We start from the raw sequence: 115,343 nt of genomic DNA on the forward strand, positions 1-115,343 counted from the left end.
CCGTTAATTAGAATCCGATGATCCTTTGTTTCAATATAGCGAAAACCGATCCGTTCAATCTTGTCGTCTTCCTCTGTCCGCAGTTGAAAGGTATACAGTTCTGGAAGACCTACGTTCCACAAACGTACTTCAGGCATAAGCAACTTGAACGTATGACTGAGGGTCTGGCCAGTTTCAATCTGTACTTCTTCCGAGTGCAATTCATGTCCGCTTTCGGAGAATGTGATCTTTGTAGTGTGCTGCTCCTTAAAGAAGGAATGGAGCCTCACCTGAACAGTGACATCGGCATCTGGTCCATGCAGTTCATAATCAATCTTCAGTTGTTCGATGTAAAGTTCAGGCAAATATTGCAGCTCCACCGACCGTATGATTCCCCCATAATGAAACCAATCCACCTGCTCCGTAGGAATCGTAAGTCGGTCCAAGGTGCTGTCCGTCCGGACGATAATCTCATGTTCTCCTGCCCCTAAGGAAGGAACAATAAATTCAAAAGGTGTAAATCCTCCATAGTGATACCCAAGGTGCTGCCCGTCCAAATAGACGTCGGCGTGGCCCAGCACGGCATGAAAGATGAGTCTGACATGCTGCGAATTCACAGTCTGTATTTTTTTACGATACCAACCGACACCTTCATAATCGTACATTCCCAGTTCATTATTCCAGCACGAGGGCACATAAAGAGACTGCCAAGAATGTGGAAATCGCTCAAACCATTTTTCTTGAACACCCGTATTTAACGGATCCTTCATGAAATCCCAAGGCCCATCCAACAGTGCAGTTCTCCGAATTTGATACTCGCTAAAAGTCCTTAACAAGTGTGTTCCTCCTTTTTTTCCTGTAATGTATTGTGAATTTCAGACATCTTGATAATATGGATAGTAACATTTGGAGTTTAAGCATTGAATAGAAAAAAACGTTACCGTCTTGTTTAAATCGCTCTTTTAGCAGCAGGAGGGGATATTAATTGGAAGAAAATGATTACAAGCTGAATGACCTCACAGTGCATATCCATTTTGTACTCGACAAAGCTACTTATCCCGGCTGGGAGGACATCCGTAACATGGTAAATGTGCACAGCTTGTACTGGATTCATGAAGGTAAAGGGGTTTTCCTGACCAATGTTGAGCACAAAGTAGAGGCTGGAATGCTAATCTATTTAAAACCAGGCCTTAAACTGTCCATGCGCTCGCAGATGGATGCTCCACTTCGCATAACGATGCTGCTCTTCGATTGTGCAGAGCTTAGTTATGATGCGGTATGGAAGGAAGTCAAGCCAATCGTAAAACTGAGACTTCCCTTCTTAAGCCAATATAACCAACAGCAAGCTGAGGAAATTAGCCAGCTGGTCTGGGGGATTCACCAGGACTGGCTACCCGGACTAACCGATGGCATAGCTGTATCCCGGGCTAAAATGCAGATCCTGCTGCATAAGCTGCACCAGACCGTACAACCGGACTGGAATCTGATGGAGTCTGGAGCTTTTGCCGCCTTCGAACAGATCAAGAAAACACTCGAGAACGACTATAAGGATCATCACCGGATCGAGAAATTAGCGGAGAAATACGGCATTTCGCCATCTTACTTGCGGAAGATGTTTCTGAAATTTACGGGGATGGGGCCGAAGGAATACCATATGCACTTACAGAACCAGCAAGCTTGTCGTTATCTGGTTTTTACCGATTATCCAGTTAAGGAAATCGCCAAATTATGCGGGTACTACGAAGAATATCATTTCAGTAAGATTTTTAAACAGCTTAACGGGATCCCTCCGACAGTATACCGAAACAAACAGAGAATCAAAGATTAATTGTCCGTAGAACCGCTGGTAAAAAAATCTTGAGGTTATGTTTTTTTTACGGGAAGGACTTTCCCATGATAATATTGAACTCATTGAAGCATGTTTAAGGAGGGAAAATTGGGCATGATTATATCACTTAAAAATGTATCATGGCAACGTGATACGACAATGATCTTACGCGATATGAATTGGGAAGTGAAGCAGGGACAACACTGGTGTATCGTCGGTTTGAACGGTTCAGGAAAAACGACGATGCTAAATGTAGTGAACGGCTATATCTGGCCGACAACAGGACAAGTCGAGGTGCTGGACCATCGCTTCGGCGATGTGGACTTGAGAGAGCTACGCAAACGAATCGGTTGGGTAAGCACCTCCTTGCAGCAGAAGCTGTACGGCCATCAGACTGCCCTGAACATCGTCCTAAGCGGAAAATTTGCGACCATTGGTCTGTATGATAAGACGAATGAAGAGGATCAAAAACAAGCCGAGGAGTTAATGGAGTTTCTAGACTGCTCTTCTTTGGCTGGTCGTACATATGATACCTTGTCGCAAGGACAGCGTCAGAAAGTCCTCATTGCACGCGCACTAATGGCCAATCCAGATCTACTAATCCTTGATGAGCCGTGCACGGGACTAGATATTTTTGCCCGTGAACAGCTGCTGCAGATGATCGAGAAGATAACAAAGCAACCTGGTGGACCAACCTTGCTGTATGTAACCCATCATATCGAGGAGATAACACCATGCTTCACGCACACGCTGCTGGTAAAGAACGGTGAAATCTACAAAGGTGACGAGACAGTAAACTGCTTGCAGTCAGATGTTTTGAGTGATTTCTTTGATACCCCCGTTGAAGTACAGGAACATCATAACCGCAAGTGGCTTACACTTGCCGGTGATAAGTAGAATATCAAGGCACATCGAATAGGCGAGCAAACCGTTCTGAAGTGGTTTGAAGGATTGCTTGCAGATATAAAAAATGAAAACTAATCACAATATAATTTTAAAATAACCCGCGCACCGCGCGGGTTTTATATTTGTTTGCAAGCTTATAAGCCACGTCCATAAACAGTCAAACAACATATTAACGGTACCTGTAAAAAACATTTTGACATATCTAACAGGTACCGTTATAATACAAATCAACAGGTACCGTTATAAAGTTAAACAGGTACCGTAAAAACTTAATGGAGGATTCATTATGGACATGAATACTGAATTGTACGAAAAACTCGCGAAACTGCAATGGCTGTTGCAAAGGCAACACTTGAAGTCTCATGCCGCGGTTGGTCCTATGGCCGACGCATCACGTGGGCAAGGGAGGATATTAGCGTTTCTTCGGATGAAAGACGGTATCAGCACCAAAGACTTATCCTATATGTTGGACATCCGTGTATCATCCCTCAATGAATTGCTTGGTAAACTGGAGAAAGCAGAATACATCACCCGTAAACCCTCAGAAACAGACAAACGTATCATGTTGATTTACCTAACGCAAAAAGGACAAGAGGAAGAGAAACAAGAGATAGACAGCGGCAACATATTTTCTCGCTTATCGCCAGAAGAGCAGATAGCTTTCGGGGATTACCTAACTCGCGTCATTACAGCTTTGGAGGAAGAACTTGGATCGGACGGAGAACGTGATTTGATGGCTATGTGGATGGAAGCTGCCAAGGCGCGTATGGGAACAGAGGAATTTGAAAAAATGATGGCTATGCGCGGACAAATGCACAGAATGTGGGGAAATTCTAGGGACGAACGCTTTAGCGGAAGGTTCCCTGGATTTGGCGGAGAAGGGCGTGGTGACATGCGCGGATTCGGCTGGCCTTCCAGCGATGACAGTAATTCGTCACCTGACAAATCACATGGCCCAGACGATAAGTAATTAAAGTCTTTTAGCAAACAGTAGCTGAGGCGCTGCCTTTCCACCAGAGAAAGATGAACGGCAAAGGCAGCGTAATGTGAAACTGAAGAATAGTCAAATTTCGTACGCCAAATCTGAAAACTCGTCGTTAGGGTACAGGTTTGCTTGTTGCTGCGTCACGGATCATATTGGACCGATAGTTAGAATTCTAAGTAATTTCAAAAAACAAAATAAAGAAAGATAGTGGTGAACCTTATGGATGCAGAAAACCTCCATTACTTTGAAAAAGCACCTGTCGCAAAAGCCGTAGCTCACTTCGCAGTACCGATGATGCTAGGCATGTCGATGAGTGTCATATACTCCATTTTGAATGCCTATTTCCTTGGTACACTGGGCAATACTGCGATGTTAACCGCACTCGCACTGACTTTACCGTTATTCGCCGCCATTATGGCGCTAGGTAACTTGATTGGTATCGGTAGCAGTGCATTCATCTCCCGTTTGCTGGGAGAGAAAAAATATGATGATGTAAAGCATGTGTCTTCATTCGCCTTTTACAGCAGTTTAGCTCTCGGTCTTATTTTGATGGCTGCCGGCATCCCGTTGATCGATTCAATCGTTCATGGCTTGGGAGCGACGCCTGACTCCTTCGGGTTCACGAAGGACTATGTCACGATTATGCTTATTGGTTCACCTTTCGTCGTTCTATTCTTCACGCTGGAGAATATCGTGCGCTCGGAGGGGGCAGCGATCACTTCGATGATCGGCATGCTTCTCAGTGTTGTTGTGAATATTATTCTCGATGCGCTAGTCATTTTCGTCTTCCATTGGGACGTGATCGGGGTTGCATCTGCTACAGTCATTTCTAACTTGGTTGCAAGTGCATTCTACGCCTTCCACATGGGATATAAGAGCCAATTCTTAACCATCTCTGTAAAATGGTTCAAAGCTTCCAAAGACATTCTCAGCAATGTATTTAAAATTGGAGTACCCGTTTTTGTTATGAGTCTCTTCATGGGTGCAATGTCACTTATCTTTAACCGTTTTCTGGTTGAATATGGGGAGCAGGCCATTGCGGCCTTCGGAATTTCATCACGATTATTACAATTTCCAGAGGTTATTCTGATGGGCTTATGTGAGGGAGTCGTGCCGCTGATTGCCTTCTCTTTTACAGCCAATAAATTACGCATGAAGCATACCATTACATTCACAATCAAAGTGACTGTGGCATTAGCAGCCGTGTTCGGCATTATTGTATATCTGATTTCCGACCACTTAATCGGTTTATTTACGAATGACCCGCAATTAATTGAACTGGGCAGCTATATTCTTCATGTAACGTTCTTATCCCTGTTCATTTCAGGAACGACCGCGTTGTTTACGGGGATCTTCCAAGCGACAGCACAAGGAACCGCCGCCTTTATTATGTCAATTATTCAAGGTGTTACTCTGATTCCAGTATTGTATATCGCTAATCGAATGAACGGTTTCCACGGAGTAGTCTGGTCGCTCGTCATTTCAGATGCTGTTGCGTTCCTTGTGGGTGCCATCATGCTGTATGTTCTACGGAACAAATTGCAGCCTGATTTAGATACTTTAGTACAGTAAAATTCTAAGCTTTAAGTTGAAATTTTTAGTTCATCTAAAAAAACCTTGGATCAGCAAGGTTTTTTTGGCTCGTATGATGAAGCAGCCTGCCATGAGGCAGCACTAGCTGCTTTGGAGGCGAAGCTCCAGTTAAATTTTAATGCTAACTTCTCCACTTGAAAGATACTCTTCGTCACCATTCTCATATCTGACTTTCAGATGGCAATCGTCATCGATATCAATGGCTGTTGCTTTACGTTGTTCATTATCCTTTATCACGGTCACAGGTTCGCCAAGTGAAATTAACCTTTTTTTGTATTCGGAAAGAAACAATCTGTCCGTTAAATGTTCATAATATCTCATGAAATGGTTTAGTACTTCTGCAACGAGACGGTTGCGCAGATCACCATAAGGATTGTTTTCTGAAATTACAGTTGTTGCAATCTCGGTAAGATCATTGGGAAAGCCTTCGGAAGGGAGGACTACATTGATACCGATGCCGAGGACAGCATAATCAAGCCAGCCGTTTTCCAATGACACGGATGCTTCGGTAAGGATCCCGCATACTTTTTTACCTTCCATAAAAACGTCATTTACCCATTTAATCTGCGTTTCTTTACCGGATACGCTCTCGATAGAAAGGGCTACAGCTACTGCGGCGCAAGTGGTCAATAAAGCTGAGTCTGTTGCGGACAGCTTGGGACGCAGCAGGATGCTCATATAGATACCCGTTCCAGGTGGAGAAAAAAATTTCCGGCCCATTCGCCCGCGACCAGCTGTTTGTTCTTCCGAAAGAATCACTTTACCTTCAGCTTCTCCATTTGAGGCAAGGTTTTTTACGGCTTCATTCGTGGAAGATATGGTCTTAAAGACTTCAACACGTAACTTTTGCCCCTGAGAATCCAGGTACTTTGAAATTGCACTGGCTGATAAGATATCCGTTTGTGGTGACATGGAATATCCTTTATTGGTTACAGCTTGTATGGAATAACCGTCTGTCTGTAAAGATTTTATGGCTTTCCAGACCGCGCTGCGCGTCACGGATAACTGAACGGCTATTTCCTCTCCGGAAAAATATTCACCCTTATTACTGTCGAGCAAGGCAAGAATATGTTCTTTTACTGTCATGAACTTAAACCTCCAAAAGTATAACTCTCCGACCAAAACCCATTGAATAGATTAACATCCAACGATTGCGACTGAATACTCTAATTCTATATAACAATAGGAAAAACTCAAGCATGGTATTTTATTTTATTGTAAACCATATATTAATTTATGGTTTACAATAAAGAATATCTCCATTATAATTCAGCTTACTGGACGTATTTACTAACCAGAATACAATCATTGATATCCAATGGAGGTCATTTTTTTGAAGACAAAAGAACTAATTTATGCTGCATTATTCGCAGCACTTATCGCGGTGTTGGGGATGATACCGCCCATCCCCCTCGGCTTCATCCCCGTTCCGATCACTGCCCAGACGCTTGGCGTCATGTTGGCTGGATGTTTTCTGGGGAAACGGATGGGCGCCCTCAGTCTCATTATTTTCATCATACTAGTAGCCATTGGGCTGCCTGTACTGACTGGCGGTCGCGGCGGAATCGCGGTGTTAGTTGGACCTTCTGCAGGATACATATTTAGTTTTCCAATCGCGGCCGGCCTTATTGGCTGGTATTCCGAAAAAATCTGGCCGAAGGTTCGAACTTGGAAGCTGGTAGCTATCAACATAATCTTCGGTGTATTACTAGTGAGTCTGATTGGTGCCCCTGTCATGGCATTGATAACCAATACTTCGATCTGGGCTGGTCTTGTCGGAGCGTTGGCCTTTCTTCCGGGAGACATCATCAAAGCCGTTATTGCAGCCGTCATAACGATGCAGTTGAAAGCAATAAGCCCTATAGAAGAAAAAACACAAATATAATGTGATGTGAAACTCGGGTAAATAAAACCCGGGTTTTTTTATTGAAAAATAATAGGGTTATGGTTGCGAATTTGTTTATACTATAAAAATTAAAACGAAATTGAAGTGGGTGTAGAAAAATGGATAAGGGATTTAATTTAGCTAGTCAACTATTAACGCTGCTTGATACAGAACATAGATGGTTTACCTTAGCGGAAATAGAAAAAAGTTTAGGGATCTCTGATAAGACCATCCGGAAGATGGTGGAGGAAATCAGCAAGCAATTACCATCTACTGTAACCATTGAGGTTTCTAGAGGAAAGGGAATAGTTCTTCAACGTGATGGGCGAAGTACGATTAGTGAAGTGATTTCTTCTATGTTCAGACAAACCATCTTTTATCGGCTAATGGATTTTTTGTTTACGAAGGTGGGTCGACTGTCAGTGGAAGAGCTCTCCGAAGCCATGTTTATGAGTACCTCATCTTTAAAGAAATTGATTGTGCAATTAAATAATGATGATCTAAAAGCTTATAAGCTACGCATTAGTTTTTCTACCCCCATGATCAAAGGGAATGAAATGAATATTCGATATTTTTATTGGAAGTTATATTGTGATGCGTATGAGTTTACAGGCTGGCCCTTTGCGAATGTTGATTTTGCTTATATTAATCAGTTAATCACAAATATAGAAAATGAGAATAACATTGTATATTTTATCAATTCCAAAAGGAGATTATCGTTTTTGTTGGCCATTGTTATAGAAAGAGTGGCTAAAGGAAAATGTGTGAAAATCGACGAAAATGCTTACCCTTGGGAAAAGGGGATGTTTTATTTCCCAGTGAAAACTATTGCAAAACGTCTTGAGGACAAGCTGTCCCTTGAATTTCCAAACAGTGAAATATTCTTTATACAATCCATGGTTAGTCTCAGCCAATATCATTATTATGAAGGGTCAGAGATCACTCCGATGAAAGAAGTCGAATTACACAAGGATAAAGAAGAATATCAAATGGGGAATCTGCTTCTAATGTTATTAGCAAAGGTATACCCGAACTTAGATATGCAAGAACGGTTTATTTTGGAGATTTACGGGTTCTTTGACAAGCTATTAATCGAAAATGCCATTCCTGAATGGATGATGATTTCAACAAGTCATTTAACAACATATGTTCAAAAGGAATGCCAACAGATTTATCAAGAATTGCAAACCTGTATGCAAACGTGGAATAAAACTTACCCTTCCGTTTTGTTTAATCATTTTCATTTAACAAAGCTAACCTTAATTGTCCGCTCGAGTTTACGTTATAAAAGTAAGAGGGCCTTTTTAGTGATCGGGGAAGAATTTTCAATTCGTCATTACATAGCAGATTTGATAAAGAAGGAGATTGGGGATCAGTTGATCCTTAATACTTCCATAATGAAAGGCTTGACCGACGAGATCATGCAGCAAAATAATATCGATCTTGTCATTAGTAATATCCCGGTTGCATTAACGACAGTGCCTGTTGTTATTATTTCCACGATCCCCTCTAAAAGAGATTTAGACAACATTCGTAAAGAACTGCTTTTATAATTTGACCAATTATTTTCCGTAAGCTCCGTAAGTTTTTGGTCTAGTTTGTAATGTTAAAAAACCTTATGCTCAATCTAGTTTCGAAACTGATTTTACTTGAAGGCAAGTGGAAAGCGATTTCGGTAAACCTCAGTTTACTATTAAAAGTTGGAGGAAGAACTATGAGTAGGCATTTAGGTGCAAATAAGGGAGAAATAGCAGAGCTCGTTTTGCTCCCAGGAGATCCTTTACGTGCAAAGTTTGTGGCAGAACACTTTTTAGAGGAGGCTTATTGTTATAACGAAGTAAGAGGGATGTATGGATACACTGGATTATACAAGGGTGTGCCTGTGTCGGTTCAGGGGACAGGGATGGGAAATCCATCGATGAGTATCTATGCAACAGAATTGATCGTCGATTATGAAGTTAAGAAATTGATTCGCATTGGTACATGTGGCGCGATGCAGGAAGATATCAATATCCGCGATATTATATTAGCCCAAGCAGTATCTTCAGACAGTAATATGACGGAAAAGATCTTTCATGGCTGTAATTTTGCACCAACGGCAGATTTCTCATTGCTAATGAAAGCATATCAACAAGCACAAGCTAAAAATGCAAAGGTGTTTGTTGGTAACATCTATAATTCTGATGAATTCTATCGTGAAAATTTAGATCGGCTTCATAAGTTCATGGATTTCGGTGTATTAGCTGTAGAAATGGAAAGTACCGCCCTATACACTTTAGCCGCTAAATATGGTGTAAAAGCGTTATCGATTTTGACCGTCGGCAGTCAATTGTTAAGACAGGAGCACCTAACTCATAAAGAAAGTGAACAATCCTTTTATGAAATGGTCGAAGTAGCTCTTAACACAGTCGTTGAAGGCTGATTTATTGATAAGAGTGCAGTGTTGTTAGAAAAGAGAGTGAGAAAGAAATGAAGGTAATACTGTCAGGATTGCAGTGGATGATTTTTATGATCGCTGGTGCAATTGCTGCACCCATTGCTATCGCAGATTTATATAACTTAACACCCATAGAGACTTCTGGACTCATTCAGAGCACCATGATTACTTTAGCAATAGCTGGATTTTTACAAGGCCTGATGGGTCATAAATTCCCTATTCATGAAGGTCCAGCAGGGTTATGGTGGAGCATTTTTACCATTTACGCGAGTTTAGTGGGGGGGCTCTATTCCTCTAACAACGGCGCTTTACAGGCTTTAAGTGGAGCGATGATCGTTAGCGGAGTGTTGTTTATCCTAATTTCAGCATTTAAGCTAATGGATAAAATCGCTCGTCTTTTTACTCCAACCATCACCTTTATTTATTTACTTTTATTGATCTTTCAATTAAGTGGATCTTTTATGAAAGGGATGATGGGGATTACCATAGCCCACACCATGTTAGATGTTAAAGTATTCATCCTTAGTGTGATCGTGGTCTGCATTACCTTTTGGTTAGGCAACAGCCGCTTTGTATTACTAAGCCAGTTTTCAATAATTCTCAGTATAGTGATAGGCTGCCTATTATTTATAATCTGCGGTAGTATGCCGGCGGTTTCTCGTGCGGATACTCTATTTAAGCTGCCGGAAATATTCCCATTTGGAACACCCCGATTCGATGCCGGGACAATTACTACTGCATTTTTACTAACCCTATTATTAATAACCAATGCAGTGGCATCCATCCGTTTGATGGAGACCGTTATGAAACCAAAGCAAGGGGATCATCGTCGTTATTTGCGCGCCGGGTTTACTTCTGGAATTACGCATCTTATTAGTGGTGGTTTAGGAGCGGTCGGCTCAGTCCCTATTTCGGGAGCGGCGGGATATGTTGAGCAAACAGGGATGAGGGAGCGCAAATCATTTTTAATTGGCTGCAGCTTAGTGATCTCAATATCCTTGTTTCCGCCTATGATGAATTTCATATCTGCGATTCCAGCTCCCATAGGCTATTCTGTTACCTTCGTCATTTTTGTGAAGATGGTCGGACTAGCGCTAAAGGAATTGAAAAAGGTTATTCATGAAGAGCGAACATTTATTGTCAGTGGGCTTTCCCTTTTAGTGGGTGTAGGTTTAATGTTTATTCCTGCATCAGCTACGGCCCATTTATCTCCGATCGTGATAGCCATTTTAAATAATGGATTAATATGCGGAAGCCTATTAGCGATTATTTTGGAACAAGGGTTAATGTGGAAAGATGCATTTCGATATGAGGATTCCAAGAAAATTAACCGATAATTTGGAGGGCTAAAAATGCATTATCTAATTTCTATTGCTGGTCTGGTTATTGTTCTATTACTGGCATGGCTAGGAAGTAACAATAAGAAAAAGATTAAATATCGTCCAATCATTGTAATGATTGCTATTCAGATAGGTTTGGGATTAATTATCCTAAAAACGAGCATTGGAGAATTTTTGATTAAAGGGTTTGCTGATAGTTTTGCAAAATTACTTGGATACGCCAATGAAGGTACTGACTTTGTGTTTGGCGGCATTGCAAATGAAGGGGCGCATACATTTTTCCTTTATGTTTTGATGCCCATTGTTTTTATGTCAGCATTGATAGGGATTTTGCAACATTACAAAATACTCCCATTCATTATAAAGTATATTGGTTTGGTGCTAAGTAAAATAAATGGCATGGGTAAATTGGAATCTTATAATGCAGTTGCAGCCGCAATTGTCGGACAAAATGAAGTATTTATTTCGGTGAAAAACCAGCTTGGACTATTGCCAAAACATCGCTTGTATACATTATGTGCGTCTGCAATGTCTACGGTATCCATGTCAATCGTTGGTTCCTATATGACGATGCTAGAACCTCGGTATGTAGTAGCTGCATTGATATTAAACCTATTTGGCGGATTTATCATTTCATCCATCATTAATCCGTATGAAGTTACACCTGAAGAAGATATTGTTGAAGTTCAGGTAGAAGAAAAACAAACGTTTTTTGAAATGCTGGGCGAATATATTATGGATGGCTTTAAAGTAGCCATAGTAGTTGGGGTAATGTTAGTTGGTTTTGTAGGAATCATTGCTTTAATTAACGGAGTCTTCAGTGGCATATTCGGAATCTCGTTCCAAGGAGTGTTAGGCTACGTCTTTGCACCCATCGCCTTTCTTATCGGTGTGCCATGGCATGAAGCTGTTGAGGCCGGTAGTATTATGGCGACAAAGCTTGTTGCGAATGAATTCGTTGCTATGCTTGACTTTGTTAAGATTCAAGAAGGTTTAAGTGGCCGTACTACAGCCATTGTCTCCGTTTTTCTAATCTCATTTGCTAACTTTGGGTCGATTGGTACCATTGTGGGTGCAGTGAAGGGATTGAATGAAAAGCAAGGGAATATCGTCGCACGATTTGGATTAAAGCTGTTATTTGGCGCCACACTTGTAAGCGTTTTATCAGCTTTGATTATCGGTATCATATTCTAGTTGTAGCAAGGAGTATTAACATGAAACAAACACCCCGGTTTAAGCGGATTTTCGTCATCGTTATGGATTCTGTAGGCATTGGTGAAGCTCCAGATGCTGACAAGTTTGGGGATGCAGGATCACATACATTACGGCATATTGCAGAAAAAATGAATGGGCTACATGTTCCTGCGTTATCCAAGCTAGGGTTAAGTCATATTGACCCAATACCCGGAGTTCCCAACGTAGAGCACCCTTTAGCTTATTGGACCAAAATGCAGGAAGCTTCTAATGGAAAGGATACGATGACAGGTCACTGGGAGATCATGGGCCTACGAATTGATGTTCCTTTCAAAGTGTTTCCTGAAGGGTTTCCTTATGAATTAATTAATGAATTAGAAGAAAGAACAGGACGAAAGGTGATTGGGAATAAACCCGCTAGTGGTACAGCTATTCTCGATGAGCTTGGACAAGAGCATATGAACACAGGTGCACTCATTGTCTATACTTCTGCAGATTCCGTGATTCAGATTGCGGCTCATGAAGAGGTTATTCCTTTGGAAGAACTGTATCAAATCTGTGAGATTGCCAGAGAGATTACTTTACGTGAGGAGTACATGCTAGGAAGAGTGATTGCTAGACCATTCCTCGGGCAGCCCGGAAATTTCAAAAGAACATCGAACCGTCATGATTATGCCTTGAAGCCGTATGGAAGAACCGTGATGAATGAGCTTAAGGATGCCGGGTTCGATGTACTAGCGATTGGCAAGATCTCAGATATATACGATGGGGAAGGTGTCACCAAGTCTTTCAGAACAGTGTCTAACATGGATGGCATGGATAAACTCATGGAGACCCTTCATACTGATTTTACAGGACTTAGTTTCTTGAATCTTGTCGACTTTGATGCACTTTATGGCCATCGTAGAGATCCGATCGGGTATGGGAAAGCGCTAGAAGAATTTGATGATCGATTACATGAAGTTCTAGCGGAGCTATGTGAAGATGATCTTCTTATAATTACGGCAGACCATGGGAATGATCCCATTCATGCGGGCACGGATCACACCCGTGAATATGTTCCTTTACTCCTCTACAGTAAGAGTTTCAATCGACAAGGGGAGCTGCCTATATCGAGGACTTTTTCGGATATTGGAGCAACAGTTGCTGATAACTTTGTTGTGACCATGCCCCAATTTGGTAAGAGCCTCCTACAGGAGCTTAAATAAACTATAATTTGAATAGACACTTTGAATAGAAACAGGATACATAACTTGTATTAGTAAAAGGTATCCTGTTTGTTTTTTTATCTACTTATCTTTGTATCTAAAAAGCTGCCGAGAAAGCGGCTTTTTTTGTTATTACGGATCAAATACGAGGGTAATAATCAATTATTAAAGGGGTTAATTTTAGAGCCACCTGTCGTTAACCCTTTTTTCGATGAATCGCATTCTAATACAACGTTATAAATAATCTAGTTTCTACTCATGCCACTCCTTCGATAGTAATAGTATTGACAACCTGTATATACAGGTTTAAACTGTGTGAAGTGTTTGAACTTGTATATACAGGTTTAATGGTTGAAATAAAGGAATTCTTTTTGGAGGTGTTCAACTTGAGTCAGTCCCAGTATTCGGAATGGTGGCGCCGCTCCACGGTGTATCAGGTGTACCCGAAGAGCTTTAAGGACACTACAGGCAACGGAACAGGAGATATTAAAGGACTTATTGAGAAATTAGATTATTTGCAGAAGCTTGGAATCGATATTGTCTGGTTACAGCCGGTTTATGTTTCGCCGCAACATGATAACGGTTACGATGTAGCAGATTATGAAAATATTAACCCGGATTTCGGTACGATGGAGGATTTTGACGAGCTAATACAGGAACTGCATAGACGCGAAATGAAGCTAATGATTGATATCGTGGTTAACCATACCTCGACTGAACATGAGTGGTTCAAACAGTCCATTTCAAGCAGGAACAATCCTTTCCGTGATTACTATATCTGGAAGGACCCGGCTCCGGACGGCGGCTTACCCAACAACTGGCAGTCGAAGTTCGGTGGGCCTGCCTGGCAGTTCGACGAAGCGTCGGGACAATATTATCTTACTCTCTTCGATAAAACCCAAGCGGATCTGAACTGGGAGAATGAGAAGGTACGTAGAGCAGTGAATGATATGATGTTATTCTGGGCTAAAAAGGGTGTCGACGGCTTCCGCATGGATGTAATTAATTTAATCTCCAAAGATCAGCGCTTCCCTAACGATGACGGGAGTGTTCCACCGGGGGATGGACGTAAATTCTATACTGACGGTCCACAGGTCCATGCATACATCAAAGTAATGTATGAAGAGGTGTTTGGTCCGTTTGAGATGGTGACTGTAGGAGAGATGTCCTCAACTACACTGGAGCATTGTATCCGGTACTCAAGTCCTGAAGAGCGGGAATTTTCCATGACCTTCAATTTTCATCATTTAAAAGTCGACTATCCGAATGGACAGAAGTGGGAACTGATGCCTTATGATTTCGAGGCAATGAAACGGTTGTTCGCGCAATGGCAGACCGGAATGCAGAAAGGCGGAGGCTGGAACGCACTATTTTTTAACAATCATGATCAACCACGTGCCCTTTCCAGATTCGCTGATGATAAGGTCTACCGTGTGGAAAGCGCCAAGCTGCTCGCGACAACTCTGCATGGCCTTCAGGGAACACCTTATGTATATCAAGGGGAAGAAATCGGTATGCCGAATCCGGTATGGAAAAGCATCGATGAGTTCCGCGACATTGAGTCACTAAATATGTACCGCATTCTGTGTGAACAGGGGAAAAGCCCGGAGGTTGCCCTCAGCATTCTACAGGAGCGTTCGCGGGACAATTCACGTACGCCGATGCAGTGGGATGACAGCCGGAATGCCGGATTTACCCCTGGTACTCCATGGTTGAAGGTAGATGAGCGGTATCCAAACATCAATGTGCAGAAGGAACTGGAAAACCCTGATTCCATCTTCCACCATTACCGCAAACTGATTGCACTACGCAAGGAGTATGGAGTATTCATAGATGGTATTTTTAAGAGACTCGATGAAGGTCATCCTGAAGTCTTCGCTTACGCCAGAACAGGAGATGGAGAGACACTTGTTGTGGTCTCGAACTTCAGCAGTAAAGAGATCTCTTTCCGCTTTAAAGACAATCACTGGACTGAATTGTCGCCAAGTGGTAAGGACGAGCTTCTGATTGGGAATACAGCAGATGCACCATCATTAACACAAGAGCTTCAGCTTAGTCCTTATGCTTCCTACATGTGGTTAGTCCGCTAACGAGGTGTACTTGAGAAGGAGCACACATCAATTTTGTAAGGAGTGAAGATATGGCTATAGACCGCAAAAATGTTGAAGATATTGTACGGGCGGTTGGGGGCAAGGAGAATATTGAGGTTGCGACGCATTGTGTAACCCGGCTGAGATTCTCGCTGTATGACGAGAGCAAGGTGGATTCGGAAGCCCTGGACCGTAACGAACTCGTAAAAGGACAATTCTCTACGCAAGGGCAGTTCCAGATCGTTATCGGACCAGGAACTGTAGATAAAGTATACGATGAAATGATTCAAATCACTGGTGGTGCCCGCTCTTCCAAGGATGACGTGAAATCAGCGGCAGCACGGAAACAGAATCCATTGCAGCGGGCGATCAAAACACTGGCTGATATTTTTATTCCGATTCTTCCGGCCATCGTAACCGCAGGTTTGCTGCTTGGGATTAATAATATTTTGACCGGACCTGGTATCTTTTTTGATAGTAAGTCATTGGTAGATGTCTATCCTGCATGGAAAGACATTGCTGCGATTATTAACACGATTGCCAGCACAGCCTTCACCTTTTTACCAGCCCTTATCGGTTGGGCAGCTGTTACACGTTTCGGGGGCAGTCCTCTGCTCGGAATCGTGCTGGGTCTCATTCTCGTACATCCGGATCTATTAAGTGCCTACAGTTATGCAAGTGCTTCAACTGAGGGAACCGTTCCGACCTGGAATTTGTTCGGCTGGCATTTGGAGAAGATCGGTTATCAGGGGCAAGTATTGCCTGTACTGGTTTCGGCCTATATTCTGGCTAGACTGGAGAAGTTCCTCAACCGCCGGGTGCTTGATTCCATTAAACTACTGGTCGTTGCTCCAGTGACCCTGCTGGTTACAGGTTTTCTGGCCTTCACCATTATCGGACCCGTTACGTTCGCCATTGCCAATGCTATCACCTCGGGTTTGATCTATGTATTTGATCATTTTGCGCTCCTTGGTGGTTTGATCTATGGTGGATTCTATGCACTTCTGGTCATCACTGGGATGCATCATACTTTCTTGGCAGTCGATGTTCAGCTCATCGGCAGTGAGGGAGGCACCTTCCTCTGGCCGATGCTGGCGCTCTCCAATATTGCGCAAGGCGCTGCGGCACTGGCGATGATGTTCGTTGTTAGAGAACAAAAGGCAAAAGGTTTGGCGGCTACGTCTTCCGTCTCTGCATTCCTCGGCGTGACTGAACCGGCAATCTTTGGGGTGAATATCCGCTATCGCTATCCTTTCATCTTCGGGATGATCGGCTCAGCAATTGCCGGTATGCTCCTTACCGTTAACCAGGTTCGAGCTTCATCCATTGGCGTAGGGGGAATTCCCGGTTTCCTTTCTATTTTCCCGAATCAGTGGGGCGTTTTCTTTATTGGCATGGTTATTGTTCTCGTTGTGCCATTTGCCGCCACAGTATTGTACGGACGTTCTGTAGTGGGTCGTTCCGAAAAGAACACAGTTACAGAGGCTTCTAGTACTACGAGCGAGCCAGAGGAATTGAGTAGCCGTCATTCAGTTCAAGGGTCACAGGAATCAGTTAATATTCTGGAGCTTGTCTCACCGCTTAGTGGAACTGCAGTATCGCTGGAACAGGTGCCTGATCCTGCCTTTGCTGAAAAGCAAATGGGTGAGGGAATTGCAATCGAACCTTCTGAGGGGAAAGTATATGCTCCCTTTGATGCTACAGTAGCCCATGTGATTAAGAGCAAACATGCGCTTATACTGGAGCATGCCAGCGGTGTTCAGGTATTAATCCACGTTGGAATTAACACGGTGGCGCTTAAAGGTAGCGGTTTTACCAGCCTGAAAAATATTGGTGATAAGGTGCAAGCAGGAGAGCTTCTACTAGAATTTGATATGGAAGCTATCCGCGCAGCAGGTTACCCGGTGATTACTCCAATCATCATTCCTGCAGGTCAGGAGATGGTCGAGAAGATCGAGGAGAAGACCGGACCAGCTACGGCCAAACAAACAAGCATCTTGACTATTCATCTCAAGGGTTGATAAAGGCTATATTGGCAAAGACTTTATACTTTAGAAAGACAGCCCCTTGGGGGCTGTTTTTCTATAAATATAAGAATTTATATGTTCAACGCTATAAATTCCCCTCCAATTGAATCGATGCTTCCAAAGGCATGACGTGATACAATAAAGGGCGGTGATCAAAATTGAGAGAAAATAAATATTTGCAAATTTATAATGAATACAGCAACCAAATCCATTCTGGACAACTGCTGCCGGGAACCAAGCTGCCTTCCGAAAGTGAACTCGCCGAAGCTTACGCCACTTCACGAGAGACCGTGCGCAAAGCGCTGAATCTACTTTTCCGTGAAGGATATATTCACAAAATTAAGGGCAGAGGCTCCTTTGTGCTTGACATGACCAGAATGGATTTCCCTGTTACCGGTTTGATTTCATTTAAAGAGATGGCCGATACCCTGGGTACTGCCTCACGGACACTGGTAGAGCGGACGATACAAGAGCCGGCAGGCTCCGCAATCGCCAGACATCTGCAGATTCCACCTGAAACTCTGATTTGGAAGGTTGTTCGCGCCAGGGAAATTGAAGGTGAACGGATCATTTTGGATAAGGATTATTTTCGTGCGGATATTGTTTCCTTTCTGAGTGAGGAAATCGCGGAAGGCTCAATCTATGAATATCTGGAGCTGGAATTGGGTCTTAAGATCAGTTATGCGAAGAAGCTGATATCCGTTGAGCCTTCTACCGAGGAGGATCATAGACTGCTCGATTTGAAGAATTTTACGCATATTGTAGTAGTACGAAACTATGTGTATTTGGAGAACACGGTGCTTTACCAATATACCGAGTCTAGACACCGGCTGGATAAATTCCAGTTCGTGGATTTTGCTCGAAGGGTGAGGCGATAAGCTGATCCGAGGGTGTCCCAGTTATCAGTGTATCCGCTGGTGCCTTGTATAGCATGGCTCTGAAAAGCGATGGAAACGTATGGATATGGGGAGCGAACAATGAGGGCCAGCAGAACCTGTTGCAATTTCGCTTGTAGAAGAATCTTATTAGATTTGAAGAGTAGGGAATTTCATGCCTAAGTGGCAATGAATTCCCTATTTTTATAGGTGAGTCAAAAAGAGAAAACTCTTTTCATATTCATTCTTTATCATTACAGCTATCCGTCTAGACTGTTAAAATGATGGAAGTATGGTAGACAAAGGAGATAAGCAATGAATAATGGCTTTCGGATCAATACTAAGGAGAACCGACACCGAACTCTGAGGCAAGTAAAACAAGCGGCGTTTCATGCTTTACAGGAATATGAAATAGACTGGAACTCCATTCACTTCATTCAAGTATCCGAACATGTCACCTTCCGCATTGTAAGCGATGTGGGGGAACAGTTCTTGCTCCGCATTCACCCGGATAACAAACAACGCGAAGGAACCATTTCAGAAATTGAGTGGTTGTTCGCTTTGAAGAGCAAGGGCCTCCTCTTGCCCGAAGCTGTAATCAATCGTGAAGGGGCCTTTATTACGGAAACATCGGTGTGTGACGGACAACGGTTTTATTCGAGCTTAATGCGATGGGTCGAGGGAAAGCATGTAGACAAAAGCGAACTAACGGAGGAGGGCATCCGTAAAACAGGATCATTGATGGCAAAGCTTCATGAGGCCAGCTCTGATTTTAGTCCTTCCAGCGGCTTTACTCGTCCTTCTTGGGGTGCACTGAGCTTTAAACGGGACTGGGATCACCTAAGTCTACATCGCAAACATTTCATATCGGATGAGGGTTTTAAGTTATATTCCGCAGCCGCCACTAAAGTGGCAGCTTGTCTCGAAACGTTCACAAGACATGAACAAAATTATGGGATGATCCACGCGGACTTACATAATAAAAATGTCATTTTTCGGGATAATGAACCTTATCCTATCGATTTTGGCAGGTGTGGCTTCGGCTATCATCTTTACGATATAGCTCAGGCTATTATGGGATTATACCCAACACAAAGAGCTTATTTCGTCGAAGGATATCAGAGAATCAGGAAGCTGGAAGATGAACATATAATGAAGCTAGAGTGCTTCTTAGTCATGGCGATAATCGAAGCCTATAGCTTTCATGCAGAGAATCCGCTTGAGACCGAGGGGTTGATTGAAGAGCAGCCATATGCTCAAGCGATTTTGAGAGCTTATGTGAACGGGACAACCTTTTTATTTAATTCTCTGGATATTTCAATATAAAAGATTAGAAAATGATGTGCGTTATATTTTTCAAATGGTATTATTAGGATGAACTGCTGAAAACTATTTAAATTGTATTTGGAATCTTAGCAATGAAAATGGTTGACAAAACTTTATAAAAAGTGAGGAGTAGAGCAATGAACTTTGATAAAGAACAGCTTTTTTGGATAAATCCAATCAATGATTACTCTATTACAGAAAACAGGATTGAATTTGTAACGATGCCGAATACAGATTTTTGGCAACGAACCTATTATGGTTTTAGAAATGATAATTCACCTGCACTGTTAATGAAAACTGCTGAGAAGTATTTTTCATTTATAGTAAGAACAGATTATGATAGTACACATAGATACGAGCAGTGTGGGATAGTCATCTATCAGGACAGTGATAATTGGTTCAAGGCATCGGTAGAATATGAAAATGAGGAATTCCAAAGACTTGGAAGTGTGGTTACAAATCACGGATATTCAGATTGGGCAACAACTGATATCGATGCAAACATTAAAACTATGTATTATAGACTAAGTCGACGCGAAAGTGATTTCTGTATTGAAAGCTCTTTGGACGGGACTATATTTGAACAGATGCGTATTTTTCATTTGTTTGAAGGGAATGAGGAAATAAATTTTGGCTTATATGCTTGTAGCCCAGAGAATTCTTCATTTAAAGGTGTTTTCACCGAAATGGAAATTACAGAGTGTAAGTGGTTGGAGCATAAATAGTCGTTTACGCAGCTGAAAGTGAATATTACTCAAAAGGGCCTTCCTAAAAGGAAGGTCTTTTTTTAATGGAGTGGTTATAAAGTTGTCATCAGTTTCCGATTTCTATAGTTATCCATGTGGTAAAATTAGGATAATTGGATCTTGGGAGGCGAGGACATTGAGTCTTGTGATGATCATTTTATTACTGTTCTTAAATATTCCAGTATATAAATTTTTATTTCGCGTGTTCTTCGTGAATAAAGATGATTATAGCGAATCGATTAGGCATACTTTTACACCTAACATCATTTCATTATTCCGGGGAGAGTATTGGAAGGATAGAATGAATACGGCAAGGCTTCAGTTTTTTATACTCATTTGCGGTGGGATTGTTGTTTTGGAATACCTTGTTTTGTATAAAATAATTGATATTTTTCGTTAACTAGAACTTCATTTAGAAACTTCTGCTTATGGTGAGCAGGAGTTTTTTTATCTTGCATAAGCACCGCCCTATTATGGAAAACTTATGTAGTGCGAATAAACAGCATGAATCTATTTTGCGAGGTGATAATGATGACAAATCAAGATCCGCAGGAGCTTCTTAAAAGTAAACACAAGCTGGATGAGCAGAAGAGGCAGTTCACAAATTTTGCCCGAAGTGCTTCCGGTCATGGTGAAGCAGAAGCAGGCCAGGAATTCAGTAATGACCGAGTGCCAGATGATCAAAACCGCATGAAATCTGTTGAGAAAAGACAAGATTGATCTTAAAAAGCTATCAAATAAGCCGATCCTTTTCTGGATCGGCTTAGAAAAATAAATTTTTACGTTGTAAGGTTGTTCAATAGGTATCGGATGCTAGAGTTTTCTTGCTTTAATTACAAAAGTTACAGGAAGCATCTTTGCTTTTTTTGCAAAATCGCTTTTATCGTCCCGCGACTGCATAAGTTCATCATCAGATTGCTCAATCATTTGCTCAATAACAAATCCAGCTTTAGATAGCGCATTCACATAAGTTGATAATTTACGATCCGATAAAGTTAGCGTACTTTCATCAAGAGATACTGAATACCAAGATTCATCGAAATAACATTTTTTAAAAACAAGCATATCATTTTCTGCAACAACACATTTGTGTATAGGGTGAGACCAGCTGAAAATAAATGATCCATCTTTTTTAAGGTAAGAAGCAATCCGGCTAAAAGTACCCTCAAGGTCAGTTGTCCAGCCTATGGCATAAACCGAATATACAAAGTCAAAATAATCCTCTGGCAGGCCACATTCTTCTTCCATAGGTGAGCAGATCAATTTTGCTGAAAGACCGTGCTCCGTCAAAAGTTGCCTAGTCTTTTCGATTTGGTTCTCTGCTATATCCGTACCCCATAGTTCAGATGCATTGCGTTCCCCCAGATATTGCAAAGATTGACCGCTTCCACAGCCTATCTCCAGCAACTTTTTCCCTGAGACATCACCAAAAAGTTGGCATTGTTCTTCCGATACAAATGCTCCATAAAGAGGAAGTGCAGTAGCTCCTAAAACTTCATTTCCTTTTGTATCCCAAAATAAGCTGTTTGTTTCATGAATAGTATTCGTATCCATATCGACCGAGATGGCGACGCCAACCTCACCAGCGCCTATAACGTTTGTTCTATAACCAGAATTTTTGTCCATGCAGACACCCGCCCCAAATATAGATTATATAAGCCTAAACATATCTCCCGACTTGCGCGTAATCCCAATAACATATATCGAACACGAACAAGCTGAGGGATTAACCATAGAATAATCTACCATTTTCCCATGAACATATCCATCCAAAATTTCCCACTAAAATTTCCAATTGTGAAATAAAGCATGAATTTCTGTTTATCTCTCGCAGGGGGAGCCAGAATAAGTATGAATGTTACGATATTTTAATTTACGAGAAGGATCAGTTTTTCATGCTGCTCTAGGCATGCAACTGGACTCGCACACACCTTTCCTAGATAAATAGGCAGTCAAGCTATAATTTAATTCTAGCTATTGTATAGTCCAATCCCGACTACAGTTCTTACATACATTAAAGAGAGACTGGTAGTTTATATTAAATCTTTAATTAAGGGAGGATTCACTAGAATGGCCATTCTATCATCAGGACCTATTGATAATAGCGCTGTGAGCGGTTTCAGACCTACTGAACAGGTGACGGTCAAGATTGATAACCGGGATGCGTTAAATCAGTCCGCAATTCTGATCCAAGGGTACAATTTAACCCTCACAAGGACCTTGTATGTAAGCGAGCTTGTTACTATTTCTCCAGACGAGGTGATTACAAGAAATTACTTTGCCAATCTGGATGCCTATGAGTTTGTCTTTACAACGGAAGGTCTTGCAGAATTACAGACGGAAATTTCCATGTGGGGCAAAAATACAGACGGGGAGCTGGTTACCGCCCACCGGCTTGTATCATCTGAGCTGCTGGGAACTGAAAATGGGGGAGCCACAGGCTCCGTTAACCGCATTTATGTTTCCAATTTCAATAGCAATGATGTTTCTGTGATCAACGGGGCAACAGGTGCGGTGATAGTAGTCATCCCTGTAGGTGTGAATCCTGCGGGAGTAGCCATAAACCCGTTAACTAATCGTATTTATGTTGCTAATTTGAACAGCGACAACGTATCCGTTATCGACGGAGCGACCAATACGGTGCTGGCTACCATTCCTGCCGGGGATGGAGCAGGTGCTGTCGCGGTCAATACTGCTACCAATGCTATCTATGTTGCTAACTTTAATGATAATAGTGTTACTGTCATTGACGGATTAACCAACACAGTGGTGACTACCATTATTCCCGCCGGCGGTTCTCCTTTTCCAACGGGGATCGGCGTGAATTCCTTAACCAATACTATTTATGTAGCTGAATTCAACTCGGATATTGTTACCGTCATTGACGGGTCTACGAATATGGTTATTACGCAGATTCCCGTTCAGGTTAATCCATTTCGGGTGGGCGTTGATCCCTTAACGAACCGGATTTATGTCTCGAACTTTACCAGTAACACCATTTCAGTCATTGATGGAGCCAGCAATACTGTGATAACTAACTTGCCTGTAGGAACGACTCCGGCTGAATTGGGAGTGAACATATCAACCAATGCCATCTATGTGCCAGACCGGGATGACGACAATGTGTCGGTGATTGGCGGTTTAACGAATACGGTGATTACTACCATTCCGGTCGGGAATAACCCTAATGGTGCAGGAGTTAATCCATTGACCAATCGCATCTATATCACCAATCAGGATGATAACACGGTATCGGTCATTGATGGGGTTACCCAGACTGTGATTAGTGTTATTCCTGTAGGTGCACGTCCGTTCTCAGTCGGTGTCAATCCGTAGGAAGCAAGGACAAAGAATTTAGTACACTCTAAATTCTGTTCTTCATCTTACCGCAGGGGGTGAATCATACGATGAAAATAACATCGGCAGAAGAAATTATGATCCTATTGTCGAGTATGGACAAAGAGCATTCTGCAGCACGTATCTACGTTCCGGGCATAGGTGAATTCACGATTGTACTACAAAAGAAAGAGGGTAGCAGCGGGACAGCAGCAGAAGAACGCATAATACCGGCAGCAGGGTTAACAAGGAACCCTTATCTTTAGTGATAATCAGTAACTCAACCTTCTTCCGGTAAGGAAGAGGCTGGGGGTTTGTATCTTGGAGTTTTGTATATGAGAGAAGTAGAAACAGTCTTGGACTGAATACGAAAGTCCAAGACTGTTTCTACTTTTTTCCGCCTAATGTTTCGAGATAGATTTCCTGCCTGCAGCAGGTTGTACAACTCGAAGACCTTTAATAGGAGAGGTACTCCGGCCAACATTTTTCCTTTTACCAGGAACTGCCGTGTTGACATTTAAAAACTTAGATTGACTTTGAATACTAGTGGATACAATATTAACCGTGTAATTTCTGTAGTTACCAATACTGATTTTTCTCAATCCAAGCCTTCTACAAAGCGGAGCAGCACAGTAACCTGCGCCACCACAAAGTTTGAAAGCATTTTGCGGTAGAGTAAGATAGTTAACACCTGACCATACAAGACGCCTATCTGCAGATTCGGCATAGTAATATATCTCACGATTGTTGACTGCCCCATTCAATACCTCTACCGTTTGACCTGGATTAATTGTGTACCAACCTACCGCTTCGTACCAGCTGGGCCAAGGTATTAAGGGGATAGAGCCCTTATTACAGCTTGCAGAGGAGTAATATGCAAAGGCAACATATATGGTTACACTGGTACTATTACGAAAACTAAGTCCCATTGCATTCAGCTCCTTTCTTTTTGATAGAATAAAGTATGCAGTTTAATAGAAGAAAGGAATGGACATTAAGAAAATAATTTCGAATCGATTGGGTTGCTCATGTGAAGAGCCAGGGTAGATAAATTAAGAAGAGACCTCTCGCGTGCCGTCCTTTATCTATGTCATCCTATTTATCGATCGAACTTATTAATTCGTCAGAGGACGTAGATCTGTTCTGTTTGGTCCGAGTCAAAAAAACATATGTGGATGTATATATTAGAAACATAACACCTGCAGGGTTGTAATGAGTATTTGCTCTGACTAATAGTTAAATTAATCCCAGCATTTGTCATACAGACGCTCCCTATGTGTCGATGAAATATCATAGTGAAGAAATGCGTGAACTGGTATACACACTAGGCAAAACTTTACTTAGATTTCTGGTCGAACTCCGCAGACCTGTTCCAAGGCTGACTTATTTCCAATGACATGTACAACATTAAGAGTATCAAGTAAAATGGCTGATATAAGAATTCTGAATGTATTGGTTTGATCAGGGGGGGAGTTTTACAATGAAGAAAAAGGTACTAACTGAACGTCAGTTAAAATCGCAACAAGTCAAAGAAAATATACATAATGCAGCCATCAGGATGCTGAAAGAATATGAATACGACTATTTAACGGTTCGTAATGTATGCAAAGAAGCCAACGTATCTACAGGTACGTTTTATCATCATTTTAAAAACAAAGATGATCTTTTGACCTATTATTTAGCATACGGGTACGAAAAGTACATGGATGAAAACGAGATTCTGTTTGATGATGATGTGAAAAAGAACATCGCTCAAATTTATCATATTTACATTTCTTATTGTATGGAGATGGGTATTGAATTTTTATCAAATTACTATTCCACTAAAAATAAAAGCTTAAATACACGTGATAAACATTCCCCAGAAGAAATCCACAAGGTTCCATTTTTTGAAAAGTCGATCATTGCCATAAAACATGGGCAAGAACAGGAATTTATATCGCCAGATGTAGATATACATGAAGCTGCTAATGATATTTGCACTTTAGTTAAAGGACTCATCTTCGAGTGGTGCCTGACAGATGGGAGCTATGACCTACAAAAGAATGTTCAAAAAATCTTAAGGATTTATTTGAATAGTATAGTTACAGAGGCGTATAGAGCTTTGTACGAATAAATTTTTGGAAATAGTTATTTGACAACTATGGATTTTTGCTTTAAATTTAGAACACGTTCTAGAAATGGTTATTTGTTCTCTAAGCAACGCCAACCGGGGGTCTTTATGGAGACCTTAGGATGAAAAACTATTTACTGAGCGTTTGAGTACTTTACACGGTGATCGTCTTCCCCTAGTGGCAGTAGGTTTTATTCATAGTCCAGAAGAATGCTAGACATCCTAAACAGTGGGATTACTCTTGTTGCCATGGGTCGGGAATTTATTGTGGAACCGCATTGGGTGAAGAAGGTGATGGATGGGAATGAAGGAGATATTGCTTGGGAGAAACTATTTTTTATCGAAGGTTGGGTACCTGTGGCGAAAAAAATGAATAGGGTGGTGTAAGGTCGGAACTATGGATTAAAATCTCAAAGTAAAGCAAAACATTCTAATTTAGAAAACTAGTAAACATAAATAACAGGATAATCATATTAACCTTTTATATGCATGCGCATGCAAATATATGGGTGTTTTCAAAATAAATACGCCAACTAATTGTTCAATACGAGGATAATAAATATTCCCTTATAAAAGGAGCCCTTTGAGAAACATGATTTCAATAAACATATTGGACTATTCGCCAGTGGACGAAAATTACGATGCACAAGAAGCATTGATTCAGACAACGGAGTTGGCAAAAAGAGCGGATCAACTTGGATATAAGAGATTTTGGGTATCAGAGCATCACCAAATGCAGTCCTTAGCAGGAAGTACTCCTGAACTGCTCATGATGCATCTTGCGGCTTCAACAAATCACATAAGAATCGGTTCTGGAGGAGTGATGCTTCCTCATTATAGCTCGTATAAAGTGGCTGAAAACTTCCGGATGCTAGAGGCTCTGTACCCTAATCGTATTGACTTAGGTATAGGAAGAGCTCCCGGAGCAAATAGATTAGTCACTCACGCACTTAATGAAGAGAAAACTAGACCACTTTCCTAAGAGCAACAAGTTATGGATCTAAAAAGTTTCTTAACGAATGATTTTCCAGAAGAACATCGTTTCAAAGATTTGTTCACTACGCCTGATATTTCTACAACTCCAGAAATGTGGGTCTTGGGTGGGGGAGGAGGAAGTGCCAAAATAGCTGCTGATAATGGCGCTGCATATACGTTTGCTCATTTTATTAATCCTTATGGAGAAGGGATAAGAGCAATAAATCACTATCGAGAAAACTTTAAACCATCCAAATTGTTTAAAGAACCTCATGTAATGATTGCTGTATTTGCTGTAATCGCAGAAACAAATGAAGAGGCAGAAGAGCTCGCAAAAGCATTTGATTTATGGCTTTTGAAAGCTGAGTCTGCACAAACTCCAAATTCTTACCCTTCAATTGAAACTGCAAAGATCTATTCATACAGTTCATTTGAGAAAGAAACTATTCATCGTAATCGCAATCGCGTTGTAGTTGGTGATGTAAATCATGTTAAGGAACAAATTGAGAATCTTGCAAAAAAATATGGAGTGAACGAAGTAACTATTCTGCCAAATATCTCAGGAGCTAATAATAGAGTTAAATCTATTGAACTGCTGGCGCGAGCTTTTAATTTGAAAGAATTATAATTTTTATTAAGGATTAGAAAAACGGAGCACAACTATCAAATTTATCATTGAAGGGGAAGTCGAAAATGTTGAATTTAAATGAATCATTAAACGATAATCTAAGCTTAGAACAAAGAATAGCTCGGTTAGAAGATATTGAAGCAATCAAACAGTTAAAGTATCAGTACGCACGTTATTGTGATAACCATTATGACCCGGATGGAATCGCCTCATTATTCATACCAGATGGACATTGGTTAGTTACTGGTATTGGTGGCGAGGCAACAGGCCATGATGAGATAAAGAAGCATTTCGTTGCAGCTTCTAAGGATATTGTATGGGTCGTACATTATATAACGTCACCAGAAATCGTAATAGCTTCTGATGGGAATAGTGCTACTGGAAAGTTTTATTTGAACTGTCTTGCTACCATTATTAATAAAAATGACAGATCCCAAGAAGACGCAGTAGTAATGACCGGGAACTATGTTGATCATTTCGTTAAGGTAAATGGAAAGTGGTACTTCAAAAAATTAAGCGGTGCTATAACTCAAGCGTCTGAATGGACAGATGGTTGGGTTCGTAAGCCTTGGATTGAATGAAGTATTCCTGCGTTATAAACCATTAGAGGGTAAAAGCTAAAATATAACAACCCACAGCCAAGATCATATTTATTATAAATCTTGGCTGTGGGTTGTTATTTATTTGTAATGAATATTATGATAATGGTTCATATCGCTAGTCATTGGATGCTCATGTGTGAAATGGAAGTGTTTGGAAAGTGCCACAGAAATTGTCAGAGTCTAACCGTATAAACACAGTTTCTTCCTCCCGCTAATATGTACTCCCCCCGTTCAATATGAACATTATTACCTAGAACAGTTTTAAATAGATGTAACTCATTTTTGCATAACCCGGTACATACAGCAGCAGCTTCACAGATCGGGCAATGTTTCTCAATGAATAAAAGACTGCCATCATCCTGCTCCTTAACCTCGGCCATATACCCTTCACTTGTTCGAATCTCAGCCAGTTTCTCCAGCTTCACTCTAACGTCTGCTGTATCACCAAGATGCTGAAGATATTGTTCTTGCATATTCTTATTTCGAACAGCCAGCAGCTTGTCCAGCCCCTCGTTTCCGAAAGCTTCTTTCATGGAATGGATCAGACTGACGGATAAATCCGAATATCCGCTTGGAAAAAACCGATCGGCCGCGGGGGTTAAGATCCATAGCTTGGTGGGTCGCCCCATGGGACGGGACTCTTCTTTATTAGTAACCAGCCCTTCTTCTTTCAGCGCATTCAAATGTTGACGAATAGCCATTCCAGATAGCGAAAACTGCGAGGAGAGTGCCATAACATCCATTCCCCCTTGCTGCTTTAACAGATCAATGATCGCTCTTCGGGTCTTGGTTGAGACATCCTTTTTGGTTTGATTTCGGCTCATGTTGCACCTCCTACTGAAACAACTAAATCTACATCACAGACTACATTTTAAACAAAAATGTTGACAAAGTCAAAGCTGAACTGTAGCTTAGACATTATAAACAAAAATGTTTACTAAGTGTCCGGATACGATGTATACATACCAATTTTCTTGGAGGTCACATTTCATGTCGTCTAATCATCAAAGTATTTTCAGCCCACGTTATTTTGCACTATCCATAGGTATTATTCTGTCAGTGATGGCCGTTGGATTCGAAGGCCTGTCCGTAACCACCATTGCCCCTTCAATTGCTGGAGATTTGAACGGCCTTAGCCTGTTTGGCTGGATATTCAGTACGTATCTGCTTGCGCAGATTATCGGAACTCTGGTCGTCGGTCGAATCATAGATAGAAGAGGACCTGCAGTACCGTTCACTATCGCACTTCTTTTGTTTATCGTTGGGTTGATTGCTGCCGCAACATCAGGCGATATGTATACCATGATAGGATCACGGGCCATGCAGGGTTTGGGTGCCGGAGCTATGATGACTTGTGTGTACACAGCAATATCCTTAAGCTACCCGGATGAATTACGCGCCAAAATACTCGGAGCATTTGGTACGGCCTATGTTCTTCCGTCCATGCTCGGTCCTTACGTTGCAGGTCTTATTGCAGATCAGTGGTCCTGGCGGTTTGTTTTCTGGGGAATATTACCGATCCTGATGATTTCAGCACTGCTTAGTTTACCTGCGTTCACGAAATTAAAAACACCGAAGACGCAAGGGGATATCGGAGCTTCATCAACTTGGAATGCGTTACTGTTAACGATGGGTACAGGGATTTTCTTAGTTGGTCTAAGCATGCTTCCGAGCATTATGGGATTTGTTTTAGTCATTATCGGCTTAGTACTTATGATATTTCCGCTCCGCAAACTGCTACCGAAGGGAACTCTTACGCTTAGAAGAGGCATGCCAGCTATTCTGGCAACACGTGGGCTGTTCTTCGCTGCCTATACCAGCACACAGAATTTCTTGGTATTGGCTCTAATCGATGTGAAAGGAATAACGCCTTCTCAGGCCGGATTGATTGTAGCGAGTGCTGCGTTGAGTTGGTGCGTCATAGCGTATCTGCAAGGACGGTGGGATTCGGCAGATCAGGGCCGTGGACGGCATACGCGAATTATTCTGGGTGTATTGCTGCTTGCCATAGGGATTACTATCGTATTTTGGATACCCGTTGTGACCGTTACCGTAGCAGTTATTGGACAGATCATCGCTGGAATCGGCATTGGATTGGCGCATCCGATTAGCGGTGTTGTGGCGTTTTCTCAGACAGGAGAAGGAGGTGTCGGCAACACCTCGGCTAATCTGCAATTTGCGGATTCTTTTACACCCGGTGTAGTTATCGGGATCGGCGGTTCCATCCTTGTGGTTTGTCAGGCTGGCGGAATGTCACTCCAATCCGGATTAATTGTAGCAATGGGTTTCCATCTCTTGTTGATTGTAATGAGTTTATTTGCGAGCACTCGGATCTCACCAGTAGCTGAACAAATAGGAACGGGTATCCAATCTTTAGGTTTGAAAAACTAATAAACGAAGGAGGAGTTCACAATGTTCATCGAGGTCAGTGACAAAGCATCAGAAAAAATCGCCGAAATCTTATCAAGTGCGAATATCCGAAATCCATTTCTAAGAGTGGGTGTTGATGAAGGAGGATGCAGTGGACTATCCTATACCCTAGTCGTGGATGAGCAGCAAGCAGAAGAGGATATTATATTAAATAAACAAGATTTTAGTATATTGGTTCACCCGAATAGTATTCCATATATTGACGGTCTTGAAATTGACTATGAAGAGAGTGGAATGGTAGGCGGATTCACTATGAATAACCCTAATGCAAAAGCTTCATGTGGATGCGGAGCCAGTTTCAGAATGGCCAATTATCGTGGCGAAATAAAAAAATGTGATTAAACAGCAGGAAGGAGAGAAGAGGAATGATATCATTTGCAGTATCCGAAAAAGCATTGGATTCATTTAAGAATGAATGGGGTTTGGAAGAGGGGCAATATGTAAGAATTTACGCAAAATATGCCGGTGGAGGCTCTGATGCTTTCACTGTTGGAATTAATGCAAGTGCTACACCGATCGATCCCGCATGGGTTCAATCCATTGGCGGATTTCATTTCTTTGTTGAAAAAACTGATGTTTGGATTTTACAGGATGAACTTCTTCAAATTGATTGTAATGAAAACGGCATATTTTCAAGCAAAATCTCCTGAACATCTTCTTGGGTTGCAATTTACAGTAGAATATCTACTACACTTCTAGCAATTTCGCATACTATTGTCTATACTGTTTTAAATAAATATCAGAATTGGATCTGATTTTTATAAGAAGCATGGTGCTAGGAAGCAGGTGCAGAGCATTGATAAATTTGGATAAATTAGCAAAGGCATTTACTAAAGGTGTCTATGAAATAGAAGATAGAAGCCGCTTAGTCATCCAGCCCAAAAGCTTATTAAGTGAATTCACCACCGTTAAGCATGGATTTCTATTTATCATTCGCGGGGGAGCCAGAATATGTGTGAATGGAACGGTATATGAATTACGGCCAGGATCAGTTTTTCATGCTGCTCCGGGCATGCAGATGGATTCGCAGGTTATAGGACAATCTGAGCTCGAGTATTACTCCCTTTTTTATAAATTGGATATGCCGGAAGAATTGAATAGTACTCACGAATTTGACTCTCATTTCAAGCTGGAGCCGGGAGCGAATCTAAAAATTATTGAATTACTAATTATGCTCCATCAGAATGCCCATCCATCCGGAGAAATTGGGAAGCTGCGTATCAAGGAGTTGTTCTTAAGCCTGATGCACCAGGTTCTGATTGCGTGCAGTTACAGAGAGAACGATCGTTCTCCGAATCAAAGAATGGTAGACGAAGCCCTTGCGTATATTAAACTTCATTATATGAATTCACTTACACTCGGTGAGTTAGCGGAACAGCATGCAATGAGTGCCAACCGCTTCTCTTACCTCTTTCATAAATATACGGGACTACGACCCATCGACTATGTCGTTAATTATCGTTTGCAACGGGCCTGTGAATTACTCAAAGCAGGTAATTTTCCTATCCGCGAGATTGCTGACCGTGTCGGTTATGACAATCCACTATATTTCAGCCGATTATTCAAAAAGAAATTCGGTGTTTCTCCCTCTGCCTATAAATAATGTACATAATGAGCTTCTTGTACTTGAACTACGTCTGCAGCTACTGGTGATAAGCCAGAAGTGCAGACTTTTTTTATTTAGATTAAATAATGATGCATGCTGGATTTGAGATTTGTACATTTGAATTTATTTAAATTTTTGATAAACTCACCTTTGTAACTGAGAATCATTATCAGTAAATTGATTTATAAATGAAAGGCTGGTAGATATGACAGAAAAAAGACCCAAACAATTATGTATTGGCCTGTCCTTAAATGCAACCTGGATGAAAGGAGACGGCTGGCGGCATCCGGATAGCAGAGTAGAAAAGATGGAGTCTATTGATTACTATATTGATTTGGCAAAAATGGCTGAGAATTCAAAGCTCGATTTTCTTTTCAGAGCTGATTATCTGTATGTTAGCCCGCAGATGTTAGGAGATTCCTCAAATTTCGGCAGCCCAGACCCTGCATTGTTTTTTGCAGCGATAGCTCGTGAAACCGAGCGGATCGGACTGGTAACGACGATTTCCACTACTTTTAATCCGCCGTATGTTGTTGCAAGGCAGCTGCAGTCCTTACACTGGCTGAGCAATGGACGCGCCGGCTGGAATATTGTCACTTCTATTGAAGGCGCCGATAATTTCAGCGACTCACCTATGCCGTCACCGGAAGAGAGATATGCCAAGGCTATGGAGTTCACGGATGTTGTATGCAAGCTTTGGGAGAGTTTTCCGAATGAAGCGATCGTTATCGACCGTCAGTCAGGTATGTTTTCGGATAAGGATAAAGTGACTGCCATTAATCATTCCGGGGAATTTTTCAGTGTAAAAGGGCCGCTTACTTTGCCTGCTCACAAGTCAGGAACGCCGCCGCTATTCCAAGCTGGGGCTTCGGATATTGGACGGAATTTCGCCTCATCTGTAGCTGATGCTATTTTTGCCGCAATGCCGGATATCGAATCGGGAGTGGAACTAAGGAATGATCTGAGAAGAAGAGCGGCTGAGCAGGGCCGTGATCCGGATGCTATCAAAGTTTTGCCGGGCTTATATTTTTTCCTGGCCGATACGCGCGAAGAAGCACTTGAATTACATAAGGCTGCACATGCGAATTTAAGCCTTGAACGCAGACATGCTTCGCTTAAATCGGTGCTGGGTCTTGATTTAAGCGGTTATCCCTTAGATAAGCGAGTAACTGCCGATATGTTACCCGATTCCAGTCAGGCCGTCCGCAGCCGGACTCATGCTGAGTTGTTACGGCGTTATATTATTAAAAATCAGCCTACAGTGAAAGAAATCTTGGACAGGCCGGAGATTGTCGGATCTGCACATTGGGTATCTGTCGGGACAGTCGAGGATGTGCTGAACGATATTATTGAACGGTTTGAAGCGGGGGCTATAGATGGCTTCATCGCCCTGCCAGGCGGTTCGGAACAATCTATGGAGCTGTTTTTTGAGAAGTTGGTACCGCAGCTGGTTGAAAGAGACTTATTCCGGAGCGAATATACGGGTAGCACTTTCCGTGAGCATTTAGGGATTTAAAAAAGAGAAATGAGGCGATTGAACGATGCATGAAGAGGAATTGTTTGATGTTACGATTATTGGCGGCGGTCCGGCTGGATTATTTGCTGCATTTTATAGCGGACTCCGTGAAATGAAAACCAAAATTATAGAATTCCAACCTGTGCTTGGCGGCAAAGTGCATGTCTATCCGGAAAAGATGATCTGGGACGTGGGAGGCTTACAGCCTATTCTTGGCTCGCAGCTTATTGAACAAATGGTTGGTCAAGGGATGACTTTCCAACCGGAGGTTGCCTTTAATGAAAAGGTCACATCCATCTCGCAAGATGAAGCAGGTTACTTTATTTTACACACAGCCGCAAACCGGAAGCATTTCACTAAAACTGTCATATTGGCCATTGGAGGAGGCATTTTGAAGCCGGTCAAGCTCGAAATCAAGGGTGCCGAAAGATTCGAAATCACAAATTTGCATTATACGGTGAAGTCACTTGCCCGCTTTAAAGAGAAGACTGTCCTAATATCGGGAGGCGGCCATTCTGCTGTAGACTGGGCGAATGAACTGGCTCCGATTGCCAAAAAGGTGTTTCTGACGTACCGGAAAGAGAACTTAAAGGGGCATGAAGCCGATATTTCACGCTTGGCAAACAATGGCGTAGAGTGCTTGTTAAATACTTCAATCGAAAAGTTGATTGCCACACCGGATCACGAAAGAATAGGGACTGTACTGCTAAAAAGTAATGACAACGGAGAGGGATTTGAGCTGTCTGTCGATGAGGTCATCATTAATCACGGTTATGAGCGCGACAAAGAACTGCTGGTGAACAGTGAAATTAAAATGGATCTGTGGGAACACCGGATTTCAGGATCAGTAATGAGCGGGACATCCGTGCCGGGTATTTATGCGGCAGGGGATGTTCTACATCATGAGGGGAAACTGCACCTGATCGCGGGGGCATTCCAGGATGCTGCCAATGCGGTAAACCAAGCCAAACAATACATCACACCGGAGGCAAATTCGTCCGGGATGGTGTCTTCACATAATGACCTGTTCACGCAGAAAAACCGTGATTTAATGAAGCATTTATACAGACAGTAATGATAACAACTCAAGGGGGAGCCAAATGAAAAGACTATATGGATGGATTACATCCTTAATTATACTAGTAGGATTACTGGCTGGGTGTTCCGAAACTTCAGTCACGCCTACACCAGAAGTTGGCAAGATCGAAGAAGCAGGATGGCCAAGAACAATTGCGGATGCCAGCGACAATGGAGTGGTGCTCAAGACACGACCTGAGCGTATAGCGGTTCTGCATCCCTTGTATTTAGATTACTTTTTTGCTCTTGATACGCCTCCAATCGCATCAACTAACGCAGCGGAAGCGATGAAGGATTTTGCTACTTTACAGCCTTACGCTGGAACTGCTGAAATCATTGATTTGGGCAGCAGCAATGCGAATCTGGAAATGATCATGGAAGCAAAGCCTGATGTGATTGTAACCTTCAAGGGTTCTGTTGATAGCAATTATGAAGAGTTGAATAAGATTGCACCAGTCATCTTAATTGACTACACCGATACCTGGGAAAAAACGACGATGCTGTGTGCTCAGATTGTTGGTAAAGAGACATTAGCGGAACAAGCCATTAAGGAAACCCAAGAAATGATTGCAAAAACAAAAGAACAGCTAAGTAGTCTTGAGAATAAAACCTTTGCTTTACTACGGGTCGACGGAAAAGCTAATTTTAATGCTCAAGGCTCTAAAAACACGATGTACTACAATCAAACTGTAGGCTTCGGGTTGTTGCCACCGAAGGGATATCCTGAAGAGGGAGGGGCCCTTTCTCTGGAAGGGATATACAGCATGAATCCTGATTATATTATTATCCAGCATGATATGGATATCGCAAAGGCAGCCATCAAGGACAAGGAAACTTCGAACGTGTGGAACTCACTGGAAGCAGTGAAAAACAATCATGTTCTTATCTTTGATAACTCACTCAATAGCGCAAGTATCCTGGCTGTCCGTTTGGCTGCAGATCATTTTCTGCAATTGGCGTCTGAACAATAAATTTATATTAAAAAATCCGATTGCACCTTTTAGGGCAATCGGATTTTTGTTATTAAGATAAATATCTTGACTGTTATTGATAATGGTTATCATTTATGATGAGTATTAGACAGATAACGGAGGGGTAGTCATTATGTACAAAAGCAATGAAATATTGCTTTGGGACCAAGCGACGGTCAAGTTATTGGATGTGCGCCATATTGAAAGGGTTCAAGGCGAAATTCTTCATAAGTACAAGATTCCTGCCAGTATATTTTTACTTTCGGTACAAGGGAGCGCTCAAGTTCAGTTAGATCACTCTGAATTTTCTTTTACAGGATTTCAAGTCCTGCATAGCGGGAAAGGGGCGACACTTAATATTGTTCCGACAAGTAAGAATTTTGTTTACTATATCATTTATTACCGTGCATGGATTCAAGAGGAGGATCTGTTCCAATCACAATATTGTTTTTCCCCTGATGCACCCATTTTACTTTATAACAAAATGCAATTGATGTATCAAAAATGGAACGAGCAAGAAGAGAGACTCAACGTAAAATCACTTTTTTATCAATTCATTCATCAGGTTTTAAAAGAATTACATAGAAAAGAGACTGAGGTGAAACAGACCAGTGTTGCAGTCCAAGTAATCACCTACATTCAGGAGTACTATGCGGAGCCAATTACATTAGATTCTCTTGCGGAAGTATTTAATTTCAGTGCTTATCATTTGTCATCTTTGTTTAAAGAGTACACAGGTATGAGTCCGATTGATTACTTAATTCGGTTTCGGCTTGAACTTGCAACAGAGCTTTTAATGACAACAGATGCTTCGGTCGGGGAAATATCAGCAAGCGTTGGTTATAAAGACGTATATTATTTCAGCCGAATTTTCAAGAAAAGAAAAGGTGTATCCCCTGCACATATTAGAACAAAAGAGTCACAGCGGCCAAAAGTTGCTGAAAGTCCATTAAACTTCCCCACATCCTCTATTTTTGAACCCATCGTTCAACAGTATATTAATAATGATAATCATTATTATAATATGGAAAAAGGGGAATTACATATGTTTAAAATGACAAAATCTCAGACGACGGCCGCTTTACTGCTTTGCGGTTCTCTATTATTAGGTGCTTGCTCAAGTGGGACGGGTACTGCTACGAAGGAACAAAGTAATGGAAATGGAACCGTAAATCAAGCAACATCAGAAGAAAGTACGAACACTCGAATAGTATCAACGCCTAAGGGAGATGTGGAAGTACCAGCAGAGCCGAAAAGAGTGGCGGCTGACCAATATATGGGGCATTTATTGAAATTAGGAATTGTACCCATCGGAGCAAGAACGTTTATGCTGGATGAAGGCTGGATGGAAAAAGCGGACATACCCAAAGAAACGATCGAGAAAATTGAGGATTTAGGGGATTTCCCTTTAAATCTGGAAAAATTAACGATGCTAGATCCGGACTTAATTATCGGTTCGATCGATGAGAACATAGAACAATATGAGAAAATTGGGACCACTGTATTTCTGCCTTATTGGGAGGGGTTAAAAACAGCAGGGCCGCTTGATAAATTTAGGAGTGTAAGCAAAATATTCGGAAAAGAAAAAGAAGCAGAAGAATGGATTACGGAATATGAACAGAAAGTAGCTGAAGCAAAGTCTAAACTTGCCGGGGTTATCAAGGAAGAGGAAACCGTTTCGATTGTTCAGTTTTCACAAAAGGCGGTATACGTCTTAGCGGCAAAGGGAGGAAACTATGGTTCTTCCACTATATATAATATGCTTCAGCTGCCTCCAACAGAAAGTGCAAAAAATATGGCGGAGGGATTTGAATCGATTTCATTAGAAGTGCTTCCAGAATATTTAGGTGATTATGTTTTTGTTTATAATGGCGATGCGGATGCTACCAATAAAGCAATGGAAAGTAACATATGGAAAGGCATCCCTGCAGTGAAAAATGGCAAAGTTTATTTGTATGGTGATAATTATCATGATGAATTCGTAATGGAAGATCCTTTTTCATTAGAGCTTCAGCTTGATACGATTGTGAATTTGTTACTTGGCACTAGTAAATAGTTTAATAGATATACTTAAGCCACTGATGTTTCTGGAATATTGATACCAGGACAACAAGCAGAAACTGCCAGCGGCGACATAGGAAGAGAGCGAAACGGAGCATTTATCCGTTTCGTTTTTTTTTTGCTAATATCCCGATAGTCCAATCCTTCATCATAAGCCTCAGCAACTGTGACTTTTTTCATAATACCCTTTCTATATTCGACCCGTTTTATAGGCCAAAAGTATAATTTTTACAGCAGTTTACATAAATCTATCTTTTTTTTAATTGTTTTGAGATAGGATAGTAGATGTCTAGCAGGTGGGTATTTATGGTAATTACTCACCGGACTATATCTTGAGGAGGAAGGGTATGAAGGAGAAGAATTCAGTTTGGAAAAAGAGGCTGATGAACAGCACTCTAGCTGTGGCGGTGGCCGTACCACTTCAGCTGTTCACGTTCGGAGCCGGTTCGGCGGTATTCGCAGAAGGACCAAACGATCCTGCGCCGTACATTGAGGCCAAAGTCGTCAATGAGCATGCAGGCCAGAAGATCCTGTTCGACAACACCCATGAGCAGACTGCGGGAGCAGCCGATTGGGTGATTGACGGCGCTTTTTCAGACTTTGGGAATGCCCTTGCCCAGGAAGGCTATTATGTCAAAGAACTCCGCAAGACGACTCCAATTACTTTGAGTGATCTTTCCGATTATGATGTCTACATCGTCGCCGAATCCAACGTGCCCTACAAAGCAAGCGAGCAGCTTGCGATGGCGGAATATGTGGAGGATGGCGGCAGTATTTTCTTCATCGGCGACCATTATAACGCCGACCGCAACAAAAACCGCTGGGATGGTTCAGAAGCTTTCAACGGCTACCGCCGTGGAGCGTGGGACAATCCAGCCAAAGGCATGAATGCCGATGAGGTCGCTTCTTCAGCCATGCAGGGTGTGGTTAGCTCTGACTGGCTGGCGGACGAGTTCGGTGTCCGTTTCCGCTACAATGCGCTTGGCGACATTAACGCAACCAACGTCGTGGCTCCCGATCAAGCCTTCGGCATTACAACGGGCGTATCAGCGGTAGCTATGCATGCCGGTTCAACGCTGGCCATTCTAGACCCAGCCCGTGCGAAAGGTATCGTCTACCTGCCGCAAACCAATGCTGCCTGGGCCAATGCCGTAGACCAGGGGGTCTATAACGGCGGCGGTGTGGCAGAAGGTCCCTATGTGGCAGTTGCTAAAAAAGGCGCCGGCAAGGCAGCCTTCATCGGTGACTCATCTCCTGTAGAGGATGCAACACCTAAATACCTGCGCGAAGATACCGGCGCCAAGAAAACAACTTACGATGGCTTCAAGGAAGTGGACGATGCCACACTGCTGGTTAACACCGTGAACTGGCTCGCCGAGCAGGAGAGCTATACGGATTTCACCCAGGTGAATGGCCTGACGCTAGATCAGCCGACAACACTGCTGCCATTCGAGGAGCCGGCGCTGTCCACTGAGCCGCAGCCGGAGCCTTGGGCTCAACCTAATGCTGGCTACAAATGGTATGATCGCAGCACCTTCAAAGCAGGCTCCTACGGCGGACCGGCAGCCACTGCAAGTGCGGTTTATAACTTCACGCACCAGGCTGTGCTGCCAAATGCACAGAATTTTCAGATTCGGGTGAGTGCAGATAATCTTCCTGCAGGCACAAGCGTATCCGGCTTCCAGGTAGGTGTCTACCAGGTAAGCAGCGGCGCCCAAATCGCCAAGATTCAGAACAGCGACGGTACCTGGCCAAGCAGCTACGGCTATAGCTCCTCATTCAATCTGACAGGTGATCTGAACGGTCATGCCTATAAGGATCTGACGATCCAGATCAAGCCGGGCACCACAGCTGCATCCAATCTGCGCCTTCGCCAGAACAGTACAAACCTCAAGACTGAATCGGTGACGCTGGGCAATGTTCCTGCTGAACCGCTTCCGGCTGAGGAAGATCCCATTCCGGCTACAATCTCTATCAGCGACTCCCGGGCTAAGGCAGCCGGATCACTGGTAACGGTGGAGGGGACCGTGACGACTGAGCCGGGTATCTTCGGCGGACAGTCCTTCTATCTCCAAGATGGAACCGGTGGGGTTTATGTCTTTCAGAGTCAGAGCGGCTTCCACGTGGGCGATAAGGTCAAGGTAACAGCGTCCACCGCATTGTACAACACAGAGCTGGAGCTGACAGAAGCAGTGCAAATTGCGAAGACGGGCACGGCGACACTACCGCAGCCGATTGCGGCGAGCATGGTGAATGATGCCAACCAAGGCCAATTGGTTCAACTGAACGGTGTGACCGTGGCGAACATTATCAACGCTACGCCAAGCGGCTCCTTTGAATTCGACGCCGTCAATGCCGACGGGACAAGCAATCATGTGCGCGTGGATGCCCGGACAGGCATTACTAAGGATATCTTCCCTTATACAGAGGGACAGAAACTTAATATTACAGGTGTTGCCGCAATTTTTAAAGGCATCTACCAGCTCAAGCCGAGAAGCCTCGATGACTTCGCCGCAGCAGCAGAAGAGGGAGCTCCGGTAACAACGGCGACGCTTTCTGCCGAGCCTAATGCTTCCGGCTGGTTTAACCAGCCAGTCACCGTTACCCTGAAGGCGAATACAGATACAGCTAATGTTTATTACTCGCTGAACGGCAACAAGGAAGCTGAGTACAGTACACCTGTGGACCTGAAGGAAGACGGGCGGCATACATTGACATACCATGCTGTGCCGGCAAAAGGCAAAGCGGAAGATCTAAAGACGCTGAACCTCAATATTGATACGGCTCCACCGGTTGCCGAACTGAAAGAATCCGGTCATGAGGTGAGAGATGTAGAAGAAGGAGCGCAGCTTTCCTTTGAATTGACTGCTGACGATGTATTGTCAGGTGTAACCTCGAAACAGCTTCTATTAGATGGAAGACCGATTGCCGAAGGCCAGACCCTGAGCGCCGCCGATTTAGGCGCCGGCCCCCACACCGTGAAATACATCGTGCATGACGCGGCCGGCAATACGACTGAAAAGAACAATACGTTTCAGGTTATTGGCGGCCAGGTGATTGCGACTGGTAAGCCAGGACAAGCTGTGCTATCCTCCAACAGCAGCTATGCTAATGGACTTAGTGATGGTAACTATACAGTCACCATGAACCTATGGTGGGGTAATAACGGCACGAGTTACAAACTCTATGAGAACGGCACACTGATTGATTCCAAGACACTGAAAGATGTATCGCCGGCTGCCCAGACGGCAAGTACAGATCTTCATGGTAAGGTGAACGGCACTTATGTTTACACTGCGGAGTTAATCAACAAATATGGCACGACCAAGAGCGATCCGCTTACGGTCACCATAAGTGACTCCGCGCCGGGCAAGCCGATACTATCCGAAGATAACTGGGACGGAGATGGCACCTATAAGGTGTCGATGAATCTGTGGTGGGGGACTAACGCTACAGAATACCGCCTGTATGAGAACGGGGAGCTCATCGACTCGCAGCCGCTGAATGCCCATACGCCTTCGGCACAAAGTGCAGCAACCACTATCAGCGGACGCACTGCCGGTGTGTACGAATATCGGGCGGAGCTGGTCAACGCGGCGGGAGTGACTGCCAGTGATACGATCAAGGTAACGGTCATCCGCTAAACAGACTGACAGTAACAATAAAAGTAAAAAACGAAGAGCGCCGGATTCCAGGCCACTCTTCGTTTTTTACATTACCATTAGTTCAATTGTGCCTCGCAAAAAGCCCTGGTTCGCACCAGGGCTGCAAATCATGTGGATTATAGGCCGCTATCATCGGTAGTTTCGTAACCATAGTCGAAGGTCTCGATAGTACCATCATCATATTGAAGTGTGAGCTGGTCAATAATAATCGTATGTATTGTATTCTGATATGTAAAATCACTGAAAATAAATAAAGTATCATTGGGCTCAACCGGCCCCACATATTTAAGTGAAAAGCTGCTCTTGCCGTTCAGCTGATCATTGGAAGGATCGCCTACTGGATTAAACGTGCTGATGTAGGCTGTGTAATAATTGATCCTTTTTCCAGTTAAGTTGTCAGCTTCCCAAGTAAGCTTAACAGCATCGGCAGAGTTCGTACTATACTTGAATTCTAATGGCGCACCAATCCCTTGCCCGGATGGGGTATCTGCTACTGACAGATCTTCAGAGTCATCACCGACGGGTCCAGTATCATCATCCGAAGGCATATCTTCCAAGACAACGGCTTCCGGGGAAGGGGAAGGGGAAGGGGAAGATTCAGTAGGATTGGATCCAGTAGTGTTGGATTCAGCAGCAATAGCAGCTTTATCTAAGGTACTAGGCGGTATTTCTTCGATAACGGGATTACTTGCCACAGTCTGCCCATTGAAGCGTGTTTCAACGCTAGGGGCCACGTAAATCCCTAAAAGAAAAGCTATCATGATGGATAAAACATAGATGAGGACTAGATTGAACCGACTCAAATACACACTTCCTTTATTGTTATTTTTAATATGAACCTACTTATAATGACATGATTCCTAAGGATTTGACAATATTATTGTGAAAAATAGTTGCGACTGTGCAGAGACCAAATGTTTAAAGATCAACTCATTTAATAGGGGTTGATTTTTTTATGTCCTACATAAAATAAATCAATTTAAGACTATTAATTTAAAAAGATTATGCTATAATCGTAATTATTACGATTAAGATTTTGGAGTTGAATGCCATCAATCGATACTTGTTGCAACGCTTATTGCAGCTCATCCCCGTGCTGCTCGGCATCTCTTGCATTACCTTTGCGCTGATGCATTTAACACCAGGTGATCCAGCGGAGATCATGCTGCGTGCTGACGGCATCAAACCTACGCAGGAAGCTATTGAGGCGACCAGACATACACTTGGTCTGGATGGTCCTGTACATAAGCAATATTTTCACTGGTTGAACCGGGTATCCCATCTCGATTTTGGCTTATCTTACAGCAGCGGTCGTCCAGTGTTCACAGAGCTGATGAGTCGTTTTCCGGCAACTATACTGCTCAGTGCCTGTTCCGTATTGTCCGCTATTCTTATTGCCCTGCCGATAGGAGTGGGGTCTGCATTATATCCGGGTAGAATGCTTGATCGACTGGGAAGAGTATGTGCAATGCTCAGTGTTTCAATGCCAGGATACTGGCTAAGTCTGCTTCTGATTTATTATGGTGCGGTGAAGTTTAAGCTATTTCCTGTGATGGGAATGGATGGGGTATCCAGTGTCATTCTACCTGCCCTCACACTAGGATTTGGTATGGCAGGAGTCTACATCCGCTTGATTCGTTCCAGTCTCCTAGACGTATTGGGCAAGCGTTACATCACAGCAGCTAGAGCTAAGGGGCTGCAGGAATGGAGAATAATCATTCGGCATGCACTTCGTAATGCGCTTCTTCCGAGTCTTACCCTCCTTGGGGTTAACATAGCGGGGCTTTTAGGCGGTTCCGTTATTGTTGAAACTATATTTTCTTGGCCGGGAATTGGTAAGTATGCCGTTGAGGCGATTTTTGCGAAAGACTATATTGTCATTCAGGGTTACGTATTATGGATGGCTGTTGTCGTTGTCCTGATTAACTTGACAGTGGATTTATTACATCTGCTGCTGGATCCGCGAATCAGGCTGCGGTGACGATTTAGAAGGAGCGGATTGTCATATTTCGTATTAGCTTATTTAAGAATAAGGGAGCAAGGTTAGGAGCGGGCATAGTACTTTTGTTCATATCCGTTGGACTCTTTGCCCCATGGCTTTCACCTTCCGATCCGCTGCAGATTCACATGGAACACAAACTGGCTTTACCTTCCTGGCAATACCCGCTCGGTACGGATCATCTGGGACGCTGTGTCTTATCCCGATTAATCTATGGGACCCGAACCTCCCTGAATTATTCGTTTATGGTGTTGATCGTTGTTTTTGCGATTAGCATCCCTGTTGGTTTACTGGCTGGTTACGCTGGCGGCAAGATCGATCATTTGATTATGCGGATCATAGATATATTGCTTGCCTTTCCCAGCTTAATCCTATCCCTTGCTATTACAGCCATGCTAGGTCCCAGTATGAAGAATCTGCTAATCGCATTTGCTGCTGTCTGGTGGACGGGGTATGCCAGAGTGATACGCAGTATGGTCCTTCAAATCAAGGAAAGTGAATATATTACAGCGGCCAAAGCGTCAGGCACTTCTCATTCACAAATTATTTTCAGGCATATTCTGCTGAACGCAGCCCGGCCTATTCTGGTTCTTGCTTCTATGGAAGTGGGTACGATTATGCTCTCCATTGCGGGTTTGTCCTTTCTGGGTTTGGGAGCTCAGCCGCCTACACCGGAATGGGGAGTAATGCTGAACGACAGCCGTGCCTATATTCAAACGGAGCCGCGGTTGATGCTATTTCCGGGAATGATGATCATGCTGGCGGTTCTGGGCTTTAATCTGTTGGGAGAAGGCTTGCGACAACCAGAGCGTGCTTTCAATTCTGTAGTAAAGTGGGGGGTCAGAATATGATGGCAGAGTCTCCACTGCTGAAGGTCAGTCATTTACGCACCTGCTTTCACACAGGCAGTTATAAAGTTACAGCGGTTGATGATGTCAGTATCGAGGTGAAATCCCGGCAGATTGTCGCACTTGTAGGTGAGAGCGGCAGCGGTAAAAGTGTTACGGCAATGTCCATATTAGGATTAGTAGATTCTCCAGGCATAGTTGAGAGTGGAGAAATCTGGCTTAAGGGTAACAATCTACGTGAGTGCTCCAGCCGTCAGTTACAGAAACTTCGGGGAACAGAAATGGCTGTTATCTTTCAAGATCCTATGAACGCGCTGAATCCGGTACTTACTATTGGCAGGCAGATCATGGAGACGATTAAACTGCACAAGCGTATATCGGGAAAAGAAGCAAAGCTGCTTGCCATGAGGCAGATGGAGCAAGCAGGGCTCAGCGAGCCTAAATTGCTTTTCAATAAATATCCTTTTCAAATTAGCGGTGGTATGTGTCAAAGAGTAATGATCGCCATCGCCCTGGTATCCGGAGCACAATTGCTAATTGCAGATGAGCCTACAACGGCATTGGATGTAACCATTCAAGCCCAGATTCTTAAAGAGCTGGACCGAATCAGATGGACGAACAATGTCGGCATCCTATTAATTACCCATGATCTTGGCGTTGTTGCGGAGCTTGCAGATTATGTATATGTGATGAAGTCCGGGAAGATTGTGGAATCAGGCAATGTGTTTGAACTCTTTTCTAATCCCGTGCATCCCTATACTAAATACTTAATGGAGTGCAGATAACAACGGTAATATTACATTTTTAAGGGACGTGGTGATCTTGAAGTTATTGAAAGCGGTAAGCCTGAACAAGAAATATGGGATGGAAAGGGGGTGGTTCACACGTAATGCCAGAAGTGTTCATGCCGTCAACAACCTGTCTCTCAGTCTGGAGAGCGGTGAGACCCTTGGTTTAGTGGGGGAAAGTGGCTGTGGTAAGAGCACTTTGGCCAGACTTCTGCTGGGACTGGAGAAACCATCCTCCGGAAGAGTTATGTACCGGAACGAGGATTATACGGATTGGACCTTTAGCGAAATGCGCATGATCCGCAGGAAGATGCAGATGGTGTTTCAGAACAGTCTGGCTTCATTTAATCCGTTGTTTACGGTAGAGCAAATTATCGGGGAGCCTCTTCGAAACTATGGAGAGAGCAAGGCTGGAGCCCGCAGGGCCACGGTAGCAGACACACTTGAGCTTGTGGGACTTGAAAGGCGGCATATTCACCGCTATCCGCATGAACTCAGCGGCGGACAGCAGCAAAGGGTCGGAATTGCGCGCGCAATCGCCTTGCGGCCGGAGCTGATTATCTGCGATGAACCTTTCTCAAGTCTCGATGTCACCCTGCGAAAGCAAATGATGGATCTGCTGCAGGAATTGAAGCATGAGCTGGGATTATCCTATGTATTCATTACACATGACTTGTCAGTTGTAAATCGTTTTTGCGACAGTGTGGCTGTAATGTGTCAAGGGGAAATTGTAGAGAAGCAATCGGGTGCAACCATGTTGCAGCAAGCAGACCACCCTTATACAAAAACATTGCTCTCCTCGGTACCTGTGCAGGACCCCCGCTTAAGAAAGAAGAGACTGGGAGAAGAGTGGCAACCCAGCCATTCCTATGATGTTAAGTAGAGAAAGGATGTACCAAGAATGAGAACGAACCCTAAGACAAAAAACCTATTATCAAAATCGTTATTCTTTATGCTTCTTGTAATAGTTGTGTTGATATCAGGTTGCAGCAACAGTAATAACAGCAATTCTACGGCTAGAGCCAATAATACCGCCAATAATGAAGCTGCACAAGAATCTGAAGCTCAGGACAAGACAGTCACTGTTGCTATATCGTCTGATGCCGGTATAGACCGATTGGATGCCGGTGCCTATGATGGTTCGATAAATGTGCACGCGATGATATATGAGGGGTTAGTGGAGTATGGTGAAAAAGGTGAAATACTGCCGTCGCTTGCGGAGTCTTGGGATATTTCAAAAGATGGGAAAGTATATACGTTCCATCTTCGCCATGACGTCAAATTCTCTGACGGTACGGAGTTTAATGCCGACGCGGTTAAATTCTCCTTCGAACGCTGGATTAAGGATCCAGCCAATTCGTTAAATGTGGCGACTGCGATGCAATCCCTTGTTGTTGTGGACGAACATACGATTACAATGACATTCAACAAAGCGTATTATCCCTTCTTAACTGAGTTATCCTTTGCAAGACCGGTCCGAATTATCAGCCCTTCCGCTGTGGAACCCGCAGGAGATATTACGGGTAAATTCATCAAAGCGATTGGAACTGGCGCATGGATAGCTGTGAGCTACAAAACAGATCAGGAAGCCGTACTGGTCAGAAATCCGAAGTATTGGGGAGAAATGCCGAAGCTGTCGAAAATTATTTTAAAGGTAATCCCTGATCCACAGTCCAGAGTACTAGCGCTGCAAGCTGGAGATGTTGACATTGCCGGGGGACAAATGGGTAAGCTACCAGTCGAAAGCGTGCCAGTGATTGAAGCAGATTCTTCACTGACCTTGCAAAAAGCACAAGGAACAAACTCACATTTCATGATCTTTAACTACAAAACGCCCGCACTTCAAGATCTGAATGTGCGCAAAGCTATCAATTTGGCAATTAATAAAAAAAGCATTGTCGATGATCTTATGGACGGTATCGGCAGTGAAGCTCAAGGCCTGTTCCCGCTGACAGTTCCTTATGTGACGGAGTCCAATAATACTTGGTACGGCTTTGATTTGCTGGAAGCGAAGCAACTGCTAGCAGCTGCCGGTTACACGGATTCGGACGGAGATCGAATTGTACAGAAGGACGGAGCGCCGCTTGAGCTTAATTTCGTGCTGCAGCAGGCTGAATATCCCGAATGGAAGTCGATTAGTGAACTGGTTCAGTCTGAGTTAAAGGAGATTGGCATTAGAGTGAATCTTCAGGTTCTTGAGCCGAATGCCTATTACGATGCCTTATGGACAAGCAAAGCCTATGATCTAATCATGTACCGGACTTATGATGATGCCTATAATCCGCATGCATTCTTGCTGTCCCTATTTCATAAAACAGCTGACGCATCTGCTGTCGTATGGTCTGATCCTGGACTAGAATCACTGATTGACACAGCAGTAGGAACAACCGATATTCAGGAACGTCAGACCGCATATGACTCCATTTTCTCCAAATTGTATCAGGAGGCTATGTTTGCAGCTATTTATTTTCCTGACGATATCTTGGCAGTAAATAATAGAGTGACTGGATTTAAACCGGGGTACTCTACCTTTATGCCGGTCTTCTGGAATCTACTCGACATAGGAGAAAAATGATGTTAAAAGAGATTTCGAAATACTGGACATCAAGCTCGGAGAGTTATGACAAAGTCATACAGACTCAATTCCGCAGCAAAAAAACCATAAACCTCTGGAAACAACTGCTTATTAAAGGGTTGGGAACAACTCCCCAGCAAAAGGTGCTGGATGTGGGAACAGGGCCTGGCTTTTTCTCCATACTCTTATCACAGATGGGTCATCTGCCTACAGCGGTGGATACCTCTCAGGGAATGATCGATAGAGCTTCACGAAATTTTGAGAGTTATGGATATAAAGTTCCAGCTTATGTCGCTGATGCTGCCGATTTGCATATGGAGCTAGAGAATAGCTTTGAGGCAGTGGTCTGCAGGGATGTAGTATGGACGCTTCCTGATCCACAGAGGGCTTATGCTGAATGGTATCGGATTCTAAAACCGGGCGGGACCCTGATTATTTTTGACGGTAACTATTTGTATAAAGAGAGCAAGACTGTATTCCATAGACTTTGGTATGCCTTGTCCTGGACACTGATTCTACTCACAGAACAAAGAATCCGCCAGCGAAGCAGTCAAGATAAAAGCCTGCTAAGCGAGTTGCCATATGTTAATGTATTACGGCCTGAAGCTGACGAGACAGCGCTGAAACAGGCCGGGTTCCGAACCATAGATGTTCACCGGAACTTTATCCCTGCCCGTGCGATGCCGCTAGATTATTTGAAATACGGTTACCAGAATGTAAACCGGTTCATGATACTTGCCAAGAAGGAGTGAATGATAAATGGGTATACAACAAGAGGTGGGAATGTATTGGGAAGGCGAAGCCGAGCTGTACAGCGAAGGCATTCAGAAGGAACTCAACGGATTCCAGCGGGAAGCCTGGCTGAAGCTTATCCTCACTAATGCACCGCAGAAGGAAAGACTGCATGTCCTAGATATTGGCTGCGGTCCTGGCTTCTTCTCTGTGATTCTTTCGAGTGCCGGGCATCTGGTTACTGCGATCGATTGCACCGACAATATGCTGGAAGAAGCACTTGCCCACTCCATTCGTGAAGGTGTAACCGTTACTTTCCGCAAGATGGATTCGCACAAGCTTGACTTTGCTGCGGAGAGCTTCGATCTGATCGTGTGCCGCAATGTCACCTGGAGCCTTACCGATCCGCAGTCAGCCTACAAAGAGTGGAGAAGAGTACTTAAGCCTGGGGGACGGCTGCTGGTTTTTGATGCCAACTGGAATCGCCATCTCTGGGACGAAGAGATGCAGCAAAAGCGAGTAGAGGATCAGCAAACCTATGTAGATAAGGGCTTTGGTGAACTCCCGCATCATAAGGACATAGAGGAGACAGACCGTCTGAGTCTTGTATTGCCGCTGACCAGAGAATGGCGTCCCGAGTGGGATATACGGACTCTCAAAAAAGAAGGCTTCGCTAATATTTTTGCTGAAGAGAATTTGAACGCAAAAATTCTGGATGAGAAACAGCAAGTCTTAAACCGGTCAACACCGATATTCATGATTTGTGCTGAGAAATAATAGAATAGTGAGAACCTACACATATTAAATGAAGTATACAATAAAAAGTAGCGATCTCTAATGAGAAACGCTGCTTTTTGAGTAAAGGACAAGAACATTATTTCATTTCCGATTTGATGTTAATCTAAAACTTCTTTTTTTGTCTTGTTCATATTCCGTTCATATTGTCGTCACGAAGAGTACATCTTGATTGATTACACTTTGAATATGTCGTCAAGGCGGCACTTCAGATACAGGGACAAGGAAGGGAAGAGATGAACGTGGCAAATAAGGTAGAAATAAAAACAACAGGGACTAAGAGCCACAAGAAACGGAACCTATGGTTAAAAATAATCGGAGGTATTGTAGGGGCGCTCGTGCTGTTCATGGGCATCGTTTTTATCGTTGATGCAATCAGCGACGGGGTAGAGAAAAAGAAAATCGAATCGTATGGCCAGTATGTCAATGTGGATGGGAAAAAGATGAATGTGCTTATTCAAGGCAGTGGAGAACAAACTGTTGTACTCCTACCGGGACAAGGAACCCCGACGCCTGCACTTGATTTCAAATTGCTGATCGATGAAATTACCCCTAATTATAAAGTCGTGGTGGTCGAGCCTTTCGGTTATGGTTTGAGCGATGAAACCGAGAAGGAGAGAACGACTGAGAATATAGTAAGTGAGGTTCACGAAGCATTGCAGCAACTGGGTTTAGACCGTTACATTCTAATGGGACATTCCATCGCGGGACTTTACGGAGCGACCTATGTGAACACATATCCGGATGAAGTTCTTGCTTTTGTCGGCATCGATAGCAGCGTTCCCAATCAACCCGGAATGGATGTCAAATTACCTTTGAACGCCATGAAATTTCTTCAAAAATCAGGTCTAATGAGATTGGTCCAAAAAGTGAGCGGAGATCCCTATGAATCGCTTGCGTTCGATGAGCATACCAAAGAACAGATGCGTTTGATTTCGAATCAAGTCGCGACCAATCCAACGTTGATGAATGAACTGGGCCACCTCGGTTCCAATTTCAAAAATGGAGAAAAAATCACAATGCCAAATGACTTGCCGCTGCTTCTCTTCGTTCAATCAAATAACGAGCACAATAAACAGTGGATTCCGCTGCATGAGGAGCAAGTCAAACAATCCGCACAGGGCAAAATGATCCCAATGGAAGGTTCACATTATCTGCATCATACAAAATACAAAGAAATCGCCGAGGCATTCAAAGAGTACATGAAACAAATTCAAATTCAATAGTAGGGTTGATAATTAAACTGCGGAGCCGAACTTGGTTCCGTGGTTTCTTTGTTTTTTCATTTATAAACACGATTTTTAAACCTTATTCCTGGGACATTGGAGTATGGTATACCTCAAGACAAATTTTGGTCATTTCGTCTATGGATTTTGCAAAGTCTGATTGTATCCATTTAAGGAGAACATTATAGAGGGCCCCCGCTTTAAAGTATATTCGGTACACATTCTCGTCGCTTTTGTCATGAGCAGTAGAAAGCATCATTTCATTCAAGCAATCCAGAATTACATGATCAAACTTTGCACTCTGAAGTGCTTTGTAGATGTTCCGCTGCTGAAAAATAACTTCAAAAAGCACTTTGATAAATTTTTGAGGTTCTTTAGCTTTGCCTGTTAATTCATTGGTGTAAGGTAAGAGTTTTTGATTAATTTCAAAAATAAGCGAATCGACCAAATCCACCAGGATCTCTTGCTTGGAGGAATAGTTGTTGTAATAGGCTGTTCGAGAAACCCCTGCGCGCTTCACAATATCGGTGATGGTGATTTTGTCAAAAGGCTGTTCCTGGATCAAGAAGACTAATGCCGTACAGATGGCTTCTCTTGTCAAACGGTTGGTTTCTTTATTGGAACGATGCTGAGAGGTATTTGGACTGTATAATTCATGATTTGAGATGACATTTCCCCTCCGTTTGTACATTCTGATGTTCGTTTCATTGTTTTTCATGAGTCTTTTCAATATGCTAAAACCATAAGGCATTACAAATGTAATGTCAAAATAATCGTTAGTTAAAATGGGAGGGCGTCATGTTAGAAATCTTATATAGACGATTGTCAGCAGTGCTGCTTTTGATCCTAGCACTAAGTGCTACGGTATTCATTGGCGAAGAAACGGTAATCTCAATCGTGACCATCATCTTTTTATTAGCAGAATTAGGCATCTCTTTTTTACTATTAAAGAAGCGTGAGAAGTTACATGTAGTATTTATTAGTGCGATGGTGGCAGAAGGGTTATTCTTACTAACAAGAAATTTTTGGCTGCTTGCGCTTTCTATCCTCTTGCTGATCATAGCGGGCATATGGAGAGGACTCTTGGGGCAAAAGGTAAGCAGAAGAGTTACTCCGTTTCTAGTGGTTCGTAAAGTGTTATTCAGCATTGCTGCACTTATCGTTACTGCACTTTGGGGTATTGGAGTCTACGCAAAACCTATTACAACACCTGTAGCATTAGCTGCTGATACGACAGTGACGATCGATGAACGCAATTTGGATTCTGCAGCAGTGATGCTCAAAGATATTGAAGTAATGAATTCTTTTGGAAGCCGTACAACCGGCTCTGAGGGTCACAATCAGTTTATTGCTTGGCTGGAGCAACAGGTAACGGATATGGGGCTGCAAGTATTTCGTGATCGCTATACTTTTGACCGATGGGAAGAAAAGAACAGTGCTTTAATGATTGATCAGCAGGCAATTCATGTCTCTTCAGCTTTTCCCTATTCCGGGGAAACTGACGAAAAAGGTGTAACTGGGGAGCTGGTGTATACGAAGCGTGGTGAATATGGCCAGGCCAGCGGAAAAATTGCTGTCATTGAAATTGAGAATTTCAGAAATTTTCCAAGTGGGATCGTTATGAATATGCGGGCTTCATCTCCAATGGACAACCAAATTGCCCCAAATGAAGGCGATCTGGTCCTCACTACAGCATTAAAAGAAGCTAAATTGGAGCAAGCGAAGGAAATGGGCGTAAAAGCTGTTGTTTTAGTCTGGAAAGGGGTATCTGACGATAAGGTTGAAGAGCAATATGTGCCTTTTACCACCGATTATGCTGGAATCCCTGCGATCTGGGTGAATGAAACGGAAGGGCAAAAGGTTATCAGGGCAGCTCAGGAGCATAAAGAAGGTACGGTTATTTTAGAAGCGGTAATACAAAAAGATGCCCCAACAGAATCCTTTTATGTGAAAATTGACGGTAAGAATAAAGACGAAGCAATTATCGTAAATACTCATACGGATGGGATAAATGTGGTGGAGGAGAATGGCGCTGTGGGCATGCTGTCTATGATTCGTTACTTACAGCAGGAGCAGCCGGAACGTACGATGATATTTGCTTTTGTGACAGGGCATTTTAGATTGCCGGAGTTCAAAGGGTCCTCTCAGGCGACTTCTACCTGGATGGAGGGGCATCGAGAGCTGTGGGATGGCAAGAATGGCCATTTAAAAGCTGTAGCTGGAATTACGGTTGAGCATTTAGGCAGCATGGAGTGGAAGGACGATGATACGGGTCACTATGGTCCAACTGGACAAATAAGTACAGAATATACCTATGCGGGCAATGAAATGATGGCAGCCATTTGGCTGAAGGCTATTGAAAAGACAGATAGCACACGTACTGTATTATTGCGTGGACATAACAAGTTTGAGTTTGGAGAGAGTCAGCCCTTATTTGAAGCAGGGATACCGGTGATTGGTTTCATTCCAATGCCCGACTATCTGCTCGTGGAAAGTGACAACAGAGAGATGGACAAATTTGATGCAAAGCTAATGCATACGCAAATTGTATCGTTGCTGAAAGCGGTCAAGCTAGTGGACGGAACGGAGACGACTAAGCTTGGGAAGTCAGATGGGTATTCTTTTTTCTACGGTCGTACTAAATGATATTGGCAGATCAAGATTTGTCATGACGAAGATGACATTAGCTTTAATTCAAAAAACACTGATGATTTGAGTCAGTGTTTTTTGTTGCAAAAGGGGGATATATTATGGCTCAAAATGAGAAAATATCGTTTTTTTGCCAGCATCGAAGTAGGAGGGAACTTGTGACATCACATATGCACTAATCAATCAATAGCTCCTTCGGGTACTTTTTGTGTTATTCACTGAGTTGTCAGAAAGATTTGACCCTTTCTTGAACGTTTAGGGATTAAGAGATATCTGTGATTGAATTACTTGCAATTTAAGATAAGATGATTTTAATTATTGGGTCACATTATAATTTTGACTGCTCAGTATCAGATAAATCGGGCTCGCCAACTCTTGCTTTGTGAATTTTTTCTCTTTTTACATAGCAAAGAACGATGAACGTCATACTAAAACGAACAGGCAACGATGTCGCTGAACCTTGCTAAACCTGATATTGAATGCAGCCAACAGTTAGCAGGCCTAATCATAGAAAAATGAACAGTGTTTTGAAGGGAGCAGTAAAGAATGGCAATTGATACGGTGCTATGGAGCAGGCTGGTGACAGGCTTGACTCTCGGGTTCCACGTTATTTTTGCGACGATTGGCGTCGGTATACCGCTAATGATCGCTATAGCAGAGTTTATCGGGATTCGGAAGAAGGACCCCCATTATACACTTATGGCAAAGCGGTGGTCTCGAGGATTTGTCATTTCTGTGGCGGTTGGTGTCGTGACCGGTACAGCGATTTCACTACAGCTGGCCCTGGTATGGCCGAATTTTATGAAACTGGCTGGGAATGTCATTGCACTTCCGTTATTCATGGAGGTGTTCGCGTTCTTCTTTGAAGCTATCTTCTTGGGCATTTATTTGTATACGTGGGGTCGGTTCAAAAATCCGTATATCCATTGGCTGCTGACGATACCGATTGTCGCCGGGGCAGGCATGTCTGCCGTTTTTATTACGACGGTGAACGGATTCATGAACCAGCCTGAAGGCTTTGTCATGGAAGCAGGCCAATTCACAGCGATTAACCCGGTGCAAGCGATGCTGAATACGGCGACGTTCTCCAAAGTGTTCCATGTATTAAGCTCGGCCTATTTGACTGGAGCTGCCTTGTTAGCCGGGATTGCAGCCTTCGCGATGCTGAGAAAAGGTGTGTCCGCATACCACAAAAAATCTTTAAATCTAATGATGGCGGTCGTTTTACTATTCGGTTTGCTGAACACGTTAGCCGGTGATGTGTCTGCCAAGTTTTTGGCCGAGCATCAGCCAGAGAAGCTTGCAGCGGCAGAGTGGCATTTTGAGACGAGCAGCAGTGTGGATTTGGTACTATTGGGATGGCTGAATGCAGAGCATGAAGTTCTAGGGGCTCTTCATCTGCCGAAGCTGCTCAGCTTCCTGGCCTTTGGAGACTTTAATGCAGAGGTGACGGGGCTCGAGGAATTCCCCAAGGAAGAATGGCCACCGCTTCTCGTTCATTATCTGTTTGATTTAATGGTCGGAATTGGATTTACTCTGCTCGCGATTTCGTTTCTATATTTTCTGTTTGTGTTCTGGAAAAAGCGTAATGAGCTTAACAAGTGGATGCTTCGCATCATCGCACTGAGCGCCCCTCTCGCTTTTCTGGCTGTTGAGCTGGGATGGTTTTATGCAGAGATTGGCCGACAGCCGTGGATTATCCGTGGATATATGCGTGTTGAGGAGGCTGCCACGTCTTCACCGAATGTAAGAATTATATTCTTCGCCTTATTGCTCTTGTACATCGTACTCGGCAGTATGTGTGTAATCGTGCTGAGACGCTTGTTCAACAATAATCCGGCAGAAGCTGAGATGGAGAAATGGATGAAGGATCATCCTAATCAATTTACGGAAAAGGGGGGCACTGAATGATGAGTTACGAATTGATTGGCATCTCGGTGCTCTGGCTGTTTTTGTACGGCTATTTAATTATAGCTTCCATTGATTTCGGAGCGGGCTTCTTCGCCTTTTATGCACGTTTAACAAAGCAGGATCATCTCATTAATCGTCTGATTTCCCGATATTTATCACCCGTATGGGAGATTACAAATGTATTTTTTATCTTTTTCTATATTGGCATCGTCGGATTTTTTCCGGACACAGCCTATTATTATGGCTCCGCGTTACTTGTTCCGGGAAGCATTGCAGTGATTCTTCTTGCGATTCGCGGTTCATTCTATGCTTTTGAAAATTACGGTTCCAAGAAAAACATAGTATATCTTTTTTTGTACGGAGCTACAGGTTTGCTTATTCCAGCATCGTTGTCAGTGGCGCTAACTTTGTCTGAAGGCGGCTTTATCGTGAAGCAGGGGGAAACGGTTTCTCTAGATTACTGGGCGCTGTTTACCAATCCGTTATCGTGGAGTATCGTAGGACTGGCAATCGTGTCCGTTTTGTTCATTAGCGGCTCATTTCTGACATTTTACGCTTCTCGGGCGGAGGATCATTCCGCGTTGAAGCTGATGCGCAACTACGCCCTGTTTTGGAGCACACCGACGATAATCCTCGCACTGACAGCATTTATCTATTTGGGTCAACACAATGAGCGGCATTTTCAAAATATGATGGATTTATGGTGGTTGCTGGCACTTTCCGTTGCTTTCTTCATGATCGCGATGTGGCTGTTATATAACGGACGCCGTTACGGATTAGCTTTTATATGCGTCATGTTGCAGTTTTTCTGTGCCTTTTTTGCTTATGGGATTGGGCAATACCCTTATATTCTTGATCCGTATATCACGATTCAGAGCAGTGCAACTTCACCGGCAATGGGCTTAGCGTTAGTTATTGTGTTTATCGGCGGTCTATGCCTGTTGATCCCATCCCTTATTCTGGTCTTCAAACTCTTCCTGTTTGATGCGGATTATGTTAAAGGGAAAAAATAAAGCTGATTAATCCATTACGGTATGTTTGAGGTTTCCCTACAAGCCTATAGATAAAGGAGGTGTGATCTGTGAAGAGGAAATCCAGTCTGATTTCTCAACAAATGTCTTCACAAAGGAAAAACATGGCTCTCCTCGCAATCATTTCACTAGCGCTTGGTATAGCTATTGTGAGTCAGGCTGGACTGCTTGCTGAAGCAGTCCAACGGATTTTTGTCGAGAAAGCTTCATTTTCATCGGTTATCCTGTTGCTCGGCATACTTCTAGCTGTTATGGCTGTGCGCACACTGTTGTCTTATGGAAACGGTATAGTTGGCTTACATATGGCTGCCACTGCTAAGACAAATATGCGCGCTGCCGTGCTGCAAAACTTGACTCATGCCTCCATGCCTTCAACCCTTCGTGGACAGACGGGAGGAAAGGTCAGTGTTGCTCTGGATGCTGTGGATGAGGCCGATAGTTATTTCAGCCAATACATGCCGCGTATGATGGAAGCTGCTATCATCCCGGTTCTGATTTTGGTTGTTACATTTATCCAACATGCCAACACAGGTTTCATTCTATTGTTTACTGCTCCGTTCATCCCGCTGTTCATGATTTTGGTAGGGTTGAAAACGAAGAACAAATCCGAAGAAAAATATGCGCAACTGGCTGAGTTCTCAGGGACGTTTCTGGATTCTCTTCAAGGACTGGTGACATTGAAAATATTTGGACGGGCTTACCGTCAGCAACAGGAGATCGAGCGCAGTAGCTTGGGTTATCGTGATGCCACAATGGGCATTTTGAAGATTGCGTTTACGAATACCTTCATGCTGGAATCGATCGTAATGCTTAGCATTGGCATTGTCGCTCTTGAACTGGCCATCCAGTTGCTCGTTTTCAAAGCTATGACGTTCCACACCGCCTTTCTCGTTTTGCTGCTCGTTCCCGAGTTTTACAACCTGTTAAAGAATACGGGAACGGCCTTTCACAGCGGCCGGACAAGTATGGGTGCGGTTCGTAAGGTAGAACAGATGCTTGAGGAAACGGCAGGGGGGAGCAGGGATGCTAATGGCATTGAAGGAGCATTAACAACCGATGGAATCGACGAGATCGACAGGATGGATAAGGTCGGTGATAGGACCGACAGAATAAGCAAATTGGAACTCACCCATTCTGGAGACCTTTTAATACCGCCGTCCATCGTAATTGACCAACTCCGGTTTCAGTATGCTCCAGATTCTTTCGAGCTTAAGACGGGGCGGATCCAGCTTAGTCCAGGAGAACACATTGCCATTGTTGGCAAAAGCGGTTCCGGCAAAACGACTTTGCTTCATCTCATTGCCGGTCTGCTGAAACCAGAATCGGGAACGCTTCTGGTGAATGGAAGTCCACTCTCGCAATACGATGAAACCGAATGGTTCGAACATGTTAGCTACATTACACAGCATCCGTATATTTTTGCAGGCACATTTTCTGAAAATATTGCGATTGGTGCTCGTGGGAGCATCTCCAGAGCAGAAATTGAGCGGGCGGGGGAAGAAGCAGGACTCGCTGCGCTTACAGCCCAATTAGAGCATGGATTTGATACCTTTGTTGGTGAAGGAGGCCGGGGACTGTCTGGTGGGGAAAAGCAACGGCTTGCCTTAGCACGCGCTTTTTTGAAGCGTCCTGCTATCATTTTGTTTGATGAACCCACAGTTGGACTGGATTTGCACACCGAGCGGGTACTGCAACGCTCCATAGCCAAACTGGCAAAAACGGCTACAATGATTACGGTAGCTCACCGATTATATACGATTCAACAAGCCGACAAGATTTTGTTTATGGACAATGGAGTGTTGGTGGACTCGGGACGACATGACGAGCTTCTGGAGCGCCTGCCTCAGTATGCCGAGATGATTGATGTAGAGCGGAAAGGGGGGATATCCTCATGAATGAACTGGCTGTTCTGTCAAAGGCGATGATTCAGGAGCGCAAGGATATCATTCTTTCGATTTTGGGTGGATTTATCGCCGGCATAGCCGGTGTGGCACTCTTTTCTGCGAGCGGATATCTGATTTCGCAAACGGTATTTGCGCCACCGCTTTATACTTTAATTGTACTCACCTCCATGGTCAAACTGCTGGGTCTGCTTCGGGCGGCGAGTCGTTATGGAGAACGCTTGTATTCTCACCGGGCGACATTCTCCATGCTTAGCCGTTTACGTACATCCTTTTTTGCCAAGCTTATTCCTTTAACGCCTGGTATATTGAACAAAAATCGAAGCGGGGATCTGCTTGCGCGGATCGTTGGGGATGTGGAAAGTTTGCAAAATTATTTTTTGCGAGTCGCTTATCCTCCGATCATGGTCGTCATGGTGTTTTTGGCTACGGTGCTGTTTACTTCTACCTTTTCGATCTGGATTGCCGTTTTGTTTGTAATAGGTATGCTGGTAACGGCATTCGTTGTACCGGGAATTGTGTTACTCGGGCAGCGGAGAATACATGGACGCGTTCGTGAGCAGAGGGCGCAGCTGTCCACAGAAGTTACCGAAGTGTTGTACGGTTTCCGGGATTTAAAAGTATATGGTCAATTGGCACAGCGGGAGGAACATCTCCAGCATGCTTCCACTGTATTGGCAGCTGAGCAGCAACGAGCAGCCGGGCAACTGCTGCGCGGGCAATCGATGCACACTTTTGTTACGTTTTTCGTTTCCTGGGGAGTGCTTACGCTTGGCGCCTATTTAATTATGGAAGGAGCGCTTGCAGGCGTATTTCTTGCCATGCTGGTTATGGCATCACAAACCGTATTTGAAGAAGCGGCGGCTATGGCCACATTACCCGCGTATAAAGAGGATAGCGAACACGCAGCCAAACGACTGACGGAAACAGTTCAGACCTTTGATGAGCAGTCTTCGCAGCCAAGTGGCACATTGCCTGTTGATCATGCCGTTACGATGGAGCTATCCGATGTTACGTTTCAATATGAAGGGGAGTGGAGACCGGCGCTCAGGGATGTATCCCTGCACATTTTACCTGGTTCCAAAACGGCGATTGTCGGGCCGAGTGGATCAGGAAAATCAACGATTATCGAATTGCTGCTCAAGCTGCGAACACCAACGGCCGGTGATATACGGTTAAACGGCATTTCGGTGAAGGAACTGGATGAAACGAGCATTTGGCAAACGGCTACTGTAGTGTTTCAGCAAAGTCATTTCTTCCGGGGAACGATCCGGGACAACCTGCTGCTGAATGGAGAAGAACATGTAGACGAACAATTGTTGGATGTGCTAGCAAAAATGCAGCTGCCCGATACATCGTTGACCGATATGGTGTATGAAAAAGGGGAGAATCTGTCAGACGGCGAGAAGCAGAGGTTGGCTCTGGCGCGAGCGATGCTCCGCAAAGGACGGGTATGGCTTCTGGACGAACCCACTTCATCGCTGGATTATGTGACAGAGCATCATGTTTTGAAGCATCTCTACGCACAGGCGGCTAATGATACGCTTCTCCTGATTTGTCATCGGCTAACCGGATTGGAAGAGATGGACCAGATTGTGGTCATGGACCAAGGCAGGCTAGTCGAAACGGGGTCCTATTCGGAGTTGATGGGGCAAAAAGGCTATTTTTATGAGATGAAACAAATCGAACAGCAAATGATCGGAGAAGTTGGAGTGTAAAAAAAGCAAGAACTCCTCTGAGCATTCGATCAATCTTACCAAGCAACAGGCTAAGAATAACTTCCGGTGTAATATCGGGAGCAGTTCTTTAGCCTGTTTTGCGATTCTCGCCTAGACTATAATCCACGTTTGTCTTAAACGATGAGCAGTTCTTCAAAAACTGGTAATAAAAATCGCTTCAGAGAAAAATGCTAAACCGGCTCAAATTGTATTAGCACACGTAAATTGGAACGTCTGGAAGAAGCAATATATAAAATTAAACAGTAAAATATCCATTATATCCATTAATGATGGCATGTTGAACGATGGGGAGGTTTAATCTCGGAGAAGCCCTCAATTTACGTGACACTAAAAAGTTGATCTATTTTGCAGATCAACTTTTTAGTTTACTATGTTAAGGGAGAAGAGACATCTTGTAGGGAGATTATTTTCAATGATTATTGCTTATAAATTTGTTCTCCAAGACAGGATACCCGCGTTCATGCTCCTGCACGCCTTCATTGCAGATTCTGGGGTATGAAGTTCCTCACCCCAAGTAACATAATATCGGAATTCATAGAATCCTCCCAGTGTCGCCTTAAAGTTTGTCTCCCAATAATTATTCATGGGCCATGAGTACAGGTGGGCTGGATCATGGGCAAGCTCCGGATGGCCGCTCAGAAGACGATCCTCATAGTCTAATGAACCGATTTGAATCAGCGGCGTGTCCGGCATGGCAATCGTAATCCCTCGTCCTTCACTGATATACGCCACACCCTCATCAACACAGTAGAAATCGGCAAGGGAACCCGGGAGTTGGTCGATACGCGGTCGTACTAACGCACCGGTTTTTTCAATCCATAGTTCTTGCTGCGGTGAAGAGGGAGCACTTCCGAACGGAAGAGAAATGTATAGATTTTCTGGGTCCCATACACTTTCCTTATGCATGCGTACGGCAACATCAATTCGCGCACGATCACTGTATAAGGTGACAAGTAAGGAATAATGACTGCAGCCATTGACGCTGTATGTCAGACGAACTTTAGCGTATAGTGCGCCTTTTTCAACAATATCAACATTAACCAGTGTTCCCACAGAAGTAATTGCATCAGGGCCTCTACGATTGCGTCCCATCTTGCGCCGAACATCATACATACCAAATTCGTTAGCTGCCCGAGTCACATTATAAACAGGAGAAAATGCATGGTGATTCCGATCTGCACGAAGCAGGTTCTGATTCACGGTCTTGTCGATCCATTTCGTGATGCCAGCACCGATCTCCCATTCAAGTCTTACGTATTGCGATTCCATATATTTCGGCGTAACGTGAAGCTTCGGTGCGACTGGCGGGATGATATCCAACATACGATCCGAGCCTACATAATCTGTTCGATACGCAGTTACAGGTTTGTGATTGATAAGAGACTTGATCGTCAATTGTACCTGCTGCTTTGGCTGAAGCGTTACCGGAATGGTAAGGATGACACCGCGGTGCCCTGTAACCATTTGCACCTCATATTCAGTGCCCGTCGATTCATCCATGACTTCAAAACCGTTCTTCAATTCCGATATATTCCAGCCTTCCATAATGAGTTCAGCATAATCAGTTTGCGCAAAATCATTAGGATTATATAACTCAAATTTCATTGGACAATTAGGACGAAGCAAAGCGTCACCGCGAGCCTCAAGGATGTCGTATAAAGCGGTATGAGCGAGTGAGCTGGCATTGGCCGCATAGGCTTCTTTCCTGCAGCCAAGCTCTTGAACGAACGGATTCCAAGGTTCGGTGACCGAGGAATGATAACCCCATGTATGCTCAGCGAATAGCGCTAGCTCATATTCCATTGCTTCAAGACGTTCTTTGGAGACGATCTCGCATGCGGGATCTAATAGCTTCACCTTTGTATAGACACGCTGTGCTTCACGGAAAATCTGTACATGCATCGGCGTCGTCGCCGAGCCATCTGTCCACCAATCTGGCCAGTCCCCACGGAAGGTCTCGATTTCCTCGGGATGCTCCTCTGCATAAGCTCTCAAATCTGCAAAGAAATCGTCCAAGGTCGCCGGTTGAATCCGGATGCGTTCGCCATGCTTCTCATTCCATGGATTCACAAAATCCATCAACGCTGCGTTCGGCGAGCCGTTGTCGGTAGGAAGTCCGGACACCATCACCGGTACGAACGGGAACGTGTAACCATCAGCACCCAATTGCTGTAAATAACGATCAAAACGTGCTTCGGCCACTACAAAGGATACACCGTTTCGGACATCATGATCATCGCGAATCGTATAAGATCCGCCAATGCCTGGGGTCAATCCAAGATCATTGCCGAACATGTAATGCTCACCGCTCCAGGTGAGAATACGATCTCCTTTCGGCGTTTCCCACCAGAACGGAATCTGCTTCTTCCACAGTGGAAACATGGAATGATGCGTATGAATACATGTAATCAAATTCTCAATACCTGCATCCGCCAGCACTTGACTGTATCCCCAACCAAAGCCTGTAATGTCTGCCGTCATCGCAGAACGTACCGGGAATTGAATCGATTGTCCATAATCTGTTATCCGCTTAATCATGATAGAGAGTATCTCTTGATTTAATTGCTCACCGAAATTGAGATAGGTACCGGAGAGACCGATATAACCTTTCTTCACCGCATGAGCGAGTTCTTCTTTTTCTATGTCTGTGGCTTTCAATAGGAAGGATTCAACAGGCCAATAGGTTTCACATACCCACTTATAGCCTTTTAAGTCAGGTCTGGCGCCGCTCTCAATATCACGTACAATTTGCAGAGCCTGCCGAATATAATTGACATGATATTGACGAATTTTTTCTTGACGCTCGGTATAGCCGACATCGGTATGGGAATGTTGAATGACGTAAATTGTCCAAGGTTTGTGCTGATTCATCGTAGAGCTCCTTTCGGAATTACAGGATTATCGAATCGAGATATAAACGAAGGGAAATTATATATGAGATTGAAAATACAGCTTGAAGCGGAACAAAGCATCTTCTTCATACCATGCTTGGAAGTTCGTTCCCCATACATTGTTATGCAAATTCACATGCATACCTCCGGTAAGCGGAGCAAAAGTATGATCAAACTGAAGCAAGCGTGGCTTCCCAGGACATATAAGTGCAGCATCCAACGTATCGATTTGCACTTTTCCATCTGCTGCTGCATAGTACATCCCTTGCTGAACCGCATGCATATTGCGATTTCCACCTTGAACGACATCCAAAGGTGAGATGAGTTGTCCGATTTTGTCCAGCTTCCATTGATTTGGATTGTTCACGATCGGATTAAAGCTCATCCAAGAGGCTTCGGGAAGGCGATAGGCATCTTTGTCAAACCACTGCAGCTTGCATTCCACTGTATGCGTATGTTTTTTAAAGACATACTCAAGCGTTAATTCCCGTGGAGCGCCCATACGCTCACATGCCGCTCTCGGCATACGTAGGTTTGCAAGCACGACATCCTGCTCTTCACAAAAGACAGCCTGCAAGGACTGAAGCCTTGGTGTCATAACTTCATGTGCTATCCACTCGTGGGTTAAGTCCATCCCTGGTTTCCCAAAATCTCCGGTTGCCCACACATGCGTATGTCTCCATCTGAGATGATATTCACGATACCATCGGTCATAATCGGCCTGCGAATAAGTTTCGTAGGAGAATAAACCAATTTGATTTTTTGGACCGGCCCATGCCCGACCGCGAGCATCTTTCAGTCCGACAATTGCGCCACTATCCTCAAACACAACCTCAAAATCTCCTAATACATAAGGCTGGTCACTTGATAAGATAGTTGCATCCGTTAGAGTGCTACGAGATGGTTTCAACGCGAGCAGGGCAACTTCGGCTTTCTCTTGTCGTTCAGGTTGAAGTGCTTGGATTGCTTGTTTCAAGTATTCACGCTGTTCCTGCCAAGACTTCTCTATAAGACTAAAGGAACGTGCATTCAGCTTGGCATCGGCTTCCTCACCAAACATTTCAATCATTTCAGCGCGGGAGTTCATTTCGTAGAACCGATATTCCAGCGGGTTTAAGTTGATATCGACCTTATCGCGTTTGCGTGCTTCTTGGAAGTCATCTTTACCATAGTGGATATAATCTGCAAGATATCTTTTGATATCTACACCCCACGTATGCTCAGGAATCATAATTAACTCATCACAGAAATTGCGATATTCTTCATCGCTTTCTGTTAACGCCCCTTCTTGCAGCCACTTACTCTTCAAGCGTAGCAATTCTCGGTAACATGCTAATTTGTAAGGGTCGGTGGAAGAACCGTGAATCCAGCTATCGCCGATTTCTTCTTCTACGACAGTTAAGGTATTACGAATAGCCCATACCTTTTCGGCATACTGGTCTAATGTGGAAGCTTGTATCACTGCCTGCGGATAAGCTTCTCGCAGCTTGGCGAACTCAGCTTCAATCTGCTGCACCGTAGAAGGGCCATGATTATCATGGGTATGCGCGAAGTAAAGGATATCGTTCAAACTTTCGATGTCAAAGGTTGTGCCGTAATCTTTGCTGTAGTGGACAACAATTTCAGATCCGTCCGTATTTCGCCATAAGAACATTTCAGGAACGTGAGGAACATAGCTGGAAGGGTTAACGCCTAAGTGCAAATACTTTAGACCAGCCTTTGCCATATGCGTGATTAACGAGCGTGTATGACCGGGAACGTCCGTCATTTTGGCTGCGATCGTACGCTTGCCAAATCGCTCATCAAGTCGCGTCGCCATTTGAATGCCATAGTCAAGCAATTCGCGATCATATAACTCGGTATATGTGGTGAAAGGAAGACCATGCCATCTTAAATAATCCTTTGCAATCGCTTCTTCGACTTGTTGTCTTACTTCGTTGGAACCGTGCTTTAATAGATGATGGATTAACCATGAGCCCGTTGTCCAGATAAAGGAACCTTTCTCCGGGTTCTCGGCAAAATATTTCGCTGTTTGAATCGCACTTGGAAAAAATTGCCCCATATATCGGTCCGTCACATTTTTCGCGAAATCCGTGTAGCCAATATCCAAGTGTGTTTTGAATATAACGTGAATGTGTGTTGCGCTCTGATTCAAGTTCATCGCTCCTTCCTCATAATCACGATTTCAGTGTATAGCAATTTATCTCATTTGACTTTTCGATTTATATTGAATAGGATCAGAAACAAATCAAGCAGAGGTGGAGTATAGATTGTGGCGAATCATATCAAAAATGAACGGTGGGTATATGTCATAGAGGGAGAGAATGGCAACTCGGCTCGAGTAAAGGATTTATTGTTAATGGGGTATGACCATTTTAGCAAAGCGATGCCTTTAACGAATCATGTGCATGAGGATGCATACGAATTCGTCTATGTTGATCAGGGGGCTGTCGACTGGGAGATCGGAGACGAAACATACCATACGAATGCCCAGCAAGTTATACATACAAGTCCGGGGGAGCGGCACCGTGCCAAATTTGATTATATTGGTCCATCCACCATTTGGTGGATGATTATTCGCGACCCAGCCCGAAACAAGGAATGGTTCGGGCTTCAAGAGGAGGAGCGTCAGATCTTCGTTAATTGGATGCAGAACTGTCCACGCATTCAATTGGTCAGCAAGGACGTTGTCGTCTATTTCAAACAATTGAAGCAGCTTCTACAGAACCAGAGTACGGTACTGCTGGAATTTCAACTTCGGCATTATGTCATGGAAATTTTGCTGCATCTATTTCATCATTCGCAGCTTGTTGTGCATTCCCCAAACATGCATACCTACACGCAGCAGCTGAAGGACAGACTTCAGCAGAATCCATCTGCTCGTTATTCAATTGAACAGCTTGCAAAGGAGTTCGGGTTGAGTGAGTCGCATTTCTATCGTGTGTTCCGAGAGACGAATGGACAATCGCCTATAGTGTATATGGAACGAGTTCGTATAGATTGTGCAAGCCAGATGCTGAAGGAATCGAAGATGTCCATCACGGATATTGCCATGGAACTTGGATTTAAGACAAGTCAGCATTTTGCTACAGTATTTAAAAAAATGATAGGGGTGACACCGAAGGCCTGGAGAAAGCAGAATATGCAGCGATGAATTTGGTATTGAAATTTTGAAAACACTCGTCATATAACGGAGTGGTCATATGAACTTAAAGATTGATCGGCAGGACTTGATGAACAGGTTTATTCTCGAACGCCGGCCCGGACAGTGCTTCTCAACTAGCGCATTGGATGTACTTAAATCTTTCAAGTCAAATAAAGCGCTTAAAGCTTTCGGCAATTTGTTGATGTTTCTACGGACGCGATTCTGAGATACAGCATCGCTTACGCTACAGCTCATTAATAGTATGGAAGTTTCTCTAGATTCGTTGCATGTAATAGTGTATAAATATTGGATAAACTTATAACAATTTGGGTATTCAAACAACTCAAACAAAATAAGAAAGGAAAACTTCTATTATTAAGATAAATCTATTATGGGAGGTTTTATTATGAAGAAAAAATTGATGATTTCCTTATTTGCCTCAGCTTTACTTGTGCTTCCAGTAATACCGGTGCATAGCTTTGCAGCGGATACATCCAAACCTACGATCATAAATAACGGCCAAATTAACAACGGTCGAGTTCTCATTCCGTTACGAGCTGTTTCAGAAAATTTAGGCGCAAGTGTGGAATGGTTTCAAACGGAGAAAGAAGTAAAGATTAAAAATGGAGACACGACCCTCTGGCTTGCTGCAAATTTCAAACGCGCAATTATTGAATCACCACCGACTACAGATAACCCGGATATTCCGCACCGGGAATATATTGATATAGATACTGCCACGCAGGTCATTAAAGGAACAACCTATGTTCCGCTACGCTTTGTCGGTCAATCGCTAGGTGCAAATGTCTTATGGAACCAACAGTCTAAGCAGGCGACCATAACATTGGGGGGTAAGGAACTCGTAGTCAACATGGAGCAACAATCTATTCAAATCTCTGATAAGCAGAAAATTATGGATCCACGGTTAAAACAACTCTCCGATAAATTAAATCAAGCAGCTGATATCTCTTCAATTAAAAATATTAGTTCCTACTTCAAACCGTACTTTACCGATAAATTAATTAAGTCTATCGTTCAAAATAAAGGCTTGAATACAGCTAGTACCTATGAATCGCCTGCCTCGTCGCCAGTATACATTAACAAGACTTTAGCCACGCTTGCGCAATCGGTTATATTGGCAAATGGTCTAACAGGAGAAGATCAATATGCCGAGGATCGTACGATCACTCTCGTATTTACGAATGGTGTATGGAAGGTCGATAGCGTCAGCAAGGGGTTGAGGGTACTAATCTCAGGGTTCTCAGATTTTCAACCTCAATAATTATTCATAGGCTCCTGATATTTGAGTAAGAAAAACAAAGAAAGCCCTCACAAGAAGGGCTTCTTTGTTATGTTTATTAACATTAAAGTTTGAAAAGCAATATGTGCCAAGGGAGATGCTAAAAAACGAGGGGTTAATAAAGAAGATTTATTCTTGAGATTTTTATTGCTGTCACATTTTAGGTCGAGCTCTTCGTTGTATAGAGTGAAAGGGGGGGAGACAGCTTGAATGATACGGAGTTAAATCAGATCATTGCAGATGTGTTGGATGGGAACACAGAACAATTCGAGAAAATCATGGAGATTTATCAAAAACCGATTTTTCTCTACTGTTATCACATGCTGGGCAATTATGCCGAAGCCGAGGAAAACGCACAGGAGGTATTTTTGAAGACCTTCCGCACCTTGAAAAAATATACCCAATATCAGATGGATTTTGGTGCCTGGGTATACAAGATTGCCTACCATCAATGTATCGACATCATCCGTAAGCGAAAGTTGGTGAAATATTTGTCTTTCTTTTACCAAGATGAGAAAGAAAATAATGAAGTCGATTTGCATATTGAAGCCAACTATTTTGATGAATCCGTACATCAGGCCATGGCAAAATTATCGGCGGAAGAGCGTAATTTGTTAATCTTACGTTGTGTCGAGGATAAAAGCTATCAGGAGATCGGATTGATTCTCGGTAAAAACAGCGCCAGCCTTCGTAAAAGATACGAACGTACATCTGCAAAATTTCGAAAGTATTATGCGCAAGTGAAGGGAGTGGGAGTGTATGAATATGGACAGGGATCGGGATTTGAAAAAACTGTTTGATGACGCGCGCATTCCCGACGCCGACTTGACAGGAAAAGTAATGAGAATAATACATGCTAAGCCAAAAGAAAAGGAGAGGTTTTTTATGAAATATAAAGTTGTTCTGACTGCGTGTGTAGGGATGATGTTAATGGCATCCACGGGTTATGCGGCAGTTCAATATCATTCTTTGACGAATAAGGATGGCGAAGTCGTATATGAGACTAAATCGACGAAAGATTACGGAAAAACAGAATCGAAAGATGATATAGAGCGTTACAAGGCATTTTATGAACTTAAGGATAAGGTGCTAAAGAACGGGGAAGCTGGGCTGTTCTATATGGTTGCCAATAATCCGAATCATGAAACAATTCTTGGAACGAAGGTGACTATCTTCCAAGATCTTTCTCAATTGAGAGATAAGATTACGGATAAATCCATTAAGATCGCAGACAAAGTCAATGGAAATTATACATTCCAAAAGGCGGACGTAATCTTTAAAAATGCTCAGGAAGTGAATCCTCCTTCTTCGGAAGAAAAAAAGAAAATGGCAGAAAAGCTGAGAAAGCAGGCGGAAGAATCCAATCAGGGATATGCCATGATGCAGGTTGAAATGACAGATCAGTTTTTCCTTCTCTTTGCTACGTATCAAAATGGCGAAGATAAAATCGGGGTTAATATCACTAATCTGAGTGGAAAGAGCGATCCTACAATGTATATTGACGAGAAGGTTGAATTTAAGCAGGAGAAGGTTCAAGTGAAGGGAGTAGAAATGCTGCATACAGAATTTGCTCCTTCGCAGACGCACGAGCTGAAATGGGTATACGAGAGCCCAGACAAAAAGCTGAAATACGCCTATACTTTACGAGGTGACCTAAATAAAGTAAGCAAAGAAACCCTAATGAAACTTGCCGAAGGCTATTTGGAATAATAAATACAACAACAACGGGAATCTCCTCCCATCCAATTGGGGGGATTCCCCTCTAGTAAACCATAGTCCTTCTTCATTTTTATCATAATCGTTTCTAAGCACCGATTTTAATTCCGTGGAACAATGCAAAAGAACGGCCGCTGTTCGCATCATTTGCGACAGGGCCGTTTTTTTGTTTTTCATAGGTTAGCTGTAAATTGCTATTCTTGCCAAACACTCATAGGGTCCCATGGCTTGATCTGATTGCCATATTTTCCAGCCAAAAAAGCTTTCATGTCTTCCAGCTTAGCAGGCACCTCGTTCCAAATTGGAAAGGGTGGTAACCCTCGTTTGCTTTTCAATAGGATATCCACTGTAACATACAAGCGTTCTGGCTGAATCCAATGAAGGAAGCGGGAAATATCCATTTGCTTGGTCAGAGACAAGGAATCAATTTCGTCATTGTAATGCTTGTTGAACTCGCTAATCAGGTTTAGGAGGTATTCTCTCTGCTCCTTCACGAATTCCAGGCCACATATGGCGCCATGTCCTGGAACAACGATTTCGGGTTTAATTTCATCAATAATGCGATCAAGCACTTTAACCCAATTGAGGGTTCCCTCTTCACTGTATGCCGTACATCCGTTAAACACGACATCGCCAGCGAACAGCACTTTTTCTTTTGGCATCCACAACAGCAAGTCACTATCAGAGTGGGCTGGAGCTACGTTGTAAATCATAACTTCCGTATCGCCAAGACGGATGTTGATATCGTCCTTTATCTCAATATTCGGGAGCACCCATTCTACGCCTTCCAGGTCAAATCCTTCAAATTCCGCTGCAAAAAACCGCTCGCCCGGAGTCGATTCCGGAGAATTCTTTCCTCTTCTAATGACGCTGTCCATCCAAGCGATATTTTCGGTGAGACGCTCTCTGGAGGCTTCCTTGTGCATAATAATGCAAGCATCTTCAAACACTTTGTTTCCCCAGGCATGGTCGCTGTTATAGTGCGAGTTCACCACATATGCGGGAGAGCCGCCGTTGCTTACATCCATAAAAGCCTCCCGCATTTCCCGCGCATGGAACAAATCGAAAAACGTGTCATACACCAACCCGTCACCCTTGTTGATGAATCCGGCATTGGCCCAACTGATCCCACGATACGGCGAAATACCAGCAAAGACGCCATCTGCGACTTCAAAAAATTTAACGCGAGGTTTTTGGATAATACGTCCATACTTCATAAAAATTCTCCTTTACGTATATGTTTTTAGGATAAGGCATAATGACTATGGCTTTATTATAGAGAACGGAAAACAAAAATGCAAGCATGTACTTGCATGCATTTATGCTGTACGATATGATAGTAACAGAACAACATCACACTACATGTATGGAGGCGCTGCAACATGAAGCTAGTAACCTTTCAAACCAAAATATCCCAGGAACCTTTGTTTGGGCTTGTAATTAACGAGAAATTTGTCGTGTCTTTTGCCGCAATCATGAAAAAGCAGGGAACATTCGTTGACAGTCTTGAAAGTATGGACAGCTATCTTCATTATTTGCCGGCAAGTTATGATGCCGCTAAGGAATTGATGCAATACGCTGTCGAACAGTCGCATCAATTTAATGAAAATGAAATCTGCCCGATTGTAGCGGTAAAACTGCTGCCGCCAGTTCCAAATCCGGCTGCGCTTATCGATTTCGGGTTGACGCCAAGACATCTGAGAAATGCTGGCGTAAATCTGCTGCAAAGAGAATATACAGGGCCGGAAAGAGAAGAGCTTAAACAAAAAATCGCTGAAAAATTCCAGCAAGATCCGAATAAAGTAACTTTCAGTTATTACAAATGTAACCATAATGCATTAATTGGCGATGGAGATACAATTCATTGGCCTTCGTACTCTTCCTACCTGGATATTGAGCCGGAGCTGGCCTTTGTTACAGGGATGGAGAACTGCATTGCAGGTTATGTTATTTTTAATGACAGTACTGTCCGTGATGTGCAATGGCCGGATTTCCAGGGGCTGACCGGACCGACGCGCTGCAAAGATTTTGATCGCAGCAAAGGCATAGGGCCATTTCTGGTTACGCCGGATGAAATCGACAATCCGCTGGTACTGGATGTGAATGTATGCATCGGGGAGAGACTGCACTGGAAGGGGAGCACATCCGAGTATTCTGCACACCCTGCAAAAGTGATGGAGGAGGTTCTCAAAGTTTTCACGCCGCTCCCGGGCACGATTATAGGAATGGGGACGATACCGGATTGCTGCGCAATCGAGACCGAAGAATGGCTGTTGCCCTCTGACCGAATCCAGATTACATTTGATAAATTAGGCACGCTCACGCAATTGGTGCCTGATCATGTCAAGATTACGGAACCAAGCCGCTGGGAAAAAAGAAGCGATTTGCCTTAAAAAACGTTTATCAAAATGATGAACCCCGACCCTGCTGCATATGCAGAACTTGTAGTAGAATAGGATTAACATATGCAAAAGGAGAACTACAATGCAAAAGGAGAACTACAATGCAAACTTCAGACAGAATCATTGAAGCCGCGACACAGCTCATCAAAAAGAATGGCTATCGGGGAGTAAGCACCAAAGCCATTGCAACGGAAGCTAAAGTCAATGAATCTACGATTTTTCGGCAATTTGGAAGCAAGCAAGGCATATTGGAAGCCATCATTGAAAGACATTCGGATATTCCGCAATTTGAGAAGCTGTTAAAAGAGGAAGCGACCGATAATCCGGAAGTCGATCTGCTGAATGTAAGTCAGCAGTACCGTTTATTTTTCCATAAAAATGCGGACATCATTTTGATTGGCATCCGCGACAAAGGAATGCTTCCCGAATTAGACAGAGTGCTCGCCGATCCGCCGGCGAAGCTTCACTCCTTGCTGGTTGAATATTTTGAACGATTGCAGAAGAAAAAAGTTATCGCCAGACAGGATGAGCGTCTTGTCGCAATGTCTTTTCTCTCGATGTGCTACGGATTTCAGATGAGTGAGCTGATTCACCGGCAATATCAATCCCAATTCGTCACCGAGGAAGAGTTCTACAAGCATAGTGTCTCATTGTTTGTTAAAGGAATTTTAGCCCAGTCATAAGCATTATTGATTTATATATTGGGAAGTCTAATCTTACGTGAACAGGGATGGAGGATACCTTTTTTTTGCTCATGAATGTAGTTTTTAGTAATGGAAAATAAAATACGTGGATGCATTATATAGAAACTGACCATTAATTAAGCCCAATTTTTTTAGGGGCTTTTTTTTTTGGGGACTCAGGATTGTATTTAGTCTATACCCAAACTTTCGAGTCAGAGTTATTGTACGAGCTTAAATGCAAGACAATCATGCCTATTGCATTGGAATTATCCAGGGCTGTACTTACTTAATATCTTATAAGAAATTCTTGAAATTACAGAAATTTATCCAGTAGGGGGATGCTATTATACAAATACAAATAAAGACGAGGTGATGATATGCAAGCAAAATTGGCAGCGGACGCCATTCCCCTCCCCAAAAAGCGGAACTCATGGATAAGGACGATAAAAAAGTATAAAGTGATGTACGCTCTCTTGTTCCCGGCATTAGTTTACTTTGCCGTATTCAAATACATTCCTATGGCGGGAATCATTATTGCCTTTAAAAACTATAACCTAGCTTTGGGACTATGGGATAGCCCATGGGTGGGATTTAGAAATTTTACAGATTTTATGAACGGCGTTTATTTCTGGGACATCATGAGAAATACGATTATAATATCCCTGTATAAGCTGTTGTTCGGTTTCTCAGCTCCTATCATACTTGCTTTGCTGCTCAATGAAGTTTATACCCAATGGTTTAAGAAAATCGTTCAAACGATCACTTATTTACCCCACTTTCTATCATGGGTCATTGTTTATGGAATGATGGTGGCATTATTAGCCCCAGGGGATGGTCTTTTTAACATGATATTGAAGGAAACTGGAGTTGAACCCATCTCATTCCTAACGGAACCTGCCTGGGGCAGACTGCTGATCATCTTATCTGAAATATGGAAGGATATTGGATGGGGAGCGATATTGTACCTTGCAGCATTAGCAGGAATCGATCCAAGCTTATATGAAGCGGCTAGAATTGATGGCGCTTCCAAGTGGAGACAGCTATGGCATGTAACACTTCCCGGCATTCGAGGCGTGATGATTCTGATGCTGATCCTTAAATTAAGCCATATTCTGGATGCTGGTTTTGACCAAATATTCATGTTTGCCAACAGCTTTAATCAGGAGAAGATCGACATTATCGACACATGGGTATACCGTGAAGGGCTCGAGCGACTTAAGATTGGCTTGGCTACTGCTGTGGGATTATTTAAAGCGGTCATCGGATTTGTTTTAGTGTTGGCAGCGAATAAGCTCGCCAAAAAATTCGATGGGCAAATTTGGTGAGGTGGTTATCAAAATGATCAATTTGACAATCGGAGAAAAGGTCTGGCAAGCATTCGTTTATTTTATTCTTATTTTGCTAGCTCTACTTTGCTTACTACCCTTTCTATATGTGGTTGCTGTTTCAGTAACGCCAGAATCGGAAGTGCTAAGAAGAGGAATTGTTATTATACCAGAAACCTTTACCTTTCTAGCCTATAAAGAAGTATTCATTTCTCATGGTATTGGGCAGGCGTATAAAATCACATTGTTTCGAACGATTGTAGGCACTGCTCTCAATGTGTTCTTTACGGTAATCGCGGCATATCCGTTATCCAAAAAATATTTGCCGGGTCGCAGCCCATTTTTACTATTCATTGTCTTTACTATGATGTTTGGAGGAGGATTAATTCCGACTTATTTACTAGTCCGCTCTCTGGGATTGCTAAACAGTCCGTGGGTATTGATCATTCCAAATCTCATTAGTGCATTTAATCTGGTGATCATTAAAGGCTTTTTCGAGCAATTGCCTGCTGAAATCGAGGAATCAGCGAGGGTAGACGGTGCAAGTGAACTTCAGTCGTTATGGCGGATCATTTTACCTCTGTCCTTGCCCGTCCTTTCCACAATTTCATTATTTTACGCAGTCGGGCATTGGAACAGTTACTTCGATGCTATTGTTTATATCAATGATTCCAACTTAATGCCGCTTCAAGTGATCTTGCGCAACATCCTGCTTAACGTCGCAACACAAAGTGCTGATTCGCTTGCCAATACCGGAGCTGTTAGTACGTTCGCTATACAAATGGCAGCAGTTGTCGTAACTACAGTTCCGATTTTGATCGTTTACCCATTTATGCAAAAGCATTTTACCAAAGGTGTGCTCTTGGGATCGGTTAAAGGTTAAAAAGATATTCCAACCTGAGTTGTTACGGGGAAACCGTGATAATATAGAAGCAAAGGAGAGGTCATTATGCAACGTAAAGCGATTACATTTGCTATTCTGACAGCAATGGTCGGTGTGGGAACAGTATTGTCAGGCTGTGGGGAACAAAAAGAGGTTACATCGACAGCTTCGGGTAATTCACAAGGCCAGTCTAGTCCCTTTGAAACCAAATTGAAAATTTCGATGTTTAACCAAGGAACTTTCAATGCTGCTGCTCCGATTCCTCCCCGTGAAGAAGATATCCAACGCCAAATGTTGGAGAAAGCAGTAAATATCGACTTGGAAATGATGATTCCTCAATCAGGGCAAGCAACGACTAAATTAAATACGCTCATTGCTGGCGGAGATATTCCAGATTTGATCTTTTTGAAGAGCCGGGCTGATCTCGCGCAATATTATGACCAAGGCGTTCTTGCGGATTTGACACCGTATCTGGATCAATTTCCTGAATTGCAGAAACGTTTTAGCAACGACTCCTGGGAGGCGATGTCCTATCAGGGAAAAACCATTGGAGTTCCAGGTTATGATAATGTAAACGGTATTAGTCGAAGCTTCTTTATCCGTAATGATTGGCTGAAAAAGCTGAATATGGAAGTGCCAACAACACCTGACGAGCTATTTGAAGTTATGAAAGCCTTTACAGATAAAGACCCGGACGGCAATGGTAAAAATGATACGTACGGATTCATAGGCGGTATGAATAAAGAAGGCAATCTGCAAACCTATGGCTTCGATAGTTTGATGTGGATGTTTGGTGTCAATCCTCCCTCAGCCATTGATGTGAAAGACAATGAACCAGTGTTCCTGTTTACCGACCCAAAAATGAAAGAAGCACTCGCTTATATCAATAAAATGATGGAAGCTAAAGTTGTAGATCCAGACTGGGTGACGATGAATACTCCCGATTTATTGGACCAAAAGTTATTTAAGGGTAAAGTTGGCTTTATGATAAGAGATGCCCGCAGGCTGGAACCAGATTATCAGCAAAAAATGAAAGAAATCAGTGGAGAGGTGCCGGAATGGATCGTCATTCCTCCAATGACAGGTCCTTATGGTGATCAAATTGTAGAGAGAAAATCGTTCCAAGGCAATTCATGGGCCATATCCAAGAAAGCGGATAAGGACAAAATCATTCGGATCTTGTCCATGCTGAATTATCTCTTTACGGACAAAGAAGCCTATCCGAATTTTGCATACGGAATTAAAGGGATTCATTGGGATTTGGTAGACGGCAAGATCAAAAATAAAACCTCCGAATTATCAAAGGAAATGAAAGAAAAGTACTTATGGGTCGATCATTATAGAATGCCGCGTCGTGGTGATGATGCTGAGTACTTCAGCTTCCAGAATCCGAAGACGGCAGAAGCTTTTGAGAACAATCAGAAATACGTGGCGGCTACGTTGCCCGGGAATTTATTGACTGAAGACCCGAACGATTCATTGGCTGCTGACCGCCAACGCTACATTAATGAAAGCTTGGTCAAATTTATGACTGGCAAAGAGCCTCTTTCGAACTGGGATAATTTCCTCAATACATTGGAAACTAAGTTTGACATGCAGAAGTATAAAGATTCAGTAATCAAGCAATTTAAAGAAGCAGGCTTAATCAAGTAAATCAAACGAAGAGAGCGGCTATAATTAGCCCCTCTCTTTATTGAAATATAAGAAAGTATAAGTTTTACTTTATACTTTATCCTTCTATTTTTCGAAGAAACGCTTATCGTCCTTAAAAAGGACGCCGAAGGCGTTTCTTCTTATCATATGCTATTATTTGTTTATTACAGATTTAAAAGGAAGATGATCGATGCGAAGAAGAATCAGCTTGCCTTTAAAACTATTTTTTATCGTGTTTGCATTTGTATTAAGCTGCATAATCTTGATAAGCCAATTGTCTTATCGTTATGTCCAAAAGGAAATAAGAACCTCTGACATTTATTACACCAACCAAATACTTGATAAGATTGATCAGTATTTCACAGTTAATTTTTCCTCCTTCCAGACGATGCTGTTCTCGGTCGAGTCATCGGTGAAAGCCAACATTGACAATCCGGACGTGATTAAAAAGCAATTAAGAGAGCTCTATGAACTCAACAGTAATTACGTCAGTAATATTTATTTGATCAAAAACGATTTATCTATTCTAGGCGGAAGTACACCTACCCGAATATTTGATGAACCTTTAGCTGAAAGAGAACCATTGTTTGATGCAGCTGACAAGAATAGAAGGATTACATTTGTCAGTGATCCTTACAAATCTAAATATTCCGGCTGGACAGTTACGATGGTCCGATATCTGAACAGTGCTCCGTTTCCTATGGCCATTGCAGTAGATTTAGATCTAAATGCCATTGAAGATACCTTGTTCAAGATTAATAAAAAAGAACAAATGAATTTGGCTCTAATCACCGCATCGGGAAAAATCATTGCCGGATTTTCGGAAAATAAAGGCCCCCTGAATGTTCAAGATCATACTTTTTCAATCGGTGAAACGTCAGCAGAAGAAATTCTGGATACTACAGAAACAAACCTTCAACTGCACACCAAGGAGGGGATTCAAGTCTCCCTTCTAAAAAAACCGACTGAAAAATTCAACTGGACCATCATCTCAATCAACGATGAATCACGCTTGAAAGCTGCTTTATCCAGATTGGAAACCTATTATATCGAGCTTCTAGCTGCTGGTTTTCTCTTAAGTCTGTTCGTTTCCTTCTTTATTGCCAAATATATAAGGAACCCGCTCTATGCACTCAAAACAAAAATGAAGCGGGTGGAGCAAGGCTCCCTCACAACTACAATATCGATTAACCGAAATGATGAGTTTGGAGATCTCTCCCGAGCATTCGATCGTATGCTGCAGCAAATTGTGGAACTGATTCGGGGAGCAGAGCTTCATAACGAACTTGAACGAAAGCTGGAAATTCAAGTGCTGCAGTCTCAAATAAACCCTCATTTTCTGTATAACACGCTTGGTTCTATCAGCAATGTCATACGACTCGGACAAATAGAGAAAGTAGATGTGGTGATCGAGTCTCTCATTTCAATATTGGAATATGGGATAGCTGACGCTTCGGAGAAGGTATCACTGCGTCAGGAATTGCAGAATGTATCAGACTATATCGCGATCCAGAACATCCGCTATAACCGAAACTTCCAATTAATCGAAAATATCGAAGCAGGGCTAATAGATTTTCCGGTTTTTCGAATGCTGTTGCAGCCCCTTGTGGAGAATAGTATCTTCCATGGTTATAACGGAGGGGGGATCGAAGGCCCTATTACTATTCATGCGTACAGGGAGGGTGGCAACGTCATCATAGAAGTAGTTGATCAGGGCGAGGGAATTCCAACTGATAAAATAAAGCATATTTTAATTTCAGAACCGAGGGATGTGGAATTGAAAAGGAAAAGAATCGGGTTAAACAATATTCATGACCGAATCAGACTTCACTACGGAGAACAGTTCGGGCTCCAAATCATAAGCATACCTAAGGAAATAACCCGGGTTCGCGCCTTATTCCCAGCAGGCTTGTTTAAAGGAGATGCATGATGATGAGAGACTACACCTGCTTCATTGTTGACGATGAAGATCTAATCATTCAGAGATTGGAATTGTTTTTTCACGAGCGCTCCCTTAGGGATAAGCGATTTCATTTAGTGGGAAAAGCGAATAATGGGCTGAAGGGGATAGAGGAGATCGTAAAGCTTAAGCCGGATATCGTAATATCTGATATCGTCATGCCGCGAATGGATGGGATTTCCATGATTGAGCAGCTAAAGCCAAAGCTTCCCCATACCCAATTCATTCTTTTGACCGCTTATTCATCCTTTGAATACGCCCAGAGAGCTATTCAAGCCAACGTATTGGAATACATTGTTAAGGTTCCGCTCAGAGATGCGGATTTGGGTCGAGCTTTAGATAAGGCAGCCGGGATTTTAAATGAAGTTAAGAAAAAAGAAGCGGAATTTCAATCTTTAAACGTATCCGTGCTTGAAAATAAATATAGAGTCCGCAAGCAATTTTTTAACGAGCTTATCAGAGGCGAAATCCCTTCTCATCGGGCATCAGATTTTGCCAATCGTATGCAGTTCCATTTCTTTCAAGCCAACTATCGCTGCTTTATTGTCGAAATGAATATGTATGAAAGTTTCCGAAATGATTATTCAGCGTCTGATCAGAACATATTGAGGTATGCGATTACAAATATAATCGAAGAAACGGTGATGAATGGTGGCAGTGGTGTAGCTGCGGATCTATCCGATAATCGGTTTATTGGCTTTCTATCCTGGGAAAATAATCGTAGTGATCTGGAAACGGAATATGATTGCCAGACATTGGGGGGGCAGATCGTCTCCCATTTGCATCAATATTTGAATCAAAGGGTATCCGTCGCTTTTGGAGGTCCACACCGAGGCTGGGAATCCATCAAACAAGCTTACACGGAAGCACAAAATGTGAGTGATGATTTCTATTATCATACAGAGAAAGTAGTAAAAACACCCATGCATCGGTTCCATTACCATAATGACAGAAAAGAAGAATTTCAGCAGAAATTGGCTGATTTTCTTGCTGGGGTGAAAAGAAAGGTTTCCAAGGAAGAGCTGGAGAAAGCATTTGCTGATCTGAACCAATTTGTTACGGACCATAAAATCCATAAGTCCATCATGGCGCCTATGTTAAGAGACTTGTACAGAGACATTATTGTGAAGTTTAAATCGGGGAACAAGTTGGCCACGGAAGTAGCAGAGTTTCCCATAGAATTTTTAGCTTTTCGGGAGCAGCTTGCCTATATTGGCGACTTTACCTTCGAATATGTACACGCCGGGCAACTTTTACATCGTATAGAAATCATGAGTGCTATGCGGTTTATAGAGAAAAACCTGAAACAGCGATTAACGCTCGAGGCGATTGCCGAGGAAGTGAATTTAGCTCCATCGTATTTTAGCAGCTTATTCAAAAAAACAATGAACGAAGGCGTTATCAGCTACATCAATCGTAAAAAAATCCAATTAGCTCTCGAGCTGTTAAATGTACAGGATTATTCTATATTGGAATTGTGCGAAGAAGTAGGAATTGTGAATGAAGGTTATTTTTGCAAATTATTTAAAGAATACACGGGTGATACTCCTAAGCAATATCGGATAAAAATGACACGGTATGAATCCAATTAAGGTTGCAAAAAATGTGTGATTTTTTCGCGAAATCATGTAAAAAAAAAGGGAGCAAAAGGATTACCATGATAGAAGGATCTAATCATGGAGGTTATCAAAATGGAGCTTATTAAAGCAGATGTAACCGTCGTCGGCGGAGGTATTGCTGGGATATGCGCTGCTATTGCTGCCGCACGCCAAGGGCTGCAAGTGTCACTTATTAATGATCGACCGGTTCTTGGGGGAAATGCGAGCAGCGAGGTCAGGGTTCATATCAACGGGTCGGCATATCTCGGAAACAGTCCATCCTATTATGCACGCGAAGGAGGGTTGGTGGAAGAACTCAAGTTGAAGATTTTCCACTATAATCCGTTATACAACAAGAAGCTGATGCTTTCGCTTTCGGATACGGTCTTGTTGGATATGGTCTATGCTGAGCCTAACATTTCTCTATTTCTGAATACATGCGTGCATGAGACGGGCATGGAGAACGGCAGAATTAAATGGGTGGATGGTCTTCAATTGGCTTCCGAAAGGAAATTCCGTTTTGAAAGCCGAACCTATATCGATTGCTCTGGAGATGGAGTTGTCGGATATCAGGCAGGTGCTCTCTTCCGATGGGGGAGAGAAGCGAAACATGAATACAAGGAAGAATTGGCTCCTGAAGTGGCGGACCATTACACCATGGGCGATACGATCCTGTTTCAAGCCCGTGACGTAGGATATTCCGTTCCATACAAAAGACCTGGCTTTGCGTATGATATTACGAAGTTGACCTTTTTCGATAGTATCAGAAAAGGCTTAAACCATCGGGCTTTTCCAAGAAAAATCAACGGGCTTGGCGGATTGTGGTGGCTGGAATACGGCGGACATATGGATATTATCAAAAATAATGAAGACATCGCGTTGGAGCTGCGGAAATTGGTATACGGGATTTGGGATTATCTCAAAAATAGCGGTGAATTTGATGATGTAGACAATCTCATTTTGGATTATGTATGCCCGATCCCGGGAAAGCGGGAGTCGAGGCGGTTTATTGGGGATCACATGTTGTCTCAGAACGATCTCACAGCAAAGCCGCATTTCGAAGATGCTGTATCGGTCGGTGGATGGTATATGGATTTACATGCTAATAAGGGCATCTACGATGAGGGGCCGGCTACAGCTTGGAATTTCGTGCCTGGATTGTACAATATCCCTTTCCGCAGTTTATATTCACGAAATATTCCTAATCTCATGTTCGCTGGTCGCAATATAAGTGCTACCCATGTGGCTTTCGGATCTACAAGGGTTATGGCAACCTGCGGTTGTATGGGGCAGGCGGTTGGAACAGCTGCTTCGTTGTGCTCGAAATATGAGGTAGACCCTGCGGCTATAGTCGAAGCTCATATGGGGGAGCTGCAGGCGCTATTGCTTCGAGACGGACAAACCATTGTAGGCCTTCAAGAGGAATTGGATCCTTACTTCGCTGACGGATTAACTATTCGTGCCTCGTCTCAGCGCAGCTATGACAATCTTCATCCAACCGAAGAGATTTCCTTGGAGAAAGGGTTATGTTTGGTCTTGCCGATTCAGACATCCGTGGCTGAAAGCGTACGGTTCAAAATTAAAAATAGCTCCAAGCATTCGGAAACTCTACATGTGAAGCTTTTTGGCGGGGAACGAAAGGAAAACTACATTCCAACCAGCGAGTTGAGAGACTACCACTTGGTTATTACAGCCGATCATGACGACTGGATTACGCTAGACTTGGACTGCAAGAAACCGGCTGACGACAAAATCTACATCATATTGGAGGGCACGGCGAGCCTTGCCATATACGGTAATGAAGAGAAATTGACAGGAGCGGTCTGCTTCCACTATAGGCCGGAAGAGCCGTCCAGGCTGAAGAAATTCAATAAAAGCATTTGCTTTAAGGACCTGGTGCCAGCTCAGAATATGTATAGTCCTGAGAATGTTGTCAATGGCTACTCCAGACCTTATGGCCAACCGAATGGCTGGATTTCTGAACATTCGGAAGGACAGGAATGGTTGGAATTCTGTTTTGCAAGCCCCAAAAATCTGGACGAAATCCATCTTGTTTTTAATTCGCAGCTGGATTTGGAGCATTTCAACGACCCGATTGAGTCCCTTATCCAAGATTATGATATGACCTTGACCTTAGAAGACGGAACCGAGAGGACAATCATAACTCGTGGAAATTATCTCACGTTGAATAAACATAAGATAGATGCGAACGGTGTAACCCGAATCCGGATTAATTTCTGCACAACTTATGGTTCGCCTTATTTTGAAGTGTTTGCTGTAAAATTGTTTGCTCCTAAAATCGATAAATGAGGACAGGTGAAGTCACGATGAAGGAATTATTCCCTCGTAAAGGGCTCCCCAATATAATTCAAAAATTGGAAAATGGGGATACCGTAACAATCGTCTATTTCGGCGGCAGTAATACACGTTCTGAAGGCTACAGGGTTATGACGGCGGATTGGCTTCGTAAGCAATATCCTAAGGCAGATATCCGCTCTGTGAATGCAGGCATTGATGGGACAGGATCGGATTTGGGCTGTGCCCGTTTGGAGACAGATGTACTGCGTCATCGACCTGATCTAGTATTTGTTGAATTTGTCGGTAATGATGGTGGAGATCCCGAATCCAAGGCGCGGATCGAAGGGATTGTCCGTCAGATCCGCAAGCGGAGCCGGTTTACTGATATCCTGTTCGTTTATACGCTGAAGGAGCGGGATGTGGCCTTATTTCAGTCTGGAGAATACCAGAAGGGGGCTCTAATGCAAGAGGAAGTGGCCGACTATTACGGTATTCCTTCGATTCATCTGGGCGTAGCGGTTAGTCACTTGGTGTCGGAGGGAAAACTCGTTTTCACCTCAAGGGAAGATGTGTCCATTTCCGGAGCCGTTGTTTTTACACATGATTCGATCCATCCGACTATTCCCGAAGGACATCAGATTTACACGGATACGATCACCCGGTCATTTGAAAAAATTAGAGAACTTCAGGATCATCCAGGAAGGTCAGTACATCACTTACCTCAGAATCCGTTGGTCCCGGCTAATCCTTGGGAATATGCGAGCATGCTGTCATTGGATAGTCTTACCGATTTTTCCGCAGGATGGTCTTACATGACTCCCGATGATTGTGCTTTAGTACGCGAGTACAATTGGTTGTTCCCCGGCCTGTGGCGAGCAGTCGATCCTGGAGAGGCTATTACGGTGCAGTTCGAGGGAACCCATATCGGGTTATTCGATATCGGGGGGCCTGATTCTGGCAGATTGAAGGTGTCGGTGGATGGTGGGGAACCCTTTATTGTCGATCGATTCACACTACACAACGATCATAATCGTAATCAGTATGTATTCTTGCCGGAGCTCCCGAATGGGAAACATACGGTGCGCTTCGAAGTCGATACCGAAAAGACAGACAAAGCGGCTGTATTTGAGGCATGCGGCAATGAACGAAGTATTGAGCATGTTCGGCAGCATCCAGATTGGTATGATCAAACGGTGATCCAGCTTGGGAAGTTGTTATTGGTGCAGCCGCCATTATAATTAATCATAAGGTTTTCTCCAATTGAAAGACCTATATCATACTGACTGCAGTTGAGCGGCCAGTTATGATGTAGGTCTCTTTTTAAAGGAAGACAAAGTCGTTTCTTCTTGCTTGAAATCTTATAAGAAATTCTTGAAATCAAAGAAATTTCACAGTTACGTGACATGCTATGATAAAAACGACGGAGCGGGATTAGCCAGAAGAATACGGCTGATTGCTTCTTTATGATCTTCGAACAAAGGAGGGTTTTATTAATTTGTAAGCGTTATCAACTTAAGGGAGGCTGTGAGTTGTATGATAAAAAGGAAGCTGTTTTTCTTAATCGTTTTCATCGTGACGATATTAGTTCCTTTCAGCCTAGACGGAATAAGGACCGCTTATGCAGAGACCTTACCGTATAAGACGATTATCATCGATGACGGGAGCATCACGATCAATGATGTTGTGACACCTGATGTGGGTAACGAGAACAACGGATATTCGGCTCCAAATTGGACCACAAGTACAGGGGTGAAGGGGTATGATAACTCCAGCTCCAAATATACGAGTACAGCAGGCAGAACGATATCATGGAATCCACGATTGGAAGCAGGAACGACGAGAATTTCGTTATACAAGCTTAACTGGGAAGATAAAGCGGATAGCAATGTAAAAATTGAAATCGTCCACAATGGAACGACGGATGTTCTTTTTATGGATTTGAGACCTTCATTTGGCGCTTCTGTGGGATGGGTTGATTTGGGAGAGTACTATTTTTCCGGAGTTGGTAACGAATTCGTTAGATTAACTCGGTCTACCAGCACAACCAGCACGATACTTACTCGTGCAGATGCGGTCAAGTTCGAAGGGAATATTCAGCAAAAAGAGCCTCATAAGACGATCATCATTGATGATGGAAGCCTCACGATTGATGATGTCGTCACCACTGATGTAGATAACGCAAATAACGGGTTCTCCGCTCCTGATTGGACTACAAGTACGGGAGTGAAGGGATATAATAATTCCAGTTCCAAATTTACCGATGCAGTAGGAAGAAGCATCACATGGAATCCGCGATTAGAAGCAGGGACGGCGAAAATTTCATTCAACAAGCTTGATTGGGCGGATAAAGCAGACAGTAATGTTAAAATCGAAATTGTTCACAATGGGATTACGGATGTTATGTTTATGGATCTGAGACCCTCGTCGGGGCCATCGGCCGGATGGGTTGATTTGGGGTCCTATTATTTCAGTGGTGATGATAGCGAATTTGTCAGACTGACTCGAACACAACCTACGACCGGAAAAATCATTACGCGGGCCGATGCGGTCAAATTTGAAGGGAATATACGGCAGCAAGCTCCGCCGTTGCCTCCGCTGCGCAGCCGTACATTGGCGAATCTCAGTTACACGGAAAAAGGCAGCATCGAGAATGCCAGCTATAAGGCTACCTTTTATGAAGCTGCTTGGGATGAAGGCAAAACCATCGTTCGTGATATGTTCTACAAGGATACGGATACGGGGAACTGGGTGCCTGTCAATAATGTGGCGGAAAGACTTGAAGAACAATGGGTCTTATTGGATGGGAATGCGGGGAGTCGAACCAATTATTACGATACGATGAACAAACGCTGGATTACATTCGACGAGATCAATTTCCCAGACAGCCACACGGCGATATTAACCGATTCTTCACATGAAAGCGATTACGATTTACAAGTGAACTGGTCCATGTCAGGGGACAAACCTGATGTTTCCTTCGCCTTTACACCTCGCAAGGATGGCAATTATGTAATCGGTTATCAGTCCTTCACAACAGAGCAAATCTCAGACGTCAATGAAGTGTTAAATGGTTTTAGATCACACGCCAAAATGGTAGGTTCAGTGGAATCAACAAGCTTAAGGGAACTAAGCGCTCCGATGAGTCTAATTGAGAAGAATGACGGTTCGGGGAATCCATTGACATATGGGGTATTTGTACCGTCGGATGAGCTTCCGGTTGAATTTGAACCGACGGGAGGCGTTACGAAGCAAAGGCTTGGCATGAGCCTTGTCAACAACGAAGGCAGCGTGCAGCCAATCTTGTACGCTCCTCAATTAGGGACCTATTCTCAAATGAACGCAGAAAGCACTTATCAATTTCATATGGGACTAATCACTCAAAAAAGCAAATTGTATGAGTCCTACGCGGATATTCTTCGCAAAGAGTACGGTTATTCTGCTTACCGGGAAAATGTATCAGATCAGTCGCTTACTGACGCGATGTTCAATATGATCGATTTACTTAAGATAGAGCCGCAAGGGGATGACTCTGTTGATTATGTCCCGTCACCCAGCGGGTGGTGGAGCCGTGCCAAGGGCTTTATTGACATCGAAAACGAGGATAGCGTTCGAACAAGCTCGAATGCAGTTCTTTTGGGGGCTTACTATTTGACTGGGGATGACCAGCTCTACGATACGAGAGCATTGCCGTCCGTCCAGTATGGCTTATCGCGAAATGGTATAGGCTGGTCGCCTACGCAAAAGCCAGTATACGGTGTGCCGTCGTTATGGAAAATGGCAACCTTGCCGTTTGATTTTTCAAGCGTAACCGCTCTCAATCAGATGATGGGTACTTCGGCAGGAATTGGAGCACTGGCACAGGAAGAATACCTCGTGCGTGATCCTGACCAGAAAGACCGTGGTCCTGTCATTCAACCCCTGATGATGTATCGTATGACGGGAGATACGCAGTATTTACAGGCTGCCAAGGATGCAGCCGACAGCTATATCATGCAGCATATTGATACGCCTGCATCCGTCAATGTGAGTAAAAATGAGTTCATTTATTATTATAGCAAGCTGTGGATGGAGATCTTGGAGCTTTACGAGGAAACTCAGGATCCCAAATACTTGAATGCAGCTTATAAGGAAGCCAAACGGTATGCAACGATGTTTGTTGCTCGTCCGGTTCCTGAAGGTAGAGTTACGATTCCGCAGCCTGAGACGTATAATTACGCGGAGTCGTTCCATTGGCCGGAAAGTGGTAAATATCAATATCCTCGGATCAAGCTCCCAGAAGATGTAGCCGGAGGCGTACAAGCGGATAGTTGGCCTGTTTCTCCCAATGGATTGACGTTTGAAGCGGGAAGTACAACTGGCTATTATCGGATGAATGCTCAGGAAGCTCCATTCATGCTGAGATTGTCGCTCTATACAGGTGATAAACTGCTGCAGGATATTGCTCATAATGCAGTTATTGGACGATATTCTAGTTATCCAGGTTATTACTATAAGGGCTTCGCCGTTAGCCAACTTGAGCCAGAGTTTCCTCTGGAAGGCCCAAGCGGGGCTACATCCATCTATTATCACCATATCCCGGGACAGCTCGGGCAAACGATGGATTATTTGATCAGCGAACAAACGTTGAAATCAAATGGTAGTATTACATTTCCTTCTGTTTTTGAAACTAATTTTTTATGGTTCAAATATCACCTCTATGGAAATAAACCAGGGAATTTTTACGGTAATTCCGACGTTTGGCTCTGGATGCCCAAGGGGATTATCAAGACCAACCATCCTCAATTGAACTGGATAACGGGAGAGAGCGGGAATAAATTCTACATCGGGTTAAGCAACGAATCATCAGCTGAAGTCCAGACTCCGATCGAATTGAATGCGCAAATCATTGGGTTCAACCCGGCACAAGATTATACCGTAACCATCATCCGCGACAATGGCACACCAGAGCAAGCGGTTATGAGTGGTGGAATCATTCAAGCCACGGTTTCAAGCAAAGGAATAACCGCTATCATTGTAGAAGGACTCAACATTGATGTGCCGCTGCACCAGGTCAGAACTGCTGATACATCGGATGCAAGCTATTTCTTCGATATCCACAGTCCAATAGATGCGGTTAAAGGTATGCTGATCGTCAAGCCCGACGAAACGGCCTATGATGCTTATGTGCAGGCAAAAACGACAAAACCAGCGACGATCCATTATTCCTTGGATGGCGGAGTAACGTATACAACCATTCCAGATACGATCTATCCGATGGAATGGTCGATACGGGTAAACGATTTATCCCAAACCTTCACTTATTATGTGGAATCGGATGGGAAACAGACCCGCAAGCGGACACTCTATTTGCCTGATCAAGTACAAGAAACTCCAGTTCAACCGGATTGGCAGGAGAGTTCATCGATCATTGTGGATAATACGGAGGCAGAGACAGAAGGCGTCTGGATACGGGATACAACGGCTAACGACTATTACTATGATAACTATGTGTACGCCAAATCGACTGCCGGCACAGCGACAAGCAGAATTAAATGGCGGCCTGAGCTGCCGGAAAGTGTTACTTACAGTGTGTATTACAAGCTTCCGCAAATAACCGCTACAAGTGAAAATTGGGCAACGAATGCCTCATTTACCGTTTATTATAGTGGAGGCTCCGAGACGGTTACCGTTGATGAGACAACGGCCAATGGGACTTGGGTGCACCTGGGAGATTATCCTTTTGCAGCAGGCGATAGCGGATATGTCGAATTAACCAATAAGGCCAACAAGTCACGGGTAGTTGCCGATGCGATGATGTGGGTGGATCCAAACAGTATGCCGCAATTGGAGTCTGTGGTGATCCTGTCGGATCGGGGTGAACTGCAAATGACTCAAACCGCACAACTAAGCGTAACCGGCTATTTGGATAACGGTCTGATTGGTGATCTATCACAGGCAAATGTGCAGTATTTCGTTGATCGAACCGATCTGGCTGAAGTGGACAGTAGCGGTATGTTGACCCTTCTAAGTCTCGACGGAGAAACGGATCATATTGAGGTATGGGCCACTGTAACGATTGACGGGGTGACCTTAACAACACCTTCTATGACAATTGCGATCAGGGACTTAACGGTTATTGTCGACAGCACGAATACGACTGGGTTATACACGACAGAAGGATCTTGGAGCCAAAGCAATTTAGCTGGATACAAAATTGGGGTTAAGTCCCGTTATTCTACCGTTCAAGGTTCATCAGCGACGTGGAAAGGCCAGTTCCCAGAGGGGAAATATACGGTCTCCATTTACAAGCTCGTCCATACGACGGCAAACGATAACTATGTCAAAGTGGAAGTGAAGCATCAGTCGGTTACCGAGGTTACGTATATTGATGCAACCGTCGGCTCATCAGGTTGGGTTAATCTAGGAACGTTCGACTTTACTGGAGACGGCAGCGAGTACGTTCGTCTAACCAGGGTTACTCCGACAACGGTAGATCCGCCAACTCTACCTGCCGATATGATTTATACGAGGGCTGATGCAGTCAAGTTCGAACGGCATTCCGTTAGCCCGGAATTGCTTGCAAATGGGGTGCCAGGTAAACCGATACTTTCGAATAATAGCGGTGTTGCGACAGGTATAAATGATGGCAATTATGAGGTTACAATGAATATGTGGTGGGGAAACAATGGCTCACTGTATAAGTTGTACGAGAATGGTCAATTGATCCAAACGAAGTCACTGGCCGATGTTTCGCCAGCCGCCCAGACTTCCATTATTCCTATTCAAGGAAAGCCGAATGGAACCTATGTGTATACATGTGAGTTATCGAATTTGTATGGAACGACTTCATGTGATCCACACACCGTCACCGTGGCTGAGGCGAATCCCGGCAAACCTGTGTTGTCTAGTGACAACTGGGATCAAGATGGCGACTATAGTATTACTGCTAATATGTGGTGGGGCACGAACGCAGAACAGTATCGATTATATGAAAATGGCGAACTTATTGAAACGCAATCTTTATCTTCACAAACACCAAGTGCTCAATCGGCCATTACACAAATTTCAGGAAAATCTCCTGGCATCTATCAATATCGCGGTGAGTTTATGAATGGAAGTGGAACAACGGAAAGTGATACGATAAAGATTATTGTAAAATAAACTTATGAGCTGAGTGGATGAGAACAATCCATTCGGCTTTTTTATTTCCTGGAATTTAGTATAGAGCTATACAAAAAGCTAATCTTTCAAGGCTCTCAACTGGGTGATATCTACATAATACTGCTCATGCTAGATTAGCAGGGCGTTTTCAACCAAACGTGGTAATTTGAACATGTCAAATTTGTTCTAATTCAGTCTAAATAAGCGCTTATATTAGGGTGTGGCTAAACTTACAATAATGTCTAACCATTTAAATTTGGGAACTTCTCCTGCAATGGCGAAGAATTTCACTGTCATGGCTTTCATGCAAAGCTAGGTTGAATATTGGAGAGGAGGCTGTCATGGGGATTACAAGACGAAAACCAACAGTGATTATCTTGTTTACCGCTCTGATTGTTCTTGCTTTACTCATGTTGGGCTTAACTAACAAAAAGGCGGAACTGCCTGAAAATTGGATATTTACAGTAGATGGATACGCCGTAACAGAGGAAGAATTTCAATCTTTTGTCAAAGAGCAGAGAGCTATAACGGTAGACTATTTCTTCAGAACTTATGGGGCCCAAGTAGATGAGGGCTTCTGGACACGTCAATACGGCAAAAATCATGAAACCCCCTCTGAATACGCCAAAAATTCTGCGATGACAGCATTGCTAATGTCCAAGCAGGAGCAATTTATTGCAGACAAGCGAGGAATCGCCCCTTACCAAAGCTTTGATGAGCTTAAATCCGACATGCAAGAAGAAAATGTTAAGCGAGCTAAGATGGATGATTCAGGAGAGACTTACTATGGGTTGCCTCAGTTTGATTTATATCAATACATGCAATATTTAAGTGGCGCCCGTTGGCCGGATTTGATAGAAACCCAGGTAAAGAAAACGAAAATGAGCGACGCCCAGTTACAAGTTGAGTATGCATCAAAAAGTGCGGATTATATTCGTGTAGCTGATAAATTAACGGCTGCGTTAGCGACAGCGGGACAAGTCAAAGAAGAGAAAGTGCTAAATCGTTTAGATATATCCAAAGAAGATACCGAGTCTCTTAAGTTCTGGGAGTCTTTAGCTGCTGCTTCTGTAGGTGAGACAGTAATCGGTAAATATATGGGTGAGGATGTCGTTGCTACATTAACCACAAAACCGGAAATCACCAAGCTTAAACTGGAAGAAGTGAAAGATTCCATTCTATACGGATCGGCGGAGTCTGACTTGCGCGCGTTAATTGCAAATACGAATGAATTGAAGATCGTGTATAACGGTAATCGATTCAGTGAGTTTGTAGTGAACTAGAATAGTTAGTTTTTAAGTTTATAAAAATCTATGTCTATTGAGACTTCCATAGATACAGATTTTTTATAAAGTATAAATTTATTAATTTCAAAGGGAGGAAATTTTGGAATGATACGATGGAAATGGATGCAAAAAGCTTTGTCGATAGTTACAGCTACAACGTTGGCATTCCCTGCTCTGTTCGGCTTGGCACCTTCATCCGAAGTGTCAGCTGCGGGAGGGAGCGAATCTTTTGACTCCGTTGTACTAGAATTGACACAAGCGGCAGGTCAAACAGGTAGGGTAAATCTTACGTATAAAGGTTCACCTTTAAGCAGTCTGGTTAAAGGACCGGTTATTGACGAGGTAAGTTATGATTCCAGCAATTCGCAACTTTTAACTGTTAATAATCAGGGGAACATTACGTTATCTAACGGTTATACATTTGCGTCGCCAGATGCTCCGGGCGTCCCGGTGACAATCACGGCCAGGGCGGGTTATTACCCTGACTCAGAAGTGTTATTCATGGAGGACTTCGAGAACAACAATGGTCCGATGACATCTATGAGCAAATTAGGCTCGTCATTCACGCTGTCCGATGCACAGTCCCGTTCTGGATTGAAAGCGATTACACCTTCGGATGATACGAATAATGAAAAGGTAGCTCAAGATGTGGCATTGCCGGCTGGCAGCAATTATAAGATGACGGCATGGTATTTTGACCCGTATCCTAATGAGGAGAAGACTGCGACGGATAGAACGCAATTTGCTATTGTAGATGGCAAAAATGCCACCTTTGCCGGGACATTCTATCAAAGTTCAGAGGCAGATGTTATTCATAACCCAACGAAATATACTTGGGCTTATGCACCATCATCAGCGGGTACAGCAGGCAACCGTTGGAAAGATAGCGGGGCTTTACGTTCCACAGGCTGGCATAAATTCGAGTGGCTTATTACACCAAATGGTGCGACGTTACAAATAGACGGAACATTAATATCCGATTCAGCGCAAAGTGATATTTACAGAGCTATGAAGAGCGGTACAACCATTCAGCCTAAAATAGCGGGAGGATGGAATAGCCAGACAGGGAACAAAGCTTATATTAAAAATAAACATCTAATCGACGATTTTTATGTTGTAAAAGATGTGGCTACAACAACAGGAACCAGAACATTAACAGTGAATTTGGTACCTCCCGGCGGATTGCCAAATTTAGAAATAAGCACTCAGCCAACAGCGGCAGAAGTGAAACAAGGTGAGACAGCAACATTTAGCATTACGGCATCAGCCGCTGCTACTGCTTATCAATGGTATTTATCTGATGACGAGACTGGCTTGAGCGGGACAAAAGTCAGCGGAGCTGACAAGGCAGTATTAACACTTTCCAATGTGGACGCAGCTTCACAACAAGGCAATTTTTATTATTGCGAGGTTTCCTCGGCAGAGGGAGTTGTGGTGAAATCCCATGCTGTACCGTTGTTGATAACCACCAATACGCAGGTGAATGCACCAATTAATCCAACGCTTGACTCGGACACGGGTATTTATAGTGGTGCTTCCAATTACGGCGATACTCTAGTAACACTGTTCAAAGACGGTGGACCTGTTGGTTATTATTTATCGAAAAATGGGGGACCCGACCAGCCTAACAATCATGAAAGGCATCATGTTCTGCCCTATGCAAGGGCACTGGGAGTGGGCAACTACACTGTTACAGCTATTGTCATAAATAATGCGGGAGATATCAGTGAAGAAGTTGCAGCATCCGGAATATTAAAGATCGAGAAATTGCCTACACCGGCAAATGCCAGATGGAACGGCACGTACGCTACATGGGATCGCGTCGCTAACGCATCTGCCTATTCGGTTCAACTCTTCAGTAATGGTGTAGCTAAAGGAAGCCCGATTGCAGCAACAAGCAATGATGCGGCTTTGTCCCCGACTTTAAATGATACATTTAAAATAAAAGCAAACGGCAACGCAACGTCACGATTCTTAGACTCTGATGAGTCAGGGGAGAGTGCACAATATTCAGCGAACATTGCGCTAATTCGCCAGAACGATACATTACGGGCAGGAGATAGAACGCGGTTAATGGTTGACACAGCTGATGTGTTCGTTGCTGATAACATCAGCTTCAGTCCGGCGGATCAAGACAAGGATAAGATTGAAGTTGATGATGCCGGATTCGTGACGGTTAAGAAAGGTTATATTCCGACAGGGAACGAAGAAGTTACTGTACATGTGAGCGTTGATTACTTCAATAAGGCTGACACTAAGTTTTACGATGGATTTGAAGGGGAGAAGAAATTTTCAAATGGTGCGAACGGATATGTTCACAGCGATGTGATGTCCCGTACCGGAGGAAAGGCCGCGACATCAAGCGGCGCCGGTCAGGTGGCGACTGTTCCAGGTACCTATAATTATGCCCCTGCAACCGGTAAGACAACAATCGTTACTGCTTGGTACTATGATGATGGCAGAGCGGCTTCCAATGACCACGCTGTCTTTGGCTTAACCCCATCGTCCAATGAACATATCGCAATAAATTATGGCAATGGAGATGGTGACTGGGCCGCAAATCTGACCAATTACGCAGTCAGGCCTGGTTCATCCGGGAGATTCTATCCTGTAGATGTCAAGCGAAGCGAAGGTTGGCATAAATTTCAATGGTTCGTTACATCAACAGGAACAACCTATAAAATCGATGGACAAGACATTCAAAGGCAAACAACAGCTGGCGGAAATTTTGATACTCCAGTTAAGAACAATATTTCCAAGATCGATGCATTGCAGCTTGCTACGAACTGGGGCAACAAGCCTGGAACGGTTAAGGATATACAGAACAGGCATTTTATCGATGACGTATATGTTATCGATAGTGGAATAGCAGCCCAAACCGGAACAGCTTCTATTACGCTAAAGCTCTTGCCTAAAGAGTATAGTCACTTGGAAGACAGCACATATGTTATTGGTCTGGATGACTATAATATCACCGTAAATCCTGATTTAACGGATCTGGCTGGAGTGAAGATCGGTGCTGTAACTCTGCTGCGGGATGTGGATTATACGGTTAGCGGTAATGTATTGAAGATTAACAAAGAATCATTCACAAGAAATAATATCGTGCCGGGAAAATATACCGTTAGACTTGATCTGTATCCTGCCGAAATCACCTTCGAGTTGAACATTGTACCCCTTGAAGTCCGTGATTATTATCTCTCCAATAACGGTGACGATCATGCAGATGGACGCACACCAGCTACGGCATGGAAATCAATCTCCAAGATTAATGAATATGTATTTATGCCAGGTTCAACTATTTATCTGGATGCGAATAGCGTATGGAACGAACAAATCAGACTGCGCGGCAATGGTGAGGAAGGAAATCCGATTACACTTACAAAATATAATACGACCGACCCTAACCAACGCCCGGTAATTAATGGTGGAGGAACAGCGTCGAGCCCATCAGGCATTTCCTTAAACGGTACCATAGAGTTATATGACGTAAACTATTGGGTAGTCAGTGGAATTGAAGTAACGAACATCGGCAATGCGGCAGGTGACGGCCGCTCCGGTATCGCTGTAATGTCACGGATTTCCAAGCTGGGACAAGGTCAGTTTAATATTCAAGATTATGCTGATGCTCGTATGCAAGGAATCGTCATTCGAGATAACTATGTTCATGATGTTAATGGGCTGCACCAAGCAAATGGAGCAAGTAAGGTATCCGGCGGTATCATTATTAATGGTTATGTGGATATATTGGTTGAAGGCAACAAAACCCTTCGTTGTGATAACGAAGGTATTCGCAATAATGCCTACGGGCCAAGCAATCCTGGGACTAATAACACAGGCATTACTTGGAGTAATTCTAGCTATCCTTGGGCATCCAACGCTGTGTTTAGAAACAACTGGGTTTCTAGTTCGGTTGGAGATGGCATTGTCATGTCCGGCGGGAACAACTCCCTTGTGGAACGAAATGTGGTCACAGACAACGGTTATAGCTATTTAAGCGATAAGAGCGGCAATCTGGTTACGAACTGGGGGCCAAATAATACAACACCAACATATCTAGGTTCGCAAAACTATGCGGCTGCGTGGATTATGGCAAGTAAAGGCACCATCTTCCGCTATAATGAAGCTGTGGATAACCCTTATCATGCAAGTAATGACGGTATGGCTTGGGACATTGACAACTATTGTCAGGACAATGTGTATGAATACAATTACAGCCGAAATAACTATGGTGGTTGGTACTTACAGATGAATGCTGCCAAGGGCAATATCGTTCGCTATAATATTAGCGTGAACGACGGCCGCAGCCCCGATTTTAACAAGAGCTTTAACAGTCTAATATTGCTTGCAGGAGGTTCTTCAACGAGCGAGGAATTAAGTGGCTTATACTATAACAATGTCATCGTCACACCATTGAAGAATAGCAGTTCGTTAGTATTTGACCCGACAGCCTCCAACTTGCACATTTATTTCCAAAATAATATATTTGCCTACACTGGGGCAAACAATCAGGTTGGTCTGAAAGGCGGGGGAACATCAGCTCCATTTGCAGCCGGACGGTTTACGAACAACATTGTGTATCCGGCTAATCTTTTTGGCAGCATGAACGCAGGTGGAGGCGGATATCTAGGTGCAGGCGTAACAGCAACAGACAACCGCTATGTAACGGAAGAGGAACTGAATTCTATATTAAAAGATTATAAATCTGCACCTGAACATTGGATTACCAACAGTGGGACAGTGGATGCCAAGCTTGATTACGATGCGATGAACGGGTTCCGTCTTGCGGATGGTAATAACCTGGCCTATGGTGCAGGTGCCGAGATTGTAAGCCCATATGTGGATCGGGCGAATGCTCTGCCTCATATGACGGAGAGAACAGACTTCTTCGGCAATTCACTTAGCGCTAGAACGCATTCCATCGGCGCGCACAACCCTTATGCGGTAACTTTTGATTCCAATGGGGGCAGTGAAGTTGCGGTGAAGTTCGCTGACATGGGCGGTACAATTACCGAGCCAACAGCGCCGACAAAAGATAAAACTGTTTTCGGCGGTTGGTATCAAGATAAAGGATTAAACGATGCTTGGAATTTCGATGCTGATCCTGTTACAAGGGATATTGAATTATATGCGAAATGGGCTGAAGACGCAGGTACGGCACCAACGATAATGACGAATTCGCTTGCGGATGGCAAGGTAGGACAACCTTATTCGGCAGTTCTTACCACTGATGGCGATAAGCCGATCAAATGGGCCGTTGTAGAGGGGCAATTACCATCAGGATTGAGCTTGGATGAAGATGTTGGTGTTATCTCTGGTACACCGGATCAATGAGGTCAATTTAAGTTCAAAGTTCAAGCAAACAATGACGTTGGCAGTGACACAAAACAGTTCAATATAGTGATCACTGAAGATGTCTCAGTTGATACAGCTCCGGAGATTATCACTAAGAATTTACCAAATGGCAAAGTTGGACAACCGTATACAGTAACACTAGCGGTATATGGCAGTGAACCGATTTCTTGGAAGGTCCAGGGAGGAGATTTGCCAGTAGATTTGAAACTAGATGAAGCAACAGGCGTTATCTCGGGTACGCCTCCAGAGGCAGGATATTACGAATTCACGGTTGCAGCAACGAATGATTTTGGTAAAGATGAGCGAGAATTGAGCATCGAGATTAAAGAAGATAAGCCAGTGGATACAGCTCCGGAGATTATCACTAAGAATCTGCCAAGCGGCAACGTTGGACAACCGTATACGGTAACATTAGCGGTTTACGGCGACAAACCGATTACCTGGAAAGTGAGTGATAATTATTTACCTGCTGGGCTGAATTTAGAAGGAGCTACGGGTATTATTTCAGGCGTGCCTACTGAAGCGGGAACTTACAAATTCAATATTACGGCTTCCAATCATGCTGGCATGGATACGATAGAGTTAACTATTGTAATTACTGCAAATAACAGTGGTGGCAATAATGGCAATAACAATGGCGGCAATTCAAATGGCCACAGCAGTACGCCGACTCCTTCGCCAGAGTTATCAGTAGCGGAGCGTATTGATGCTACAATCAAAGAGCAGCTGAAGAAGGGCAATTCCATTAAATTGACGATGTCAGCCGGAAAAGATGAGCTTGAGATTCAAAGCGATACGATCGGTGCGATTATTAATGCCGACAAACCGCTAATCGTTACGAATAACACCGTATCTGTTAAATTGTCCGCTGAATTGTTGAAGCAATTGAATACAGGAAAGCGGATGAAGGTTGTCATTAAACCTGCAGATGAAAGAGGCGGAGCTATAGGGCGGGGATATGAATTAAAGATCTTCGTGGATGGCCGGGAAGTAACGGATTATACAGGGCTTATACCCGTAACCTTCGATCTGTCAAAAGAGAAGTTGTCGACAAACGAGCTTAACATGTTATGCGGTGTTATGCTTCAATTGAACGGTAACATGGAGCGTTTAGGCGGCAACTATGAGCGTGAGACAGGTAAATTTACTTTCACGGCAAAAGGACTAGGTTATATCTTCATTACAGCCAAGCCTGAACCTGTGAAATTGGAATTCACTTTAGGAAAGACAGGATATAAATTAAACGGAATCGAAATGAGTATGGACGTTGCTTCAACGGTAGTTAAAGGCAGAACGTTAGTCCCACTGCGCTTCGTTGCCGAGAGCTTAGGAGCAAACGTAAGCTGGGATAACGTTACGAAAACCGTAATGATTACTTTGAAAGGTCAGACTTTGTCGATTAAGATCGGTGAACTTGCACCAGGAATGGATGTAGCAGCTGAACTTGTAAACGGTCGTACTATGCTCCCATTACGTTTCATTGCTGAGTATTTTGGTGCAAATATATTCTTCGATAATACTTCGAAATCCATTAGTATCACGAAGTAGTATTTCCTAAAATTAGCAGCTACGCTCGAAACCCTCTAACATGCACTGCCATGTTAGAGGGTTTTCTAGTGTGCGACAGTCATGGACGATAACTTGGCGGTGAAAGTCCGCACGAACGATAAAATTGTCTTAACTGGAAACAATTCTTTAGATTGTGTTAATCTGTCTAATAGTGAACTCGGTTTAGAAAGAGGGAAGTTACTTGAAAAGAAACGTGTTATATATTGAAGATAATGAGAAGATAGGCAGTTGGTTAAAGGAAGAGTTGGAACAACGAGGATTTTCAGTACAGTGGCTATTTTCTGGTGAAGGAGCTGAAAAAGTAGTAAATCAGCATGAAATCGTTATTTTGGATATCATGTTACCCGGTTTAGACGGCTTTACTGTGGGAAAACGATTAAAAAAGGCAGCTCCTGCTGTTCCTATTTTGCTGTTAACTGCTCGAACATCGATAGATGATAAGGTAGAAGGGTTACAATTTGCTGATGACTATTTAACGAAACCATTCCATACGGATGAACTAATTGCTAGATTAGAAGTATTAATCCGTCGAAAGGGCGGAACACATTCCGAACGCATTTCATTAGGGAATTATATTGAAGTAGATCCAGAAATCCAAATGGTATTTGACAAACACACAGGAGAAGAAATTATATTGACAGGGAAACAACATCATATTTTGATGTACTTCTTACGCCACCCTAATCAAGTTTTACCAAAAGAACAAATCTATGAAGCCATCTGGGAAGAAGCTTATATCACAGGTGATAAAACATTAATGGTACATATTCATCGACTGCGTCAAAAGCTGGAACGCCATCCAGACTCCCCAGAGATTATTGAAACATTGAAGGGAATAGGCTATCGGGTGAAACTATGAAACAGACTAAATCATTATTTCGTCGTTTTCTAAAAGGACATTTTCTATTTATCTTTTTACCTCCGATCGTACTTATTTTCTTATCTGCGTTCATTGCGTCTCCTTTTAATGAAGAAGAGCTGAATAAGTTAAATTATTTTTACATTGTACTTCTTGTGTTTGGTTTTATTATTGTCGCATTTGTGGTAATCTCTTGGATTTTCTTCTTGAGACTTCGTAAACGTCTCACCTGCTTACAGGAAGTCATGTCATTTTCAGCTAATCATAACTCATTTCCTAAACCAATAGCTGTTCAAAGTGATCGTATGGATGAAATAGACCAGTTAGGAAGTTCTTTTAATTGGATGATTCAACAGCTTGAAGACAGTCGCAAGCGAGAACATGAAGAGGAATTGTTACGACATCGACTCATCGCGAATTTATCTCACGACTTACGAACGCCGCTTACCATTTTGAGAGGACATGTCACCCGATTAAATAAAGAATCAATGAGTCTAGAAGGACAAAACTCATTATCAGAGATGAACCATACGATTACTAGAGTCGGAGATCTAATGGATGATTTACTTTCCTATACATTGCTTACATCAGGAAAACATCCTTTTGAGCCCACTTCAACAGATATTGGACGTTTAGTAAGAGCATCTGTTGCTGCGTGGTATCCTGTATTTGAAGAAAAAGAAATCCGGATCGAGGTTGATTTACCGACTGAGGCGACTTTTTATTGGGATGCAGATCCTAAATGGATGACACGTGTTCTGGATAATTTATTTCAGAATATTCTTCGCCATGCAGCAGAGGGGAAATATGTAAACATTGTGGTTGATGTAGAAAAAGAACAGATCATTGTTGCAGACAGAGGTCCGGGGATGGATAACTCTTCCTATGAGCGTGGGGCGGGGATAGGTTTATCGACTTCAAATTATATGTTGAATAAAATGAAGCTTAAAGCTGACTTTACATCAAATGAAAACGGCACAACAGTGGCTATTGGTAGAGCTTAACCTAAAGTTAAACCAGAAGTAAACAGCAGGATAACCGAGATGTAACTTTGCTTCTTTATAATTAGAACCATAACAGAAAGGAAGTGTTATGGTTGCTTACAATTAATAACTTAGTCAAACATCGCGGAACTGGGAAAATCTTATCAGGTATCAGTTTTAAAGCTAGACCTGGCAGAGTAACTGGTTTTCTAGGTCCAAATGGAGCAGGTAAAAGCTCTACACTTCGCATCCTGCTTGGATTAGATCGTGCTACCTCAGGGAGTGCACTAATTAATGGAAAGCCATTCGCAGAATTACATAATCCTGTATCCACAGTAGGTGCCGCACTTGATGGATTCGGTGCTCATCGTATGCGAACAGGACGGGCACACCTTCGTTGGATTGCTCGTGCCGCAGGATTGTCTAACTCACGTGTCGAGGAAGTTCTGGAAATAGTAGGTCTTACTAATGCAGCCGGAAAAAGAGTTGGGAAGTATTCTCTTGGTATGGGGAGGAGACTTGGAATAGCAGCTGCGCTACTCGGTGATCCAAAAGTATTGATTTTAGATGAACCCGTAAATGGGCTCGACCCAGAAGGAATTCGGTGGATTCGGACATTTTTACGTGAACGTGCTGAGTCTGGAAATACGGTGTTGTTATCCAGTCATCTAATGGGAGAGCTTGCAGAGACGGTTGATGATGTGGTGATTATTAAGCATGGAACTATCGTTGCAGATGGAACATTGGAAGAAGTAATAGGTAACTATTCCACACTGGAGGAAGCTTTTTTTGCCCTGACATCTGAAATTACAGGTGATGTTGTATGAGAGTATTTAACGCGGAACTATCTAAATTGTTCTCCTTACCGGGTATTTGGCTTGCTTTTCTCATTGGAGCGTTTGCCCCAGCACTCATTTCTGCCTTGGACAGCATAGCACAAAAAGAGGAGATTATAGCTGGAGTTAGCACGCGGCTATCGGAAGTTGGCTATATCGGGTTAGCTCTTGGTATTCAAGGCGTTATTATTCTTGGTGTGCTTGCTGTCAGCAGTGAGTATATGACAGAGAGTAGTGAATCTGGTGGAGGACAACAGATTACAACGAGTTTAACTGTTGTTTCATCCCGACATCATTTTTTATTGGCAAAAGCAGGTGCTGTGACTTTGATCAGCATACTGCTTTGTATTGTTGCTATTATGACAACTGTGTCTGCAACGCATCTTATTCTTGGTGAATATGCCCCTGCATTTGAATGGTCCAGACTTATCGGTGCCATTTGTTACTGGACATTCACTGCTCTTTTAGCACTTGGAATTACTTTTCTAACTAAGAATGGCATCCTCCCGCTTGCTGTGCTCATAATAAATTCATCCGTTGTATCATTTAGTGTCCTGTTGTATAGGGTTACAAAGTTGGCGTTTTACTTACCAGATAGGGCTGGCGCTGAAATGTTTATGTTTACGGACAACACGTCCACAGGCAGTTTATTCGACAGGTTTCACACCCCCTTCACAGGCGGTTTAGTCACGTTTGCCTGGGTAGTCGTTGTTTTCATTGTTGCAGCTATTGTATTCCATAGGAGGGACGTTGCAGCATGAGTGTCTCATCTAGTAGAAAGATAACACAAATCCTGGGTGCTGAACTGGATAAATTAGTTACATTACCATTGATAGGGCTCACTCTTTTGGTTACATTCATTCTTAATTTAGGTTTAGCCGCAGCTTTTACTTCTGTTGATCTACAAGAGGCAGCAGGAACGCAAAATATACTGAATACAGGACTTTCTTCTATGGGATATCTACAAGCAGGGTTCATTATTCTTGGTATCTTAGCTACTTGTTCAGAGTATACAGGGGGACAGATTCGAACTACTTTAACTACGATACCTTGGCGAGGGTTCCAATTATCCACGAAGTATTTGGCCTTGGCCATTATAACCATTCCTGCGGCGTCTTTTACTACTGCATCAGGTGTGCTATATACCTTTATCATGATGAAAGACACAGCAGTAGTGATTGAAATAGACGAAATGATAAAATCATTAGCAGGTGCAACAGGCTATCTAACTTTAACCACACTTCTCAGTGCAGCTATAGGTGCATTATTAAGACGAACTACTCCTGCTTTAGTGGTACTGCTTGGCTATTACTTCATTGTCAGTCCATTGTCGAAAGATTTTCTACACAATACTAAATATTTTTTTCCGGATACAGCAGGATATTATATGTATATGCCACCTTCCTCTAATGAAATAAATGTCCTTACACCAATGGAAGGGACAGGTATTTCCCTGCTATGGACACTGATCTTTATTACAGCAGCTATTATATTTTACCGTAAACGAGATGCCTAACTCTGAACTAGCTGATTTGATCATTAAACTAGAATAATATGCAACAAACATTGATGTTTGGATAAAAGATATTTTTGAGCAATTCAATAAATAAGTATTTGCTCTTAAGAACGGACACCAATATGAGTGTCCGTTTATTTTATAAATCTGGACTGATCAGTTCAGATATGTTATATTTCAATGACGGGAGGTGTTACTTATCGCTAGGACAAAAGAATTTAACAAAGATCAAGCGCTGCATCAAGCCATGCTGTTGTTTTGGAAAAAAGGATATGAAGCGGCTAGCATACCGGATTTACTAGAGGTGATGGGCATCAGCAGATCCAGCCTTTACGATACGTTTTCCGACAAGCAAACCTTGTATACAGATGCCCTTGAGCATTATAAAAAGGGGAATTTCAATAAGCAGGCTATTCTTGAACATGCATCTAGCGTTAGAGATGGAATTCTTCAATTTTTTGAGTATCATATTGCTTCAGCATACGATACCAGCCTGCCGGGCGGGTGTTTTGTTACGAATGTAGCTACAACATTGGAGTCGCCAGATGAAAAAATTAATGAGTTGATAAAGACTAGTTTTTTGGAATTAGAGCAAGCTTTTTGTGACCTTTTAGAAAAGGGCCAGCAACGGGGAGAAATTGATAAAACGACTGATATCAAAATGTTATCTTATTTATTGCTGAATTTACATCAAAGCATAAATATTATGGCCAAAGCAGATCAGAATCCGGAACGTGCAAAAGAGATGATTAGCTTTGTAATAGCAGGAATCTAATTTTTTTTAATTATTTCGGAACGATCGTTCCGTTATCATATTCCCCATATTATGAAAGTGATAATTGAAGAGTATATGTTAGACTATATTTTTTTGATTATTTTGGAACGATCATTCCGTTATTGATAAACCCATCAAAATAAGGAGAGGTGTCTAATGAAAGTATCGTTTATTGGGCTTGGAAATATGGGGCTCCCAATGGCCCAAAATCTATTGAAAGCGGGTTATGAATTAGTCATCTTTAATCGGACCCCTGAAAAAGTTGAACCCTTAATGAAACAGGGAGCACGATATGCCAAAACACCGCTAGAGGCAGTGAAAGAAAGCAATCTTGTAATTACCATGCTTTCTGATGATGCTGCTTTGAAGGAGGTCGTCGAGGGACCAGATGGTGTTCTGAATGGATTGTCGGAAAATGGAATTCACATCTCTGCCAGTACAATCAGCGTAGATCTGGCTCGAAAATTATCCGTCTCGCATGCGGAGCGAAAGCAACACTTTGTGTCTGCCACGGTGATGGGGCGCCCAGATGCCGCTAAAGAAGCTAAATTGCGTATTATTTTAGCTGGTCCGGAACAAGCAAAACAACGGGTACTTCCCGTTTTAACAGTATTGGGTCAAGAGATAGTAGAGATTGGGGATCAGGGCGAAGAAGGGAACGTTGTGAAAATTGGCGTTAACTTTCTAATTGCTTCAATGCTGGAAGCTTTGTCGGAAGTGCAGCTAATGGTAGAAAAGCACGGTATTGATTCGTCCCAATTTATGAATGTCGTGAATGCTCTTTTTCAATCTCCAATATATCAGAACTATGGAGCGATCATGAGCGAACAACGCTTTGAACCGGCCGGTTTTAAAATGAAGCTTGGGTTAAAAGATGTTGCATTGGCTATTGAGGCAGCGAAGTCCGTTCAAACTCCTCTACCTTTAGGTCAGCTTATCCACCATCACTTGTCTGAAGGAATTGCCAATGGTTATGGTGAGTTGGATTGGACGGCTTTAATCCGTTGTCTTGAGCATTCTTCTTAAAAAATTGGGTTGCACCGATGATGTCGGGCGAATTGCAAGAGAAAATATAAGGAGAGATTAACTATGGAAATAGGTGTTACTTCGTTCATAGAAACAAAGCCTGATACTGAGACCGGAGTTGTGATGAGTCACGCACAGCGATTACGAGAAGTCGTCGAAGAAATCGTCCTTGCGGATCAGGTAGGACTTGATGTGTTTGGCATAGGTGAGCATCATCGTGAAGATTATGCAGCTTCATCACCAGCAGTGGTGTTGTCTGCTGCAGCCCCCCTAACAAAGCGGATTCGATTGACGAGTGCTGTGACGGTTCTTTCATCAGCTGATCCTGTCCGTGTGTTTCAGGATTTTGCCACGCTTGACGGCTTATCCAATGGACGTGCCGAGATTATAGCGGGCCGGGGTTCCTTTGTTGAATCCTTTCCGCTTTTTGGGTATGACTTGCATGACTATGAGGATTTATTTAATGAAAACATCGAGCTGCTTCTGAAAATACGGGAATCTGAGAAAGTTACATGGAGTGGAGGACATCGATCAGCGATAAATAATCTGGGTGTATACCCGCGCCCTGTTCAGCACTCTTTACCCATATGGATTGGTAGTGGCGGTACCCAGGAGTCTGCCGTGCGTGCAGGACTTCTGGGCCTGCCATTAGTCCTGGCGATTATCGGTGGAAACCCAACCAATTTTGCACCGCTTGTACAACTGTATAAAAAGGCGGCAGCTCATGCCGGACATGATGTATCGCGGCATCAGGTAGGTTCACATTCCATCGGATTTGTTGCAGAAGATACGGAACAGGCGGCAGAACTCTTTTTTCCGTCTACCCAGTACGGTATGAATAAGCTCGGCAAAGAACGGGGGTGGGCGTACTACGATCGTTCCAGCTATGATGCTGCCCGACGCTTTGATGGTGCGTTGTATGTAGGGGATCCGGAAACAGTCGCCCAAAAAATAATCCATCTGCGTAAGCATGTAGGGATTACACGATTCATGATGTATGTTCCCTTAAGTACGATGCCGCATGAGTTGGTTATGCGGGCTATAGAACTGCTCGGTACAGAGGTTGCGCCGCGAGTACGAGAGGAAATTGCCAAGTGGGAAGCTCAAATGGGATAAGGATTATCTATGAATAAGACGTAAACGAACGAATTCATTATTTTATTTGGAGGGATTATTATGAGTGTTGAACCACGTATACTACCAGAATTAAGAGAGGGAGGATACGTGTTAGGACATCCGGATATGGACGACGAATTATGCGAACGTTTTGTTCAGACAGCAGAATGTATAGTCGTATCGGTTGATTATAGGCTTGCTCCCGAGCACCCTTATCCGGCGGCGATCGAAGATTGTTATGCTGGATTGGTATGGATGACGGAGGAGGCAGCCTTGCTTGGCATTGATGTGAATCGGATTGCAATTGCCGGTGCTAGCGGTGGCGGCGGACTGACAGCAGCGCTCGCGCTGATGGCGCGTGATAAAGGAGGACCGTCTCTTATTTTCCAAATGCCATTATACCCGATGCTTGACAACCGAAACATCACACCGTCCAGTCATGAGATTACGGAAGCAGGCGCAATCTGGAACCGAACAGACAACATAGCAGCTTGGAACATGTACCTGGGCGAGGAGAGCGACGTCAGAGGAAAATCTACTTATGCAGTACCCTCGAGAGCGGAGAACTTGGCAGGTTTGCCGCCAGCCTATACTTGTATAGGTCAGCTCGATCTATTCCGAGACGAGACAATGGAGTATGTGGCACGACTTGCACAAGCAGGTGTGGATGTCGAATTCCACCTGTATCCCGGTTGTTTTCACCTTTTCGAAATTTTTGCTCCAGAAACAGAAGTGAGTCAGCGCGCTGTTCAGGGCTATATGGATGCGATGGCCCGGGCACTTCATCCTAGCTAATTATAGGGACTAAAATAAACTGCGAATACGCAGAAAAAGTTGAATGGTTATTTAAGTAGAGACACGTAATTATTCGGGAAAGATTCATAAAAAAGATGAGGTTGTTGATTTTAAAAACAGCCTCATCTTTTGTTATATATTATTGATTTCAAAAAAGGCTTAGATTACTATCGTATTGTTCATTGGAAGCTTATTTCTTCAATTTTTATTTACATGATGCAAAACAGTTTAAATATTGATAGGGTAGGCTTATATATTTGTAGACAGCTTGATCCAAATTATATCTAGTGATAAGGAGAATACAACATGTGGGATAAGATTAAGGGTGGGCTTTACGGCTTATTGATTGGAGATGCTCTTGGTGTCCCCTATGAATTCAGATCAGCGGAGCAGCTCCCACCTCTGGAGCAGATTGAGTTTACTCCTCCTGTGGGCTTTCAGCCCACCTACCGAGATGTTCCTGCCGGCACCTGGTCGGATGATGGTGCGCAGGCACTATGTCTGCTGGAGAGTCTGATCGATAAAGGTACACTGGAGCTAACTGATTTTGCTGACAAATTGGTCGACTGGTATCATGAAGGTAGATGGGCAGTAGCCCAACAAGTTTTTGATGTTGGAATACAAACCAGTCGTACGTTGTCTACTTATTACCAAGGAATGTCCCCTTACGAGAGTGGCAATACAGTTCCTGATGGGAAAGGGAATGGGGCGCTAATGCGCGTGCTACCACTTGCCTTGTGGCACAAAGGAACAGATAAACAACTCGTTCAGGATGCACATACTCAATGCCTTGTAACTCATGCACATATCTGTAATCAGGTATGTTGTGCCTTCTATGTGTTAATTGCACGTGAACTGTTGCAAGAGCAAGACTTCAATCTGTGCTACCGAACTGCTCTTAGCAAGCTTCGAACGATCTACCAGCAGATGCCTGAGCATGAACGGGAGCTCGAAGAGAACATTCATCCAGATAAAGTATTCTATGGCGAAGGATCTGGTTATGTTGTGGATTCCTTGTTCAGTGCGTGTATGATCCTCCAAACCTGCACTTCCTACGAAGATGCCGTCAAACGAGCAGTTGCCTTAGGCAACGACACGGATACAACAGCCTGTATCACAGGTGGTCTTGCCGGAATCCGATATGGGTATGAGCATATCCCTCAGCGCTGGATCAACCAGCTGCGAGAGACAGATCTGGTTGATCAACTGCTGCTCCGTCTTCAATCTGCATGAGGAGTACTAGGTTCTATTAGCACTAACTATGAGGAGGAATGGGAATGAACGCAGCAGTACAGAGGTTTTTAGACGATGTGTGGAGCGAGATGATAACCATATACAACAAAGAGACTATAAGAATAAATGAATTCATAGGAAATCGTCCGCTCCAGGCAGGGATAAAGGATTATCTTCAGGTAGCTTGGCGTGACGGAAAAATACATATTGATATTGAAGAACCGTTCGATTGGACGGACAGCTCTTATGAAATCGAAGCAGGTCCTTATATCGCCGAACTCACGGATGAATTAATTAGATCTGAACTTTACCCGGCATTATGCAAGAGAGTGGAGGAGCTTTTTTTATCAGAGAAGTTAGGTCCTCGTTTTTTTGATTACCGATTCCAGATCGTACTTTCCTTTGAAATGGAGGACGAAGACTTAACACTTTGCGTGCATCTGGTTAACGAAGAGAAGCTGAACGAACTCCGCAAATCATTACAGAAGTTTATAACATCCAAAATCATGTCTGATCTTCCCGTATTGCCGAGTGTTGATGACCAGTTTTTCTTTTCTCATCACTTGATGAACCCTGATCTTATGAAGCAAGAAGAAAATGCAGTTGGCCCATTAATTGAGCATTTATCCGACAAGCTCAGAAGTAATAGGCGACGCTTAGACGAATGGACTGGCCAGTATACTTTGGCTATGGATAATTGGATTCAAAATATTTTTCTTCCACGCTATTTTGTGCGTACAGGCAGCTTTAGAATGGATTGGATACCTAAAGAGGATATGGCGCTTATGGATCCGAATGCAGATCAACTTTCCTTTTTTGTATATGCCGCTCTGCAAATTGGAAAAACGAAACCGGACATCCGGGAACAATATTTGAAACTAGCTGTCCAGCTTGGTTCAAAACACGCAGCGGAGTATATCCTGGGGGGAAGCGGGAAATTCACTCCAGTATATAAAGGGACCCGTGTTGAAGTTGATAATAATGATGTAACACAGAGCATTGAAGTCCGGATTTTGAACGAGGAGGAACCAGCTTATGGAGAAGCATTGGATCACATTACCGAATTGCTGCAGCAGGGATTCCCGAAGGAATATAACCTGAAGCTGAAAAGCAAACAAAAGAACTATCTTCCTCTAAAAAAAATGGCTAAATCAGGTCTTCATCAGTTTTTTGCTGGTGCACTAGCCTATCCGTCTCTTTTTCCTAAGCTGGCTGCGTATGCGGATATCGCTATGGAGCCCTATGCGTGGTACAAGGACACGGAACCGGGTGAAAAGTCGGTCATGCCTGGTACCTATGCTGTACTCGGATTAGGATTATATAGCAAGGAATATTTCTCACTCGTCTCTCGTTATATGGAGAGGGTAGATTCGGAGCACCAAATGATACAGGATGGTTATGCGGAGACCTTTATTGATGCGCACGGTGTAGAGGCTGAGCTTATGCCAGTCCTAGTCGACATTCTGCTAGCAGGAAATGAGGAAGCAAGATCTGTCAAAAACTTCGTGATCGATCGGGTCGAGCTTGCAGAAGCGCTGCTTCAAGAGCTGTCGCCTAAAGAAATATATGAACGGGAGCAGGTTCTATACCGGATATTCGGAAGCCGTGCAAAGCTGGAAAAAGCCGTGAAGTCAGGGCAGACGGAGCTTGAGCTTAGAGTTATTCTATCGGAGCTACTGACTCTTATAAGTTGATGACGATATATAAAAATGGAATTCCCTATTGGTTCGGGCAGGAAGATGATGATGTTTTTATTGTGGCTTCAGTGGAGCCAAGTGGTTTATCATTTTATGCACAGATGAGTAATAGTGATTGGAGTTCTTGGATAGAGAGATTTAAATTGGAGGCGACAAAAGTATTAGGATTTGATGTTGGTGAACCCGAAGACGGGTTTATGTAATGAAGTGCACAATTTAATTGTGGGGATGATTTCGTGTTTACTGAAATGGTAACTCAGTATTTACCTGTTCTCTTAGAAAAAGAGGGTGATTATTTATTTGAGTAGAAAGACGGAATAGTAAACCTTAAAAAACAGTCCACCTATTGGTACGTTAGTTGAACAAGATTAGAGGAAATCCCTTTTAATAGGGGTTTCTTTTTATTTTTACAAATTTAAAGTTAGTTCTGTTGAGAAGCCTTAAATAAGTACCTGTCTGTGGAAATAGGAAAAATTTGCTTGCCCTTCGCAGAATTTTCTGTTACTTTTGATAGTAACAATATGTTATTATCAAAACGATACTAAGTACAACTAATTTTTTTCGCTCTATGAATGAGTGGAAAAAGCGGAGGGATGCAAGATGAAAAAGGTGGCGGCTAACTGGAATCTGTTCGAAATTACGTGGTTGATACTATTTACCTCAATCGCTGTCGGGTTTACAGTGATTACAAAGGACTCTTTATTCGGATTCACGGTATTTATTACTGGGGTGTTATGCGTGGTGCTTGCAGCGAAGGGCAACCTGATGAGCTATGTTTTCGGCATGTACAATACCATCGGTTATGCTTATTTGGCCTATATTAACGGTTTGTTTGGAGAGGTTTTGCTGAATCTGCTATTCTTTGTTCCAATGAATGTTATTGGCTTCTACATGTGGAAAAATAATCGCCAAAAAGACGGTAGACTGACCATGCGGCAGATGGATCTTAGAAGACTGCTCCTCGTTGGGATGGTCTGTGTAATCGGCTGTTTGCTGCTCGGATTTGGGCTTTCGTTCATTCCGGGACAGAATTCGCCTTACATTGATGCCACTACAACGGTGCTGTCTGTTGTGGCGACCTTCTTAATGGTTAGAAGATTCAAGGAACAATGGCTGGTCTATATCGTGCTAAATCTCTTTACGGTGCTGCTGTGGGCGATTCGCATGCTGGAGGGCAGCGGGGAAGGCCTACTGATGATCGTGATGTGGAGCGCGTATCTGGTCAACGCAGTTTACGGGTACTATATTTGGAATAAAGGGGCGAAGGAGGTGGCGGCATGAACACGCTTGGACTAACACTGGGGAAGTTTGCCCCGCTGCATAAAGGTCATCAGTTCATGATTGAAACGGCGCTACAAGAGGTCGATGAATTGATCCTAGTCATTTACGAAACGACAGTCACTCCGATCCCGCTTCATGTCCGGGCAAATTGGATTCGCAGGCTCTATCCGGAAGTCCGGGTAATCGAAGCTTGGGATGGTCCGGATGGATATTCGGATGACAGGGAACATGAGGTTCGGGAAGAACAGTATATACTCGGTTTGCTGAACGGAGAGCAAGTAACGCATTTTTACTCGAGCGAATTCTACGGCAAACATATGAGTCTCGCTTTGGGTGCAATAGACCGGCGGGTGGATGAAGCCCGAGAGCGGGTCCCGATCTCAGCGACGATGGTCCGTTCCAATCCATATCAGTACAGGGAGTTCGTAAGTGATATCGTGTACCGGGATTTGATCACGAAATTGGTATTCGTTGGAGCGATGTCAACGGGTAAGTCGACGATCACCGAAGCACTGGCACAGCGATATTGCACAACGTTCGCAAGCGAATACGGACGCGATTATTGGACCGAACATCAGGTGGACCGCCGAATCGGCTTGGAAGCGTTCGATGAAATCGCGGTGGGTCATATCGAGCGCGAAGAACAGGCAATGCTTGCGGCGAACCGGGTTCTGTTCGTCGATACCAATGCGATCACGACGTATATGTTCGCCCTAGATTACCACGGCCGGGCCCCCGAGCTGTTAACCCGGATCGCTCTGGAGAACGCGCAACGTTATGATCTGTTCTTCTTATGCGCTGACGATATTCCTTACGACGATACGTGGGACCGCAGCGGGGATCAGAAGCGGCATGTCTTTCATAAACAGATTATCGCGGATTTGAAGGAGCGGCGGATCCCCTATATTACGCTGCGGGGGAGCCTGGAGGAACGTATACGCAAGGTAGATGAAGTGTTGGCAAAGTTCGAGCCCTACGGGAACTATTTCGAAGAGCTGAACGGTTAAATCAAATATAAAGGAGGCATACCCACTTGGATTTGTTGGATAAGGATGGACTTACGGAATCTGAATTTTTGAAGCAATACAAGGCAGGCGATTACGAGCGTCCTTCAGTGACGACGGATATGGTTATCTTCACTGTGACGGAAGACGAGGCTGACAGTTATCGCAAACTACCGGAAAAAGAGCTACGCGTCCTACTAATTCGCCGGGGGGCTCACCCCTTCCTGGGCAAATGGGCGCTGCCTGGCGGTTTTGTCCGGCCGAATGAGACGACTGAGCAGGCAGCAGTAAGGGAACTATGCGAGGAAACTGGCGTAGAAGACGTTTATCTGGAGCAGTTGTATACGTTCAGTGATATCGGGCGCGACCCACGAACCTGGGTAATAAGCTGTAGCTATATGGCTCTGATCAATAGCGACAAGTTGGAGCTTAAGGCAGGAGATGATGCAGCAGACGCCGCCTGGTTCAAGGTATCCTATCGGCCGCTGCGGGAGCAAAAAGAACTGATTGTGGACGGATACATCAAGACACTGGAGTACGAACTCAAACTAAGTAGTGAAGAAGAAGAACTTTCGGCGGTCGTGGCGAGGACTATGACAGCGAAGACTACATCGACTGGCACGGATTATGAGATCGTATCGAATGACGGATTGGCCTTCGACCATGCGAAGATCATAGCATGCGCTATTGATCGGTTACGGGGAAAAGTGAATTACACCGATATTGCACTGCACTTGATGCCGAAGCTTTTTACCTTGACGGAACTGCAGCAGGTTTATGAGGTAATTATGGATAAAGAGCTGTTGAAGGCGGCCTTCCGGCGTAAAGTAGCCGATCTTGTAGTGGAGACCGATCATTATACCGAAAATGCGGGGCATAGACCATCCCGCTTATATCGGAGAAATTTGGAGGGTTAACGATGATTTACAATATCGATGAGTTAAGAAAAGCATATAACGAGGGAAAAAAGTTCAAATTCGTGTTTTTTTGGGGACATACACCGCCTAAGGACGGGAGCGTTGATAAAAGCTGCTTCAGCCAATGGTGGATGTGCCCGTTCACGGTAGAGGGAACGCAGTACTCATGTGCCGAGCAGTTTATGATGGCCGAGAAGGCAAGGTTGTTCGGCGATGACGAAATGCTGGAGTCCATCCTTAAAGCTAAGCATCCAAAGGAGATGAAGGCTTTTGGACGTGCGGTCCAGAACTTTGACAAAGATATTTGGGATAAGGAATGTTACAGCATCGTCAAAAGAGCCAGCTTGGCCAAATTTTCGCAGAATCCGAAGCTTAACGATTATCTTAACTCGACGAAGAACCGCATCCTCGTCGAGGCTAGCCCGCGGGACCGTATTTGGGGGATCGGCATGGGCCAGTCCAATCCGGATGCGGAGAATCCCATGAAATGGCGGGGCAGAAATCTGCTGGGGTTCGCACTGACGGAAGCGCGGGACGAGTTGCTGCGGAGTTAGATTTATACAAGATTAAATTAATGGACTTGAGGAAATCAATGACAGGATGAGGGATGACCGTGAAATATACCGATTATATCTGCCTGAAAACAGGAAGATACCAATCAGTAGGAAAGTTTGGCGATAATATTTATGCATATGAGGTCCTTACGGGGGTAACCGACTCCCCGGAGTACCATCAAATTTCTAAGGCGGAATTCGATTCTTTTGAAACTTGGAGCCAAGAGTACATTTCGGATCTTAAAAAAATGTATGAAATCATTAACCGTCCCGTTATCTGCAGCGGCTACTTAGGGAGAGCGGAACTTGATCCTTCACTGCTTCGGAATATTTAGCTGTAAATAATATCTTCTACTGAGAGTATAGAAACGATTCTTCGCTCAGAGGACAAGAACAAAGTCTCACTGGAAGCCGCGCTGTGCGCGGTTTTTTTTATCGGTACAAGTGCTTGTCTTTTGCTCAGGGCAAGAACTTGTCCCCAATGTCACTTAATGATGATATACTTACCTCATGAATTATGATATTGATAATCAATATCAATTGATAGGTGATATATAAATTGCAAAAGGTGAGATGAGGGAGCGCAGATAGATGCAAGACGAAGCAGCAGCAAGCCAGGTATTTACACCAGAGATGATCGATACGATGGCCCACATTTGGACACGTTCGATCATTACATTAATAGATGTACGTTTTCAGAATGTAGCGTCCCAATACCCGTTGGAGCAGTATAAAATGCCTAGTAGCATGTTTATCTATGCATGTGGAGGAGAAGCACAAATTCAACTGAATGAAACCACATTTGGAATGGAACGCTTTGGTTTAGTTCACGGAGGGAAGGGGAGCCTGCTCAGTATTTCGCCTAAAGGGGAGAATGTGAAGACCTTTATGGTATTTTATAAAGCAGAATTACCTCTTTTTTTCAAGAGGCACCTGCAGCAATTACTCGAGGAAGTAAATCCATTTGTTCAACAGTATGGTTATACACCAAGTAATCCTATCTTGCTACTCGATTGGTTTCAACAGATGATGAATGGCTGGAACCGCGGCAAAGCGATGGATCAGTTGCAGGCCAAAAGTTTTCTATATCAATTGATACATGGGGTGTACAGAGATTTTGAGAGTGGGGAGATTCGGTATCTCCAGCCAGATCCAGCCTGTTCTGCCAAGATATATCTCGATAAACATTACATGCAGCCGATTATGTTCCAAGAAATTGCTGATATGTTTGGGATCAGTGGCGGGCAATTGACGCGGCTGTTCAAAAAAAAGGAAGGCATGAGCTTACAGGAGTACCTCATTCAGAGAAGGATTGAAGCTGCCTGCCATGACTTGAAACATACAGAAGCAACCATTAAAGAGATCGCAACAGGATCTGGTTTTGCAGATGAGAAAAATCTGTTTCGGATGTTTAAGAAGTATTACAAGATGACACCAAGTGATTATCGGAAAATAAACGCACTATCTATGCAGGTTGATGGTATTGATAATGATTCTCATTTTCTTTACTATGAGAGGGAACTAGCGGGTCTAGTCCAGTCTTATAGAGAAGGGGAATCAACCATGTTTGGAAAAGTAAGAAGTAAAGAAATGATCTTGGCGGCGACGATGAGCTTGATGCTGTTATTGTCGGCATGTGCGTCGGGAACGCCATCGAATAACGGGGGAACGGTGAATTCAAACCCTGCGCAGACACAACAGACGACACAACCGGAAGCTTCAGAAGCAGTCTCGCAGACGAGAACGATATCCACAGTAAAGGGTGACGTTAAGGTACCGAACAACCCTCAGCGTGTTGTAGTCGATTATTTGGTTGGTGATGTGGTGGCCCTAGGTGTAACTCCTTTAGGGGTGGCGAGAGCGGCAAGGGACGGGAAAGAGGCTGTTTTTGCTAACCAGATTACAGACTCTATTAAAATAGCTATGGAGCCGGAAGATGTCATGACTCTTGAGCCTGATCTGATCATTTTAGCATGGGGCGATGAAAATTATGAAGATTTATCCAAAATTGCCCCGACAATTTATGTCCCTTATGGTGATATGACTACAGAAGAGCGGATACATTTTATTGGTGATGTTTTGAACAAGCAGGAAGAGGCTAAGGCTGTTCTGAGTGCTTATGCCGGAAAAATAGAAGAAGCGAAGCTAGCCCTTCAGAATGCAGGTCTTTCAGACGTGACGATTACTATGGGGGAATTCAGTGATAAAAGTAACTACATCGCTGGAGCCAAGCATGCGGTTGGCGAGCTTGTTTATAATGGACTTAAAATGAAGGCACCTTCAAAAGTTCAAACTGATATTATTGACACAGATAAATATTGGGGAGATATCTCTATGGAGGTCTTGGCTGCTTACATAGGGGATTATCTAATCGCTATAGGAGATACGGAAGTCCCTACTGATAATGCGGTCTGGAAATCGCTATCTGCTGTGCAACATAATCGGATCATATCGGTGGGTACATCGCTATCTTGGTCCACGGATATAATGACTTCCAGTGCATTGATTGATCATATTGTAAATCAATTGCTGGCTATGGCTAGATAAGGATTTTGACGAGGTAAAAAGAAGTACTCCAATTTGTAAATATGACTATCAGTAGGTAAGGAAAGGAAAGCGTAATGAAAAACAAGCCTGAACAAAAACGCCGTGGGGCGGTGAATTTCACCATGTACATGGTGGTAGGGCTTGGATTAACGGTTCTCATGTCGGCGGCGTCGATTAGCTTCGGCGCCGCCGACATGAGGTTAGCGACTGTATGGGAGGCTATTTTCCGATTTGATCCAACGCTCACTGAGCATCAAATTATACAAACCCTACGTCTTCCGCGTACCGTAGCCGATCTGATCGTCGGATGCAGCCTTGCGGTATGTGGGGCTATTATGCAGGGAACGACGCGAAATCCGCTGGCTGACTCCGGGCTGATGGGCATCAGCTCTGGGGCAGCATTCGCGATTGCTCTTTGCCTGGCCTTTCTGCCGGGTTATTCGTATGGGCATATGATGCTGTTTGCTTGTCTGGGAGCAGCACTCGCGACCGGGATCACTTACTTCATCGCGTCACTGGGCAAGCGCGGGATGACGCCTCAGCGGCTGGTACTGGCAGGACTGTCCATCTCTATGCTATTTGGCGCACTCAGTCAGTATTTAGCGATCAATTATAATCTGGGTCGAGCATTAGCATTCTGGACGGCAGGCAGTACAGCGGGGGTTAAGTGGGGGGAATTGCTGATCATCTCACCGCTATTTGTTGGTGGTGTACTGCTGGCGCTGGCGCTATCTCCTTCTGTTACACTGCTCAGTTTGGGGGATGATGTGGCAAGTGGACTCGGTATTCGTAGCGGACTGGTCAAAGGTTTATCGACGATTATCGTGCTCGTGCTGACTGGATTGGCTGTTGTCTTAGTTGGTCCGATCGGGTTTGTTGGTCTGATTACCCCACATATTGTGCGATACATGGTCGGTGTCAACTATCGTTACATTATTCCGGCAGTTGCACTATATGGTGCGTTGCTGACCGTGTCGGCCGATCTGGCTGGCCGCTTGATCAATAAGCCGTTCGAAACACCGATTGGTATTATATTTTCTATCATTGGTGTGCCGTACTTTCTCTTCCTGGCTCGCAAGCAAAGGAGGGAATCTGAATGATCAAGCAGCGTTATACGGTGCAAAGGGGCATTATCGTCAATATAGTGCTTATGGTGCTCATCCTTATGTTTGCTGTCATTAGCATGAATTCTGGCAAAATGAATCTTTCACCGCTAGAAGTGCTGAATGTTCTCCTCGGAAACGGTACAGATAAGCAAAATCTGATCGTGTTCGATTTTCGCCTGCCACGAATCACACTGTCGATCTTGGTAGGTCTGGGAATGGGAGCGGCTGGGGTCGTGATGCAGAGTTTGCTGCGTAATGACATGGCTAGTCCAGGGACGCTGGGGATTAGTTCGGGATCGGG

The 115,343-nt window shown here is 43.5% G+C and carries 90 protein-coding genes and 2 pseudogenes (2 of these 92 only partly in view); 81 read left to right on the plus strand and 11 right to left on the minus strand.

Features of this window, described 5'->3' with window-relative positions; translation table 11 throughout:
- Nucleotides 1–815: the 5' end (the start) of a glycoside hydrolase family 2 TIM barrel-domain containing protein gene (locus MHI32_RS15495; RefSeq protein WP_340010171.1), read on the minus strand. It extends 895 nt beyond the left edge of the window; only the first 815 of its 1,710 coding nucleotides appear in the window; the start codon lies at nt 813–815; its stop codon lies beyond the left edge, outside the window.
- Between the two features lie 149 nt (nt 816–964).
- Between MHI32_RS15495 and MHI32_RS15500 the strand changes: the two genes are divergently transcribed.
- The 4 genes from MHI32_RS15500 to MHI32_RS15515 all read left to right on the plus strand — a co-directional run bounded on the left by MHI32_RS15500 (nt 965) and on the right by MHI32_RS15515 (nt 5,270).
- Complete coding sequence (locus tag MHI32_RS15500) at nt 965–1,807, plus strand: AraC family transcriptional regulator (protein ID WP_076130490.1); 843 nt, start codon at nt 965–967, stop codon at nt 1,805–1,807.
- 114 nt (nt 1,808–1,921) lie between these two features.
- On the plus strand, nt 1,922–2,704 hold the full coding sequence (locus MHI32_RS15505; RefSeq protein ID WP_076130491.1) for an ABC transporter ATP-binding protein: 783 nt from the start codon (nt 1,922–1,924) through the stop codon (nt 2,702–2,704).
- 295 nt (nt 2,705–2,999) lie between these two features.
- Nucleotides 3,000–3,683: a MarR family transcriptional regulator gene (locus MHI32_RS15510; protein ID WP_076130492.1), complete on the plus strand. Its 684-nt coding sequence runs from the start codon at nt 3,000–3,002 to the stop codon at nt 3,681–3,683.
- A gap of 234 nt (nt 3,684–3,917) precedes the next feature.
- On the plus strand, nt 3,918–5,270 hold the full coding sequence (locus MHI32_RS15515; RefSeq protein WP_076130493.1) for an MATE family efflux transporter: 1,353 nt from the start codon (nt 3,918–3,920) through the stop codon (nt 5,268–5,270).
- Nucleotides 5,271–5,399: 129 nt separating this feature from the next.
- On the opposite strand, the gene MHI32_RS15520 is transcribed toward MHI32_RS15515, so the two are convergent.
- Nucleotides 5,400–6,377: a biotin--[acetyl-CoA-carboxylase] ligase gene (locus MHI32_RS15520; protein ID WP_340010173.1), complete on the minus strand. Its 978-nt coding sequence runs from the start codon at nt 6,375–6,377 to the stop codon at nt 5,400–5,402.
- A 247-nt stretch (nt 6,378–6,624) separates the two neighbouring features.
- Between MHI32_RS15520 and MHI32_RS15525 the strand changes: the two genes are divergently transcribed.
- The 13 genes from MHI32_RS15525 (at nt 6,625) to MHI32_RS15585 (ending at nt 21,139) form a co-directional block, all read left to right on the plus strand.
- A complete protein-coding gene (locus MHI32_RS15525) occupies nt 6,625–7,176 on the plus strand; it encodes a biotin transporter BioY (RefSeq protein ID WP_076277335.1) in 552 nt (183 codons plus the stop codon).
- A 119-nt stretch (nt 7,177–7,295) separates the two neighbouring features.
- Nucleotides 7,296–8,729, plus strand: coding sequence for a helix-turn-helix domain-containing protein (locus MHI32_RS15530; RefSeq protein ID WP_340010174.1), 1,434 nt, complete (start codon nt 7,296–7,298; stop codon nt 8,727–8,729).
- Between the two features lie 161 nt (nt 8,730–8,890).
- Nucleotides 8,891–9,598 (plus strand): purine-nucleoside phosphorylase, encoded by a 708-nt coding sequence (gene deoD / locus MHI32_RS15535; protein ID WP_076130497.1) that lies wholly within the window; start codon nt 8,891–8,893, stop codon nt 9,596–9,598.
- Nucleotides 9,599–9,645: 47 nt separating this feature from the next.
- Nucleotides 9,646–10,950, plus strand: coding sequence for a purine/pyrimidine permease (locus MHI32_RS15540; RefSeq protein ID WP_340010176.1), 1,305 nt, complete (start codon nt 9,646–9,648; stop codon nt 10,948–10,950).
- A gap of 15 nt (nt 10,951–10,965) precedes the next feature.
- Nucleotides 10,966–12,147, plus strand: coding sequence for a NupC/NupG family nucleoside CNT transporter (locus MHI32_RS15545; protein WP_036677141.1), 1,182 nt, complete (start codon nt 10,966–10,968; stop codon nt 12,145–12,147).
- A 20-nt stretch (nt 12,148–12,167) separates the two neighbouring features.
- On the plus strand, nt 12,168–13,355 hold the full coding sequence (deoB, locus tag MHI32_RS15550) for a phosphopentomutase (protein ID WP_340010177.1): 1,188 nt from the start codon (nt 12,168–12,170) through the stop codon (nt 13,353–13,355).
- A gap of 347 nt (nt 13,356–13,702) precedes the next feature.
- Nucleotides 13,703–15,445, plus strand: a complete 1,743-nt coding sequence (gene treC / locus MHI32_RS15555; protein WP_340012741.1) for an alpha,alpha-phosphotrehalase — start codon at nt 13,703–13,705, stop codon at nt 15,443–15,445.
- A gap of 50 nt (nt 15,446–15,495) precedes the next feature.
- A complete protein-coding gene (gene treP / locus MHI32_RS15560; protein WP_076184937.1) occupies nt 15,496–17,466 on the plus strand; it encodes a PTS system trehalose-specific EIIBC component in 1,971 nt (656 codons plus the stop codon).
- Between the two features lie 164 nt (nt 17,467–17,630).
- Nucleotides 17,631–18,350 (plus strand): trehalose operon repressor, encoded by a 720-nt coding sequence (treR, locus tag MHI32_RS15565; protein WP_036677129.1) that lies wholly within the window; start codon nt 17,631–17,633, stop codon nt 18,348–18,350.
- 312 nt (nt 18,351–18,662) lie between these two features.
- A complete protein-coding gene (locus tag MHI32_RS15570) occupies nt 18,663–19,673 on the plus strand; it encodes a phosphotransferase (protein ID WP_340010178.1) in 1,011 nt (336 codons plus the stop codon).
- A gap of 137 nt (nt 19,674–19,810) precedes the next feature.
- Entirely contained in the window at nt 19,811–20,398 is a 588-nt protein-coding gene (locus MHI32_RS15575; protein ID WP_076184931.1) for a DUF1349 domain-containing protein, read from the plus strand.
- 157 nt (nt 20,399–20,555) lie between these two features.
- Entirely contained in the window at nt 20,556–20,819 is a 264-nt protein-coding gene (locus MHI32_RS15580) for a hypothetical protein (RefSeq protein WP_339167879.1), read from the plus strand.
- Nucleotides 20,820–20,947: 128 nt separating this feature from the next.
- Complete coding sequence (locus MHI32_RS15585) at nt 20,948–21,139, plus strand: hypothetical protein (RefSeq protein WP_340010179.1); 192 nt, start codon at nt 20,948–20,950, stop codon at nt 21,137–21,139.
- Between the two features lie 93 nt (nt 21,140–21,232).
- Here the strand turns inward: MHI32_RS15585 and MHI32_RS15590 are convergent, their stop codons facing one another.
- Nucleotides 21,233–22,045, minus strand: a complete 813-nt coding sequence (locus MHI32_RS15590; RefSeq protein WP_076130506.1) for a class I SAM-dependent methyltransferase — start codon at nt 22,043–22,045, stop codon at nt 21,233–21,235.
- A gap of 444 nt (nt 22,046–22,489) precedes the next feature.
- On the opposite strand from MHI32_RS15590, the gene MHI32_RS15595 reads away from it, so the two are divergent.
- Entirely contained in the window at nt 22,490–23,755 is a 1,266-nt protein-coding gene (locus MHI32_RS15595; RefSeq protein WP_076184930.1) for a YncE family protein, read from the plus strand.
- A 71-nt stretch (nt 23,756–23,826) separates the two neighbouring features.
- Nucleotides 23,827–24,021, plus strand: coding sequence for a hypothetical protein (locus MHI32_RS15600; RefSeq protein WP_248548626.1), 195 nt, complete (start codon nt 23,827–23,829; stop codon nt 24,019–24,021).
- Between the two features lie 332 nt (nt 24,022–24,353).
- Here MHI32_RS15600 and MHI32_RS15605 read toward each other — a convergent pair whose 3' ends face one another.
- Nucleotides 24,354–24,515, minus strand: coding sequence for a hypothetical protein (locus MHI32_RS15605; RefSeq protein WP_239498742.1), 162 nt, complete (start codon nt 24,513–24,515; stop codon nt 24,354–24,356).
- Nucleotides 24,516–25,235: 720 nt separating this feature from the next.
- On the opposite strand from MHI32_RS15605, the gene MHI32_RS15610 reads away from it, so the two are divergent.
- From MHI32_RS15610 to MHI32_RS15625, 4 genes and pseudogenes are all read left to right on the plus strand, one after another.
- On the plus strand, nt 25,236–25,871 hold the full coding sequence (locus tag MHI32_RS15610) for a TetR/AcrR family transcriptional regulator (protein WP_076184924.1): 636 nt from the start codon (nt 25,236–25,238) through the stop codon (nt 25,869–25,871).
- Between the two features lie 207 nt (nt 25,872–26,078).
- Entirely contained in the window at nt 26,079–26,255 is a 177-nt protein-coding gene (locus MHI32_RS15615; protein WP_175617337.1) for a hypothetical protein, read from the plus strand.
- Nucleotides 26,256–26,460: 205 nt separating this feature from the next.
- Nucleotides 26,461–27,471, plus strand: a pseudogene (locus tag MHI32_RS15620) (LLM class flavin-dependent oxidoreductase).
- A 65-nt stretch (nt 27,472–27,536) separates the two neighbouring features.
- Entirely contained in the window at nt 27,537–28,052 is a 516-nt protein-coding gene (locus tag MHI32_RS15625) for a nuclear transport factor 2 family protein (protein ID WP_076184923.1), read from the plus strand.
- Between the two features lie 194 nt (nt 28,053–28,246).
- Here the strand turns inward: MHI32_RS15625 and MHI32_RS15630 are convergent, their stop codons facing one another.
- Entirely contained in the window at nt 28,247–28,897 is a 651-nt protein-coding gene (locus MHI32_RS15630) for a metalloregulator ArsR/SmtB family transcription factor (protein WP_076130513.1), read from the minus strand.
- Nucleotides 28,898–29,063: 166 nt separating this feature from the next.
- Here MHI32_RS15630 and MHI32_RS15635 point away from each other — a divergent pair, with 166 nt between their 5' ends.
- The 8 genes from MHI32_RS15635 to MHI32_RS15670 all read left to right on the plus strand — a co-directional run bounded on the left by MHI32_RS15635 (nt 29,064) and on the right by MHI32_RS15670 (nt 37,729).
- Nucleotides 29,064–30,464 (plus strand): MFS transporter, encoded by a 1,401-nt coding sequence (locus MHI32_RS15635; RefSeq protein WP_340010183.1) that lies wholly within the window; start codon nt 29,064–29,066, stop codon nt 30,462–30,464.
- A 21-nt stretch (nt 30,465–30,485) separates the two neighbouring features.
- Complete coding sequence (locus tag MHI32_RS15640; protein WP_076184918.1) at nt 30,486–30,845, plus strand: iron-sulfur cluster assembly accessory protein; 360 nt, start codon at nt 30,486–30,488, stop codon at nt 30,843–30,845.
- A gap of 23 nt (nt 30,846–30,868) precedes the next feature.
- Nucleotides 30,869–31,153 (plus strand): hypothetical protein, encoded by a 285-nt coding sequence (locus tag MHI32_RS15645; protein WP_076217679.1) that lies wholly within the window; start codon nt 30,869–30,871, stop codon nt 31,151–31,153.
- A gap of 146 nt (nt 31,154–31,299) precedes the next feature.
- Nucleotides 31,300–32,106, plus strand: coding sequence for an AraC family transcriptional regulator (locus MHI32_RS15650; RefSeq protein ID WP_076184916.1), 807 nt, complete (start codon nt 31,300–31,302; stop codon nt 32,104–32,106).
- A 208-nt stretch (nt 32,107–32,314) separates the two neighbouring features.
- Nucleotides 32,315–33,625 (plus strand): NtaA/DmoA family FMN-dependent monooxygenase, encoded by a 1,311-nt coding sequence (locus MHI32_RS15655; protein ID WP_339167894.1) that lies wholly within the window; start codon nt 32,315–32,317, stop codon nt 33,623–33,625.
- 25 nt (nt 33,626–33,650) lie between these two features.
- Complete coding sequence (locus MHI32_RS15660) at nt 33,651–34,700, plus strand: NAD(P)/FAD-dependent oxidoreductase (protein ID WP_076130518.1); 1,050 nt, start codon at nt 33,651–33,653, stop codon at nt 34,698–34,700.
- A gap of 25 nt (nt 34,701–34,725) precedes the next feature.
- Nucleotides 34,726–35,673 (plus strand): ABC transporter substrate-binding protein, encoded by a 948-nt coding sequence (locus MHI32_RS15665; RefSeq protein ID WP_076184914.1) that lies wholly within the window; start codon nt 34,726–34,728, stop codon nt 35,671–35,673.
- Between the two features lie 133 nt (nt 35,674–35,806).
- The gene (locus MHI32_RS15670) at nt 35,807–37,729 is read left to right on the plus strand and encodes an AraC family transcriptional regulator (protein WP_340010186.1); all 1,923 of its coding nucleotides are present in this window, start codon (nt 35,807–35,809) and stop codon (nt 37,727–37,729) included.
- A gap of 14 nt (nt 37,730–37,743) precedes the next feature.
- On the opposite strand, the gene MHI32_RS15675 is transcribed toward MHI32_RS15670, so the two are convergent.
- Nucleotides 37,744–37,914 (minus strand): hypothetical protein, encoded by a 171-nt coding sequence (locus MHI32_RS15675; RefSeq protein WP_340010188.1) that lies wholly within the window; start codon nt 37,912–37,914, stop codon nt 37,744–37,746.
- A gap of 167 nt (nt 37,915–38,081) precedes the next feature.
- On the opposite strand from MHI32_RS15675, the gene MHI32_RS15680 reads away from it, so the two are divergent.
- A complete protein-coding gene (locus MHI32_RS15680) occupies nt 38,082–41,378 on the plus strand; it encodes a chitinase N-terminal domain-containing protein (RefSeq protein ID WP_339167898.1) in 3,297 nt (1,098 codons plus the stop codon).
- A 137-nt stretch (nt 41,379–41,515) separates the two neighbouring features.
- On the opposite strand, the gene MHI32_RS15685 is transcribed toward MHI32_RS15680, so the two are convergent.
- A complete protein-coding gene (locus MHI32_RS15685) occupies nt 41,516–42,202 on the minus strand; it encodes a hypothetical protein (RefSeq protein WP_340010190.1) in 687 nt (228 codons plus the stop codon).
- Between the two features lie 239 nt (nt 42,203–42,441).
- Here MHI32_RS15685 and nikB point away from each other — a divergent pair, with 239 nt between their 5' ends.
- The 8 genes from nikB to MHI32_RS15725 all read left to right on the plus strand — a co-directional run bounded on the left by nikB (nt 42,442) and on the right by MHI32_RS15725 (nt 50,362).
- Nucleotides 42,442–43,380, plus strand: a complete 939-nt coding sequence (gene nikB, locus MHI32_RS15690) for a nickel ABC transporter permease (RefSeq protein WP_339167901.1) — start codon at nt 42,442–42,444, stop codon at nt 43,378–43,380.
- Nucleotides 43,381–43,412: 32 nt separating this feature from the next.
- A complete protein-coding gene (nikC, locus tag MHI32_RS15695; RefSeq protein ID WP_340012743.1) occupies nt 43,413–44,249 on the plus strand; it encodes a nickel transporter permease in 837 nt (278 codons plus the stop codon).
- On the plus strand, nt 44,246–45,031 hold the full coding sequence (locus MHI32_RS15700) for an ABC transporter ATP-binding protein (protein WP_076126508.1): 786 nt from the start codon (nt 44,246–44,248) through the stop codon (nt 45,029–45,031). Before nikC ends, MHI32_RS15700 begins: the two co-directional genes overlap by 4 nt.
- Nucleotides 45,032–45,068: 37 nt before the next feature.
- Nucleotides 45,069–45,917, plus strand: a complete 849-nt coding sequence (locus MHI32_RS15705; RefSeq protein WP_340010193.1) for an ATP-binding cassette domain-containing protein — start codon at nt 45,069–45,071, stop codon at nt 45,915–45,917.
- Between the two features lie 18 nt (nt 45,918–45,935).
- Nucleotides 45,936–47,609, plus strand: coding sequence for a nickel ABC transporter substrate-binding protein (locus tag MHI32_RS15710; protein ID WP_340010195.1), 1,674 nt, complete (start codon nt 45,936–45,938; stop codon nt 47,607–47,609).
- Nucleotides 47,609–48,361, plus strand: coding sequence for a class I SAM-dependent methyltransferase (locus MHI32_RS15715; protein ID WP_076184908.1), 753 nt, complete (start codon nt 47,609–47,611; stop codon nt 48,359–48,361). The genes MHI32_RS15710 and MHI32_RS15715 overlap by 1 nt, the downstream gene beginning before the upstream one ends.
- A 7-nt stretch (nt 48,362–48,368) precedes the next feature.
- Nucleotides 48,369–49,118 (plus strand): class I SAM-dependent methyltransferase, encoded by a 750-nt coding sequence (locus MHI32_RS15720; protein WP_339187082.1) that lies wholly within the window; start codon nt 48,369–48,371, stop codon nt 49,116–49,118.
- A 254-nt stretch (nt 49,119–49,372) separates the two neighbouring features.
- Nucleotides 49,373–50,362 (plus strand): alpha/beta hydrolase, encoded by a 990-nt coding sequence (locus MHI32_RS15725; RefSeq protein WP_076184906.1) that lies wholly within the window; start codon nt 49,373–49,375, stop codon nt 50,360–50,362.
- A gap of 82 nt (nt 50,363–50,444) precedes the next feature.
- On the opposite strand, the gene MHI32_RS15730 is transcribed toward MHI32_RS15725, so the two are convergent.
- Nucleotides 50,445–51,080, minus strand: a complete 636-nt coding sequence (locus MHI32_RS15730; protein WP_217696907.1) for a TetR/AcrR family transcriptional regulator — start codon at nt 51,078–51,080, stop codon at nt 50,445–50,447.
- Between the two features lie 80 nt (nt 51,081–51,160).
- Between MHI32_RS15730 and MHI32_RS15735 the strand changes: the two genes are divergently transcribed.
- The 5 genes from MHI32_RS15735 (at nt 51,161) to cydC (ending at nt 59,572) form a co-directional block, all read left to right on the plus strand.
- Nucleotides 51,161–53,008: a hypothetical protein gene (locus tag MHI32_RS15735; RefSeq protein ID WP_339187084.1), complete on the plus strand. Its 1,848-nt coding sequence runs from the start codon at nt 51,161–51,163 to the stop codon at nt 53,006–53,008.
- Between the two features lie 549 nt (nt 53,009–53,557).
- The gene (locus MHI32_RS15740; protein ID WP_076126520.1) at nt 53,558–54,922 is read left to right on the plus strand and encodes a cytochrome ubiquinol oxidase subunit I; all 1,365 of its coding nucleotides are present in this window, start codon (nt 53,558–53,560) and stop codon (nt 54,920–54,922) included.
- A complete protein-coding gene (locus tag MHI32_RS15745; RefSeq protein ID WP_076126522.1) occupies nt 54,919–55,935 on the plus strand; it encodes a cytochrome d ubiquinol oxidase subunit II in 1,017 nt (338 codons plus the stop codon). Before MHI32_RS15740 ends, MHI32_RS15745 begins: the two co-directional genes overlap by 4 nt.
- A 68-nt stretch (nt 55,936–56,003) precedes the next feature.
- Nucleotides 56,004–57,848, plus strand: coding sequence for a thiol reductant ABC exporter subunit CydD (gene cydD, locus MHI32_RS15750; RefSeq protein ID WP_076126523.1), 1,845 nt, complete (start codon nt 56,004–56,006; stop codon nt 57,846–57,848).
- Nucleotides 57,845–59,572, plus strand: a complete 1,728-nt coding sequence (cydC, locus tag MHI32_RS15755; RefSeq protein WP_076126525.1) for a thiol reductant ABC exporter subunit CydC — start codon at nt 57,845–57,847, stop codon at nt 59,570–59,572. The genes cydD and cydC overlap by 4 nt, the downstream gene beginning before the upstream one ends.
- A gap of 444 nt (nt 59,573–60,016) precedes the next feature.
- Here cydC and MHI32_RS15760 read toward each other — a convergent pair whose 3' ends face one another.
- Together MHI32_RS15760 and MHI32_RS15765 are read right to left on the minus strand one after the other, a co-directional pair.
- Nucleotides 60,017–62,464: a hypothetical protein gene (locus MHI32_RS15760; protein ID WP_076126527.1), complete on the minus strand. Its 2,448-nt coding sequence runs from the start codon at nt 62,462–62,464 to the stop codon at nt 60,017–60,019.
- A 57-nt stretch (nt 62,465–62,521) separates the two neighbouring features.
- Nucleotides 62,522–64,639 carry a DUF5054 domain-containing protein gene (locus MHI32_RS15765; RefSeq protein WP_256715782.1) on the minus strand — a complete coding sequence of 706 codons (2,118 nt, stop codon included), beginning with the start codon at nt 64,637–64,639 and terminating at the stop codon, nt 62,522–62,524.
- Between the two features lie 117 nt (nt 64,640–64,756).
- On the opposite strand from MHI32_RS15765, the gene MHI32_RS15770 reads away from it, so the two are divergent.
- From MHI32_RS15770 to MHI32_RS15785, 4 genes are all read left to right on the plus strand, one after another.
- Nucleotides 64,757–65,638 (plus strand): AraC family transcriptional regulator, encoded by an 882-nt coding sequence (locus MHI32_RS15770; RefSeq protein WP_076126531.1) that lies wholly within the window; start codon nt 64,757–64,759, stop codon nt 65,636–65,638.
- Nucleotides 65,639–66,035: 397 nt separating this feature from the next.
- A complete protein-coding gene (locus MHI32_RS15775; RefSeq protein WP_076126533.1) occupies nt 66,036–66,911 on the plus strand; it encodes a stalk domain-containing protein in 876 nt (291 codons plus the stop codon).
- Nucleotides 66,912–67,135: 224 nt separating this feature from the next.
- Nucleotides 67,136–67,729, plus strand: coding sequence for an RNA polymerase sigma factor (locus tag MHI32_RS15780; RefSeq protein ID WP_076126535.1), 594 nt, complete (start codon nt 67,136–67,138; stop codon nt 67,727–67,729).
- An 85-nt stretch (nt 67,730–67,814) separates the two neighbouring features.
- Nucleotides 67,815–68,639, plus strand: a complete 825-nt coding sequence (locus MHI32_RS15785) for a hypothetical protein (RefSeq protein ID WP_076126537.1) — start codon at nt 67,815–67,817, stop codon at nt 68,637–68,639.
- A 200-nt stretch (nt 68,640–68,839) separates the two neighbouring features.
- Here the strand turns inward: MHI32_RS15785 and MHI32_RS15790 are convergent, their stop codons facing one another.
- Nucleotides 68,840–69,862, minus strand: a complete 1,023-nt coding sequence (locus tag MHI32_RS15790; RefSeq protein ID WP_076126538.1) for an MBL fold metallo-hydrolase — start codon at nt 69,860–69,862, stop codon at nt 68,840–68,842.
- Between the two features lie 165 nt (nt 69,863–70,027).
- Between MHI32_RS15790 and MHI32_RS15795 the strand changes: the two genes are divergently transcribed.
- The 32 genes and pseudogenes from MHI32_RS15795 to MHI32_RS15950 all read left to right on the plus strand — a co-directional run.
- On the plus strand, nt 70,028–71,038 hold the full coding sequence (locus MHI32_RS15795) for a fumarylacetoacetate hydrolase family protein (RefSeq protein ID WP_076126539.1): 1,011 nt from the start codon (nt 70,028–70,030) through the stop codon (nt 71,036–71,038).
- Nucleotides 71,039–71,148: 110 nt separating this feature from the next.
- Complete coding sequence (locus MHI32_RS15800; protein WP_076126541.1) at nt 71,149–71,730, plus strand: TetR/AcrR family transcriptional regulator; 582 nt, start codon at nt 71,149–71,151, stop codon at nt 71,728–71,730.
- Nucleotides 71,731–72,107: 377 nt separating this feature from the next.
- Nucleotides 72,108–73,055: an ABC transporter permease subunit gene (locus MHI32_RS15805; RefSeq protein WP_036677080.1), complete on the plus strand. Its 948-nt coding sequence runs from the start codon at nt 72,108–72,110 to the stop codon at nt 73,053–73,055.
- Between the two features lie 13 nt (nt 73,056–73,068).
- Complete coding sequence (locus MHI32_RS15810; protein WP_036677077.1) at nt 73,069–73,938, plus strand: carbohydrate ABC transporter permease; 870 nt, start codon at nt 73,069–73,071, stop codon at nt 73,936–73,938.
- A gap of 66 nt (nt 73,939–74,004) precedes the next feature.
- Nucleotides 74,005–75,591: an extracellular solute-binding protein gene (locus MHI32_RS15815; RefSeq protein WP_076126543.1), complete on the plus strand. Its 1,587-nt coding sequence runs from the start codon at nt 74,005–74,007 to the stop codon at nt 75,589–75,591.
- 190 nt (nt 75,592–75,781) lie between these two features.
- The gene (locus tag MHI32_RS15820; RefSeq protein WP_076126545.1) at nt 75,782–77,521 is read left to right on the plus strand and encodes a histidine kinase; all 1,740 of its coding nucleotides are present in this window, start codon (nt 75,782–75,784) and stop codon (nt 77,519–77,521) included.
- 2 nt (nt 77,522–77,523) lie between these two features.
- Nucleotides 77,524–79,143 carry a response regulator gene (locus tag MHI32_RS15825; protein WP_256715783.1) on the plus strand — a complete coding sequence of 540 codons (1,620 nt, stop codon included), beginning with the start codon at nt 77,524–77,526 and terminating at the stop codon, nt 79,141–79,143.
- Nucleotides 79,144–79,227: 84 nt separating this feature from the next.
- Nucleotides 79,228–81,459, plus strand: a complete 2,232-nt coding sequence (locus MHI32_RS15830; protein WP_076126549.1) for an FAD-dependent oxidoreductase — start codon at nt 79,228–79,230, stop codon at nt 81,457–81,459.
- A gap of 17 nt (nt 81,460–81,476) precedes the next feature.
- Nucleotides 81,477–82,685: an SGNH/GDSL hydrolase family protein gene (locus MHI32_RS15835; protein ID WP_076126551.1), complete on the plus strand. Its 1,209-nt coding sequence runs from the start codon at nt 81,477–81,479 to the stop codon at nt 82,683–82,685.
- Between the two features lie 295 nt (nt 82,686–82,980).
- On the plus strand, nt 82,981–88,587 hold the full coding sequence (locus MHI32_RS15840) for a hypothetical protein (protein ID WP_340010203.1): 5,607 nt from the start codon (nt 82,981–82,983) through the stop codon (nt 88,585–88,587).
- A gap of 341 nt (nt 88,588–88,928) precedes the next feature.
- Nucleotides 88,929–89,870: a hypothetical protein gene (locus MHI32_RS15845; protein WP_312149989.1), complete on the plus strand. Its 942-nt coding sequence runs from the start codon at nt 88,929–88,931 to the stop codon at nt 89,868–89,870.
- A 108-nt stretch (nt 89,871–89,978) separates the two neighbouring features.
- Complete coding sequence (locus MHI32_RS15850) at nt 89,979–95,207, plus strand: InlB B-repeat-containing protein (RefSeq protein ID WP_340010205.1); 5,229 nt, start codon at nt 89,979–89,981, stop codon at nt 95,205–95,207.
- 66 nt (nt 95,208–95,273) lie between these two features.
- Nucleotides 95,274–96,776 carry a stalk domain-containing protein gene (locus MHI32_RS15855; protein ID WP_340010207.1) on the plus strand — a complete coding sequence of 501 codons (1,503 nt, stop codon included), beginning with the start codon at nt 95,274–95,276 and terminating at the stop codon, nt 96,774–96,776.
- A 202-nt stretch (nt 96,777–96,978) separates the two neighbouring features.
- On the plus strand, nt 96,979–97,656 hold the full coding sequence (locus MHI32_RS15860; RefSeq protein WP_340010209.1) for a response regulator transcription factor: 678 nt from the start codon (nt 96,979–96,981) through the stop codon (nt 97,654–97,656).
- Complete coding sequence (locus MHI32_RS15865; protein WP_340010211.1) at nt 97,653–98,660, plus strand: HAMP domain-containing sensor histidine kinase; 1,008 nt, start codon at nt 97,653–97,655, stop codon at nt 98,658–98,660. Before MHI32_RS15860 ends, MHI32_RS15865 begins: the two co-directional genes overlap by 4 nt.
- An 83-nt stretch (nt 98,661–98,743) precedes the next feature.
- Nucleotides 98,744–99,466 (plus strand): ATP-binding cassette domain-containing protein, encoded by a 723-nt coding sequence (locus MHI32_RS15870; protein WP_340010213.1) that lies wholly within the window; start codon nt 98,744–98,746, stop codon nt 99,464–99,466.
- A complete protein-coding gene (locus MHI32_RS15875) occupies nt 99,463–100,236 on the plus strand; it encodes an ABC transporter permease (protein WP_340010215.1) in 774 nt (257 codons plus the stop codon). The genes MHI32_RS15870 and MHI32_RS15875 overlap by 4 nt, the downstream gene beginning before the upstream one ends.
- A complete protein-coding gene (locus MHI32_RS15880) occupies nt 100,233–100,991 on the plus strand; it encodes an ABC transporter permease (protein WP_076184881.1) in 759 nt (252 codons plus the stop codon). Before MHI32_RS15875 ends, MHI32_RS15880 begins: the two co-directional genes overlap by 4 nt.
- A gap of 190 nt (nt 100,992–101,181) precedes the next feature.
- The gene (locus MHI32_RS15885) at nt 101,182–101,766 is read left to right on the plus strand and encodes a TetR/AcrR family transcriptional regulator (RefSeq protein WP_340010218.1); all 585 of its coding nucleotides are present in this window, start codon (nt 101,182–101,184) and stop codon (nt 101,764–101,766) included.
- Nucleotides 101,767–101,922: 156 nt separating this feature from the next.
- Nucleotides 101,923–102,792, plus strand: a complete 870-nt coding sequence (locus MHI32_RS15890) for an NAD(P)-dependent oxidoreductase (RefSeq protein WP_340010220.1) — start codon at nt 101,923–101,925, stop codon at nt 102,790–102,792.
- A 63-nt stretch (nt 102,793–102,855) separates the two neighbouring features.
- Nucleotides 102,856–103,908: an LLM class flavin-dependent oxidoreductase gene (locus tag MHI32_RS15895; protein WP_340010222.1), complete on the plus strand. Its 1,053-nt coding sequence runs from the start codon at nt 102,856–102,858 to the stop codon at nt 103,906–103,908.
- A 99-nt stretch (nt 103,909–104,007) separates the two neighbouring features.
- Nucleotides 104,008–104,703 (plus strand): annotated as a pseudogene (locus MHI32_RS15900) (alpha/beta hydrolase); the annotation flags it as partial.
- A gap of 306 nt (nt 104,704–105,009) precedes the next feature.
- Nucleotides 105,010–105,936, plus strand: a complete 927-nt coding sequence (locus MHI32_RS15905) for an ADP-ribosylglycohydrolase family protein (protein WP_076126570.1) — start codon at nt 105,010–105,012, stop codon at nt 105,934–105,936.
- A gap of 44 nt (nt 105,937–105,980) precedes the next feature.
- The gene (locus MHI32_RS15910) at nt 105,981–107,630 is read left to right on the plus strand and encodes a DUF6138 family protein (RefSeq protein ID WP_340010225.1); all 1,650 of its coding nucleotides are present in this window, start codon (nt 105,981–105,983) and stop codon (nt 107,628–107,630) included.
- A 603-nt stretch (nt 107,631–108,233) separates the two neighbouring features.
- Nucleotides 108,234–108,914, plus strand: a complete 681-nt coding sequence (pnuC, locus tag MHI32_RS15915) for a nicotinamide riboside transporter PnuC (protein WP_248548662.1) — start codon at nt 108,234–108,236, stop codon at nt 108,912–108,914.
- Entirely contained in the window at nt 108,911–109,921 is a 1,011-nt protein-coding gene (locus MHI32_RS15920) for an AAA family ATPase (RefSeq protein WP_340010226.1), read from the plus strand. The genes pnuC and MHI32_RS15920 overlap by 4 nt, the downstream gene beginning before the upstream one ends.
- A 26-nt stretch (nt 109,922–109,947) precedes the next feature.
- Nucleotides 109,948–110,835, plus strand: coding sequence for an NUDIX domain-containing protein (locus tag MHI32_RS15925; protein ID WP_076277376.1), 888 nt, complete (start codon nt 109,948–109,950; stop codon nt 110,833–110,835).
- Between the two features lie 2 nt (nt 110,836–110,837).
- The gene (locus tag MHI32_RS15930; protein ID WP_076126578.1) at nt 110,838–111,389 is read left to right on the plus strand and encodes an NADAR family protein; all 552 of its coding nucleotides are present in this window, start codon (nt 110,838–110,840) and stop codon (nt 111,387–111,389) included.
- A 59-nt stretch (nt 111,390–111,448) separates the two neighbouring features.
- Entirely contained in the window at nt 111,449–111,724 is a 276-nt protein-coding gene (locus tag MHI32_RS15935; protein WP_143763838.1) for a hypothetical protein, read from the plus strand.
- Nucleotides 111,725–111,980: 256 nt separating this feature from the next.
- The gene (locus MHI32_RS15940) at nt 111,981–113,936 is read left to right on the plus strand and encodes an AraC family transcriptional regulator (protein ID WP_340010229.1); all 1,956 of its coding nucleotides are present in this window, start codon (nt 111,981–111,983) and stop codon (nt 113,934–113,936) included.
- Nucleotides 113,937–114,058: 122 nt separating this feature from the next.
- Nucleotides 114,059–115,036, plus strand: a complete 978-nt coding sequence (locus MHI32_RS15945; RefSeq protein WP_340010231.1) for an iron ABC transporter permease — start codon at nt 114,059–114,061, stop codon at nt 115,034–115,036.
- On the plus strand, nt 115,033–115,343 hold the 5' portion of the coding sequence (locus tag MHI32_RS15950) for an iron ABC transporter permease (RefSeq protein WP_076179405.1). It continues 703 nt past the right edge of the window; only the first 311 of its 1,014 coding nucleotides appear in the window; the start codon lies at nt 115,033–115,035; the stop codon falls past the right edge of the window. The genes MHI32_RS15945 and MHI32_RS15950 overlap by 4 nt, the downstream gene beginning before the upstream one ends.

Source organism: Paenibacillus sp. FSL H7-0690, from assembly GCF_037980415.1.
GTDB lineage: Bacteria > Bacillota > Bacilli > Paenibacillales > Paenibacillaceae > Paenibacillus_AQ > Paenibacillus_AQ odorifer.

Coding starts and splice junctions, on each gene's coding strand:
- MHI32_RS15505 (WP_076130491.1), top strand. CDS start 1,922: ATGATTATATCACTTAAAAATGTATCATGGCAACGTGATACGACAATG.
- MHI32_RS15510 (WP_076130492.1), top strand. CDS start 3,000: ATGGACATGAATACTGAATTGTACGAAAAACTCGCGAAACTGCAATGG.
- MHI32_RS15515 (WP_076130493.1), top strand. CDS start 3,918: ATGGATGCAGAAAACCTCCATTACTTTGAAAAAGCACCTGTCGCAAAA.
- MHI32_RS15520 (WP_340010173.1), bottom strand. CDS start 6,377: ATGACAGTAAAAGAACATATTCTTGCCTTGCTCGACAGTAATAAGGGT.
- MHI32_RS15530 (WP_340010174.1), top strand. CDS start 7,296: ATGGATAAGGGATTTAATTTAGCTAGTCAACTATTAACGCTGCTTGAT.
- deoD (WP_076130497.1), top strand. CDS start 8,891: ATGAGTAGGCATTTAGGTGCAAATAAGGGAGAAATAGCAGAGCTCGTT.
- MHI32_RS15540 (WP_340010176.1), top strand. CDS start 9,646: ATGAAGGTAATACTGTCAGGATTGCAGTGGATGATTTTTATGATCGCT.
- MHI32_RS15545 (WP_036677141.1), top strand. CDS start 10,966: ATGCATTATCTAATTTCTATTGCTGGTCTGGTTATTGTTCTATTACTG.
- deoB (WP_340010177.1), top strand. CDS start 12,168: ATGAAACAAACACCCCGGTTTAAGCGGATTTTCGTCATCGTTATGGAT.
- treC (WP_340012741.1), top strand. CDS start 13,703: ATGGTTGAAATAAAGGAATTCTTTTTGGAGGTGTTCAACTTGAGTCAG.
- treP (WP_076184937.1), top strand. CDS start 15,496: ATGGCTATAGACCGCAAAAATGTTGAAGATATTGTACGGGCGGTTGGG.
- MHI32_RS15570 (WP_340010178.1), top strand. CDS start 18,663: ATGAATAATGGCTTTCGGATCAATACTAAGGAGAACCGACACCGAACT.
- MHI32_RS15575 (WP_076184931.1), top strand. CDS start 19,811: ATGAACTTTGATAAAGAACAGCTTTTTTGGATAAATCCAATCAATGAT.
- MHI32_RS15585 (WP_340010179.1), top strand. CDS start 20,948: ATGATGACAAATCAAGATCCGCAGGAGCTTCTTAAAAGTAAACACAAG.
- MHI32_RS15590 (WP_076130506.1), bottom strand. CDS start 22,045: ATGGACAAAAATTCTGGTTATAGAACAAACGTTATAGGCGCTGGTGAG.
- MHI32_RS15595 (WP_076184930.1), top strand. CDS start 22,490: ATGGCCATTCTATCATCAGGACCTATTGATAATAGCGCTGTGAGCGGT.
- MHI32_RS15600 (WP_248548626.1), top strand. CDS start 23,827: ATGAAAATAACATCGGCAGAAGAAATTATGATCCTATTGTCGAGTATG.
- MHI32_RS15605 (WP_239498742.1), bottom strand. CDS start 24,515: ATGGGGCAGTCAACAATCGTGAGATATATTACTATGCCGAATCTGCAG.
- MHI32_RS15610 (WP_076184924.1), top strand. CDS start 25,236: ATGAAGAAAAAGGTACTAACTGAACGTCAGTTAAAATCGCAACAAGTC.
- MHI32_RS15615 (WP_175617337.1), top strand. CDS start 26,079: ATGCTAGACATCCTAAACAGTGGGATTACTCTTGTTGCCATGGGTCGG.
- MHI32_RS15625 (WP_076184923.1), top strand. CDS start 27,537: ATGTTGAATTTAAATGAATCATTAAACGATAATCTAAGCTTAGAACAA.
- MHI32_RS15630 (WP_076130513.1), bottom strand. CDS start 28,897: ATGAGCCGAAATCAAACCAAAAAGGATGTCTCAACCAAGACCCGAAGA.
- MHI32_RS15635 (WP_340010183.1), top strand. CDS start 29,064: ATGTCGTCTAATCATCAAAGTATTTTCAGCCCACGTTATTTTGCACTA.
- MHI32_RS15640 (WP_076184918.1), top strand. CDS start 30,486: ATGTTCATCGAGGTCAGTGACAAAGCATCAGAAAAAATCGCCGAAATC.
- MHI32_RS15645 (WP_076217679.1), top strand. CDS start 30,869: ATGATATCATTTGCAGTATCCGAAAAAGCATTGGATTCATTTAAGAAT.
- MHI32_RS15655 (WP_339167894.1), top strand. CDS start 32,315: ATGACAGAAAAAAGACCCAAACAATTATGTATTGGCCTGTCCTTAAAT.
- MHI32_RS15660 (WP_076130518.1), top strand. CDS start 33,651: ATGCATGAAGAGGAATTGTTTGATGTTACGATTATTGGCGGCGGTCCG.
- MHI32_RS15665 (WP_076184914.1), top strand. CDS start 34,726: ATGAAAAGACTATATGGATGGATTACATCCTTAATTATACTAGTAGGA.
- MHI32_RS15670 (WP_340010186.1), top strand. CDS start 35,807: ATGTACAAAAGCAATGAAATATTGCTTTGGGACCAAGCGACGGTCAAG.
- MHI32_RS15675 (WP_340010188.1), bottom strand. CDS start 37,914: ATGAAAAAAGTCACAGTTGCTGAGGCTTATGATGAAGGATTGGACTAT.
- MHI32_RS15680 (WP_339167898.1), top strand. CDS start 38,082: ATGAAGGAGAAGAATTCAGTTTGGAAAAAGAGGCTGATGAACAGCACT.
- MHI32_RS15700 (WP_076126508.1), top strand. CDS start 44,246: ATGATGGCAGAGTCTCCACTGCTGAAGGTCAGTCATTTACGCACCTGC.
- MHI32_RS15710 (WP_340010195.1), top strand. CDS start 45,936: ATGAGAACGAACCCTAAGACAAAAAACCTATTATCAAAATCGTTATTC.
- MHI32_RS15715 (WP_076184908.1), top strand. CDS start 47,609: ATGTTAAAAGAGATTTCGAAATACTGGACATCAAGCTCGGAGAGTTAT.
- MHI32_RS15720 (WP_339187082.1), top strand. CDS start 48,369: ATGGGTATACAACAAGAGGTGGGAATGTATTGGGAAGGCGAAGCCGAG.
- MHI32_RS15725 (WP_076184906.1), top strand. CDS start 49,373: ATGAACGTGGCAAATAAGGTAGAAATAAAAACAACAGGGACTAAGAGC.
- MHI32_RS15730 (WP_217696907.1), bottom strand. CDS start 51,080: ATGAAAAACAATGAAACGAACATCAGAATGTACAAACGGAGGGGAAAT.
- MHI32_RS15735 (WP_339187084.1), top strand. CDS start 51,161: ATGTTAGAAATCTTATATAGACGATTGTCAGCAGTGCTGCTTTTGATC.
- MHI32_RS15740 (WP_076126520.1), top strand. CDS start 53,558: ATGGCAATTGATACGGTGCTATGGAGCAGGCTGGTGACAGGCTTGACT.
- MHI32_RS15745 (WP_076126522.1), top strand. CDS start 54,919: ATGATGAGTTACGAATTGATTGGCATCTCGGTGCTCTGGCTGTTTTTG.
- cydC (WP_076126525.1), top strand. CDS start 57,845: ATGAATGAACTGGCTGTTCTGTCAAAGGCGATGATTCAGGAGCGCAAG.
- MHI32_RS15760 (WP_076126527.1), bottom strand. CDS start 62,464: ATGAATCAGCACAAACCTTGGACAATTTACGTCATTCAACATTCCCAT.
- MHI32_RS15775 (WP_076126533.1), top strand. CDS start 66,036: ATGAAGAAAAAATTGATGATTTCCTTATTTGCCTCAGCTTTACTTGTG.
- MHI32_RS15785 (WP_076126537.1), top strand. CDS start 67,815: ATGAAATATAAAGTTGTTCTGACTGCGTGTGTAGGGATGATGTTAATG.
- MHI32_RS15790 (WP_076126538.1), bottom strand. CDS start 69,862: ATGAAGTATGGACGTATTATCCAAAAACCTCGCGTTAAATTTTTTGAA.
- MHI32_RS15795 (WP_076126539.1), top strand. CDS start 70,028: ATGAAGCTAGTAACCTTTCAAACCAAAATATCCCAGGAACCTTTGTTT.
- MHI32_RS15800 (WP_076126541.1), top strand. CDS start 71,149: ATGCAAACTTCAGACAGAATCATTGAAGCCGCGACACAGCTCATCAAA.
- MHI32_RS15805 (WP_036677080.1), top strand. CDS start 72,108: ATGCAAGCAAAATTGGCAGCGGACGCCATTCCCCTCCCCAAAAAGCGG.
- MHI32_RS15810 (WP_036677077.1), top strand. CDS start 73,069: ATGATCAATTTGACAATCGGAGAAAAGGTCTGGCAAGCATTCGTTTAT.
- MHI32_RS15815 (WP_076126543.1), top strand. CDS start 74,005: ATGCAACGTAAAGCGATTACATTTGCTATTCTGACAGCAATGGTCGGT.
- MHI32_RS15820 (WP_076126545.1), top strand. CDS start 75,782: ATGCGAAGAAGAATCAGCTTGCCTTTAAAACTATTTTTTATCGTGTTT.
- MHI32_RS15825 (WP_256715783.1), top strand. CDS start 77,524: ATGAGAGACTACACCTGCTTCATTGTTGACGATGAAGATCTAATCATT.
- MHI32_RS15830 (WP_076126549.1), top strand. CDS start 79,228: ATGGAGGTTATCAAAATGGAGCTTATTAAAGCAGATGTAACCGTCGTC.
- MHI32_RS15835 (WP_076126551.1), top strand. CDS start 81,477: ATGAAGGAATTATTCCCTCGTAAAGGGCTCCCCAATATAATTCAAAAA.
- MHI32_RS15840 (WP_340010203.1), top strand. CDS start 82,981: ATGATAAAAAGGAAGCTGTTTTTCTTAATCGTTTTCATCGTGACGATA.
- MHI32_RS15845 (WP_312149989.1), top strand. CDS start 88,929: ATGGGGATTACAAGACGAAAACCAACAGTGATTATCTTGTTTACCGCT.
- MHI32_RS15850 (WP_340010205.1), top strand. CDS start 89,979: ATGATACGATGGAAATGGATGCAAAAAGCTTTGTCGATAGTTACAGCT.
- MHI32_RS15865 (WP_340010211.1), top strand. CDS start 97,653: ATGAAACAGACTAAATCATTATTTCGTCGTTTTCTAAAAGGACATTTT.
- MHI32_RS15875 (WP_340010215.1), top strand. CDS start 99,463: ATGAGAGTATTTAACGCGGAACTATCTAAATTGTTCTCCTTACCGGGT.
- MHI32_RS15880 (WP_076184881.1), top strand. CDS start 100,233: ATGAGTGTCTCATCTAGTAGAAAGATAACACAAATCCTGGGTGCTGAA.
- MHI32_RS15890 (WP_340010220.1), top strand. CDS start 101,923: ATGAAAGTATCGTTTATTGGGCTTGGAAATATGGGGCTCCCAATGGCC.
- MHI32_RS15895 (WP_340010222.1), top strand. CDS start 102,856: ATGGAAATAGGTGTTACTTCGTTCATAGAAACAAAGCCTGATACTGAG.
- MHI32_RS15905 (WP_076126570.1), top strand. CDS start 105,010: ATGTGGGATAAGATTAAGGGTGGGCTTTACGGCTTATTGATTGGAGAT.
- MHI32_RS15910 (WP_340010225.1), top strand. CDS start 105,981: ATGAACGCAGCAGTACAGAGGTTTTTAGACGATGTGTGGAGCGAGATG.
- pnuC (WP_248548662.1), top strand. CDS start 108,234: ATGAAAAAGGTGGCGGCTAACTGGAATCTGTTCGAAATTACGTGGTTG.
- MHI32_RS15920 (WP_340010226.1), top strand. CDS start 108,911: ATGAACACGCTTGGACTAACACTGGGGAAGTTTGCCCCGCTGCATAAA.
- MHI32_RS15930 (WP_076126578.1), top strand. CDS start 110,838: ATGATTTACAATATCGATGAGTTAAGAAAAGCATATAACGAGGGAAAA.
- MHI32_RS15940 (WP_340010229.1), top strand. CDS start 111,981: ATGCAAGACGAAGCAGCAGCAAGCCAGGTATTTACACCAGAGATGATC.
- MHI32_RS15945 (WP_340010231.1), top strand. CDS start 114,059: ATGTACATGGTGGTAGGGCTTGGATTAACGGTTCTCATGTCGGCGGCG.